Genomic DNA, 115,343 nt, shown 5'->3' with positions numbered 1-115,343 from the left:
GGACATGCATCAACTCCTCATGTTGGAGTTAATGCAGTTTCTCATTTAGCATTTGTGATGGATAAATTAGGATTTAAACACCCTTTAATTCAATTTATTGCCAAAGAAGCACACTTAAACTTTAATATGTCTAATATTTTCAAAAATATTGCTGATGAAACTGGTGATTTGACTCAAAATATTGGAATCATTGATATTAAAGATAATAAAGGAATGTTCACGTTTAACTTTAGAATTCCTGTTTTATCAGAACCTAAGGAAAAGTTCTTCCCAATTATTGAACAGGCCTTTAATAAATATGGATTGGAACATGCTAAGCAAAGAATTGAAGATGCTGTATATTTCCCAAAAGATGGTGAAGTTGTTAAAAATATTATGCAAGTTTATCAAGAAATTACAGGAGATTTGATTAGTCAACCCCAAGCAATGGGTGGAGGGACTTACGCTAAAACAATGCCTAACTTAATTGCATTTGGCGCTGTTATGAGTTTAGAAGATTCACCAATGCATGATTATAATGAATATGCAACTATTGAAGAATTGAAAAAAATGATTAAAATTTATGCAAAAGCAATAACAAAATTAGCGAAGTAAAAAAACGAATTTATTTGTTCGTTTTTTTATTTATGATAAGATATTTTTATTATGAAAAAAGTATGAGAAAAATTTAAAATAGAAGTATTTTGTTGAAAAACACTACTTTATGTTATGTATATTTTATTTTTTATATTTTCAGTTACAGTAAAATTTTTATTTGCTGAATTTTTCTATGCTTTGTTCTCAGCTAATTTGGCTTTATTCTTTTTTATAAATATGATTAAGTCATTTAAAACAGTATTTAGTAAGGGAAAAATTCAAATTAACATTTTAGATATCTTGATGAGAGGAATGTGAATCTCATTACTAATTCACGAACTAATTCAAATTATTATTAATGATAGTATCAATCAGTTTACAGCTTTATATTGAAATAATTTTATATTTACCATTTCATTTATTATGAGTATTTGCTTTTTTATCATATTTCTTTTTAATATAAATATTAGTAAGCTTTTAAAAGATTACAAATTTAAAAGTACATTTATTAATTTTAAAACAAATGTAAAGGAATTTATTAGATATGCCATTTTACTATTTACAAAAGTAATTTTAAAAGCTGTTCATAGAATTAAAACAAATATTTTTAAGTTTCAAAAGATGCTATATTTATATTTTAATAAACTGCTTACTATAATAAACTTTAAGATTGGAACACCGCCAAAATTTAACCTTCTATTAATTTAATTAATAAAGGAGGAAATAAAAATGAGAGAATTAATTAAAATAGATAATTTAACTAAAGAATTTAAAAATGGTCATGGAATATATGACATTAATTTATCAATTAATGAAGGCGAAGTTTTTGGTTATTTAGGACCAAATGGAGCTGGAAAATCAACAACAATAAGACACATATTAGGTTTTATGAAACCACAAAAAGGAACTATAACAGTTTCAGGAATAAATGCATGAAAAGATGCAAGCAAAGTTAATGAAATCTTAGGGTATGTTCCTGGTGAAATAGCAATGCCAGAATTTATGACTGGGATTGAATTTATTAAGTACATATTTGAAATTAGAAAATTAAAAGATTGAAAGTATGTTGAAGAGCTAATTGCTTTTTGAGAATTTGATCCAAAAGTAAAAATTAAAAGAATGTCAAAAGGAATGAAGCAAAAAGTTAGTTTAATTTGTGCATTTATGCATAAACCAAAACTTTTGATTTTAGATGAACCAACATCTGGTTTAGATCCTTTAATGCAACAAAAATTTATTGATTCAATTAAACAAGTTAAAGCGGAAGGCAGAACTGTGATTTTAAGTTCACATATCTTTCAAGAAATTGAAAAAACTTGTGATCGAGTGGCAATTGTTAAAAACGGAAGAATAGTATCAAATATTGACATGAATGAAATTAAATATAATGAAAACAAAACTTATGAATTAGTATTTAAAAAACATGATGATCAAAAAACATTTATCAAAGAATATAACCAAAAAAATATAGAGATTATTGATAAGAAAAAAATTATTGTTAGTTTAAAACAAAAAGATATACAAAAATTTTTAAAATCAGTTGCTAAATATGAAACAACAATATTTAAAGAAATTCCTTTTACTTTAGAGGAATACTTCATGCACTTCTACAAGTTTGAGAAGGAGGATGGAATCAATGGTTAATAAAGCAATTTTAAAACAACATTTTAAATCAAATTTTGTTCTTTGATTAATCTTAATTTTAATGCCAGCACTATTTGTAAATTTAATAGTTCCTTTAACTATTAATGCGACTCCTGAGGGAACTGCTCAAATTTCAATAATTTTAAAATTAGCAGTGTTTACTTCAATTGGATTTCAAGTACCATTAATTTACACTATTATTGCTTCTAATAAAATAATGGTTGGAGAAGTACAAACAGGTAGAATTACTTATGTTATTGCATCTCCTTTAAAAAGAACAACTATAATTAATACAAAAATAATCTTTATGGTAGCTAGTTTAACAATTGGGTGCATTTTAAATATAATACTAACCGCTCCAATTATTGCGATGAATGCAAGTAAAATAGATATTTCAATGGGTGGTTATTTAACCCAATTAATTGGTATGTTTTTATTATTATTTATGACATGTGGAATTACATTCTTAGCTTCAACATATTTCAATAAGGCTGTTTGGTCTTATGTTGTTGGTGCTGGAATTCCAATTCTATTTTACATTTTGTCAATGTTAGCAAATTCAAGTGTTCCAGCTTTGGAAAACTTAAAATATATTACTTTAAATAGTTTATTTAACGAAACCAATTTATTGGAATCAAATGGTGAAAAATTTGTTTTAGCTTCAGCAGATAAATGAATAGGGCAATATTTGGCTATGTTTGTTATCGGGACAGGTTTATTCGCAACTTCAGCTTTTGTATTTAAAAATAAAGATTTATTATTATAAATATTTTTAAACATCTTAAAGGTGTTTTTTTATTTTTAGATTATAGAACACTTAAAATGTAACATTTTTTTATTTAAAGTGATATATTAAAAATAGTGATTTTTAATGAGAGGAAAATACCAAAATGAAAATGAAAATTAGAATGAAATTATCTGCTTTGTTATTTATAGCATTTATACCAATTTTTTGTATTCTTATTGATTTAATAATGTCTGTTGCACAAACTAGTGAATCAGCAATTAGTTTTGATGTATCATTTATAAATCAAATTATTTATTTTTCTGTATGGACAACATTATTAACTTCTATTTGGGGAATAGCTTCTGTATTGAGTTATTTTAGAAAACCAAGTAATAAAATTGCTTGAGCAGAATCTGATAATGTTGCTACGATGGTTATGACATATCAATTAATTGTATTTTTTGTGTACACTGTAACATTTATAGCTTACATAGATGACATTGCAGGTTTTGATACATGATTTAAGATTTTAAAATCAATACTTGAACATTGAATATTACCGGTTGTTATAGTAACTTATTATTTTTTAAGAGAAAGAACATCAAATTTATCATGAAAAGAATTCTTAATAAAAAAAGCATGAATTAATTCTATTATTCCAGTTTTCTATATATTTTTTGTAGGAATTAGAGGATTTTTAATTCTGCATTTCCCAAATGGAGAAACTAATAATATTCCAATCTTTCCATATAGACAAATTGATCCAACAAAATACCCAGTTTATATATGACTTTCAGGAATTCTTAGTTTTATAATACTACCATCATTCATAAGTACGGGGCTAAATTTTGCATCAATTAAAGCACATAATAAACTTATTGTAAACCAAAAATGAAACAAGGACTTTGATCTTGAACTGCGAGCGAAGTTTTAATTTAAAATAATAAATAAATCAAAGCATAGGTGCAGACCTATGTTTTTTTATTTAGTTTATTTTTTTACCTGAATAATTATATAATCATGCTAAGAGGTGATTTTAATATGTTATTAGCTTCAGGTTTGCAAGCATGAGGAAATATTATGATTTCATTTTTGTGAACAATACTAGGTTTATTTATTATTTGAATTCTTTTATTAATATTTTCAAGCATTAATAGACATTGAAAAATCAAAAACTTAACAGACAAACAAATTGTTTATCTTGAATATGTTAAAAATGAAAGAAAAGATCGTTATTTGAAAATTAATTGAGCATTATTTATATCTTTAATTGTTGGTGTCTTTTTTATGATGTTCCAACTACATTTTACTCCTATTATTTTAAGAGCTGCCCCAATCCAAAATCTAGACTTATATATTGGTTGAGCACTATATGGAGTTTGAATATTTTTGACTATAATTGCAATATTAAACATCTTATATTCAGGAAAAAATATATGCAGAGCAAATATGAAAATGAAAGATGAAATGAGTGAAGACGAATTTAAGTATTACGTAGGTAATTATATAAATAAAGTTAAAGTTAAAGATTTAAAAGAAGCGTAATTAGGGGTTTTTAAATGTATTTTTAGACAGGTGAATGATATAATAAAATTAGGTAGAAATAGCCAAAGAATGATAAAGAAAGTGAACTTAAGGTTACAGCAAAAGTTTATTCTGATTTCTTAAAATATTAATAAAATAATTATAAAAAAAGTAGATCAACTATGATCAATTTTCATGTTATGGAAGAAAAATGCAATGAGTGCAATGAAGAACTAAAAAGAATGTTGCTAAAAGATTGTAATAAGTGTGAAGTAGAAAAAAACATATCTTTAGTTTGTTGGAAAAATTTATTTTTAAAAAATAAGGCATCAGCAGAACTTTATGCATATATTAAAGCAAATAATGTGGCATTAAATAATTTGGTTAAATATTCTGAATTAAATGATTATGAAGAATATAAAAAATATATTGATATATTTAACAAAATTAAGTGATTGTCATTTCAAGAATTAAAATCGAAAGATGATCAATACGAAATATTATCTAAAGTTTTAAGTAAATTATCAAAAGAATCTATAAGGAGTTAATTATGGAAATACTTTTTAAATGTCCTCATTGTGGGGAAGAAATAGCAAAAGAATCGTTTGCTAATCATAATTCAAATTGAACTGTTATTGAAAATTATTTAAGTGAGTTAAAGCAAAAACAAGAAGATGAACTTAGAATTCAATTGAGAAGCGAATTATTAGCTCAGTGAAATGAAAAACAAAGAATTGAGATTAACCTTATTAAACAGGAAATGATAAATGACTTCAATAAACAGTTAGAGGTTTTAAATTTTTCAATTAATGAAAAGGAAAATTTAATTAATAAATTGAATGAACAAAAGTCTTTAGAAATAGATAAAGAAAAAAATATTTTGACTAATAAATTTAATGATATTAAAAATGAGCTACAAATCAAATTAGCGAATAAAGAAAATGAATTAAAGGCGTTAGCAGATAAATTAAATCTTGAGCTTGAAAAAAATAAAGAAAGTTTAATTAATGAGTTTAGTCAGGAACTTAATACTTTAAAACTAGAATTAAATAATAAAAAAAATGAACTTGAAAACTTAACAAAACAAAAAGAATTAGAATTTGAAGTAATTTCTTCTAAACTAACCAATGATTATGAAAAACGTATAGCAGAATTAGTTCAAGCTAATCGTGAATTTAAAATTATTAATTCAAAACGTAAAGGTGAAAACTTTGAGCATGAAGTTTATGAAGACTTAGTTAAAGCATTTTCATTATTTGATGTTATTGAAAAAATTACAACAGGAGAGAAAAAAGCGGATTATTTACAAACAATTAAAAATTATAAGCGTGAAGAAATCGGAAAGATTGTTTACGAAGTTAAAAATGCTGAATGAAGTAATACTTGAGTTCCCAAATTATCAACAGACGCAGCAAGTAATAATACAAAGTATGGTATTTTAATTGCAACAAGTTTTAATGATAAATATCCAGGCTTACCATTTGTTAAAAGTGAAGAATATGAGAATATTTGAATTACAGATTCTGAGAGTTTCATTTTTGTTGGTCAAATTGTTAGAAGATTAATTGAATTTGAAAATGAATATAACCAAAAAATAAAAACATTCACTGATAATTCAAATAATGATTTATTAATTGAACTTGAAAAACAAAAAGAGCAATTAAATGAATATTGAACTATTCAATTCCCAACTGCTTATAAAAAAATGCAAAAAGAATTAGAAGACCTTGATAAAGTAGCAGATAGTTTAGAACGTAATTCATCAAGAATTAAAAAGTCAATTAGTGTTATTAATCAACAATTCTTTAATAAAGTGCAAAAAGGATTATCAAAAATACTTGGAGAAATGATTGAAGAAAAAGATTAAAAGCTGCGTCTGCAGCTTTTATTTGTATTACAATGATAAGTAGAAAAGATATATTTTTTTAACAAATAGAAGCTTGATCTCATACTAAAATGAAATTGGGTTAATCTAACTCTATGTAACTATGACAATTCATACGCCAATATTAATAAGTCACAATTCCAATTAATCTTTTCTACAATTTATTTATATAAGAATTTAGTTCTTATTTATTTGTTAAATAAATATAATGAAAGTACTTAAATTAAATAGAAGTACTTTAGGAGATAAAATGTTTGAAAGTATTAGAGAAAAATTAAATTCTATTTATGAAAGCAATGAAATTAGCTCTCACAAGTTAATTGCTAAATATTTAATTGATTGTTTAGATAATGATAAGACTCCAACTACTAAAGAATGCTCAGAAGTTTGTTTTATATCTGAATCAGCTTTAACTGCCTTTTCAAAAAAATATGGTTATCAAGGTTTTAGGGAAATAGCTGTAAGAATAAAAGTAGAGCGTGAACTTTATAAGCCATTTAAAAAAGATACAAAAAGAGTTAAGACAACGAATGTTAGAGAGTTAGTAAATAAATATTTTGATCAAATTGATTTACAAGAAGATCAACTAAACAAACTAGTAAATAAAATTAAGGATGCTAATAAAGTATATTTAATAAGCTCTTATGAACAAGAAGAAAATGTAAATTTATTTAGTAGTGAATTACACTTTAAAAATATTGAAGCATATTTTACTAAGCAAAAAAGACTTGAAGATATGTGAATTGAGAAGTGTGAAGCTAACGATCTATCTATTTTCTTAGTTTGTGGTTTAGATAATCAAAGTTTAACAAGACTGTATACTCTAGCAAAAGAACAACAAAAAAACATATTTATTATTAGTTCTTCTTCGCAAAGTCATAAATTCAAAGAAGAAAATTCAATAATTTTACAACAAGAATGTGATATGGAAATTTATTTGTCTATTAGAAGTATTGTTATTAATTATTTGTTTGCAAAAATATTATCAAAATTGTAAACAAAAGTGAATGCTATTTAAATAACACTATAGTGTGTCTTAAAAGGGCTGTATATTTGTATAATATCATTATTCTTTTATTTTATAAATATCTATTCGGGTAGTAAAAATAGTTTAAAAAGTCAAAAATTAGAGTGTAGGTAAATTATTTTTTTAAATAGTTTTCTTACACATATAAAAAGGAGACATTACTATGTTAAAAACAATTGCAGTAGCATCAATAGCTGGAATGCTTAGTTCATCAAACGGGCAAATTATAGAAAATGTATCTAGAATACATAAAAATGAAGTATCATATATTGATAAATATAATGATGAAGAAATTGTTAGTTTAGATAACGAAGGAAAGTTTGATTATCACTATAGTCCAGAAACAGGACCACAAATTCAAGCTACATTTTGACAATGAAGTTTTGGTTCAGAAGGAATTTCAAATAATGAAGAATTACTTGAAAGTTATTCTCAAATGCTTCCTTATGCTAATGGTCAAAGATATACACCAACAGCATACATTAGAAGTGAAAAATGAAACGACAGTTATTCTTTAATCGATCCAATGGCATTCGACTTGTCAAATGTTAAAGAGGGTAGAGTTGAATCAATAGAAGACTTTGCAGAAAAGGCTACATGATTTTGACAAGCAGAATATAAAGGTCAATATTACAATCAAGTTAAATGAGGTGTTTCTATTTCAACTTATACTGATGACTTAAATCGTTTTATATTGCAATTTACAACAGGTTTTGACCTAGAAATTAAAGATGATATAAGTTTTGACTTTGGTGGTCAAATTGCACCAGAACTAAAACTAATATCTGCAAAATAATCTTAAAATTTTAGAATAACAATAAAAAATTAAAATAAAATTTATTTAATGTCTTGCAAAAAAGCTTAAACACTATTTGTTTAAAGCTTTGCAAGACATTTTAATTACTCAAAAGATAAAAATTATTTATCAAAATTTTCAAACTTAATGATATTATTTATATAATGTGAAAATAAAAAACAAAGAGGGATTAGGATTATGAAGACTAACAAAAATATTTCGAGAAATGCAGCTTTTTTCAAAATAATTGGAAGATATTATGTGAAATACTGATGAATAACTTTAATTTTAGCTCTTACAATTTTGTCATTTTGTTTAACTAGAGCTTCAATTCCTCTTTTAACACAACAAATAACACTAGCAATTAAAAGTGAACACAAGATTATAACTGCTGATGAAGCAAAAATGTGGTGAGGTTGAAGTTCTTCAACAAATATTATTATCGCAGTTTGTATGATCTTAGTTGATGCAATTGGAACTTTTATTTTCAACTACTTTTCATGAATATTAGGAAGAAAGATTGAAATTGATTTAAGAAATAAAATTCTTGAAAAATTAGTAAGACAAGATATTTCATATTATTCAGATAAAAAAATTGGAGAAATATTGACAAGCGTTGTTGCTGATACACAAAACTTAGGTGATGGAGCTGTTAGAATTCCAACAAATATTGGTATTTCATTATCTCAATTTGTTGTGGCTTTCACTATGACATTTATCCTAGCATGAGAAATTGCAATTTTTGGTTCAATTATTTACTTTAGTCTATTAGTTTTATACTTTGTATTTTATGTTCAAACTGTTAAAAAATATGCAGTTGTTAGAGATGTGTATGAAGAAGTAAATGGTAATGTAACAGACAGAGTTGGAACAATTAGATTAATTAAGTCAACTGGAACAGAAGATTATGAAAAAGCTTATTTAGAAAATCAACAAGAAATAAATTATAAAGCACATAAACCAGCAATTCTAAGATTATCATTTTTAATGACTACAGTTTATGCAGGTTCAATGATATTACAATTTGCAATTCCTATTATTGCAGGAATAATTTATTCAATTAGAGGAGATCTTGAAGCATCAACTTTATTTTTCTCAATTACATTCCCAGCTTATATGATTAATCAAGCAAGTTTAATTTCAACATATAATAGTTTAATGGGAATTACTTTCTCATTAGCAATGTCAGGAGTTGCAAGTACGCATGTAACTGAACTATTAAATGATGAATCAAGATTAGATCCGCATTATACTGATGGAGTTATTGTTAATGATATTAAGGGAGATATTGTATTTAAAGATATTGAATTTAGATATCCAGAAAAACCAGAAAAATTAATCTTACCTAAATTTAATTTTACTTTTAAAGAAGGTAAGTCATATGCTTTTGTTGGAGAAACTGGAAGTGGTAAATCAACAATTGCGCGTTTGTTATTAAGATTTTATGATCCAAGTGGTGGTGAAATTATTATTAATGAAAATGAAAATTTAAAAGATTTAAATTTAGCAAGTTATTTAAGACATATTGGTTATGTAGAGCAAGAACCACAAATTTTATTTGGAGATGTATTTGAAAATGTTAAATATGGAAAATTTGATGCAACTGATGAACAAGTAATTGAAGCATGTAAAAAAGCTGAAATTCATAAACTAATTTCATCATGACCAGAAGGATATAATACAATTCTTGGGGAGCGTGGATTTATGTTATCTGGTGGTCAAAAACAACGTTTAGTTATTGCTAGAATGATTTTAAAAAATCCACAAATATTAATTTTGGATGAAGCTACAAGTGCTTTAGATAATATTGTTGAAAAAGAAATTCAAGCTAAATTAAATGAACTGATGAAAGGTAGAACTAGTTTTACTATTGCTCATAGACTTTCAACAATTAAAAATGTTGATCATATTATTGTTTTAGGTGGAAATGCTAAGGGAATAGTTCAGCAAGGAACTTTCAAAGAATTAGTAAGTGTTGAAGGACATTTTAAAAATTTATATGAAGCAGGTTTATTAGAAGAAAAGCAAAATAGTTAAGGAGGGAATTATGAAAAAGAAAAAAGAAACTTCAAACAGTAGAGCTTTTATACATTTATTCTTTAAATATTATAAGCAAGACTTTAAAAAGAATTGATGAGTAATTCCTAACTTTATTTTTTGAGCATTAATGTTATTTATGGCTCCACTATTAGCTAATCAAATTAATTTAGCTTTAAGCCAAAATACAAATACTGATGGAATTTGACTAATAGCTTATTGAGGATTAAATATAACTCAATTAATTATTATTTCAGTTGCTCTTTTAGTTTTTAACTTATTTAACTCATTTTTATTTAATTGATGATCAAACACTTTTGCAAAGCAAATCGAGACTCATTTAAGAAATGAAATTTTAGAAAAGTTAATTAGACAAGATATTTCATACTATTCAGATAAAAAAATTGGAGAGTTATTAACTAATGTTATTTCAGATGCACAAGTTGTAGGTAATCAAGCAGTTGATATTCCAATGAATGTTGCAAGTGCATTTTTCCAATCACTTATTGGATTATCTTTAACCTTTATTATTGAATGAAGAATTGCATTAGTTGGGTTTGTAATTTTTACATTAATCTTAATTGCATTCTTTGGTTCTTATATTGCTTTAGTCAAAAAATATGAAAAAGTTAGATTAACAATGGAAAAAACTAATGGTAATGTTATTGATCGTGTTATTTCTATTCGTTTGATTAAGTCAACAGGAACAGAAGATTATGAAACTGAACACTTTAAAGAAAAACACGTTGATTATTATGATCAAGGTAAACCAATTGGGAAATGATTAGGAATTTTTTCAATGGTTGTATTTGCTGGAGATTTCTTATTATTATTTACAGCTCCTGTATTTGCTGCAGTTTTCTTTGGTGGCGATGGTGACACAACTAGAATGGAAAATTTCTTCTTAATGTTCCCTGCTTTTGTTATGGCACAAGGAATGTTAACAGGACCGATTATTACTTTATTTGTAATTTCAGGTGGAGCTGCTATGGCTGGTGTTTCTTCATCAAGAATTTTAAAAACATTAAATACTAAATCAATTTTAGATTTCCATTATCATGAAGGAAAAGAAGTAAAAGATTTAAAAGGAGATATTGTTTTTAAAGATATTAACTTTAGATATCCAGAAAAACCTGAAGCTCTAGTTTTACCAAACTTTAATTTCACTTTACAATATGGTAAGTCATACGCGTTTGTTGGAGAAACTGGAAGTGGTAAATCAACAATTGCAAAACTATTATTAAGATTTTATGATCCAACTGAAGGTCAAGTTTTAATTAATCATAAAGATGATTTAAAAGAATTAAATTTATCAAGTTACTTAAATCATGTTGGTTATGTTGAACAAGAACCACAAATTCTATTTGGAACTGTATTAGAAAATATTAAATATGGTAAATTTGATGCAACTGATGATGAAGCTATTGAAGCATGTAAAAAAGCAGAACTTCATTCATTAGTTATGAGCTGACCAGAAGGATACAACACAATTCTTGGAGAGCGTGGATTTATGTTATCTGGTGGTCAAAAACAACGTTTAGTTATTGCTAGAATGATTTTAAAAAATCCAGAGTTATTAATTTTAGATGAAGCTACATCAGCTTTAGATAATATTGTTGAAAAAGAAATTCAGGCTAAGCTAGAAGAAATTATGAGAGGCAGAACAAGTGTTACTATCGCACATAAACTATCAACTATTAAAAATGTAGATCATATCATTGTTCTTGGTGCTCATGGTGCTGGAATTGTTCAACAAGGAACTTTCAAAGAGTTAATTAAACAACCAGGACATTTTAAAAATCTGTATGAAGCTGGAAAAATTGAGCATTAATATTTAAAATCATTTCAAGTTGAAATGATTTTTTTAGTTTAAATAAAAACATTTATAATAGTATTTTATGATACATCTATAATTTGACTTTAAATTTTGTTGATATTTAAACATTTTATTTTTATAAAATAATCAAATATAATAAAGGCAGGGTAGGCATAAAGTTATGAAAAATAAAAAACATTTTTAAATTTTATTATGTTTGTAAGCTTGATATTTGGTAGTTATACAACTATGGGTTTTACACATTTAAAAAAGGCCGACCAAAAAATACATAAAATAGAAAAAAGTATAAAATTAGGAGAAAACAACAATCAAAAATATGATGTCAAAGAATTAACTTTTTTAGGTAAAAATTATGGAAGTGAATATCGAGTTTTTTTGGATTATACAAATGATAATAATTTATCATATAGACCTAACGCAATAGATTACTTGATAGGCAAGGGAAGTAAAGATACATGATATGAGCACTTTGTAAATGGTATTACAATAAATACAACAGATTATGCAACTTCTAAAAGTGATTTCTTAAAGAAATATGCAGTTTAAATGTTTAATTTGAATACATGTTTAATTTTTGAAATACTTGATACGGTTGAACTGATCCAAAAGGAAAAGAAAGCGAATATAGTTCATGAGTTTATAGTTATAAATTAAATGGTTATAACTATAAACAAAATACTTTACAGAAAACCGATGAATCCCATTCATCAAATGAACGAGCAAGAGTTATTTAAATGAAGAATGAAACGGTAATAAATTAACAATTAAACTTTATTTAGGTGTTTGATATAACTGAGCATGAGGTAGAACTGTCCATAATGCTTCGCTAGCACAAATTGAAAAAGATACTTATACATTTATTGAAACTAATCAAGAAAACTTAAAGCTGAAATATTAACAAAGAACTCAAATTTTCATATTCATTCAAAAAGCAATGTTTCAGGTATAAATAATATAGATGATGGAATATCTAAAAAATGAAAAGTTGGTTTAAGAACATTAAAACATCAATTTTTCACTGGTAGCACAATTGTAGGTAATACAATGTATATCTTGGTAATTAACGTGTTTTGATTTCCGATTTCATTATTCAATGTTGACACAAGTTTAAATTTAGTTGGTTTTAGAATCAATATAGAAGTTAATTCATATTTCAATGGAACTACTCATCATTTTGAATATAAAAATAATTTAGGAGGAAAAGAACAAACTAATAAAGTAGTAATACCATCATTTTTTGCTAATACTTATATGATTGGTGCAACAACTGCAAGTTATGTTTATAGTAAATAATAATGATTACAATAAAAAATATAGAAAAATCCTTTAATAATAAGAAAGTATTAAAAGATGTTTCATTTGAACTAAAAGAAGGAAAGTGTTATGGTTTATTTGGTAACAATGGAGCTGGTAAAACAACATTAACAAAAATCATTTTCAATGAATTAAAAGCTAGTTCAGGTGAAATTAATTTAAGCGGCAAACAACAAAGAGGCATTGATTTTTCAAATTGATACTTTTTTGTAGAAAATAATGAATTGCCAGCAACAATTTCAGTAATAACGTATATAGAACTACAAGCTAATGTTAAAAATATTAGCAATTCAAAAATTAAAAAAGCAATTGAGAAATTCAAACCAATTTTAGATATTGAATCAATCAAAAATATGTTGATTAAAAATATTTCAGCAGGACAAAAGAAATTAGTTTCACTATTTGTAATGTTTTTGGTTAAACCAAAGTATATTTTCTTTGATGAACCAACAGCTAATTTAGATATTAAAAATAAAGATTTAATTTTAGATTTTATAAAAACAAGTATGACACATGATTCTATTTTTGTTGTGATAACACATTTAATTCAAGAGGTTTCTTCAATTGTTGATCATATTATAATTTTAGACTCAGGAATGATAACTTATGATGATGTTTATGATAAAAAAAGTGATATTAAAAAAATATTCAAGGAACATACAAAAGAAGAAATAACAGCTAAACAAGTATTGGAGAGTAGTTAATGAAACATCAAAGTCAAATGTTAAAAATTTTAGTTAATCAATGAATTATTTTTAAAAGTCAAAAAACTAATTTTGCAATTTTATTAATTAATATATTCTTAGTTTTAATGTTAAATTTAATTGGTGTATTTATACTTCAATCAAAAGAGTTATCAGTTTCTTCAAGGTATGTATTCATTAATCTATTTATTGTTATTAACTCAGTCCTTATATTAATTAGTTGCGCTTATTTTACGATCAATATTTTACATCAGCAAATAACTAATATGATATATAAAGTAGAAATGAAAATGGGTTATTCAGTTAATTTAATGTATTGAATAAGAATAATAAGCATTATGGGATTAATGTTTTCTGTATTTGTTGTTAACCTATTAATTTCAAGTTTATTTTTTTCAATAGTTAATATAAAAATGACTAATGATATTTTGGTTTACCGACTTTATATATCAGCTTATGGTTGATATGCAATTTGAATATTCTTAGTTATGTTTATTTGTATTATATTTTCGCTTATTTTTAAAAAAGATTCATTAATGATAATGAGCAGTATTTTATTAAGTATTCTATTAATAATTAGTGCTGTATTTTCACCATCAATAATTAAACATATGTCCCCAGCATTCAGCAGCTTATCTGGAGCTAATCGATTTGCTTTGAAAAATGTTTATTCGCATGATTTAAATAAGCAAGTTGAATCTAATGAATTATTAACTGATATTCAACAAAGAGTAAAAAATAATTCAAAAGTGAGAGATAGTAATGAAATAGTTAGTGGGTATAAATATTGAGTAGAAATCTATCCTACTTTTAATGATCATTTACTAGAAGAAATAACTAATAATATAGAATTAATTTATAAGGATGTTACGTTAATTGAATGAGATAATATTTTTAATGATGCTTATTCTGAAAACTTATTTAATTTAAATGCTAGAAAAGTAGTTAAGTATGCTTTAGATAATAATGAAATAGAAGAACATGACATAATATTTGAATTTGTTCTAAATAATGTTAATAATTTGGCATACTATAAAAATTTATCAATAGTTTATAAAGCAAATGACCCTTCAACTCCAGATGATAGAGAACGATATGAAATTATTAAGCAACTATATAATCCAGCTGAGTTTTTGTTTACAAGAATAATGATGGAAACAATATTAAATTCATATAGTAATTTAGATAGCTATAATGTTATTGGGATTGAATATGATGTGTTTAAAGAAAATAAAAAACAAACTTTTAAAAATTGAATTAATCCATTTAATCATTTCAATTTGATGTTTAATTCAGTTAATTACAAAAATGATGTATTAATGAATTTTGTTTCTTCAGAACAATTGTTTTTAGGTAGTAATTATAATTTAAAAGTAATAGCTTCAAATAAAGAAGACAACAGTACGTGAAAACTAAAAAGAAGTGTGCCTGTTGAAGTTTTATATATCGGTTATACTATTTTTATGATATTAATTTTAGTAGGGCTATCTTATAAATTCAAAGTAAAAGTTTATGAAAATTAAAATGCTTAATACTGGGAGAAATAAAATAAACACTCCTGAAAAAAGAAAAGTATATTTTATTTCTCGCAGTTTATAAAGGTAGTGTTTTTTAATTTATAAACAATAAATTTGGCAAGTTAATTAGAATTACTTGCTTTTTTTGTAGACTTCATTATAAGCGTACTTTATATACCACTAAAGTGATTAATATAAAAAAAACGATATCATTATTTTTTGTAGCTCTTAGCGCTATAACTTTATCTACAACATTAGCTGTAAGCTGGCTTCGAAAAAACAAGAAAATAAGTGTAAAAACATTCAAGTAAAAGCTAATGAAATTCAAACTATTTAGATACTAGAAAAAACTCTATGTAAAATAAAAATGATTTAGAGGATGCAATAGTTAATGCTAAAATATATTCAATAGTTTGAATAAAAGTTGAACTAGAACCATCTAATTATTCAGCTGAATTTAAAGAATATAAGGACATTTGAATTTTTACAGGTAGTGGAACAAAAACAAATAGTTTTAAATACCATGGTTGAATTGAATTAACTCATATTTGAAATGAAAGAATAGATACAACAAAAGAAATTAGTGAAGTTAAAAATGAACTACAAAATATTCTATATCAAAAGAATAAAACAGCATGAACACCATAATTAATTCAAGATCAAATTATAGATTCTAATATTGATATGGCTGGTGGGATCACTATTAAAAAATAGTAATTTAAACTACTCACTTAACGAGACAAAGCATGAAGATAGATACAAATTTATCGGAAATGGAAGAAACTCAAATCATTTAAATATTATGGTGAAATTACTCTAACTCATACTTAAATTGAAAAGAAAGATGCAACAAAACCTATTTCATCAATTGAGGGAAAACTAATTGATGAAGATGGTGGGATTACAGTTAAAAAAATAAGAGCTGAAGTAATAGATGAAAAAACATAGTTGACTTTCTAATTCTTCAAATTCTAATAAATGAAATGAAAATAAAAAACCTATTTTTCTACTGTAACCATGTTTGAATACTTTTATAAAAATAACAAGAATTGAAAGGAAATAGAATAATTGTAAAATAATTTTAAAAATAGAATGCTAGGTTAAACTAGTGTTTTTTATTTATAGACACTATAGTGTTATTTTTTTGTTAAAATAATGAAAGATATTGGAGGAGCAAGCATGGAAGCATTTTTAATAATTTTTTTTATAGTGATTGGGATAGGTTTAACATATTATGGTGCTGAATTGTGTTTTAAGGGCAATTCTTGAGGATTTTTGGCAGGTTTTGTTGGAAGCGCAATAATAGGCATTATAATTTGCTTTGTTATGTATGAAAAAGGGAAAAATAACAATTCACAAGATGAGACCCAAGTTGTCAAAACTCAAAAAGAAGAAACTCACTCTTCTAATTTTGTTTCCATTCAAAATATTGAATATGCTCTTCTGAAAGAATTGAAAAACGAATTAGAGAAATTAAATGCTAAGTTGTCTTTTCAAAATACAAAACTTAAATTAAAGAATCAATTAATTAATGAACAAACTTCAACTGAAAATGCAGATAATGAAAGTTTGAAAAATGAAATTAAACAATTGAAAGAAGAAATCAAAATTACTAAAATTGAAATCAAAACTTGCAAAAATAAAATTAATTTCTTAGAAGGCGAAGAATAATATGCCAACATGAGCCATAGTTCTTATCTATATTTGATCATATCTATTCCTCTTAATTTTTTCTGCTGGGTTAAGCTTTTTAGCTATAAAAAAATGCAGACAAGGAAAACAATCAGGTATATGGATAGGCTTAATAGCAACAATATTTGTCTTGCCTCTTTTAGGAGTTATTCCCTTTTGAATTTCTTATAACAAAAATTCAAAAAATAAGACAAAGCCAGTTTCAAATAATAAGCAAGAGTCAAATTTGTTAGTTATTAATTTAAAACGAATAGAATTAGAAGAAAAACTTGAAGCAATAAACAAAAATTTAAAAAACAAAACTCTTGTAGATAAGTTTTATAAAGAGATTGCAATTTTGGAAAAAGAAATTGAAGATTTACTAAAGGCATAAGTAAAATTTGAAAAATGAAGCAATTTAATAGCTTCATTTTTTTTATAAAAAATTTCATTTATAACTTTTTTTATTTTTTGCTTAATAACAATATGAGGTGAAAATATGAAGGATTATTTAATTTGTGATATTAAGTCAATTGATGATAATTATTTATATGTGGAGCATCAAAATATAGGAGAATATTTCCTATATTTGACTAAGGAAAAATATTTTAATCAAAGTAATTTGAAATTATATATTGCTGATCATAATACTGAATTTGAAAAAGTTGAAATAGCTTTCAAATTAAGAGATGAAAGAAATCTGTTTAAGGAATTAGTAAAAATTAAAACTGTTGGTTTGAAAACTGCATTTTACATATTAAATAATTTTTCATTTGATGAATTTTTATTGATTATTGAAGAATACGATGTTGATAAATTAGCTAAACTAAAAAGTATTGGTGGCTACACAGCAAAATTAATTATTGATGAATTACAAAAATATTTTTTTAAAAACAAAATAACTCAAAAGAAAGAAAAAATAATTACATCATTGGTTAAACTTGGTTTTTCCTATAAAGCAATAATGCCCAAAATAGCAAAAGTTGATAATAATTTATCTGTTGAAGAAATAACACAAATAGTTATGGAGCAAATTGGTAATGAGTAACGATTTTAGACCCAATAGTTGAAATGAGTATATAGGGCAAGAAAAAATTATTAAAAATTTGAAAATATATATTGAAGCAGCAGTAAAACAAAATAGAGTTTTAGATCCTATTATTTTTTCTGGACCTAGTGGAATGGGAAAAACAAGTCTTGCTTATTTATTAAGCAAAATTTTAAAAACAAAGATTCACATTGTAAATGGACCTAGTTTGCAAAAACCTAGTGATTTGATTTCAATATTAACTAGTATTAAAGAAAAACAAATTCTTTTTATTGATGAAATACATTCAGTTAGTAAAGAAATCATGGAAGTACTCTATCCTGTTTTAGAAGAAAACAAACTTAGTATTATTATTGGAAAAGAATATAACTCAAAAATTGTAAACATAAAATTGCCCAACTTTAGTATTATTACAGCAACTACAGAAATCAATAGATTGCCTTTTCCATTTTTAAATCGCTTTCCTATTCAATTTGAGCTTGAAGGATATAATCAACAAGACTTAATAAAAATAATTACAAACACTTTTAAAAAACTTAATGATATAACAATCGAAACAAAAGAAGCTGAGGTTATTGCTAGATATTCTAAGTTAGTTCCGAGAGTTGCAAATAATTTAGTAAAACGAATTTATGATTTTTTAATTACTGAAAAAATTAAAGATTTATCAGAAAAAAGTCTAGAGTATGTCTTTAATCAAATGGGGTTGTATGAATTTGGATTAAATGAAAAGGATATTGATTATTTAAAAGCGTTGAAAGAAAATATTACTTTAAGTTTAGATAGTTTGGCGCAAATTATAAATGTTCCAAGTCAAACAATTTTAAATAATATTGAACCAATATTTTTAAAAGAGAAATTAATAATTAAAACTGGGAGAGGAAGACAAATTACCAACAGAGGTAAAGACTATTTGGAAAAAAATAAAAAAACAATATATTTAAGTTAGAAAATTCTTAAATTTTAAAATATAATGTTTACATTGAAATAAGGAGATCTATTTATGAAACAATACATTGAATTAGTAAATGAAATATTAAGGGATGGGGAAAAAAGAGAAGATAGAACAAACACAGGAACCATTTCTAAATTTGGAGTACAAAAAAGATATGATTTACGTGAAGGATTTCCCCTATTAACAACTAAGAAAGTATTTTATAAAGCTATCTTTCATGAAATGTTGTGATTCATTAAAGGCGATACAAATATTAAATATCTTGTAGATAATAATGTAAAAATTTGAAATGAATGACCATATGATAATTTTAGAAAATCTTCTGAATTTAATAATGAGACTTTACAAGAATTTGTTGAACAATTAAAAAATAATAATGAATTTTGTGCAAAGTGAGGAGATCTAGGACCTGTTTATGGAAAACAATGAAGAGATTTTGGCGGAGTTGATCAATTTGCTAAATTAATTAATGATATTAAAAAGAATCCTTATTCAAGAAGACATATTGTTTCAGCGTGAAATCCTACTGAAGTTGATAATATGTTATTGCCTCCATGTCATTCTTTTTGACAAGTTTATGTATCTAAGGATGGGTGGTTAGATTTACAACTTTATCAAAGAAGCGGAGATGTATTTTTGGGCGTTCCATTTAACATTGCTTCTTATGCTCTTCTAATGGAGTTAATTGCAAAAGAATGCGGATTAAAAGCAAGATACTTTATTCACACAATTGGTGATGCACATATTTATTTAAACCATTTAGATCAAATAAATGAACAGTTAAAAAGAGAAACATTACCGTTATGTAAAATTAAAATTAATTCAAATGCTTCAATCTTTGATATTAAGTTTGAAGACATCGAAATCATTGACTATCAAAGTCATGCAAAAATAACAGGAGAAGTTGCAGTTTAGCTTCTTCTTTTTTACTAGTTTAATAATTAGCACTCTACTATTGACTTTGCTAAAATTATGTATTAATATATTTACAAACCTATAAAATGGTTTTTTAAAAGGAGGAAATTATTGTGGAATTTCAACAAAAAGGCGAAGAAGTAAACGCATTGGAAAAATATACTCGTGATTTAACACAAGCTGCTAAAGACGGGAAAATTGATCCCATAATTGGGAGAGAAGAAGAAATTTTAAGGGTAATAAGAATACTTTCAAGAAAAACAAAAAATAATCCAGTTTTAATTGGTGAACCTGGAGTTGGTAAAACAGCTGTTGTTGAAGGATTAGCGCAAAGAATTGTTAAAGGTGATGTTCCTTCAATTTTAAAAGGTAAGAGAATCCTAGAATTAGACATGGGTAGTTTAATGGCTGGAGCTATGTATCTTGGAGATTATGAGTCAAGAGTAAAAGCAATTGTAAATGAAATTAAAAAATCAGAAGGACAAATAATTTTATTTATTGATGAACTTCATTTAATTGTTGGCGCTGGTAAAACTGGTGGTGGAAGTGGAATGGATGTTTCTAACTTATTAAAACCAGCCCTTGCAAGAGGAGAATTAAAAGCAATTGGTGCTACAACTTTAAAAGAATACCGTGAATATATTGAAAAAGATTCTGCTCTTGAAAGAAGATTTCAAAGAGTTATGGTGGAAGAACCAAGTGTTGAACAAACAATTTCTATTCTAAGAGGTCTAAAAGAAAGATTTGAAACTTATCATGGAGTTAGAATTCATGATAATGCAATTGTTAGTGCTGCTAACCTGTCAAATAGATATATAACTGATAGATTCTTGCCTGATAAAGCAATTGATTTAATTGATGAGGCATCTTCAACTATTAAAACTGAATTAGCAAGTGTACCTACTGAACTAGATCAAGTAAATAGAAAAGTGATGCAATTAGAAATTGAGAAGAGTGCTCTTTCAAAAGAGAAAGATGAAAAGTCTAAAGAAAGACTGGCAGAAGCAATTAATGAATTAGAAAAACAAAAAGTAATTCAAGAAAGATTGCAAAATGAATGAAGTAAACAAAAATCAGAATTAGAGAAAATAAATGCTTTAAAATCAACAATTGAAAATCTGAGAAAAGAATTAGAAATAGCACAAAATGAAGGAAATTATAAACGAGCTGGGGAAATACAATATTCATTACTACCAAGTCTTGAAAAACAATTATCTGAATCAGAAAGAAATAATCGTGAAACCTTAGTTAGTGAAGAAGTTACTGAAAAAGATGTTGCTGAAATAGTTGCTAAATGAACCGGTATTCCTGTTGACAGATTGGTTGAATCAGAAAAAGTTAAATTATTGGAACTTGAAAAAATATTGGAACAAAGAGTTAAAGGGCAAAATGAAGCCATTGAAGTTGTTTCACAAGCTATATTAAGAAGTAGAAGTGGAATTAAAGATCCAAATAAACCAATTGGTTCATTCTTATTTTTGGGTCCAACTGGTGTTGGTAAAACTGAGATAGCAAGAAGCCTAGCTGATATTTTATTTAACTCAAGTAAAAAGATGGTAAGAATAGACATGAGTGAATATATGGAAAAACATAGTGTTTCAAAATTAATAGGTTCGCCTCCTGGTTATGTTGGATATGAAGAGGGTGGAAGATTAACTGAAGCTGTTAGAAGAAATCCATATTCAATTGTTTTATTTGACGAAATAGAAAAAGCACACCCCGATGTATTCAATATTTTATTACAAGTATTGGATGAAGGACGAATTACAGATTCTTTAGGAAAAACAATTGACTTTAAAAACACAATCATTATTTTGACGTCAAATTTAGGAAGCGAATACATACTGCAAAATGGTTCAATTTCTCAAGAAAGTAAAACAGCTATTCAAGTAGAATTACTTAAACATTTCAAACCTGAGTTCTTAAATAGAATTGATAATGTAGTTATTTTTAATCCATTATCAAAAGAAAACATTGCTGAAATTGTAGACAAGGAACTAAATGTTCTATCTGCAAGATTGGAAAGCGATAAAAATTTCTTCTTAACATTTGACTTGAAAGCAAAAAATAAAATTATAGAAGAGGCATATGACCCGCAATTTGGGGCAAGACCAATTAAAAGATATATTGAAAAAAACATTGAGACATTACTAGCACAAAATATTATTTCTGGTGATATGCAAGAGGGAACAAGATATACAATTACTGTTGAAAATAACCAATTTGCGTTATCAAAAATTAGAAATTAAAAAAATAAGTAGCAATCTAACCAATAGAGTGCTAAAATATTGTTAGGTGATCAAATGTTAAGCGAAAGACAAGCAAAAATTTTAAAAGTAATAGTTTCAGAATATATTAAAACTAACCAAGCAGTTAGTTCAAAAAGAATTCAGGAATTGTTAGATATAAAAATATCAAGTGCAACAATTAGAAGTGATTCAGCAGCACTTGAAGAACTAAATTATTTAGAGAAACAGCACACGTCATCTGGAAGAGTTCCTTCAACAAAGGGCTATAGATATTATGTTGATCACTTAATGGAATTTGATGATTATAATGAAAGCTTGAAAGAAAACTTAAAAGTGATTTTATTTCAACGTGGAACAAAAATTGAAAATGTTTTAGAACAAGCAAGTCAAATAATTAGTGAAATGACTAAAATGACTGCAATTGTGACAAAACAAAACTTAAATAGTGAATTAATGGTTAAAAAAATTGATTTAATTCCTTTATCAGAAACAATGGCATCAGTAATTTTCATTCTTTCAAACGGAGAAATGCAAAATCAATTGTTTAACTTAAATGATATATCATTATCTGATTTATCAATATCAATAAAGATCTTTTCAGATTGTCTAGTTGATACTCCGGTTAAAGAAATCGAAAGCAATATATTACTTATAAAACCAAATTTACAAAAAACAGTTAAAAACTATGATTTGATTTTAGAAACATTTATGACAAACATATTACAAAATAAGGAATCTAAAAAAGAAATTGTAGGAATGAAAAATATGTTAGAAAATCCAGAATTTAATGATACTGAAAAATTAAAGAAAGTAATTAATATTATGGAAAACATGTCACCATTTGATTGATTTGATGTAAGTTACGTTTCAAATCAAAAGATGATTCAAATAAGTACAAAAATAGGTGAAGAAATTTCTGAAGATTTAAGTGATATTTCAATTGTTGAAACAGCAATTAAAACAGAACAAGGTTCAACTATGTTAACACTAGTTGGCCCTAAAAGAGTTGATTATTCTCAAGCTAATCAATTAATTAACTTGATTGTAGAAATTATAAATGGAGATGATCATAAAAATGAATAACGAGAAAGATTTAAAAAGAGAAGAAACAGTAACAACTGAAGAAAATACAAGTGAAGCTCAAGTTGTTAAAAAAGAAAAAAAGGATTATAAAAAAATAATTCAAGGTCTAGAAAAGCAATTGTCTGATTGTGAAAAAGAAATTGAATTCCAAAAAGGTTTGAGAAATGCAGATATTGCAAATCTTACTAAAAAAAGAAATGAGCAAGAAGCTTTAGTTAAAAAATATGGCGCTAGTAATTTAGCAGAAGATTTAATTAAGCCAATTGATTTATTGAAAAAAGTAGTAAGTACACCTACTGAAAGTCCAGAAGTTCAGAATTATTTAATGGGATTTAAAATGATAATGAGTCAAATTGAAAATGCTTTTGAAACTAATGGTATTAAAGCAATGTGTGTTAAAGTTGGGGATGAATTTGATTCTAATTTTCATGAAGCAAATGAGTCTTTAGAAGATAGCGGAATGGAATCAAACAAGATAGTATCTGTTATATCAGATGGATACATGATTCATGATCGAGTGTTAATTCACGCGATTGTTAAAGTAGCAAAATAAGATTAGAGGAGAAAATAAAATTATGGCAAAAGAAAAAATTATAGGAATAGACTTAGGTACAACAAACTCAGTTGTTTCAATTATGGAAGGTGGACAACCAATTATTTTGGAAAATCCAGAAGGACAAAGAACTACACCTTCTGTAGTAGCATTTAAAAACGAAGATATTATTGTTGGTGGAGCTGCAAAACGTCAAGCAGTTACAAATCCAAATGTTGTTATCTCAGTTAAATCAAAAATGGGAACTAATGAAAAAATTAAAATAAACAATAAAGACTTCACACCAGAACAGATTTCAGCAGAAATTTTAAGATATATGAAAAAATACGCTGAAGATAAAATTGGTGAAAAAATTACTAAAGCAGTTATTACAGTCCCTGCTTACTTCAATGACTCACAACGTAAAGCAACTAAGGATGCAGGTAAAATTGCAGGATTAGATGTTGAAAGAATTATTAATGAACCAACAGCTGCTGCTTTAGCATATGGTTTAGAGAAAAAAGATAAAGAAGAAAAAGTTCTAGTGTATGACTTAGGGGGAGGAACTTTTGACGTTTCTATCTTAGAATTAGCTGATGGAACTTTTGAAGTATTATCAACAAGTGGAGACAATAAACTTGGAGGAGATAACTTTGACTCAAAAATTATTGACTGATTACTTGAAAAAATTAAATCAGAAAGTGGTGTTGATTTAAAAAATGACAAAATGGCATTGCAAAGATTAAAAGATGAAGCTGAAAAAGCAAAAATCAACTTATCAAGCCAATTAGAAGTTGAAATCAACTTACCATTTATTGCAATGAATGAAAGTGGACCAGTTTCATTTGCAACACAATTTTCAAGAACTGAATTTGACAGAATAACAAAGGATTTAGTAGATAGAACTTCTAAACCAGTTAAAGATGCATTACAAGCAGCTAAATTAAGTCCAAGCGATATTGATGAAGTTTTATTAGTTGGGGGATCAACAAGAATTCCAGCAGTTCAAAAAATTGTTAAAGAATTATTAGGTAAAGAACCAAACCGTTCAATTAACCCAGATGAAGTTGTAGCTATGGGAGCTGCAATCCAAGGTGGGGTTTTAGCTGGAGATGTTACTGACGTTTTATTATTAGATGTTACACCATTATCATTGGGAATCGAAACTATGGGTGGAGTTATGACTAAATTAATAGATAGAAACACAACTATTCCAACTGAAAAATCACAAATATTCTCAACAGCAGTTGATAATCAACCAGCAGTTGATATTAATGTATTGCAAGGTGAAAGACCAATGGCTGCTGATAACAAATCTTTAGGTCAATTCCAATTAACAGGAATTAAACCAGCTCCAAAAGGAACACCTCAAATTGAAGTTACATTTAAGATTGACGTTAATGGTATTGTTAGTGTTATTGCAAAAGATAAAGCAACTAATGAAGAAAAATCAATTACAATTAGCAATTCAGGAACTTTAAGCGATGCTGAAATTGAAAAAATGATAAAAGAAGCTGAAGCAAATGCTGAAGCTGATGAATTAAAGAAAAAAAATATTGAACTAAAACATAAAGCTGAAAGTTATGTTTCAATTCTTGAATCAGGATTAAACCAAGAAGGACAAGAAGTTCCTCAAGAGCAAAAAGAACAAGCTGAAAAAATGATTTCTGAAGTTAAAGAATTAATTGAAAAAGAAGATTATGAGGCTTTAGAAGCAAAAGTTAATGAATTAGAACAAATGATTCAAATGGCTAGTCAATTCGCTCAGGCACAAGCAGGAGCACAACCTGAAGCAGAAGAAATTAATGATTCAGAAGATATTGATAAGCAATAATTTTAAAAACTAACAAATGTTAGTTTTATTTTTTAAAGGAAAAAAACATGGCAAAAAAAGATTATTATGAAGTTTTAGGTGTTTCTAAAACAGCTACAGAACAAGAAATAAAAAGTGCTTACAGAAAACTTGCCAAGAAGTATCATCCAGATGTAAATAAGGAAAATGGTGCTGAGGAAAAGTTTAAAGAAGTAAATGAAGCTGCAAGTATTTTGTTAGATGCTGATAAAAGAGCTAAGTATGATCAATTTGGTCATGCAGCTTTTGATGGAAGTTCAGGATTTGGTGGATCTGGTTTTGGTGGATTTGAAGACTTTTTCTCAAACATGGGTGGTGGAATGGACTTTGGTGACATTTTCTCAGATTTATTTGGTGGAGGTAGTCGTCGTTCATCAAGAAGAGGGCCATCAAAAGGACAAGATGTTGGAGTCGAAGTTAGACTTACATTTAGAGAGTTTGTTTTTGGAGTAACTAAAAAGGTCAATTTAAATTTAATTAAAAATTGTGAAAGATGTAATGGAGTTGGAGCAGAAAATCCTAATGATGTTAATATTTGTACTAGATGTAATGGTGCAGGTCAAATTATTGTTAATAAACAAATGGGTCCATTCCAAGTTCAAAATCAAATCACTTGTGATAGATGTAATGGTGTAGGTAAAGAATTTAAAAATAAATGTAAATCATGTCATGGTAAAGGTATTGAACATAAACGAGAACAAGTGGAACTTGAATTACCAAGAGGAGCTAGACTTGGACAACAATTTGTTTTAAGAGGAAAAGGTCACGCTTCTTTAGAAGGCGGAATGCCTGGTGATTTATATGTTACTATTGATGTACTTGAAAATGATGTATTTGAATTAATAAACAATTCAGATGATTTAATTATGAATTATAATATTTCTTATATAGATGCGATCCTAGGTAATGAGATATTAATTAAAACTTTAGATGGTGATGTAAGGCTAAAAGTTCCTAAAGGTGTTCATTCAGGCCAAATTATTAAAGTTCACAATAAAGGATTATTTAAAAATCAGAGCTCTGATAAACGTGGTGATTTATTAATTAGAGTTAATATTTCAGTTCCATCTTCTGTTTCAAAAGAAGAGAAAAAATTACTAAAAGAAATTGAAGAATTATCAAACTATAAACCTAAAAATAATATTGAATAAAATCAACAATCATTTAAAGTTGATTTTTTTATTTAAAAATTTATTTATTTTGTATAAAATCATTTTGTATAAAATGAATATGAAAACTTGTATAATCCTTCATATTGGGAAGGAGTCTCTACCTAACACCTATGTTAGATTATGAGTTTTATAGTTTTCACCATGCGCATTTTTGTCGTATAGTGAAAACTATTTTTTATTTTTTGCTGAGTTCTTCATTGGAATTTTATACATAGAAAGAATAGGCAAAATGGATAATAAAAAAACGAAGAAGATTCAAGTAGAGAATGAATCTGAATTATTTCTAAATGAAACTCCAGAGCAAACAGCTCAGAGAAACAAGGAGGCTTTCGTATTCAGCAACAATAAAGCCATCCGTTCAATTGAAAAGTACTTTAAATTTGATACTTTGGGTGCAATTATGAAAAAAGAAATTATTGGAGGACTAACAACTTTTTTAGCATTGATTTATATTCTAACAGTTAACCCTTCAATAGTTTCAGGAATGACAAGTATCAATACTCCAGAAGGATTAACTGGTGAAGCCTTAAATCCTTATAAAATGAATGAATTTGGTATTTTCTTTGCTACAGCATTGGTATCAGGTATTTGCTGTATTTTAATGGGACTATTTGCAAACATTCCTGTTGCAATGTCAACATCAATGGGTATGAATGCATTGGTAACTTATAACATTGGAGGTCCTTTAGGATTCGAAGGAGCAATGATTGTAACAATGTTATCATCAATAGTTTTTGTAACAGTTTCATTGACGCCACTAAGATCATTAATTGTTAAATCAATTCCAAAAGGAGTTGTATTAGCAATTGGGATTGGGATTGGGTTATTTATATCTTATGTTGGAATAGCAGGCATGGGATGACTTGGGCAAGACAGTTCAGGAATACCAGTCGCTAAGTTAGGGATATTGAGAGAAAATTACTTACCTATCTTATTGGGATCAATAACTTTACTAATAATTTTATTTTTAGCATTTAAAAAAGTTCCAGGAGCTGTTGCATTAGCAATTTTGATTATGTTTATAATTACTTTAATATTAGCATCTACAATTCCAAGTGATTCACAAGCAACAAAAATGTTGCAAGCAGCAAATCTAAAAAAATGAGATGGATGAAAATATGATTTTAATGGTTTTGCTTTAAATTGAACTTCAACATTTAAAGCATTTGCAAATACAAAGATTTGAACATCACCAATAACTTACATTTCAATTTTTGTTGTTATGCTAATTAATTTCTTTGATGCTACTGGCACAATGGCAGCATTTACGCATCAATTAGATCAAAAAACAAATCAACATAAAGAAATTAGTCAAAAAGCATTAATTGTTGATTCAATGGGAACTATGATGGCATCTGTTACAGGAACAACACCATTAGGAGTTTTTGCAGAGTCAGCAGCAGGGATTGAACAAGGTGCAAAAACAGGTTTAGCAGCTCTAGTAAATGGTATATTATTCTTGTTAGCCATTGTTTTATTCCCAATTTTCAAATTGATTCCTCAACCAATAACAAGTGCAGCTTGTGTATTTATAGGAATTATGATGATTAAAGAAGCAGCACATGTTGAATGAGAAAAACCAGAATTCTTGGTACCTACTTTCTTATCAATTTTATTTATGATAGCAACTTATGAAATAGCAAATGGTGTTGCAATGGCATTCATTTCATATTCATTTATGATGATGGTTACAGGAAAAGCAAAACAGGTTCACCCTGCAGTTTACTTCTTATCAGTATTATTTGTAGTTTATTTCATAGCATTTGCGTTCATACAATAGATTGAATTAAACAAAAAAAATGATAAAATTAAATTACTCGTTTGAGTAATTTTTTTGTTTAAGGAGGAGCTATGAAAAAGAAAGTAATCGTTGGTTTAAGTGGTGGAGTTGATTCATCAGTTGCTGCTTATTTATTAATACAAAAAGGTTATGAAGTTGAAGGGTTATTTATGCGTAACTGAGATTCATCAGCAAATAATGATATTTTAGGTAACCAAGAAATAAATAATGATGTTTGTCCTCAAGAACAAGATTACTTAGATGCTTTAGAAGTAGCAAACAAATTAGGCATTAAATTACACAGAATTGACTTTGTTCAAGAATATTGAGAGTATGTTTTTGAATACTTTATTAAAGAGTATAAAAAAGGAAGAACTCCTAATCCAGATATACTATGTAATAAATATATTAAATTTGATAAGTTTTTAAATCATGCTATTAACAATCTTAAAGCTGATTTTATTGCAATGGGACACTATGCTGGAATTAGATTCAATGAATTAACTAATCAACATGAAATGATTCGAGCTGCTGATACAAATAAAGATCAAACATATTTCTTGTGTCAATTAACTCAATTTCAATTATCTAAAACTTTATTTCCATTACAAAGTTTAGAAAAACCAGAAATCAGAAAAATAGCAAGTGAAGTTGGCTTAATAACAGCTGAAAAAAAAGATTCAACAGGAATTTGTTTTATTGGAGAAAGAGAATTTACAAAATTCTTACAAAACTATATTTCAAATCAACCAGGTGATATTGTTGATATCAAAACAAATAAAGTTGTAGGAAAACATATTGGAGCAATGTATTACACAATTGGACAAAGAAAAGGCCTAAATCTTGGTGGAATGAAAGAACCTTATTATGTAGCTGATAAAGATATAGATAAGAAAATAATTTATGTTTGTCCAGCTAGTGATGAAAGCTATTTATTGTCAACTAGTGCAACAGTTAATGAAATTAATTGAGCATTAGATTTAAGTAAATATGTTTCTAATTTAAATGAATTCGAATGTACAGCTAAATTTAGATACAGACAACCAGATGTTAAAGTTAAAATGACAAAAATTAAAGAAAGCGAATATAAAGTAAAATATGATGCTGTTGTAAAAGCAGTAACTCCAGGTCAAGAAGCAGTGTTTTATTTAAATGACATTTGTTTAGGTGGGGGAATTATTGACATAGTGGAATAATTTTCTAAAAAATAATTTATAATATTAAAGGAAACAAAAAAAGGATGACATTTATATGGGTAATAGTGCAGGATTAATAATTCTTTTAGTTATGTTAGTTGTTGTTGTAGGATTTGTAATCATTACAACAATTACTGGAAAAAAAGCAGCTAAAAAAGAAAAAGAACAAAGATATAAAGCAGTTAGAAATGAAATAAAAGCATTTTTAGCTAAAACAGACAACAGAAAAAATATTAGAGTTGAATTTGAAAAAGTTTATTCAAGAAAAGGACCAGAATATAAATACCGTGATGTATTTGATGTAGTTGTTGAATTAATTGAACCTAAGACTCAAAAAGCAATTGAAAGAAGAGCATATGAAGTTGAGGGTATAACAACTAAAATTGATAAAAAAAATTATGCAACTAAATGAGTTGTCAATACAATCTTGGATTTAAGCGAAACTGAACAAAGAATTGCAATTGGTCAAAAAGAGATTAAATTAACTAAAGAAGAAAGAAATGCAATTAGAAAATCAGAACGTATTAAAGAAAAAGAATTAGCTAAAATTGAAAAAGAAGAAATCAAAAAGATTCGTGCAGAGGCTAAAGAAAATAAAAAGAACCCAGTTATTCAAAAAACAACTGAGCATAAAGAAAAATTTGTTCCTATTCGTAGTAAAAAAGGAAATTAAAGTTCATTGATAATAATATTTAATAGTGATAGAATTATTAGAATTTAAAGTAGCTTTTTAATAAAGTTACTTTTTTATTAAAAAGGTGGAAATATGAAACAAAAAGAATACAAAATTTTAAATGATGAATATATTAAAGAATCTAAAACTTTAAATACTAAACTAAAAAATAAACAAATAACACAAGAAGAACATGATGAACAATATAACAAAATCATTGAAAAGGATAAAACATGAGCTAAAACTCGTGGAAGTTTTTTCTCAATGATTCGAACATATTTTAAGTATGAATGAAAATTATCATCAATAATTATTTTTCTAACAATTATTTCAGTAGTATCATCTGTATTAATACCTTTATTAACAAGACAAATGACAATGGACATATCTGACAAAATAGCTCAACAGGTTGCAATAGCAGAAGGAACTACACATATTAAGGATCCAGATTTTTGAGGTCTTCATTGACAAACAACTCTAGGAATAGCAATGGGAATAGTTTTACTTAGTGCCTTTGTTTCTTTTTTATCACAATATTTTTCAGTTTTACTTTCAAAAAGAATTGAAATAGATTTGAGAAATAAATCACTAGAAGCTTTAGTTAGACAAGATATATCATATTATTCAGATAAAAAAATTGGTGAAATCATAACTAAGGTTATTTCTGATACACAAATAGTTGGTGATCAATCAGCGCAAGTTCCTGTAACTTTAATAAGTGCATTTTTTACAATCATTGGTGCATCAATAATGATGTTTATTTTTGAACCTACATTAGCAGCTTCAGTTTTAGGAATGTTTTTTGTAGTATTACTATTAATGTTGATTTCATTTGGTTTCACAAAAAAACATATTACAAAAGTTCGTGAAGTTATCACAGATATTAATGGGAATGTTACTGATAGAATTTCAACTGTTAGATTAATAAAAGCAACAGGTACAGAAAATTATGAAACTGAACATTTTAACCAATTACATAGAGAATATTATGTTGAATCAACTAAACTTGCTAAAGTTCAAGCGTTAATGATAACAATTCTATTTTCTGGAATTAGTTTTATTCAATTTATTTCAATTGGAGTAGCAATGTTAAAATATGGAAATGATGAAGCACTAAAAAGCGGAGCAAGTTTAGTATTTTTTATGGGTACATTTGCTTCATTCACTTTAGCTCAAGGAATAATGGTTGGGCCATTATTCCAAGTTGTTATGTCAGCTGTTGGAATAGCGCAAGCTTCTGTATCAGCTCAACGTATTGAAGGAACTATCAAAGCTACATCAATTATGAATCCACATTATAATGATGGTGTTGAAGTTAAATCAATTGATGGCGACATAGTATTTAAACAAGTTAGCTTTGCTTATCCTGAAAAACCATCAAAACAAATCTTACCTAAATTTAATTTTACTTTTGAAAAAGGTAAATCATATGCATTTGTTGGTGAGACTGGAAGTGGTAAATCTACAATATCTAGATTATTACTAAGATTTTATGATCCAACTGAAGGTGAAATTATAATTAATGATAAGGTAAATTTAAAAGACGTAAAGTTATCAAGTTATTTAAATCATGTTGGATATGTCGAACAAGATCCTCAAATTCTTTATGGTGATGTTTTTGAAAATGTTAAGTATGGTAGATTCAATGCAACTAACGAGGAAGTTATCGAAGCATGTAAGAAAGCTGAGTTACATGATTTAATTATGACTTGACCAGAAGGTTATCAAACAATTCTTGGAGAACGTGGTTTTATGCTATCTGGTGGTCAAAAACAAAGAATGATTATTGCTAGAATGTTTTTAAAAGACCCACAAGTTTTAATCTTGGATGAAGCCACAAGTGCTTTAGATAATATTGTTGAAAAAGAAATTCAAGAAAAACTTGAAGTGTTAATGGTTGGAAGAACAACAATTTCAATTGCTCACCGTTTATCAACAATTAAAAATGCTGATCAAATTATTGTTTTAGGAAAAGATGGAATAGGAATTGTTCAAACTGGAACTTTCAATGATTTAAAAGCAAAACCAGGACATTTTCAAAATTTATACAAAGCTGGTTTAATGGATTAGTTTTAATTAATAAAAATGACAAACATTAATCATGCTTGTCATTTTTTTAATATATTTTCAATTTTAAAAAACATAGCAAAAACTTATTTAGTAAAATATAAAGTATAAGAAATAAATCAAGAAGGTCAAATATGAGTAATTTAATAACAAAAGTAAATAAAGAGACATTTAAAATGGCTATGAAAGAATGCATTAAAAAAGCATGAATATGAGATAACAAACAAAACTTTGCAAAAGCAGTTAAATGAAAAAAAGATAAGATTTTTGAATTAGACATTGATGGTAGTTTAGAAGATGAAAAAGAATTTTCAAAATCAGCAGAATCAATTGATTTATTTTCAGCATACTTAAATATGGATTCAATGGATGAAATTGAAAAAGAAGAATTTTTAGAACAATGAAATAATGCATGAGAATCTGAAACAGGATTTGACCCTGAGTTATTTGCTGGTGAAACAATTGAAGATGGAAATGCTTTTGGTTCAAAGGTAAAAGAATACTTTAATATGGTAAATATTTTAGCTAATGAAAAAAGAAAAATTAAAAAGCAAACAGCTGATTTAGAAGAATACAAATTTGTTGAAGCAGAAATTAAAACAAAAGAATTATTAGCATCAAATAATTATGAATATATTTATGAAGCAGCATTTAGCTTTGATGAAGAAAAAATTAGAACAAGATGTGATGTTTTAAAAATTAAAGAAAATAAACATGTAGAAATAATTGAAGCTAAAGCAACAACAAAAGTAAAAGCAGAACATTTTTTTGACTTAATGTACCAAGTATACGTTTTAGAAAAATGTGGTTTTATTGTTGATGATATTTGCATTGCAAAAATTAATTCTGATTACATTATGAATTCTGATTTAGTTATTACTGAGAAAACATTTGGTCATCAAGCAAAAAAATTTATTGCAAATTTAGGAAAAATTACTTATGAAGAAATTAAAGATTTTGTTAATAGTGATTTTACAGTTGAATATGACAAAGAACCAATTGAAGTTGATTTAATGAAATTAGTTCAATTGGACTATTTAACATATGGAACAGACAAAAAAAGAGTAACACTAAAACAAGATTTAAAAGATTTTAAAGAAAATTTTAATTTAGATGAAATCTTCATGAATATTTCTAAATATTTAGCAATTGGAAAAGAAGAAAATGAAATTCCTGAATTTATGCATAATAAAAAATGTACATTAAGTTTTAAAAAAAATAAAAAGCTTGGTTGAAATTATGCAATGAACTATTCAAATTATGATGATTGTTTTCATGTTATGAATTGATTTGATAAAAATGAACCAGGTTTCTGACATATAACAGGATTTCCTCGTGCAAATAAATCTCATGTAATCAGAAATTCTAAATCACCTTACTTCAAAGATTATGAAAGTATTTTTGAACAAAGTGTAGTCTTAGATGCTAAAGGTCAATCATTTTTTGAAAAAAATCATACTGCTAAAAGGCTATTTGAAGTTTATAACTTGAAAAAACAATATCCTAATGATGAAACAAAATGAAGGGTAATTGATTTCGATAATATTGAATTTATTAATGAATTTTTAAATACATATAAGAAGTTCCCAATTTATATGTATGATTTTGAAACAGCAAAATGAGCAATACCAAGATTTAATTTAGTTAATACTTATTATCAAACTCCATTTCAATACTCAATTGATGTTATTGTTGATGAAAATTATGATTACAAAAAACCAGAAACAATGCATCATTATAGTTTTTTAAGTAATCAACAAGAAACAGATCCAAGAATTAAATTTATGGAAAACTTTATTAAAGATTGTTTTAAACATGGACCAGGAATTTATGTAGCTTATAACAAAAGTTTTGAACAAGGTGTATTAAGAAAACTGGCAATGCTATTTCCAAAATACGCAAAACCTTTAGCGTATATAATTCAAAATACGGTTGATTTAATGGATTTTTTTAAAAGTGATAAAAATACAGGAAGACCTTCTTTCTTAATTTATCATCCAAACTTTAAAGGAAGTTTTTCAATCAAAAAAACCCAACCAAGTTTGGATCCAAACTTTTCATATAATGACTTAGTTATTAATAAAGGTGATAAAGCCAGCGAAACATTTAGAAAATTTGTTGATGGAAGAATTCCTCAAGCAGCATGAGATCTAAAAGTACAAGAAGGAATGTTAAAATATTGTGATAGAGATACTTTAGCAATGGTTGTTATATTAAAAAAAGTAAAAGAATTAGTGGAGGAACAAAATGGATAAAATAAAGGTTATATTCTGTGGAACTCCACAAATCGGAGCAAGTATTCTTGAAACTTTAATTAAAATGAAAAATGTGGAAGTCAAATTAGTTATTTCTCAACCAGATAGACCTGTTGGAAGAAAAAAAGAGTTAATGCCTACACCCGTTAAACAAGTAGCAATAAAAAATAATCTAAAAGTGATTCAACCAATTAAAATCTTAGAAGCTTTTGATGAAATTAGACAATATGAGTGTGATTTTATTGTAACTTGTGCATATGGGCAATTTGTGCCAACTAAAATTCTTGAATTACCAAAAATAGATTCAATCAATATTCATGGAAGTTTATTGCCAAAGTATCGTGGTGGTGCTCCAATTCAATATGCTATTAAAAATGGTGATTCTCAAACTGGAATTTCAATTATGAAAATGGTTAAGAAAATGGATGCTGGTGATTATTATATTCAAGAAGCAATAAAAATAACAGATGAAGATAATTCTGGAACAATGTTTGAAAAGTTAGCTGTACTTGGGCAAAAAATGATTAAAGAAAACTTAATTAAAATATATAATAATGAATTAGTACCAATTCCTCAAGTTGAAGAAGAAGTTACTTTTTCAAAAAATATTACAACAGAAGAAGAAAAAATTAATTGAAATGATTCAGCTATTAACATTTGAAATCACATTAGAAGTTTAGCACCAAGACCAATTGCACATACTTTTAAAGGTCAAGAAAGATATAAGATTGAAAAGGCAAAAGTTATTAATCAAAAAGTTATTAATCAAAAACCAGGAACAATTCTTGATATTAATAATGAAGGAATTATTGTGCAGACTTTAGATCAACAAATATTAATTTTATTAATTCAAAGAACAGGCAAAAAAATGATTGAAGCAAATAATTACAAGTTAAATAATCTAAATGATTTGAAGATAGGTGACTGTTTTGAATAAAAAAAGATGATCAATTAAATATATTTGTTTAATTAGTTTATTATCAGCGCTATTAGTAAGTTTATCATTAGTTACAATGTTTTTTACAACTGATTCTGTTGCTATTCAATTTACAACAGGGGTATATTTAGCATTTTGTTATTTTGTACCTGGCTATGGAATGTTAGTATCTGGAATTGTTTATGGTGCAATTATGGATCTAGCTTTAAACTCAATAATAACAATGGGGATAACAATAATTATAAATATACTAATGTTTTTATTTATGAAGTTTGGGTCTAAGATTCTAACAAAACATGGAGCAGCAATTTTAGCTAGTTGTTTAGTTTTTATTTATATTCCATTTTTATACTTTACTGTTTGAAATTCAGTAGAAATTGCAACAAGAAATACACTAGTTGTTAAAGAGGTTATAGTTGATGTTATTCAATTAAGTGTTTCAATAATTGTTTTTGAAGTTATGTATTTCACTTTAAACAAGACAAAACTAAATGAAAAACTTTCAAACTTTTAGCTTAAATGCTATAATTTATTTTGATTAAAACTTAAAAAAGAAAGAAGGAAAATAAATGTCAGTAAATGATTTACGTCCTGGAACAACTTTTATATACGAAGGTAATTTATTTGTTGTTATTGAACAATCTTTCTCTAAAACAGGAAGACAACAAGGAAAAGTTAGTGTTAAAGCTAAAAACTTAAGAACTGGAGCTAGAGTAGAAATTACTTTCACTGGTGGAGAAAAAGTTGATAAAGCAATGATCGAAAGAAAAGATATGCAATACTTATACAATGATGGAAGTGATGCATACTTAATGGATACTGAAAGTTATGAACAAATTCAAATTCCAATGACAAGACTTGAATGAGAAAGCAAGTTTTTAACAGATGGACTAATGATTAAAATGACTGAATTTGATGGAGAAGTTTTAGGTATTTCTTTACCAGATAAAGTTGAATTAGAAGTAACTGAAGCTGAAGCAGCTGTTAAAGGTGACACAACAAGTGGTGCATTAAAAAAGGCAGTTGTTGAAACAGGATTAGAAATTATGGTTCCACTATTTGTTAATATAGGAACAAGAGTTATCATCTCTACAACAGATGGTAAATATAGTGGTAGAGCACAATAATAAAGAAGAAAGAGGTGTAAGATTATGTATATTTCAATAGAAAGAAATAACCGTGGAGCATTAGAGATTGAAATAAATGCTTTAAATAAATTAATTCAAAATACAATTTTAATGCGTTCAAATTCAGATTTAGAGAACGTTAAAGATATTGAAGTATTAACTGACTTATACCACGATAACTTACTATACGTTTTAATTAAGATTTCTTTAAAAGACTTTAATCAAATGTTAGATGAAAGTCAAATTAATAAAACAGTAGAAGAAATAATTGTAAAAACATTAAGCATTAAGCCAAAAAATATTGCTGTTGCTTATAAAAAATAAAAATAGAATGAGGAAAGAAAATGAAATTTACAGAATTAAAAATTATTGAACAAGGTCAAGGTAAATGAATTGTTACTATTGATGGAACAGAATGAACCGATACTTTGAAAAAAGCTAAAAATAGAGTACTTGCAAATTTAGAAGTACCAGGATTTAGAAAAGGTAAAATTCCAGCTGCTCAAGCTGAAAAATATGTAACTCCTTCAAAAATCTACAACGAAGCATTTAGAATGATGGTTTCACCAGCGTTTGATTTTGCAAGAGCACAAGAAGTTAAAATTGAACCAATGAACTCACCAGAACCAATTCCAGCAAAAGTAAGTGAAAAAGAATTAGTTATCGAATTTATTTTTGACTTAAAACCTGAAATCAAATTAGGTGATTACAAAAATATTAAATCAGTTACAAAAGAAGCTATAGAAGTTACAAAAGAAGAAATTGAAGCAGTTATTGATCAATACTGTGAACAATTCATTATGGAAAAACCAAAAACAGATGATGCTAAAATCGCTAAAGGTGATGTAGTTACTTTTGACTTTAAAGGATTTATGGATGGTGAAGCTTTCAAAGGTGGAGAAGCTAAAGGTCATAAATTAGTTATTGGTTCAAACCAATTTATTCCTGGTTTTGAAGATTCAATGATTGGTTTAGGATTAGGAGAAACTAAAATTGATGTTACTTTCCCAGAAAACTATAATCCAGAATTAGCTAACAAACCTGCAACTTTTGAATTAAATATTACTGAAATTAAGGCAAGAGAATTACCTAAAAAAGATGATGAACTTGTAAAAGATTTAAATTTACCAAATGTTGAAACATTTGCTCAATTTGAAACAAAAGTAAAAGAAGATATCTTAAAACAAAAAACTCAAAGTTCTAAAAATGAGTTTGTTAATAATTTAATTTTAGAAATTATTAAAAACTCAACAATTGAATTACCAAAAACAGCTATTGAAAATCAAGCAGCTGATTTGAGAAAAGAATTTGAAGCGCAAATTAAACAACAAGGTTTAGATATTAAAAAATATAAAAAAGTTACTGGATTAACTGATGAACAAATAAAAGCTGAGTTATTAGCAGATGCTAAAAATAAACTAGAAACTTATTTAGTTACATCAGAAATTAGAAGTGTAGAAAAATTTGAAGTAACTGAAGAAGCAATTAATGAAAAATTTGAAAACTTAGCAGCACAATTTGGAATTCCTACTGATCAAATTAAAACAATGGTAAATCCAGAAATGTTAAAATCAGAAATTATTAACGATTTATTAGTTGACTTTTTATACTCAAACAATGGATAATTAATAAAGATAATAAAACCTGTTTAAGGTTTTTTTATTTTTAGCACTCTACACTTGTAATTGCTAATTATTGTGATAATATATATTTAACCAACATAGGAGGTTATGAGATGAGTAAAAAAATAAAATTACCTATTTTCCACATTAGGGGGACATTTATTGTTCCAGGAATAAAAGAAAACTTAGAGGTTGGAAGAAAAAATACCCTAAGAAGTATTAACTATGCAATCAAAAATTCAAATAATCAAATGATTGCTATACCACAAATTGATCATTCAATTGAAGAGCCAAAATTTGAAGATTTACATAATTTTGGAATCTTAATTGATTTTGAAGTTATAAAAGAATGAAAAGATGAATCATTAACAATTAGTGCAAATCCTATTCAAAGATGCAAAGTAATAGAAATGTATGAGAATGAAGATCAAATACCTTATTCAAACGTTGAATTTGTTGAGTCAATTAATGATTTTTCAGAAGAAGAATTAACTGAATTAGTTAATAAAATTGCAGAAGCCGTTAAAACTAAAGGAACTTTAGTTACAAAACAGGTTAGACAATTAATTGCTGGAGAATTAGATGATCTTGCGCTTGTATTTGATTCAATTATGTTTAAAGTAGCACCTTCAAGAATTCTTTCAAATCCTGAATATATAACTTCACCATCTTTAAAAACAAGATGACAAATAATTGAAAAAATAATTTTTTCAGAAGAAGATTATGCAACAAGAAATTCTGAATCAGTTGAAGCAGCAAAACAAAAAACTCAAATTGAGCAAGATTTGAATCAAAAATTAAAAGAAAAAATGGATAAACAACAAAAAGAATATTATCTAAGAGAAAAAATGAGAATTATTAAAGATGAACTTGATGATGAAGATGGTTCAGATGATACTTCTCTAGATAAATATAAAGAACGTTTATCAAAAGAACCTTTCCCAGAAGAAGTAAAAAGAAAAATCTTAGCTTCAATTAAAAGAGTTGAAGCGTTGCAATCTGGAACACCTGAGTGAAATACAGAAAAAAATTATATTGATTGAATGATGAGTATTCCATGATGAGAAGAAACTGAAGACTTGACAGATTTAAAATTTGCTAAAGAAATTTTGGATAAACATCATTATGGAATGAAAAAAGTTAAAGAAAGAATCATTGAATATTTAGCTGTTAAAACAAAAACAAAATCATTAAAGGCACCAATTATCACATTAGTTGGTCCTCCAGGAGTTGGTAAAACAAGTTTAGCAAAATCAATTGCTGAAGCTGTTGGGAAAAATTTTGTTAAAGTCAGTCTTGGTGGAGTTAAAGATGAATCAGAAATCCGTGGACACAGAAAAACATATGTTGGTTCTATGCCAGGAAGAATTATTCAAACTATGAAAAGAGCTAAAGTTAAAAATCCATTATTTTTACTAGATGAAATTGATAAAATGGCATCAGATCATAGAGGAGATCCTGCAAGTGCAATGTTAGAGGTATTAGACCCTGAACAAAACAAAGAATTTTCAGATCATTATATTGAAGAAGCATATGATTTAAGTCAAGTAATGTTTATTGCAACTGCTAATTATCCTGAAGATATTCCAGAAGCTTTATATGATCGTATGGAAATTATTAATTTATCAAGTTATACAGAAATTGAAAAAGTTAAAATTGCTCAAGATTATTTAATTCCAAAGTCAATTGAACAACATGAATTAACTTCAGAAGAAATTACATTTACTGAAGGTGCAGTTAACGAAATTATTAAATTTTACACAAGAGAGGCTGGAGTTCGTCAATTAGAAAGACATATTAACTCAATCGTCAGAAAATATATTGTTAAGAATTTAAATGGTGAACTTAAAAAAATAGTAATTGATGAAAAAACAATTAATGATCTATTGGGAAAAAGAATTTTTGATCACACAGAAAAACAAGATGAATCTCAAGTAGGAGTTGTAACTGGATTAGCTTATACACAATTTGGTGGAGATATTTTACCTATTGAAGTAAGTCTTTACCCAGGAAAAGGAAACTTAATTCTAACTGGTAAGCTTGGTGATGTAATGAAAGAGTCTGCAACGATTGCTTTAACTTATGTTAAATCTAATTATGAAAAATTTGGTATTGAAAAAACTATCTTTGAAGAAAATGATATTCATATTCATGTACCAGAAGGTGCTGTTCCAAAAGATGGACCAAGTGCTGGTATTACAATTACAACAGCTTTAATTTCTGGACTTTCAAATAAACCGGTTTCAAAAGAAATTGGAATGACTGGAGAAATTACATTAAGAGGTAACGTATTACCAATTGGTGGGTTGAGAGAAAAATCAATTTCTGCTTCAAGAAGTGGATTAAAAACAATTTTAATTCCTAAGAAAAATGAAAGAGATTTAGATGAAATCCCAGATGAAGTAAAAGCAAAATTAAAAATCATTCCAACTGAAAAATACGAACAAGTATTTGACATAGTTTTTAATACAAAATAATAGTAAAATAATAACTAGTAGCAACTAGTTATTTTTTATTAATAAGGAGGTAGTATGAACACACCATTAGCTTATTTATTAAGACCGCAATCTACATCTGAAATAATAGGGCAAAAACATTTATTAAAAGAAGAAGGATTAATCAAACGTATGATCGGTAACAATTTTTGCCGCTCTTTAATTTTTTATGGACCAAGTGGAGTTGGAAAAACTTCTTTTGCTATGGCTTTAGCAAATGATTTAAATATAGAATATGATATTTTTAATGCGAGTTTTGATAAAAAAGAGAACTTAACTAAAATAATTGATAAAGCAATAAATAAAGAAAGATTTATTTTAGTAATAGATGAAATCCACCGTTTGAATCGCGATAAGCAAGATATTCTTTTAAGTTTTATGGAAAAAGGAAATGTTTATTTATTTGCAACAACAACAGAAAACCCTTTTTTCACAATTAATCCAGCCATTAGAAGTAGAGCAACTATTTTAGAACTAAAAAGAGTTAATCATGATGATGCTTTTGAATTTATTAATAAGTTGATTTCAGATAAAAAAGTAAAGCTAAATATTAAAACTGAAGCTTTAAAATATTTATGTGAATTAAATAGTGGAGATATTAGAAGTTTATTAAATAATGTTGAACTATTTAATAGTTTGTATAAAGATGAAGAAGTTACAATTGATTTAATATCAACAGTCATATCTCAAGGAAAAAATCCAAGTGGAAGCACAGGAGATGATTTTCATGATCTTAAATCAGCTTTACAAAAATCAGTTAGAGGCAGTGATGTTGATGCAGCGCTACATTATTTTAGTAGATTATTATCAATTGGGGATTATGAAACTTTAATGAGAAGAATGGTTATTATGGCTTATGAAGATATTGGACTAGCTAATCCAACTTTACCACCAAGAGTAATGCAAGCTTGTGAAGCATTTAGACAAATAGGAATGCCTGAAGGAATAATTCCTTTAGGATTAGTAATTATTGAAATGGCTTTAAGTCAAAAATCTAATTCAGCATTAATGGCTGCTAATAAAGCTTTTGAAGATGTCAAAAATGGAATGGCTTATGATGTTCCTTCACATTTAAAAGATAATCATTATAAATCAGCAATTAAGTTAAATAGAGGAGTTAATTATTTATACCCTCATGTTGAAGAAAAAGGTTGAATTGCACAACAATATTTACCTGATGAAATAAAAAATATTAAATACTTTAAACCAAAAACTAATTCTTCATATGAAAGAAAACTTTGAACATTATATGAGGAAATGAAAAAATAATTATGTATCAGTCAATTAAAAGAATGAATGAAATTTTTGAAAATAAAATTTCTGATATTAACATTGAAACAATAAACAAAGATTATGAAGCTGCAAAATTTATTTTTCAAGAAGAAAATTGCTATTTTAGAAAAGTTAAAAAGACTCCTAAAAAATCAGGGTATTTTGTCTTTTAAAAATATGAAAGGCAAAATAGCTTTTAGAGTTTATCCTAAGTAGTTAATGATTTAAATTCAACAGCTAAAAAAACTAAAGCCTGATAAATTGAGCATTTTTTTTGAAATAAAAAAATAGTTCTATAAAATTAAAATTTTGGAGCAAAAAATATGGTGTTTCAAAATTTTTTTATTTTTTGGAAAAAATTTTTAAAATTTGTTGCAACTTGATAAGAACTTATGCTATTATTAAAAAGTCCCTGAGTGGGAAATGATCTTTGAAAACTAAATAGAACAACAATTGTACAATCCTGTAACAATTTCAAATTGAGTACAGATTTAATATACAAATAAAATATAATAGTCAGAATCAAAACAATAATTTAAAATGAGAGTTTGATCCTGGCTCAGGATAAACGCTGGCGGCATGCCTAATACATGCAAGTCGAACGGAGGTGCTTGCACCTCAGTGGCGAACGGGTGAGTAACACGTATCTAATCTACCTTCTAGCGGGGGATAACTTTTGGAAACGAAAGGTAATACCGCATATGGATATTATTATCGCATGAGAAAATATTCAAAGATCCGTTTGGATCACTAGAAGATGAGGATGCGGCGTATTAGCTAGTAGGCGGGGTAAAGGCCCACCTAGGCGATGATACGTAGCCGAACTGAGAGGTTGATCGGCCACATTGGGACTGAGATACGGCCCAGACTCCTACGGGAGGCAGCAGTAGGGAATTTTTCACAATGGACGAAAGTCTGATGAAGCAATGCCGCGTGAGTGATGACGGCCTTCGGGTTGTAAAGCTCTGTTGTAAGGGAAGAAAAAATAGGAGAGGAAATGCTCTTATCTTGACGGTACCTTACCAGAAAGCCACGGCTAACTATGTGCCAGCAGCCGCGGTAATACATAGGTGGCAAGCGTTATCCGGATTTATTGGGCGTATAGGGTGCGTAGGCGGTTTTGCAAGTTTGAGGTTAAAGCCCGGAGCTCAACTCCGGTTCGCCTTGAAAACTGCGGAACTAGAATATCAGAGAGGTAAGCGGAATTCCATGTGTAGCGGTAAAATGCGTAGATATATGGAGGAACACCAGTGGCGAAAGCGGCTTACTGGCTGATTATTGACGCTGAGGCACGAAAGCGTGGGGAGCAAATAGGATTAGATACCCTAGTAGTCCACGCCGTAAACGTTGAGTACTAAGTATTGGGGATTACCTCAGTGCTGCAGCTAACGCATTAAGTACTCCGCCTGAGTAGTATGCTCGCAAGAGTGAAACTCAAAGGAATTGACGGGGACCCGCACAAGTGGTGGAGCATGTGGTTTAATTCGAAGCAACACGAAGAACCTTACCAGGGCTTGACATCCAGTGCAAAGCTACAGAGATGTAGTGGAGGTTAACATTGAGACAGGTGGTGCATGGTTGTCGTCAGTTCGTGCCGTGAGGTGTTGGGTTAAGTCCCGCAACGAACGCAACCCTTGTCGTTAGTTACTACCATTAAGTTGAGGACTCTAACGAGACTGCTAGTGTAAGCTAGAGGAAGGTGGGGATGACGTCAAATCATCATGCCCCTTATGTCCTGGGCTACACACGTGCTACAATGGCCGATACAAAGAGTCGCAATCTCGCGAGGGGGAGCTAATCTCAAAAAGTCGGTCTCAGTTCGGATTGAAGTCTGCAACTCGACTTCATGAAGCCGGAATCACTAGTAATCGCGAATCAGCTATGTCGCGGTGAATACGTTCTCGGGTCTTGTACACACCGCCCGTCAAACCACGAGAGTTGGTAATACCAGAAGTACGTTTCCTAACCGTAAGGAAGGCGCGTCCCAAGGTAGGACTAGCGATTGGGGTTAAGTCGTAACAAGGTATCCGTACGGGAACGTGCGGATGGATCACCTCCTTTCTATGGAGATAAAAACAAAACAGATTGACTATTATATTGTTCTATTTAGTTTTCAGGGATTATTTAAATATAATCTCTGAAAGAGAATTGTTCTTTGAAAACTGAATATTAGATGAAAAGCATTGTAAAAGATTAAATAAATCAACAATTTTTAACAAATAAAAATAATTTTACTGAATCAATTATCAATTGCTTTAAGATTTTTTCTAAAAAATAGTAAGGGCATATGGTGAATGCCTTGGAAAATGGAGCCGAAGAAGGACGTGATTACCTGCGAAAAGCATCGGGGAGCTGGAAGTGAGCTTTGATCCGGTGATGTCCGAATGGGGAAACCCAATACGATTAATCTCGTATTATCCATAAGTGAATACATAGCTTATGAGAAGGGAACCTTGGGAACTGAAACATCTTAGTACCAAGAGGAAAAGAAAACAATAGTGATTCTGTTAGTAGCGGCGAGCGAACGCGGAACAGGCCAAACCAGTCTACGGGCTGGGGTTGTAGGGCATCTTTTAGAGTTACAAAATCAACATATAGTAGAAGTTACTGGGAAGTAACGGCATAGAGGGTGATACCCCCGTATACGAAATGTGTTGATCTCGTAGATGTACCCTGAGTACGGCGAAACACGTGAAATTTTGTCGGAATCCGCCGAGACCACTCGGCAAGCCTAAATACTCCCATTTTACCGATAGTGAACCAGTACCGTGAGGGAAAGGTGAAAAGTACCCCGAGAGGGGAGTGAAATAGTTCCTGAAACCATATGCTTACAAGAAGATAGAGCCCGTTAATGGGTGATATCGTGCTTTTTGTAGAAAGAGCCGGCGAGTTAATGTATCGTGCAAGGTTAAGCAGAATATGCGGAGCCGTAGTGAAAGCGAGCCTTAATAGGGCGTTTAGTACGTTGCATTAGACACGAAACCGGGTGATCTAGCCATGAGCAGGTTGAAGTTTGGGTAAAACCAAATGGAGGACCGAACCGACGTTCGTTGAAATGACCGCGGATGACTTGTGGCTAGCGGTGAAATTCCAATCGAACCCGGAGATAGCTAGTTCTCCCCGAAATATATTTAAGTATAGCGTCGAGGTTTACCACAATGGAGGTAGAGCACTGAATCTATGATGGCCCCACCTAGGGGTACTGAATAGAATTAAACTCCGAATGCCATTGTCGGATACTCGGCAGTCAGAACATGGGTGATAAGGTCCATGCTCGAGAGGGAAACAGCCCAGATCGTCAGCTAAGGTCCCTAAATTTAGGTTAAGTGTGTAAGGATGTGGAATTGCACAGACAGCTAGGATGTTGGCTTAGAAGCAGCCACCATTTAAAGAGTGCGTAACAGCTCACTAGTCGAGTGATTCTGCGCCGAAAATGTACCGGGGCTAAACCTAATACCGAAGCTACGGATTGTATTTTAATACAGTGATAGGGGAGCGTTCTAATTGTGATGAAGTCAGACTGTGAGGACTGGTGGAACGATTAGAAGTGATTATGCCGGCATGAGTAACGTTTGAATGTGAGAATCATTCATACCGTTTGACCAAGGTTTCCTGGGCAAGGTTCGTCCACCCAGGGTTAGTCAGGACCTAAGGCGAGGCCGAAAGGCGTAGTCGATGGACAACAGGTTGATATTCCTGTACCTGCTAGTTAGTGATGGAGTGACGGAGAAAGGTAGTGTATCCCAGGTGATGGATGTCCTGGGTTAAGCACAAAGGCGGCAACATTGGCAAATCCGTGTTGTATTAAACGCTGAAGTGTTATGAGGAGTGAACGGTTCGCCTAGTAACGAAGTACATGACCCTACGCTTCCAAGAAAAGCTTCTAACTTAATAACTAGTAGCCTGTACCTATAACGAACACACGTGGTCAAGGAGAAAATCCTAAGGTAAGCGAGATAACTGTAGCTAAGGAACTCTGCAAAATAACTCCGTAACTTCGGAAGAAGGAGTGCTCAACTATGTTGAGCCGCAGTGAAGAGGGAGGGGCAACTGTTTAGCAAAAACACAGCTCTCTGCTAAGTCGTAAGACGAAGTATAGGGGGTGACGCCTGCCCAGTGCCGGAAGGTTAAGAGGAGAAGTCAGCGCAAGCGAAGCTTCGAATTGAAGCCCCGGTGAACGGCGGCCGTAACTATAACGGTCCTAAGGTAGCGAAATTCCTTGTCAGGTAAGTTCTGACCCGCACGAAAGGCGTAATGATCCCTTCGCTGTCTCGGCTGCAGACTCGGTGAAATTTTAGTACCGGTGAAGATGCCGGTTACCCGCAACTAGACGGAAAGACCCCGTGGAGCTTTACTATAACTTGATATTGAAATTTGGTATAACGTGTAGAGGATAGGTGGGAGACTTTGAAGCTGGACCGCTAGGGCCAGTGGAGTCAACCTTGGAATACCACCCTCGTTATATTGGATTTCTAACTTCGACCCGTTATCCGGGTTAAGGACAGTGTCTGGTGGGTAGTTTGACTGGGGCGGTCGCCTCCTAAAATGTAACGGAGGCGCTCAAAGTTACACTCAGCATGGTTGGAAATCATGCATAGAGCGCAAAAGTATAAGTGTGATTGACTGTGAGACTTACAAGTCGAACAGGTACGAAAGTAGGATTTAGTGATCCGGCGGTCCCGAGTGGAAGGGCCGTCGCTCAACGGATAAAAGTTACCCCGGGGATAACAGGCTGATCTCCCCCAAGAGTTCACATCGACGGGGAGGTTTGGCACCTCGATGTCGGCTCATCGCATCCTGGAGCTGTAGTCGGTTCCAAGGGTTGGGCTGTTCGCCCATTAAAGCGGTACGCGAGCTGGGTTCAGAACGTCGTGAGACAGTTTGGTCCCTATCTGTTGTGGGCGTAGGAAAATTGAAGAGAGCTGTTCCTAGTACGAGAGGACCGGAATGGACACACCTCTGGTGCTCCTGTTGTCACGCCAGTGGCACAGCAGGGTAGCTATGTGTGGAACGGATAATCGCTGAAGGCATCTAAGCGAGAAGCCTCCTTTAAGATGAATTTTCCCATTTCTTTAGAATGTAAGATCCCTTATAGACTATGAGGTTGATAGGATGGATGTGTAAGTGTCGCGAGGCATTAAGCTAACCATTACTAATAGATCGAGAGAATTTTAGAAAAAAGAAGCAATTGAATATGTAATCATCTAGTATCCAGTTTTCAGAGAACAATTTATAAAAATGATCTGGTGGTCATAGCATAGAGGTCACACCTGTTCCCATACCGAACACAGAAGTTAAGCTCTATAGCGTCGAAAATATTGCATTGTGAGAAAATAGAACGCTGCCAGTTTATTAAAGAACCATTAAGGTTCTTTTTTTATACTAAAATGATAAAATATATATAAAAATAATAAGGAGTTTAAGGTGATAAAATGAACAAAATAATGAAAAGTTATTTGAAAACATTTTTTAAAAATTGATTGTCAACACTATTCATGATTATCTTTATTGTTACTTTAGCTGCATCAGTAATTGGAATGCTAGCAACTCCTTTACAAGTTTATACAAAAATGAACTCTGCACAAAAGGAAAATATTTCATATAATTCAAACTTTTCGTCTTCTCAACAAGACTTAAACTATAGTCAGGACTTTATAATTAATTATGCTGATGAATATTTAGACTCTGAATTTATTAAAATATTAAATGCAAAATTATGATCAAACACATTAAATGTATCAGGAAAAAATGCAGAATATTATCAAGATTGAAATAATTTTTCAAATGAAGAAAAAGAAAGAATGACATCTCAAGTTAATGCAGCTTTAGTTAAATATAGAATATCAGCTAATTCATCAGCATTAGAATTGAAAATTGATGATCAAAAAACATCTGAAATTAATTTTTATCCGACAAAAGAAGAAATTTTTCAATTTCATGTTAAAAAATCTATTGAATTAGGTTTGATTGATATACAGAATTTTTTAGAAAATGATGATGAAACTAATATTTATGCAACAATTTCAAGTATTGCATTTTCAACACTATATAGAATAATTAATTTTTCTTATGTAAATGGAATTAATTTAAATATTTCTTCAAATGTAAATATTAATAATATACAAGGATTAGTTCAAATAATTAAGGAAAGTTATTTAAAATCATTGTCTACATGAAATCCAACTTCAATAAAAATATCAAGTTATACATTATTTAATTCAGAGTACTCAAAAATATTGGGTAATGAAAAATACCAACATGATGATAGAATTTTTGTTTTTGACAAAATTTTAAATAAAGAAATTAATAAAGACTATGAAATAGATATAAATAAAAATTTTGTTTTTAAAAGTTCTGGTTCTAGTCTTTTAACAAATTCACAAACTTTTGAAATAAAAGCAGATTCAACTAAAAGTTTTAACAATATTATTTTTGATAAAAAATCAAATAATTCAAATAAAACAGAAAATTGAGGGTTGGGTAAAATTCCAGAGATTGTAATATCTTCTGGATATGCAAGTCATAACAATATTAAAGTTGGCGACGAAATTGAAATGCCAATATCTCAATCAAACAATATTGCGCTAAATTTAATTTTACCTAAATTAACATTTTTACCATTTGAATCATTTTTTGCAAAAGAAGAAAAAATTAAGGTTAAAGTTGTAGGCATTGGTCAAACATTTGATGATTATGTTCCCGGGAATAATTTTTCTGCTTTTTCTCAAAGCATTGAAAATTATGGATTTATTTATTTAAATCAAAAATTTATTAATAAATTTAGAAATTATTCATGAAATATTTTAAATAATGAAGCAGCTTACAATTTAGAATTAAAAATTAAAAGTAGTGATAATGTTACTGAAAGACCTTTTGATTTATTTACATTTAAAAATTCTGAAAAATCAGAAGTCAAAATATTTTCTAACTTGGAAACAAGCTGAATAAAATGAAGTGAAACTAAAGTTGCAAAGGCACTAGAAAATTTACAAATAAGAATTATTATAAATGTTGTGCTAGGATCAATTATTTTAATTTTAGCATTCTTATTTATTAATTTTCAACTTAAAAAAGAAATGAATGAAACTAGAAAACAATTAGGTATATTCAAATCTTTTGGTTATAAAACAAGTGAATTAAGTTGAATTTTTTCAATTAAAACCGGTATTTTATTTTTTATAAGTTTACTTTTAGGATTCTTTATTTCAATACCTATTCAATTATTTGCTGCTAAGGCATTTGAAAATACTATTGCAATAGAATTTAGTTCTATTTATGTAAGTCCATTATTCTTATTTTTCTTATTTATTATTATTCCAAGTATATTTATTTCAATAAGTTATATAACTACAATATTATATATAAAAGAACCAGTTTTATCTTTAATGGCTAGTGCAAGGAAAACAAAAGTAAATATTAAACAAAACTTTCTATTTAAAAAAGTTTTTAAAGGGGAAAAGTTTTTTAATTGAAGGTTAAGAAGAGCTTTTGTTAGAACTTCACGAGGAAAGTTTTATACAGTTCAAACTTTATTTGCTTGTGCTTCATTTACTTATATTTTATTATTTGGCGCTCAGAACTTAATGACAAAAATGTTAAATCAATCTTTTGCTGTTTATAATGAAAAAACTGATCATTTTTACAATTGATGAAATTCAAATGCCAAATTAGATATTCAAGAAGGACAAAAAAAATATAATTATAAATATCAAACAGAAACTACAAGTCTTGATTATAATGATTACTCTGAATACGAAAATACAAATGAATATTTAAATGTCAATTCAAGCGAAGAATACAGATTTAAAATTGATGCTGTAATTCAAATGACAAATAATTACTTTATGTCATTAAGCACACAAGATAAAGTTGATTTCTTATTGCCTAAAAGCGAAATGTATTTTATTTTAAATAACATGCTTAATGCTAAAACAAATAATTTGACAATAGAAGATGAAAGTAATTCCAGTTTTGTAGGAACAATCATGTCATTTAATTTGAACTCAACTAATGATCAATTTATAAAAGCAGTTAATGATATCAAGCAAACAGGCAAAACAAAAGAGATTATTCCAACTTTAAATAATTCAAAAAATCAAGACTTAGAAGTTCTAAATTTGATTTCAATGACACCTAGAGATATAAAACATATCTTTTCAAAAGATCTTTCTTATATTTATAGTTTAAAAATTGCACAAATTGATTTAACAATTTCAGTCTTACAAGAAATCATGGGTAAACCAAATGAAATAATTAAAATTGAAGAATTGTATTCTCCAAATTTAAAAGATGAATACATAACTCAGGCTTATGAAAAACTTTATACAAATCAATTAATAAATAAATTTAACATTTATGATACAAAACAAAGAAATTTAAATGAAAATTGATTATTAACGCAGTTTGATAATTACTTTGAAACTGACATAAGATCAAACTTGGTTGCTTTAAATTTTTCTAATTTATCAATTGCAGCAAAAAATGTTTTTCAAACAACACAATTGACTGATTTTGAAAATTATGATGAAAACAATTATATGCTAAACATTAATAATGTTATGTATGATAAAAATAATGAAGTTCTATTTGATTGAGTTGGTTTAACACAAAGCGGTGAATATGATGATTTAGATGTTTATGCTAGATTAGTAAATACTCAAGATAATAAATATGGTAGTTTTGAGGAAATGTTTAATTTTCAAGATATTTCAACTTCTGAAATGGAAAGATTCAAAAATTCATCTCAAGAAAATCAAGGTACTCAAATTGTAAATGCAATCATTCCTTATAACATGGCAAGAAACCAAAATATAAAAATTAATGACATTATTAGTTTTAAAACAAAAACATTAAATCCTATAGATGTTCAATTAAGAGTTGTTGGAATTAACAGAGCTGAAACAATAAAATTAGGCTCAGATAATATTTGAATAAACGGAGAAGATTTTAAAGCTAAATTCTATGATGAAAACTTACCAACAAGATTTGCAAGTTTATATTCAAAAAATTTAATGTTAACTTTTGATTCAAATACCAATTTTATAGAAATGTTATTATCTTTAAAGTTGATTGAAAAAAATTCAACTATTTTAATTAATGAGGATCAACCTATAACTTTAGATATATTCAGAAATGTATTTAAGTACACAAATTCAATAAATCCAAATGTAACTACAAATTTAAAATCAATTGTAAATCCTTATATTTTAGGAATTTCTTCTCAAAGTTCAACAACTTCTTTTGTGTTAAGTAACTTAGTTATTAATAAGGCAACAGAAATAGTAGATAGAATAATGCTAATGTTTGTCTTGCTAACAACAGTTTTATTAGCAATTATTCTAGTGGTTATTATTGGAATTATTGTTGAAGAAGCTAAAGTGATTATTTTAACTCTTCAAGCCTTAGGATATACAGATAAAGAAATAAATTGAGTTGTTATGGGTAGTTATGCAATTGGTGCTTTAATTTCATTTGCTGTATCTTATGTTGCTTCAGTAATTTTTTGAAAAATATTATTAACATGAATAGCAGGTAAATTTAGTGTATATATATTTATGACTGTAGATTTAAAAACAATTTTAATAACATTAACCGTAATGTCAGTTGTATTATTATTTGGTTGATATGCATCAAATAAACAAGTTAAAAGAAATCCTTTAACACAAATAACAAGTTTAGCATAGGAGAATAAATGCAAGTAAAAAATAATATTATTGAAAATTTTCAAAATACTAAAATGAAAAAGGAACAAAGTTCAAAGGTTTTTGGTATAAACTTTACATGAGAATTCGCAAGTTTATTTGAAATAATTTCAAAGCCTAAATTTTTAAAATATTTAAATATGAAATATAAAAATGATTTTAAAAATATCACACTATCAAAGTTTAATGAAATTACCGATGAGCTTAGAAGTTTTATTAAACAAGTAGACCAAACACTTTGAGACTATCTATTAGAAATTAAAAATGATAAAATTATTTACAATATATATGAAGAATTTTTAGTTTTTGTATATAGTTCATCAAAAGACTTCATTAATGATGTATTGATTGAACAAATTATTTTTTGAAATGAAAGTTTAGAAATAATCCAATTAAATAATAAGAACTTTGATTCTGAAAAATATTTTCAATTTAATATTGAAAAGTTTAAATTAAATTTTCAAAAATTTATATTTAAAAAAATTAAAGCATTATTAAAAGAAGAACCTCATAACCAAGTTATTGGAATTGTTTTTCAAGCATATGAGCAAAATATAAAAGATAAAGAATTTGAATTAGTCAATTTAAAGAAATTGGCTTTAATAGAATAATTGAAGGAGTTTTTATGATACATAAAATTAATAAGATCAAAGAAAAATTTGTCTCTGATTTAAATAATATTAAAACAATCGAAGAAGCCGAAAAAATAAAGAAAAATTTGTTGGGTAAAGAATCAGAATTAAGTCAAATTTTGAAATCTTTAAAAGATTCAGATGTTGAAAATAAACAAGCAATAGGAATTGCAAGTCATGAATTAAGAACATTTATAAGTATCACAATTGATGAATTTATTTCAAAAATTAAGAAGTCTGAATTAGATAAAAAGTTAAATAGTGAAAAAATTGATATTTCTTTAACTGGAACATTAGCAAATTTTGGTACTAAACACCCATTGAATATTGTTGTTGAAGAAATTACAGAGATTTTTACAGAGATTGGTTTTGATGTTTTAAAAGGTAATGATGTTGAAAGCGATGAATATTGTTTCCAAAAATTAAATTTACCTGTTGGTCACCCAGCAAGAGATATGCAAGATACATTTTACATTGACGAAGAAACTGTTTTAAGTACTCATTGTACACACATGACAGCAAGAGTTTTAACTCAAATGGCAGAAGCTAAAAATTATGAAGGTAATTATGCTTGTGTTGCTATTGGAAATGTTTATCGTAGAGATGATGATGATGCAACTCACTCACATCAATTTATGCAATTAGATTTATTATGTATTGGTAAAAAAATTACTTTTGCTAATTTAAAATGAGTTCTTAAATATATGTGTAGAAGACTATTTGGTGAAGAGGTAAATATTCGTTTAAGACCGAGTTTATTTCCATTTACTGAACCTAGTGTTGAAGTTGATGTAAGTTGTTTTAAGTGTGCAGGAAAAGGATGTTCAATTTGTAAGTATTCAGGTTGAATAGAAATTTTAGGTTCAGGAATTATTAATGAACAAGTTATGTTATTAAATGGAATGGATCCTGAAAAAAATACAGCTTTAGCATTTGGTGCAGGAATTGAAAGAATTGCAATGCTAAAATTTGGAATTTCAAATATAAGGAATTTATATGAAAATAATGTTAAATTTTTAGAACAATTTAAATTTTATGGGGAGTAAGTAAATTATGATTATTACAAGAAAATGATTAGAGAAATACTTAGACCTTTCTAATATTTCAAATCAACAAATTTCAATATGTTTAAATTCATTAGGTTTTGAAGTTGAACAAGAAATTGATTTTTCAAAATTAAATTCAAAATTAATTATTGGATATATTGAATCAGTTGAAGCAATCGAAGGAACTAAACTAAAGAAAACAAAAACTCGTATTGGAAAAAATAAATACGTTACAATTTTGTCTACTTCTAGAAACATTGAAGCTAACAGATATCCAATTGTAGCTTTACCAGGAGCTAAATTAGCAAATGGATTAGAATTAGATAATAGAGAAATTTTGGGAATTGTATCAGAAGGAATGTTTTGTGGATTTAATGAGATTGGATTATCAAATTCAATATTAACTGAAGCAGAACAAGTTGAAGTTTACTACATTAATTCAATTTACAAAGATATGAGCGAAATGGTTGGTAAAAATATTAGTGAAGTTTTAAATTATGATGATTATATTTTTGAAGTTGATTTAACTTTAAATAGAAGCGATGCGTTGGCAGCAAAGCAATTAGTAAAAGAAATAGCTAACTACTTTGATTTAAAAATTAAGCAAACTGAACAAAAAATTAAATTTGCTAAAAATACAAACACTGTTTCAATTAAAATTGATAAAAAACTTGAAGCTGATGTTAATACAATATCACATACATTTATTGGTCTAAAAAATACTAACACACCATTGGATTCTTCACATGATGTTTGACTAAAACATTCAAATATTAAAACAAGTGAAAATAAATATGAAGATATAGCAAGTATGGCAACTTTAATTTCAGGACAGCCTTTTATTTTAGTTGATGCAGATAAAATTCAACAAGAATTAACTTTAGCAAAACAAGTAATTGAAGAAAAAGAATTCGTTGTTTTAAAATCTGGAAAAGACATTGTTAATATACTAGGGTTAAAAACTGAAGAAAAATTTAAAGTCACAGATGCAACAAATACAATTTTAGTTATTATGTTAAATCTTGATCAAATTATTATGCGTAAACAACAAAAAAATTTGAATATAAGCACTATTGATACTCAAAGATATGCAAAGCCTTTAAATCCAAATCTTTATGATCAAGGAATAGAAGAACTAGTAAAAATTCTGAATGATTATAAAATGATTGAAAGCGTTGAAAAAATAACTACTTCAGTTAAAAAAATAACATATGATAATGTTTATAAAATAACTTTAGAAAAAATTAAACAAGTTTTAGGAATTGAGATCACTATTGAAGAGATTGTTAGTTTATTTAGAACTTTAGATATTTCAATAGCAATTAAAAAGGATGAATTAACATTCACTGTTGATCAAAATAGAACTGATTTATATGGTAAAAATGATATCTGCGAAGAAATTGCAAGACTTTATGGTTATGACAATATTATTGAGCAACCTTTAGAATATGTAACATTTACAAAAACAAAAAACTTAGAAAAAAAATTGAAAGATAAATTAAATGATTATTTAGTAGGTGCTGGATTTAATAACATCAAAACTTATTCTTTAACTGATAAAAAATCAAACAAAGATTGAAACTTATTTAAAGTTAAAAATCCAGTTGTTTTAATGAGTCCATTATCAAGTCAACGTGAAACATTTAGAAATAACCTTTCAAAATCAATGATAGAAACAATTATTTTTAATGCAAATAATGGTAACAAAGTAGTTAAATTTTTTGAATTTGCTGACATTTTTGCAATGAATGGTTTTAGACAATCAAACTTATGTTTTGCAACATCAGGAGAAGTAATTTCTGATGACTTGCAACAAATTCACATTCAAGCTAATTATTCATATATTAGTTCAATTTTAGTAAGCATCTTAAATTTATATAAAGTTGATATTAAGAATGTTACATTTGATTATGAAGAAAAAGTAATTGATGAAATTCACCCTTACATTAATGCTTGTGTAAAATTTAAAAATAAAAAATTAGGATTTATTTATAAATTAAATCCTGCTTATGAAGCTGAAAACAAAATTAATCCAACATTTATTTGTGAGATTAATTTAGATTTATTATTGGAGATTGCAAACAAACAACATGTTACAAATGAAATTTCTAAGTTCCAACAATCATCAAGAGATATATCATTTGAATTAAGCAATGATATTAAATTTGATTTAATAGCTAGTCAGTTATTAAAAAATTTAAAATATTTAACAACATATAAAGTTATTGATAAATATGCTGATAAAGAAATGAAAGAGGCAAACATTAGTTCATTAACAATTAAATTAACATTTAATAGTTTGGAACATCAATTAACTGAAAAAGAAATAGCTAATGATTTTGATATCGCTTTAAATAATCTAAAAAAATTAAATATTAAAGTAAGATAATATGAATAGATTATATTTTGAAAAAAATAGTCACACAGAGTTAACCGAAGTTGTTAGCGACTTAGACTCTATTAAGTTAAGCAATACTTTAGCGAAAAAAGTTAAATATTTAGATTATGATGTAGATATTGATTGAAATAACTCAATTGAAACGGTTAGTGTAAATGGAGTGATTAATTTCACTATTGACGCAACTGATGCTAGAAGCGGTGAAGAGTTTGAATATTCAGATTCAATTGAATGAAATGACGAGTATAGTTTTCAAAATTCAATTAATGATCAAGCTAATTTAATTATTGGAGAAGATTTTGATATAATTAATTATGTTATAGAGCAAATTAATATAAATTTACCTTTTAATTTATCCAATAATAGTGATATAATAAATAAGACTGGTTTTGGTTGGACAATTATGTCTGAAGAAGAGTTTTATAAGAATGAACAAAACAAAATAGATCCAAGATGAGCTAAATTGAATGAGTTCAAGAAAAAATAAAAAATTGTTAAGGGGGTTTTAAAATGGCTGTACCATTTAGAAAGACAAGTAAATCTGCTAAAAATAAAAGAAGAAGTCATTTAGCTTTAGTAGCTTCTAATTTAGTTTCATGCGAAAACTGTGGGTCAATGATTAAACCACACAGAGTTTGTAGAGAATGCGGGTTCTATAAAGGTAAAGAAGTTAAATCTGTTCAAGATTAATTTCAAAACAAATAATATGATGAGGTTTACCTCATCTTTTTTTATGCTTTTTTTAGTTTTTTACTTAAAAACATTAACAAAATTAAATAAATAATGTATTATATATTTATAAAGTGGGAAGAAATGGGGGAAAGTGGTATGTTATTTTTTGGAACTTACGATCATAATTTAGATGATAAGCAAAGACTTACCATCCCTTCAAAAATGAGAAACAAGATTTTAAACTCAACAGTTTATGTTTCAAAAGGATTCGAAGGAAGCCTTGAAATGAGAACTGAAGAAGAATTCGAGAAATGAAGTTCGCAAATATTGAATCTTTCTTCTTTTAACAAAGAGACAAGAATGTTAACTCGTGAAATTATAGCTAATACTCATGAAGTTGAGATTGATAAAATTGGAAGAATTAAAATACCTTCAAATTTATTAAAATTAGCGAATATTGAAAAAAGTGTTTATATTCTTGGTATGGGTGATAGAGTTGAAATATGAGATCAGAAATTGTATGACAATTACCAAAACGAAAACAGCGATAAAATGGAAGAAATTGCTGAAACAATTTATCAGGGGCTAAATAAATAATGGAAAAGCATGTACCAGTATTATTAGAAGAATCCATTAAATATCTAAATATTAAACCAGATGGAATATATGTTGATTGCACATTGGGAAGAGCTGGTCATTCAAGTGAAATACTTAAAAGACTAAAACAAGGAAAGTTATTTTCAATAGATCAAGATGAAACAGCTATTATTGAAGGAACTGAAAAATTAAGTAAGGTTAGTGATAACTTTAAAATATTAAGAGGTAACTTTGCAAATATATCTGCAATGCTTGCAATTGAAGGTATATTTGGTGTTGATGGTATTTTATATGACTTAGGTGTTTCATCTCCACAATTTGATGTTGCTGAAAGAGGATTTAGTTATAGATTTGATGGTCCACTAGATATGAGAATGGATAGGACTAATAATTCATTAACAGCACATGAAATAGTTAATAATTATTCTCACACTGAAATTGAAAAAATTTTATGAAATTACGGCGATGAAAAATTCGCAAGATCTATTGCAAAAAACATTGTAAATTCAAGACCAATAAATACAACTTTTGAGTTAGTTTCAGTAATCAAAAAATCTTTACCATTTAAAATATTAAATCAACAAAAACACCCTGCTAAAAAAACATTTCAAGCTTTAAGAATTAAAGTAAACAATGAAATGGATGCTCTAGAGAATTCTTTGGAACAAAGTATTCAATTATTAAACCCAAAAGGAAGAGTAGTAGTTATTACTTTTCACTCTTTAGAAGAAAAAGTGGTAAAAGAAATATTCAAAAAATATACACTTGATGAACAACAATATTACTTAAATAATCTTCCCTATGAATTAGAATCTACAAAAGATTACAAATTATTATTTAAAAAACCATTAAAACCAACAGAAAAAGAAGTTGAAGACAATAACAGAAGTCATAGCGCGAAACTATGAGTTATAGAGAAAAAATAAGAGAGGTAAAGAATTATGCTTAACAGAAATAAAACTTTTACAACAGTTGAAATTAAAGAAAAAGAATTAAAAATTAATGCTTATAGAATATTAAATAATCAAATAATTTCTATTTTTGATAATACTTTTAATGCTCAAGATAATTCTGCTTTTTTAGATGAATATGGAGTTATAAAAGCAAATAGTGTTCCTGAAATTAAAAAAAATATAGCAGAAAATTTCAAAAGTTTAGCAAAAGCAAATTCAAGTTTTGAAAATAATGAAGTTTATTTAGTTCTTCCTAGTACAACATATAGTTATACAACAAAAAAATACCCATTTAAACATGATAATTTAACATTAATAACTACTGATTTTGTTCAAGATTGTTATAAGAAAGCAATTAAAAAAGAACAATTAGCTTATAGTGGATCACATTTACAAACCGAATTAATGCAAGTTAGAGTTGATGGTGTAAAATATGATGTTAAAGATATTTTTGTTGAAGGAAAAGAACTAGAAATTATTTTTGCAGTTAAATCAATTTACAAAAAAGTTTATGAATCACATGAAAATGTAGTAGCTAAAGCTGGTGAAAATGTTTCAGGTTACATGACAAATTTAGAAGCTTTATACAATTCAATTGATAGAGCAGGAAAAAATGAAACTGATATTGTAGTGGTTAATTGAAAAAATGATAAACTTGAAGCAGGATTATTTAAATCAGGTTCATTTGTTGAATACACTTCAATACCATTTGGAATGGAATATATTATTGAAAGTTTAGCAAAAGAATTCGGATTAGAGGCTGAAGTAGTTACACACTACTTATATAACAATATAAACTTTGAATCAAAAAACATTTTAAGATCAGTATTTTTAAAATTTAAAACTCAATTTGGTTTAAGATCTTTAACAGGTGAAGAAATTCAAAGAATTATTAAAATAAGAGTTAAAGCAAAATATAATGAAATCAAAGAATCATTTATTTCAAAAAGCAAAATTGATTTCAATGTAACACCGGTTTTTAACTTTGGTTTAATACAAGAAATACCAAATGGAATAACATTACTTTCAAATACAAAATCATCATTTGATTACTTGAACAAAAAAAATATTATAGGAGCTTTCAAAAACAGTGATCACTTCGTTAGTTTTGGATTGATAAGCAATTTTGTAAATAAAGTTATACCAAATGAAATCAAAAATATATCTGAAAATAATAGTATTAATCCAATTAATATGCAATTTGGTTTTATTCAAGAATTGAAGGGCCAAAATATGTCAAGTAGTCATTTATATTTAAAAAATGATGGTATACTAATAGATAAAGTAGAAGCGTAAAAGGAGAAATCAAAAATGAGCAATAATACACAAGAATTTAGCCAAAGAGCCAAGATAAAAGTTATTGGAGTTGGTGGTGGTGGAAACAATGCCGTGTCAAGAATGTTTGAACAAGGAGCACATGGTGTTGATTTCTATATAGCAAATACAGACGCACAAGTTTTAGCAGGATCAAATGTTCCTAATAAAATTATTTTAGGTGAAAAATCAACAAAAGGCTTAGGCGCTGGAGCAAACCCAGAAGTAGGTAAAACTGCTGCATTAGAATCAGAAAATGAATTAAGATCTGCTTTAGAAGGAGCTGATTTAATTTTTGTTACTGCTGGAATGGGTGGTGGAACTGGAACAGGTGCTGCACCAGTTATAGCAAGAATCGCTCAAGAAACAGGAGCATTAGTTGTTGCTATTGTTACAAAACCATTTAGATTTGAAGGAAAATACAGAAATACATTTGCAGAAGAAGGAATTATTGAGTTAAAAAAATATGTTGATTCAACAATTGTTATTTCAAATGACCGTTTATTAGAATTTATTGGAGCAAAACCAATTCAAGAGGCATTCGCAGAAGCTGATGCGATTTTAAAACAAGGTGTTCAAACAATTACTGATTTAATTGCAGTGCCTGCTTTAATTAACTTAGACTTTGCTGATGTTAAAACAGTTATGTCTAAAAAAGGAAATGCGTTATTTGGAATTGGTTTAGGAACTGGACCAGACAAAGCTAATTTAGCAGCTAATGATGCAATTTCTTCAACTTTGCTTGAAGCAGCTATTGTAGGAGCAAAAGATGTTATTGTTAATGTAACTGGTGGAGAAGGAATTTCATTAAATGATGCTTATGACGTTGTTGATGTAGTTAACCAAGCAATTGATAACCCAGAAGTAAATATTGTATTTGGAGTTGCAATAAACAAAGAATTAACTGAAAAAGATGAATTAGTTGTAACTGTTATTGCTACAGGATTTGATGAGGAAATGATGAAATCTTCACCAAACATTGGAACTAAAACAAATGCAAGCTCAACATTTGCAAATTTAAGAAGCTCAAGTTTATACAAATCAACACACGTTGAAGAACCAAAAGTTCAAACTTCATTTGAAGAAGACGTTTTACACGCTCATCAAACAATGCATTCAGTAAATAATACAACATCAAATTATGATGATGAAACTGAAGACGATTTCCCAACGTTCTTAAAATAGTCTGGAAATAGAAAATGAAAATCAAAGAATTACTAGACAAAATAAAAACTAAAAGTGTTGAATCTGGGGAAATGGGTCAAGCTTTAAATGACATGAACGCATATAAAATGTATGATGAAGAAACAGAAGTTGTTGAAGAAGAAGTTGAATATGCAAATGACAGTGAATTAAATACAATTAATCAAGACATCCCTTCAAAGAGAACAGAAATTATTAAACCAACATCATTTTCAGATGCTGCAAAAATTGCTGATGAATTGAAAATTAGTAAAATTGTTTTAATAGATCTTTCTGAATTAGAAAAAGTAGAAAAAAGAAGAATAATAGATTTTATTTCTGGAGTAATTTATATAAATGATGGTGTTTATAAAAAAATTGAAGGAAATATTTACAAAATAATAATTAGAAAATAATAAGTACAAATTAAAAAATAAATTAATTATTTTTATTTAAATACTTATTTTTTTTATTTTTTCATGGCTCAGCCATATCAATTAGATCCTTTGACACTAGAATATACAATAAATGAAGCATGTATTTTTGTAAAGAAATTCATTGGTTGTTTTTTATTTATTTGATATAGTAAAATTAGATAAAAGAAAGAGGTATTTATGTCTGAATATTCAAATATTGCTCATAAAATGATTGAAATGTGAAATTCAAGTTTTTCTAAAACAATTAGACACCGTGAAGAAGCAGCAAGTTTAAAAATTAATTTTGTTAAAAGCATAAATAGCCTTAACTCAACTAATCGTAATTCAAACAAGAAATTACACATTAAAGAATATAAAAAACCAACAGCAAATTTTACAACTTTTTCAAGAGATGGAATTAAGTTGGTTTCAAGTGTTTGATTAAATCCAAAACCAAGCAAAAAATGAGTTATTGGAGTTCATGGATTTAATTCTAGTAGATTTGATGTATTATACTTAACATGACATTATAGAACTTTAGGATATAACATAATTACTTTTGATTTTAGAAATCATGGTTCAAGTGCTACAGACGTTGTAACTTGAGGTTATAAAGAAAAATGAGACTTAATGACAATCATTTCTTGAGTTACACAAAACTATAAACCAGAGGAAATTGGTTTGGTTGGTACAAGCATGGGTGGTTTTACAATTAATTACTTCGCTTTAACTGAAGAAAAATTTATAGAAGAAAATAATATTAAATGAGCTATTTCAGATTCAGCGTATATGTCTGTTTCAAAACTATTAAAGGGAATGGTTGCAAATAACGCACCAAAAATTTTTGAAAATTATGTTAATGTTGTTCTAGAAGATATGTTGAAGATATACAAAAATGAGTATCTTGTTGATTTAGTTGAGTTAGATTTTATTAATTTAATTGAAGCTAAACATAAATATATACCAATCATGTATATTCATAATCGCTTTGATCGTGTAACTAATTTTTTAGATAGTTTTAAAATGCAAGATATTAAGAATAACATAGAAGAATCAAATGTAAATGAATTGATAATTTATGACTCAGGAATGAATCACACAAAATCAATCATAAAATTTACAGACGACTACATTATAAGAACTTCAGATTTTGTTAAAAAACATCAAATTTAATTAAAAATAAGATAAAATATTATTATAAAAACTAAAGGACAAGTTTTTTAAATTAATTATTCTAAGAGAGCTAGTATTTGGTGCAAACTAGCAATAATATTTAAAAAATATCACCTTTTTTTAACAGAAAAGAAAAATTTATATTGAGTAGAATTCTGCGGTGGAACCGTTAAAACCTTAAAGATAATAAGTTAAGCTTTAATTTATTAATTAGGATGGTACCGCGGTAAATCGCTCCTTTTATAAGGGGCGATTTTTATTTTAAAAGGAGATTAGAAAATGAAAAACGTTTACAAAGATACATTATTAATTGGACAAACTGATTTTGATATGAGAGCAGGACTAAAGGATAAAGAGCCTGCAATTCAAGCAATGTGAGAATCAAAAAAGATTTATGATCAAAAACAAAAACTTAATGAAGGTAAACCATTGTTTATGCTACATGATGGTCCACCTTATGCAAATGGTGATTTACATATAGGACATGCATTAAATAAAACACTAAAAGATATGATAATAAGATGAAAAAATGCTAATGGATATTTAGCTCCTTTTATTATGGGTTGAGATACACATGGATTACCAATTGAAACAGCTGTAACAAAAATGGGGATTGATCGTAAAAAAACACCAGCTGTTGATTTTAGAAATATGTGTAAAGACTATGCACTAAAGCAAGTTGCAAACCAAGCAAACCAATTTAAACGTTTAGGTATTTTTTCAAATAGTGATGTTAAATATGTAACTTTAACTCATGATTTTGAAGTAAGCGAATTAAGATTATTTCAAAAAATGTATGAAAAAGAAATGATTTATAAAGCCTTAAAACCAATTTACTGATCGCCTTCAAGCGAATCTGCTTTAGCTGAATCTGAAATTGAATATAAAGATATTAAATCACCAACAATTTTTGTAGCAATGAATATTGTTGAAGGAAATTCAAAAATTGATACTGACACTGAAATTGTAATTTGAACAACAACTCCTTGAACTATTCCATCAAATCAAATGGCAGCTGTAGGAGAAAATATTGAATACAATATTGTTAAAGTTAACGAAAGAAAATTTATTTTAGCTTCAAGTTTAGTAAGTAAAATCGCTGAACAAATAGGATGAGAATCATTTGAAATTTTAGATACTTTAAAAGGTCATGAAATTGTAGGTATTAAATATTCTCACCCATTGTATGAACAAAAAATTAATCAAGTTGTGATAGGTCATCATGTAACTGATGAAGCAGGAACAGGAATTGTACATATTGCTGGTGGATTTGGAGAAGACGATTATATGATCGTTAAAAAACATGGACTACAACCTTTTGCGCCAATTGATGATCAAGGTAAATTTACTAGTGAAATTGGAGAATACGATAAATCACTAGTTGGTGTATTTTATGAGGAAGCCAATAAAATGGTTGGAATGAATTTAGAAGCAAAGAAAAGACTTTTAAAATTCAAATTTGTTTCTCACTCATACCCACACGATTGAAGAACTAAAAAGCCAGTTATTTACCGTTGTACTTGACAATGGTTTATTCGCTTAGATAAAGCTAAAGATCAAATTCTATCAAATGTTGATAATATTACAACAAAACCAGAATGAGCAAAAAAACGCTTATATCAAGTTCTAGAAGATAGAACAGACTGAACTATTTCACGTCAAAGATTATGAGGTGTACCTATTGTTGCATTTTATGATGAACAAGATAAATTAGTATTAAATAATGAAATATTAGCATTTGCAATTAATAAAATATCTGAATTAGGAACAAATGCTTGATTTGATCAACCAACTGATATTTTCCTACCTGAAGAATATAAAAATAAAAATTTGAGAAAAGAAAAAGATATTTTAGATGTTTGATTTGATTCAGGTTCATCTGCAATAGCACTAAGTGAAAGATTTAAGAATTTACCTTTACCTTATGATTTATATTTAGAAGGAAATGACCAATACCGAGGTTGATTTAATGCATCAATGATTAACTCAACAATTTATTCAGGCAAGTCTCCGTATAAAAAACTTATTTCTCATGGGATGACTGTTGATGAAAAAGGAAATAAAATGAGTAAGTCTTTAGGTAATGGAATTGATCCTATTGTATTTGCAAATTCACAAGGTGCTGACATTTTAAGATTATGAGTTGCTTCAACAGATTATACTGATGACCAAAAAATAGGTCCTGAAATCATTAAACAGATTGGTGAAACTTATAGAAAAATTAGAAATACAATGAGATTTATTCTTGCAAACTTATTTGACTTTGATCCAACAAAAGATTACCAAAAGGAATTAAGCGAAGTTGATCAATTTGCATTACATAATTTAACTATAGTTAAAAATAAAGCAAGTGAAGCATATGATAATTTAGCTTATAACCAAGTTTACAATTTATTAATTAATTATGTAACTAAAGATCTTTCTTCATTCTATTTAGACTTTATTAAAGATATTTTATATATTGAACAAAAAGATTCATTAAGAAGAAGACAAGTTCAAACTGTATTGTATGAGCAATTTTGAATGTTAATTGATTTATTAAGACCAATTTTAATCCACACAACAGAAGAAGCTTATCAATCAATGATTGAAAAAAATAAAGCAGAATCTGTACATTTATTAGATAATAGAAAACAAGAATTTTTACAAACAGAATCATTTATAACAAAGTGAAATAACATTATGATTTTAAGAGATGATGTAAATAAAGCATTAGAAATTGCTAGAGAAGAAAAAATTATTAATAAAGGATTTGAAGCAATTGTTAATGTTTGTTTAAAAGAAGGTTACAAAAATATTGAATCAGTAACTGAATTGGAAAAAATATTTATTGTAAATACTCTAAACTTTACAAATAATTGTTCAGGATTGTCTGATCAAAAAGTAGCATGTGTTGGAGTAGAACCAAAGCAAGGCTTAAAGTGTGAAAGATGTTGAGGTATCTTTGACGTATTAATTGATGAAGAAATTTGTGAAAGATGTCATTCAGTAGTAAAATCTATATAACACTATAAGGAGGTGCAATTTTGAAGAATTTAGCTCAAAATGTAATATTTAATCTAAAAAATTATGACTACAAATGAAAATTTAAATTGTATATTGCAGTTCCTATTATGACGTTTTTAATTTTATTTGACTGAATAGTTAAATGAATAGTTGTAGCCAAAATGAATGAAAATGAATCTTTGATTTTTATTAATGGTTTTTTAAATATTCAGTACAAAATAAATTTGGGCTCAGCATTTGGTAATGGCGATTCAGCTGAGGAATTAAAAAAAACCATAACATTGGCATCATTATTTGTATTTGCATTAATAGTTGTATTTATATTTCTGAATGACAAGAAATGAATTATTGCTTGTTCATTATTATTAGCTGGAGGTTTTGCAAATTTATTAGCAAGAGCTTGAGCACCACCAACAATTAGAAACGGTGAAGAAATATATGGTGGAGTTGTTGATATGTTTGTTTGAGGGTTTAATTTTTTAGGCTCAGCAAACTATATCTTTAACTTAGCGGACTTATGAGTTAATATTGGTGTTGGTGTTGGAATACTTTGCTTGATAATGGAATTAGTAAGTATGTTTACTAAAAAAAATAAAACTGAAAAAATTGAAGAAGAGGAAGTAAAAGATGAAATTAAAAGCTAATGTTGAAAAAGTGAGATTAGATAAATACTTGGTAGATGCATTAGCTGAATCAACTGAGTATTCAAGAAGTTATATTCAAACTTTAATTAAAGACGGAAATATTAAAGTTAATGGAGTTATTGAGACAAAACAGAATATGAATCTTCAAGGTGATATTGAAGTAGAAATAATAATTCCAGAAATTAAACCTTCAACAATTAATGCTGAAAAAATAGCATTAGATATTGTATATGAAGATAATGATATTTTAGTTGTTAATAAACCTAATAACATGGTAGTTCACCCTGGAGCTGGAATAAATGAAGGAACTATGGTTAATGCTTTATTGGGAAGAGACGAAAAATTTTTAAGTAGTATTGGTGGGGTTGAAAGACCAGGAATTGTTCATAGAATTGATAAACAAACTACTGGTTTATTAATTGTTGCTAAAAACGATAAAGCTCACCAAATTTTAACTGAAATGTTAAAAAATCATGAAATTTATAAAGAATATGTTGCACTTGTTTGAGGTGAAATAAAAGAAGAAAAAGGAATTATTGATGCTCCTATAGGAAGACACCAAAATGATAGAAAGAAAATGATGGTGACATCAAAAAATTCAAAATATGCAGTTACAAATTTTGATGTTTTAAAACGTTTAGACAAAACAACTTTAGTTAAATGCTCGATTGAAACAGGAAGAACTCACCAAATCAGAGTACACTTCAATTTCATTAAACACCCAATTGTTAATGATCCAACTTATGGTAAGTTAGCGGAAAAAACAAATGACTTTGGTCAAATGCTTCATGCTTATAAATTAGAATTTTTGCACCCTATCACAAAAGAAATGGTAAAATTAAAAGCAGAATTACCAAAAGAATTTAAAGATAAAATTATTGAGGAAGGTGGTGTTGAGAATGACTGAAAAACAATTTAAAACTTATAGCGCTTTAGTTAAATTCTTTAAAAAAGAATATAAATACAAGAATGTAGACAAAAAGGTTAAGGAGTCACGTGTTTTATTTATTAACAATAATAATGAGTATGCTTTAGTACAATTGGAAATTGAAGGAACAAATGAGACTTGATCAAATATTGAGGTTATGGCACAAAAAAACTTTTTTGACCAGAAAATTAAGAAGCTTAAAATTATTATTAGTGAAACAACAAGTCAATTAACTGAAAAAGACGATGAAATTGTACTAATAACAACACCTGAAAATTTAAAGAAAGATTTACTTAAGTTTTTCCCATTAATTAGTACTTTGCAAGAGACATATTTAAAAGCAATCAAACAAAAATCTACAGTTAATGAAATTCCAGAAGAATTAAATGATGAAATTAAAATTAATAATTTCAAGCAAGCATTAAATAAAATTAAAAATAATAATGTTAGTTTTTCATGAGTAATTTTATTCTTTTTCATTATTATGCCGGTTTCGTTTACAATAATAGGATTATTTATGAATATGTATGTTGGTAATGGGATTACTGATGAAGGAACTTCATGATTAATCACTGCATATCAAGCGCCAATGCTTATATTTGGTGGAACTAATCAAACCTTGACATTCGCAGGTGGACAATATTGAAGAATTTTAACTTATGGTTTTAGCGCAATGGATGCAGGAAGTGGAATTTTACTAAGTGCATTTATGATCTTTTTCTTAACTACAGCATTATTTTCATTAACTAAATTAACTGAAATTGTTATAGGTAATGTTTGAAAATTTTCACTATCATTTCTGTTAGCGTATTTAACATTGGGATTTGTTGTTTCAGCAACACTTCCATACACTGTTACTTCAGGAACTTTACCAATTATAGGTATAATGGTTGGAATTCTTGTTATGAATATTTCAGGGGATACATCTCCTATTGCAAAATTTGGAAAAGCTAAAGTTGCTTGACCAATAGTTTTAATAATTTTGTCAATTTTCACTAGTCAAGATCGACTAAGCTCATTCTCTGTTTTAATGTCAGGAATTATTTTTGGTTCAATTTTTGCAGCTTTAACTAAAAAATCAGTTAAAGAATGGACTTGAAGAGAAAACATTATGATTTTATTCTTAGTTATATTTATTGTTGTAGGAATTGTTTTTGTTACAACAATGAAAAAAATTCCAGCTTACAATTACAATGTTATTGTTGCTTTACAATTCTATGGAAAAAATAAAATTGGTGGTGATTTAAATCACTATAATGGAATAATCGAGAAAATTGGATGGCTTGGTAGATTTGATGTAAATACAGGTAACTGAAATAATAAAATTATTACCCCACTATCAAGTACTTATTCATTAACAACAAGTAATGTATTGCCTTCACTTGATTTAATTAACACTTTTAGATTAGGAATGTAGGTATGAAAAGAGAAAATTTCTTAAGTTGAGAACAGTTCTTTATGACTGTAGCTAAAGTTTGTGCTATGAGAAGTAAAGATCCTTCAACACAAGTAGGAGCTATTCTGGTTAACAATTTAAATCAAATAATCTCAACAGGATATAATGGCTTTCCACGTGGTGTTGATGATGATAAATTCCCATGATCAAGAGATGGAGAATGAATAGATACTAAATATCCTTATGTAGCTCATGCTGAATTAAATGCAATTGTTAGTGCAAGAACTAATTTAACAGATTGCGATGTATACGTAACTCTATTTCCATGTAATGAATGTGCAAAAATTATAATTCAAGCAGGAATTAAAAAAGTTGTTTATTTGGAAGATAAATATAGCGACTCTAAAGAAGTAAAGGCTTCAAAAAAAATGTTAGATGCAGCATGTATTAAATACCATCAAATTGCTGATTTTAAAGTTAATATTGATATAGAAAAATAAAATAAACCTTACAATAAGTGTTGTAAGGTTTTTTTATGCTTAATTAATTGATAAAATTATATAAATAGAAAGTTTTTATTATGTTGGAAAAAATTGGAATAGATATTGTTGAAAATAAAAGAATAAGTTTAAGAAAGAATTTCTTAAATAAAGTATTAACAAATGCAGAGTTGTTAAAATGTGAAAGCTTGTTAACTAAATCAGCTAAGATAGAATTTGCTGCTGGTAGATGAGCTGTTAAAGAAGCTATTATAAAAACACTAAATAAAGATGAAATGATACCTATGAGTCAAATTGAAATAGGATATAATGATCTAAACCCAATTATTCTTAATAAAAAATTATCTAATATTTTAGTATCTATATCACATGAGAAAAAGTACTCAATAGGAATGGCGGTTAAAAAAAATGATTAAAATGATTTGAGCCCAGACTGAAAATGGGATAATTGGTAATAATAACAAACTGCCTTGATCAATTAAAGAAGAAATGCAACACTTTAGAAAAACTACATTAAATCAAAAAGTTTTAATGGGTGGAAGAACTTTTGAATCAATGAATTATAAAGCATTACCTAATCGCACAAATTTTGTTTTAACAAGAGATGCTAAAAAATATGAAATGTATAAAAATGAATCAATTATATTTATTAAAGACATAAATGAAATTATTAATAAATTTGCTAATAGTCAAAATAACGATATTTACATTATTGGTGGAAGTCAAATATATGAATTATTTTTTGATTACGCTGATCAAATTATAAGAAGTATTATAAAAGGCAACTTTGATGGAAATATTTATATTAAAAACTTTAATTACATTAATTTTGATAAAATTAAAATAGTGGAAAACGAACACTTTTATGTTGAATACTTAAATAGGAGAAAATAAAAAATGGCAAAAGAAGTTACAAATTCAAAAACAACTAAAGTTGAAACTAAAAAACCTGCAGCTAAAAAAACAACAAAATCATCTGTTAAAAAACCAGTGATTAAAAAAAATGAAGAAGTTAAAATTAAAGAAGCAACAGTTATTGAAACTAATACTATTCAAAAAACAGACCCCACAAAAAAGAAATCAAAAACTAAAAAGAAAAAAGAAAAGCTAAAATTAAGTTTTTGAAAAATGACATACATGTGATTACCAATGTGAAACATGATGCGCAAAGCAAAAAAAATTGGTAAAAAAAATATTAAAAGCCCAGGGTATTACTCAGAAGAGTATTGTTATAACTTTATGAAAAAAGCAGCTAACAGAATTTTATATGTTTCAAACATTAAAGTTAAATGTGAAGGTATTGAAAATTGACTAGATCGTGGAGTTATTTTAGTTCCAAATCATCAATCAAATTTTGACCCAGTTGCATTAGTTGCTTTAAATAACTTTTATTTACAACAACCATTAGCATTTATTGCAAAAAAGGAATTATGAGAAGATAAAAAATTTGGTAGATTTGTTCGTCTAATTGATTGCATACCTCTAGATAGAAATAATCCAAGAAGTGCTTTAGAAGCATTTAAAGAAGGAAAAGAACTGGTTGTTGATTTTAGACGTTCACTAGCTATTTTCCCTGAAGGAACAAGAAGTCATTCGCAAGAAATAGGAGAATTCCAACCAGCAGCGCTAAAAATAGCTCAAATGGCCAATGCTCCTGTTATTCCTGTAACAATTATTAACTCTTATCAAGTATTTAGTAAAGATAGACCAAAACACATTGAAATTAAAGTTGTTTTTGGTAAACCTATAATGCCATTAAAACATATCTCATTGAAAACAGAAGATTTAACTAAAAACACTAGAAAAGTAATAGTTGAAAATATGGAAAAATGAGCTGATAAAGAAATGTTATTGGATCATAAGTTAATTAATAAGATTAATTTAAAAAATAGAGAAGATTTTAAAAAAGAAGACAAGTCTAAACCAAAGAAAAAAAAGGAAAAGAAACCATTTAAAGATTTATTTAAAGTTGTTGATTAACAACTTTTTTTATTTGTAAAAAAATGTAAAAAAAATTTTTAATTTTTGCTTGTTTATTTATATTTAATAATATAAAATAAATAATGTCCTTGTAAAAGAGGAATGCAAAAAGAAGGCATCGCTGACTTAGCTCAGTTGGTAGAGCAATTGACTAGTAATCAATAGGTCGAAGGTTCAAGTCCTTTAGTCAGCACCATTTAAATGGAGGGGTAGCGAAGCGGTCAAACGCGGGTGGCTGTAACCCACTTCCTTTCGGTTCGGGGGTTCGAATCCCTCCCCCTCCACCATTTATTGGGCTATAGCCAAGCGGTAAGGCAAGGGACTTTGACTCCCTCATGCGCCGGTTCGAATCCTGCTAGCCCAACCAACTTTGACTCGCTAGCTCAGTCGGTAGAGCAACTGGCTTTTAACCAGTGGGTCCGGAGTTCGAGCCTCCGGCGAGTCACCATATTACATCCCCAAGTGGCGGAATCGGTAGACGCAGTGGACTTAAAATCCACCGGGCTTTATCTCCCGTGCCAGTTCAAGTCTGGCCTTGGGGACCATTCAAAATTTAAACCAATCCTAGTGATTGGTTTTTTTTATTTGAAATTTTTTAATGTTCTTTAACGACACAAATTTGCATAAAAATACTTCATTTTTATATTTATTCATTAACTTTAAATTTATTATATCTTTTTATACTTTTTCACATTGTTTATTTTTAATTAATTATTAAAAATTCAAAAATTAATTAAAATTTTAACTATAAGAAATTACTTATTTCTTAATGAATAAAAAATGAAAAAAATAAACATCTAACTAACAACAAAGAAAACACTGAATTTTGTTTTAATTACAAACAAAGATTTTCGATGAGAAAAGCAAAATTAAAAAAATGAAATACCAAAAGACAAACAAATAAAAAACTGCAGAAAAAATTAAGTGCAGTAATTTTTAATCAAATTATTCATGAAGTTCATGAAGTTTTTTTTATTTAATCTTTCAATAATAATTGAAAAAAGTTTAATTTTTTAGGCTTTTAATGTATTGGCTGACTCAAATCTTAAGTGTTTTTTTAATAAAATCCAAGAATAAAAAGTTAAATTTTTTAGGCTTTTAATGTATTGGCTGACTCAAATCTTAAGTGTTTTTTTAATAAAATCCAAGAATGACTTGTTTTTTTTTTTTTTTTGTGACAATAAACTCATGGTTTGATAAATGAAACTCAAAAATCAAATCAAACAGATTATTAAAATGAATGTAGGAGAAAAGAAATGGAAAAAAATATTTCAAAGTCAAAACGTCGTATTATATTGGAAAATTCTAATAATAATGCCGTGATGGTAGACCATTTTCATAAAAAATTTAAAGATATAAACATAGGTCCATTTTCTTTTAATATAGAAAAAGGTAAAGTTACAGCATTACTTGGAAGTAGTGGATCAGGTAAGAGTGTATTCTTAAACTCATTGCTTGGAGCTACTTTGAACTATGATGGAAATATCTATATTAACGGTAAGGAAAGAAAAAAAAGCAGTTCAATTGAAAACAACTCCAATGTAGGGTTTTATTCTCAAATGGATTTTTCATTGTACTCTATTACAGCTTATGAATTTTTATACAATATGTGTAATGTTATGGGATTAAATAAAACTTTAGTTAAATCAAGAATTGAATATTGATTAAAGAAGTTCGATTTATGAACATCTAAAGACAAACCTTTAAATGCATTTTCATGAGGAATGAAAAACCGAATGAATTTAATTTTATGTTTTATAAAAGAACCTGAAATTCTTATTTTAGATGAACCAGGTGCAAACTTAGACTCTAAATGAAGAGGACAGTCTTACAAAATACTAAAAGAATTTAAAGAAGAATTTGACAGCACAATTATACTAACAGTTCATAATATTGATGAAGTTTATAACATAATTGAAAATTTTGTAATTTTAGAAAAAGGTAAATTATTATTTTCTGGATCAAAATCTGAATTAAATTTATACAAAAAAATAAATGTTTTATTTGAGAAAGATGTTGTATTAGCAGAAGTTGAAAAACTTTTAAATCAACATAACATTTTAACATTTAACTTTGATTTAGGCAGTAATTCATTAGTTATCGGTTTGAATGAACACCAAACTTTTAATGATGCTTTAGCTATTTTAGAAAAAAATAATATCCAACCAAAAGATGTTATAGCGCAGGCTATTAATATGGATTCAATTGCAAAGGCATTAGAAGATAAAGATAAACCACATAAACCAAAATATGAACCATTAAAAGAATTTGTAATTGATAATTCAAATAAATCAGCAGATTTAGATAAAGCATTAGATTTCTTAAATAAAATAGAAGATAAATATAAAAACATTTTAAATTTAAGAGAAGATGAAATCAAAATTGGTTTATCAAATGATTTTGTATTAATAAGCGAAGACACATCTGAGTCATCAAGTCAAACTCATGATGCATTACTTTTAAGTGATCCAAGTTATGTCAATGAAGATGTTTTAGCAGCATCAGAAATAAATACAATTAGAAATGACTTTTTTAATAAAGTAGAAGAACTTAAAAATTTAAAATCAGAAATAAGCAAAATTGTAACTGAGCAAAAAACTGAAATTGATTTAAATATTGATGATTTAAAAGATTACTTTGCAAAAGTAAAATTAGAATCAGAAATTATTCATCAAGCAAAAACAACATTTGAAGACCAAGCAGCTAACTTAAAAGCGCTTTTAGAACAAACAGAAGTTGAAACTCAAGATTTAGAATTTAAGAAAACAGATTTACAAATTAAAATTGACGAATTAAAAGAATTACAAAATGAAATTAGTTTAACTTCAGCAAATGAATATGAGCAAATTGACTTAGTAAAAGCTGAATTCTCAAATAAACTTGAAGATTTGAAAACTTATATTGAAAAAGTTAAGATTGAATCTGAAAATTCATTAACCTCTGAAATTGAATCAAAAATGAACGAATTTAAAGAATTTGAAAACCAATTTAAAGACTTGGTTGCTGTTCAAAGAGAAATTATCCAAGAAGAAATTAAAGATTTCAAGAGTTATCTAACTCAAATTCAAATTGAAAATGATGAAATTAACAATTCAAGGGATGCTTTAGACAAAGATTTAAATACTTTAAAACAAAGCAGAGAAGAATTCTTAACTGAAGTTGATTTATCACAAGAAGAAATTGAAATGAAAAAACTTGAATTAAATGCAAAACTTGATGAATTGAAAAAGCTACAAGAAGATATTGCTGTAGCAACAATTACAGAGTACGAAGAAATTAATTCAATTAAAGCTGAGTTTACAAATAAACTTGAAGATTTAAAAACTTTAAAACAAAGCAGAGAAGAATTCTTAACTGAAGTTGATTTATCACAAGAAGAAGTTGAAATGAAGAAACTTGAATTAAATGTAAAACTTGATGAATTGAAAAAGTTACAAGAAGATATTGCTGTAGCAACAATTACAGAGTACGAAGAAATTGATTCAATTAAAGCTGAGTTTACAAATAAACTTATAGATTTAAAATCATATGTTGAAAACATTAGTGCAGAAACACAAATTGTTCAAGAATCAAAAGCAGATTACTTAGAAAAAATTAAAGAATTTAAAGAATATCATGATGAATTTAATAGGACAGCTTCTGCAGAAAAAGAATCAATTAAAAATAGTATTTCTGAATTAAAAGAATTTATGTCACAGATTCAAATTGAATCAAGTGGAATTAATCAATCAAAAGCTGAACTTGAAGAAGAATTGAGAAGATTAAAAGAAACACAAAATGTGGTATTAGCTAAAATTGAAACTGAAAATATTTCAACTCAATCAAAACAAAAACAATTAGAGTCTCAATATAGTGAAATCAACACACTTCAAAGTAAAATAGCTGCAAAAGTTGACTTAATTAATGAAGGTTCATCAAGTATTAAAGAATCTAACTTTGAAATTTTAAAATTAAAAGAAGAACTTGAAAAATTAAAATACGAAATGAATGAACAACAAAATATAAAAAGATATACAGGTACACAACAAATTTGAAATAATGGTTTTGATCATAATATGCAACAACAAATGTGATATCAACAAAATACAAGTTCTTTAAAAGATCAAGAATTAGAAAAAATTAAGTCTGATTTAAATAAAGAAAAAGAATATTTTGAACAATTAAGAAAAGAAATAATTTTTGAAAAAGAAATGAATCAAAAGTTAGCTAAATTTGACAGTGAAATGAAGCAACGTGAAAATGTCTTAGAACTTGAAAGAATTAGACGTGAAATACAAGAAGAAAAAAACAAATTAAACGAAGTATTGTTAATGCAAAAATTTAACAAATAATTTTTTTCTAATAAAATGTTAAAAAAAATATTACCAATTGCTTCTACATTTGTTCTAGGTTTTGGTTTAATAACTACTGCATGTGGCCAAAAACCCAAAAATGATAAGCAGGAATATAAACCAATATATAACTACTATGTTCTTGGAGAATCTTTCGAGCAAGAAGTAGAGACAAAATTTCATAATGCATTAGCTGAAAAACAAAATCAAATCATTTATATTGATCAAAGTATGCAACAACGTGAAAATCTTGACTTTTTTACTCAGTCCAATTTACAAGAAATAAATTTGCGTAAACAAAATCAAAATCTAACTTCAAATTATGAACTTTTATCTCAAAGAGAAAAAGATGTATTGACTAATGATTTAAATAAAATTACAAAAAGTAGTAAATTAGAAGAAATAATTTTAAATTCAATGAAACCTGAATTAAATTTTTATTCAAGTATTTTGGAATTTAAAATTGAAGACCAAAAATGATTTGAAGGATTATCTTATGATTTTAGCAATATAGATTTTGGTTATTTAAATTTTGATAAAGAAAATAAGAATTATATAGCTAATATTAATTTGGATTTGGTTTTTAATTACCAATATACTGATATCAATAGGAATCTAATTAAAAATAAATACCAACAAGATATAGTATTTACAATTTCTAATCAAGACGAGATAATTGAAAACTTAAAGTTTACAACTATTGAACTAAGAGAAAACCTTATTAAAGATAAATTTGAATGAGCATGATTTGATGCTTATGATCTTAGAATAAATGATTATGCAAGATTGTTTAATTTAACAAATAGTGATTTTGAAAATCTTTTTAAATTTGATAAATTTGAAAAAAGTTTATTAAGTTATATTGCTCAGCATAATAATAATTCAAGTAATCTGACACAAAGTTATAGTTTTGTTTTTAAAGATGAAAATAGATTTAAAAATTTCAAATCTATTGATAAAATTGATAATTTTAATCCTCGTCAAAACAAATATGGGTCAAATGAATTAAATCTTGATGATACAGTTTCAACAATAAATATAAATAATATAAATTTATTTAAAACAATTTTTAGTGAACTAATAAAAGATGATCAAATTGTTTTAGAAAATAAATTTGTGAAAGGTAATCAAGATATTTATCATTATTTAAATAAAGAATATAAAACATGAGTAAGTAACTTCCAGTCTAAATTTAATCAAGAACTTAATATTAACTCTGACTCACTAGTTAACTATGGAGAAATTACTTTAAATAACTTCTGTTTGTATTTTGATGAATTTAATTATTATCATCCAATTAGTCCAATTTCATATTATGTAGGAATATCAGCTAACAACATTGATGACAGTTATTTAAATAGTGAAAGCGACATAATTGAAAAAAGAATACTTTCAGCTGATCAAGATCCAATTTTTAAAGCAGTTTACCAAAATACAATGAGTGCTTTACAAGTTTTTCAAGAGACTTATGGGACAAGCAAAACAACATGAATGTCTTTATCAGACAATCAACAATTAATTAGTCTAAAAAGCTCAAACATTTTGCAATCTAGAGATACAACTACTAATGATAAAAGTATTTCTGATGTAAATGCTGAACTTAGTTTGCTTAATAATAAAATCTTAACTTATTCAGCAGAATCAGAACGTAAAAGTTTTTTAAATAAAACCAATACTTCATCATTTCACTTTCAATTCAACAATAGCGAAGAATTACAAAACATTCCAATAATTGAAATAAATAACAATCAACTTATTTTTAAGAAAATTAAAGAAGGTTCAGGTAATCTTTCAGTTGATTTTAATCTATCATTTTTAAACCTAAGTTTTGTAATTAATTCAGAAAAATTTTATTGATTTGAAAGAACACTAATTGAATCTATTTAATTTAGTGAATTACATTGAAAGGAGGTGAAGGTACTATGGTAGAAGAAAATTATGAAAAAAGGAAGACAAATTCTTTGCAAAATTTTATAAAAGAAAAGCTTATTAAATATAAGAGAATTCCATTTGTTAAATTAATGAAGTTTAGTTTTAAAAGTTTATTGAAAGAAAAATTATTTTATATTTTGAATTTAGCAACTATTCTTATTTCAATTTTAGTTGGAATTATATTAGCTTTTGTAAAATCAGGAAGTTCACAAGTTGTAATATTCAACTTTTATATATTATTTTTTGTTTGTTGTTTAATGTTTGTATTTATTTTAAGAATGATCCAATTTTTCTTTAGTAAGAATTTTGAAGATAAAACAACATATATTGTTTTAACTAATCAGGTAAGCAGAACAAAGTTCTTTATAGCACAATATTTATTAATTATTTTAATTTGTGCTGTAAATATTTTAATGAGTTTTGTTATTATTAATATATTTTATGCAATATTTACATTATTTCATTATGATGTATTTATACTTAGAATGACATCAATGTATGTTATGTATTGTTTACTTGCAACATTCTTTTTAATTAACTTTATTACATTCTTAATTTTTATATTCACATTACAAACTACCACGATTATCTGTACTTTATTACTAGCATTATCATTTATAGCAAATATCCCCATGTCATTTATAAAAGCAAATGAAAAAAGTTATTACGTACAATTTACAAACGGTGAAATTTTTCAGCTAAACGATATATATGACGCTTATAGCTTATATGATCATGTCGATGAAGGAAATATTAAATATCCACATTTATCTAAATATGTTTATAACTATTTTCTTTCAAAAGAAATGGTTACAGATCAATTTCGTAATACAACAAATATAAATTATAGAATGCAAATGTGAAAAGATTTAGGACTTATAAATCCTAATCTAGTTGTTATAAATGAAAAAAATTTAGATTTATTCTCAAAACCCCTTAGAGATACATCTGTTCCAAATACTTGAAAAATTAATGATCAATTTAATATTCAAATAACTTTAAAAAATACATTTATAACAAACGAACAATTAGATGAACTAATTAATAAAACAGTAGATCAAAACATAAAAAATATTCTAATAGAATTTAAAAGTTTCACAAATGAAATTAATAAATATTTTAGCAATAATCTTCAATTTGAAAAATATGATTTATTTTATGATTTCTTATTTTTAGATTCAGGGATTGAGAAAAGTTATTTAGAGAAACTTAATCCAACTGAAGAAGAAATAGAAGAAAATAAAGTAACTTATGCATTGAAAAAACAAGATGTTGTTTCATTATATGAATATTCAGTTGCGGGAATCCGTAATGATGGATTTAGATTTACAAATGCAAATGAGCTAGTTAGAAACCAATTAAACTTTAATTTAATGTATTCAGCTAGAGTCATTGAAGAATATTTTATCAAATATTCAAGTAACTACATAATTATGTCTTCAAATGCGGTATCTAAAACTTCAGGAGACTGAAATAGTTATACTAAAGGCAGAAGCATGATGCGTGGCCTATCCTATTTCAACTTGTATAGCGGGTTGTGAATGGTTTATACCAAAAACTTAGGATTCTACAATAATGACATTTGATTTTCTCCAAATTCTTTCTCAAAGATTTATTTAGAAGATCAAAAGAATTTATTCTTAGGATATCCAGAATATGATATAAAACTTACTTCTACTAATATGATTGAAAAAAATACCACATCAAATTATGTTAAACCTTTATATTATTTGATTATTTTATTAGGAATAAGCATATTGAGTTTTTCAATTGCTTTATATAAATTTAGAAAATTTGATTTCTAAAAACAAAATTAAAAACAGAAAAGGAATAAATATAGAAATGAAAAAATTATTATTAATATTATCATCATTCGCTGTAGTTGGTACTTCATCAATGGCTGTTATTGCATGCTCAAATGGTCCAACAGATCCTATAATTGATCCAGCAGAAAGAGAAAAAGAAGCAATAAGACAACTAATAAGACAATTTGAAGCTGAAACTCAAACTAAATTTTCAACAATTGTTTCATCTCCAATGGCAACAAGATCAACATTATTAGATACAGAAGCTTCACAAAATGGTTTAATTTTCTTCCAACAAGAGAATTTGAAATCAATTTATGATCAAGCATCAACTGGTACAGGCGGTGGTGAAACAGAACCTGAAGCTTCAACATATGCTAATGAAAATTCAGTTAAGTTTTATGATGTTTTAACAGCTGACCAACAAAGAGATTTAACATCAAATATTGAATCATTATTAAGTCCAGCTAAAGCAATATCAGATTTAAGAAATGCTATTAGTACTTCAACATATAGTGTTTTAATTGGAAGTTTTGGTTCAAGATGAATCGATGATATTAAATTTGATTATGAAAATGCTGAAATGACTTATGGTAATACAGGAGAAACAGGTCAAGGGTTTATATCAGGTATGAACCTAAACTTCTCTTCAACTTATAGATACAGAGATGCTGAGCAAGCAACAGTTACAAGAGTTGTCACAGGAACAGTTGTTATTACTGTTTCAGACAATGGTGAAATTATTGCTGCAATTAACAAAATTAGCAATGAATTAGCAGGAGATATGTTAAAAGAAGCAAATTCAAATGTTTATGTTGATTTTGAAGCATTAAGAAAATTAGAGTCAACTTTAACAGTTCAAGATTTATTAACAGCTAATACAGATGCTTATAAATCAGCAATTAATAAATATAATGAAAATTTTGCTAAATCAATGTCAAAAACAATTAAAGATAAATACTTTTTAAATACTAACTCAAATGTTGTTAATGCAATTAACGTGGGATACTATAACGAAAGCGACATTATTAGACAAGAACTAACAAGTCATTTTAGTAATACAGGGAAAATTAATGTAGACTTTGATCATGATGCATGACCTGAGTGAAATACATTCTTTGGAAAAGTTAAGACCACAGATACAGTTCAATTAGATGGTTCTAGGGTAAGCGGAGACCAAGTATTATATAGTTCAATTGAAAGTAAATGAGTAGAAGTTTTGGAAAACTATAATAAAAAATTAACAAGTGAATATGAAAGAAGAACTGCAAATTCACAAGTTCAACCAAATGAAAGAACTTCTGATTTATTAGCAATGTCAATTTCAAGTGAAACAATTACAAATAAGGGCTTGACTATTTCTTTACAAAATGGATATAGTCAAAGATTAAGTGATGTTGGTTTTACATATTCAATTGCTATTGATAATAATGCATCATCAACTTCTGAAGCAACTTCACCTCAAACATCAAAAATATTTAGTGCATACTATAAAGGAATTGAACAAATGCTAAATACATTCCACAAATTCTATGGAATTTCTGAAAGTGATATATGATCATCACCAGATGCTGCTGAAAATCAAAAAAGAAATAAATTTAAAATGTCAGGTGAAACTGGTGCTAAAAAGGAAGATGGAACAGATTTCAATGTTTGAGACTATTTAAAAGAAACTGGAGCAATGAACGGAGAACTTAATGGAAATAATTTTGCAAATGCATTAAGTTTAAATACGGGAGTAGAAGCTCAACAAATTAAAGAACAAAATCTAATTAAAGAAATGTCAGGTATTACATACATGAACTTTACATACTCAAAAGATGGAAGCAGACCTAAGTCAATTAGACAAGTATCAATTGCTGACGAAAATTATGTAGGATCTTATGATTCATTATTAATGAAAGGTCTAACAATGTCTGTTAACGATAATGGAAGACTTCAATTCGGAATTTCATCAAACTTAATTGATTTTAAATTTGGAGATAACACTACAGATTGAGACTTTAGAACATTAGGTAGATACACTTTTATTGAAAGAGGTTAGAAATAATAAAATTTTGACAGAAAGTTTAAAAGAGGTTAAGTAATGAAAAAATTATTATTAGCGCTATCAGCTTTAGTAGTTACAAGTTCGACTTCAACAATTGTTGTATCATGTTCTACAAAAGTAGAGAAACAAAATATTGATTCAATTGAGAGATTTTTGATTACAATATTACATAGTAAAGAAGATGATCAAGAACCTTGAAATAATGATGCACTTGAAGCAGAACTTGTTAATCAAAAAGTTGATGAAGCTGGTGGAGTTAGTGTAAAAGTAAGCGAGGAAATAGAAGAAGGGACAATTACCAATAAACAACAAAGTATTGTATTTACAGGTAATGGTACTTCAAAAAATAATTATAAATATACAGGTTCGATAACTCTAATTTATAATTTTGGTGGAAATAAACCAGCACCTAAGAAAAAGATAACTAAAGAAGAATTAGAGACAACCATAACAGGATTACAAAACTTTTTAGAAACTGTTTATTTTAAAAGTGAAAATGCTGTTAAAAATACATTTATAGTAAATGGAAATATTCCAGGTACTCCTGCTGAAGGTGTAGTATTTCAAGCAGTTACAATTACAAATCTTGAATCACCTGAACCTACTGACCCATCACTCCCAAAACTTACAAAATTTAGAGTAAGTGGAAAAATTGGAATTAAAGATAATGATTCTAGATATTATGAATTTGATGATGATGTTAATGAACAGGACAAAAATTTTAAATGTGAAGGAACAATTGTAGATCCAATTATTATACAAGACACTGTTATAAATGAAGCAACAAATTCAATAAATGATTGAATTAAAAATCAAAAATTTAGCGATTATAATGATTTTAGAAATAAGCTTTTAACTGAACAAAAAGAAATTTTATCAAATGAACAAATTGGAATTGAAAGTATTTCTAATTTACCTGTAACATTAATAGAAGAACAAGAAATTAATAATTCAATGTATTGAATAAATCAAGTAAGTGTGAACTTAAAAGCGTCTGTTGGTTATGAATTTTCACATGAAGTAATTGAAAATGAAGAATATAAAATAAAGACAAATATTGAAATATTAAAAGTAGAAACAAATGCTTTAAAATGACATGTCTTAAAAAGTAATGATAAAAAATATATTGAACCGCAATTTATTCAATTTGACTCAAATGATAATGTAGCTAAGATTCAAAAAAAATACTTGTCAAATCAACAAATTACTCAAGAATGAAATGAAGAAAATGGTAAACTTCAACAGAAACAATTTGTAGACAGTTTAAATTATTTTACTGGTGATGACAAAGATAAAAAAATAAGTAATTTTGTTGACAGTGAATATTTTAGAAATACAACTGCATTTAATTACGGTTCTGATGCAGGCAATAGTTTATTTAAAGTTGATGAAGTTTTATTCTTTGACAAAAATCAAGAAAATTTAAATAAAAATATTGAGAGCGTTTTAGGACAAACTAAATCACTAGAAGATTTTATTTCTTCAAGTAATGCATTGACTAGAACAACTATTAAAAATACTCAAAATAAAAGTTATTATGTTGTATTTTTAACAAAAAACAATGATAGTACTAATGATGGTACTCCTACATATAAGGCTGCAAATAGAACATTAAATGTTTTACTTCAGGAATTTACTGTAGTTGATTAAAATAGAAAGGTAAAAGACTATGACAGAACAAATTAAAAAATTTTTTAGCGGTCATGATGTAGAAACTAATTTGGAAGATCTAATTAAATTCAAAAAACAATTAAGTAAAAATTTAATTACTGAAATTAGTGCTAATAAAAATTTACTGAAATTAGGTGAATTTAGAGTTACTATATCAGATGCTGAAATGATTAACTCACAATTAAATAAATTGATTAATGATTTAGAAGATATTATAAATCGAATAAATTTATAATAAGAAATGGTTTATCAAAAATAACTTTGAACCCTTCTTTTATTAAAGAAGGGTTTTATATTAAGAAAGGATAATAATGGAAAAACAACGTAAAAATGTAATTAAAGTAAGCTTAACTTTTGCTGTATTAATTACAATAGTTATTTTCTTTTTAATGAAAATAGTAAATGCGGTAGTTAATAATATAGATATTTTACAAGCATTTAAAACTATTGGATTAACTCTTCCGGCAGACTTAAATTTGCCAAATATAATTGATTACATATCTAATATTATTTTGCTTATTGTTTTGCCTATTTTAGTAATTACTTGAATTGTTGTATTTATTAAATTTAATAAAAGATCAAAAAATAAAAATACTAAACCTAAAAAACATTCTAAAGCTTCAATAAAAAAACAAAAAGTTGAAGCAGAAATAGCTTTGGAAGTTGAAAGTTCTGATATTGATGTGTACCCTCATTATGAAGAAGATAAAACATTTTTTGAAGAAATTAATAACGAAAGTGATAACGATTTGACTTTGTTACAACAAAGAGCAAAAACAGATGGATCATTTTTAATCAAAGAAAATTTAAGTGAGTTAGTTAAAAATGCTCATAAAATTAAAAATTACGCTATTTTAAATAATATAGATGTTAATGATGTAGTTTTAGAAGAAATGACTAAAAAAGAATTAATTCTATTTATGAAAAAAATAGGTGATGAATTAAGAGAGGTTGAATATCAAAATCTTAATTTTAAAGATGGTTCAGCGAATGATACGATTGAAATTATTGAAAATCAGAATACATTTCAAATTAGCGAAAAAAAACAATCAGAAAATATTGATGTAGTTGAGGCAGGTAAAATAAATCAAAAAAAGCCCGTAGTAAGAAAAAATAAGGTTACTAAAAAAGATTTAATTAATTGTATTTTTTTAAGTAATGATAATAAATTGACAAAAATGAAAATTAAAAAAATTGTAGATAGTTTATTTGAATTAATGGAAAATAACTTAACTGAAGAAGGTTCAGAAATTAAAATTAATAATTTTGCTAAGTTTTCAACAATTTTAGTTAGCGAAACAAAAATGAATGATATAAAAACTGGTGAATTAAAAATTCTTCCTTCACATAAGGTAGTTAAATTTAAATCATTAAAAGGTTTAAAGGAGAGTTTAAATAATGGAAAAGTATAATAAAGAGGATGCATTAATTTTAATTATTGCTTCTAATTTAAGAAAAATCAGATATCGTAAAGGTTTAACTCAAGAAGAACTAGGTTTTAGGTCAGGTCTTTCAAAAAATTATATTTCTGATTTTGAAAGAGGAAGAAGAAATATAACAATCAAAGTTTTTCAAAGACTTATTGAGAGTCTTGAGATAGAGCCAGGGGAATTATTAGTAACTTAGTTTTAATTAATATAAAAATGCGCTAAATAACAGTTAAAAAAAACACTGCTTCTTTCATAAATTAATGTTTTAATCAAACACTTTTAACTATATGTCTCACAAAATCTTCAGCTATTGTAGTTCAAGATTTGTGAGATATTTTATTTAATATTCAGTTTTTCTTTAAATCTATTGAAAACTATTCTTTTATTAATGCAAATCAATAAACTTTTAGACTAAAAGAAAAAATATTAAATTACAGAAAAATTCAACATAAAAAATCTTTTTAAAGAATGTTATGTTTTATGGTCTACAATAAAATAAGCAAATAACTGTCATAAATTAAAAATTAGATTAATTAAAAATTTTGTATCTCTACTTATAAGAAAAACTAAACTAAAGACTTAGAAAAATTGGATTTAAAAATGACTGATCCAACTGAGTGCATATTATTATAAAATATTTGGGATTAAATCATACTAATTAAATATTAAATATTAAGTTTATTAAAAAAGACAGTGTTATAAAAGCTAGTCTTTTTTATACAAGGTCATACGAATAATTAAAAATCCCACTTTATATTGCAAAACCTAAGGTTTTTTTTCAAAAAACAAATAATGAAAATTTTAGCGAATTGAGTATAAAAAATGAAGCGAGAAAACAAATTTTATAAATTTAAAAGAACATAATATAATTTAAATATTAAATTAAATAAATGAAAACCCCATAAAATTTTGAAATGGTTAACTATTCAAAATTTTATGAGATTTTTGCTTATAATTGTTGCACTTGCAATTTTAATTTATAAATAATAATGCTTTTTATTAATGCTAACTATTTTAAATATCAACTAATAATTATTTAAGTTATAAGTGAAATTGTTTGTTTGTTCATCTTCACCTTCACCAGTCCCAGGATCAGTTGTTTCACCTTCAGCATCAGTATCTGAATCATTTGCTACTCACCCATCTCAGTGATTTCATTTTCAGATATTATCTTTTTTAAAACTATATGAAAATTCAGATTTAATTCCAGATTGACCATATAAATTAGTAAACATGCTTCCTTCCACTAAAGAATTTTGAATTGAACTAATAAACATTCTTGTGAAATCAGCTCTTACATTTTGATTTCATTTTGAAGCGCCTTTAGCTATTTCTTGATTAGCTGTTTCATCTTTAACATCAGAATATGTTTCAAAACCATCAAAATATCCAGCAAATTCACCATTTTGAATTACTAAAAATAAAGGCCCTTTTGACTGACTTATTTGAGTTACTCTTGAACTAATATTTTCATTTATTGCTTGAATTAATTCTTTATCAACACCGTTCTTTGAATTATCTCATTCTCTATTCTCTTGTGTTGAATATTCCATCCTTGCTATTGAAGGTGTTATTCAGTCCTTTAAAATTTTGCTTGTTGTTTTGTCTGTTCATAAGTCAGAAACTTCATCTAGTGTTGTTCCGTGAATTTCAATTTTGCTTGATTTTGCTTGTTCACTAAATACAATGTTATTAGTAGCGTTTTCGAAATATCATAAACTTCTTTTCTTATTGTAAGAAACTTCTGTTTGAGCATACTTCAATCCATCCTGTGTATTTGTATTAGTTTTAATTGCTCCACCAATATTTTGAAAATTATAAGCTAAAGTTGAAGAATCATTTGTTTGAGTATTCATTTTTTCAAATGCTTCATCAAGACTAGCACTTTGATTTAAACCAGTTGTTTCCTTCAATGCAAATTCAAAAGATTTTGAAGATAAGTTATTTTTTGCTCCAATATAATAAATTAAAGTTGATCCTGGTTTTGTTACATTACCATTTTCATCAAATGTAGGTCTTGTAGCATTTGCCAGTTCAACAAAGTCACTGTAAACCTGAGTTGTGCTATTACCACATGAAATAACAACAGATGCTGATGAAGCTGTTAGAGTAGTTGCCCCTAATATTGCAATTAATTTTTTCATAATTCCTCCTTGAAGATTAAATGATTAAAATCATTAATAATATTTTACTATAAAACCTAGCAAAACACCAAATTATTTAATTAATATAAAATAAAGAAAAATAAATCATAATCTAACTTGTAAAAAAAAGCAAAGATTGATAATATTAAATAGATATTGTAAAGTACATACATATAAATAAAGAGTTTAGTGAGGTGACGTTTATGCGTGAAAAATATATTCTACGTTGTACAGAATGTAAAAATGAAAATTACATTGGTAAAAACGATAAGAAAAAAGAAAAAATAGAAGTTAAAAAATTCTGTAGTAATTGCAACAAACACGAATTACATAAACAAAAAAAATAGTCTCAGCTATTTTATTTTTTTTATTCTTAAGCAAATTTAATTAGTTTATAAGAGGAGTCATACTATGAAAAAACAAGAAATAATTAATCAGTTACTAGAAAAAAATAAAGCAGAAGCAATTTTATTTTATTCTCCAGAAAACAGATATTGATTTTCAAAATTTAAATCATCATTAGGGTATTTAATTATTACAAAATCAAAAAGCTATTTATTAGTAGATGGGAGATATATAACTGCAGCAAGAAATTCAAAAAGCATTCCAAGTGAAATTGAAATTAGAGAGTTTTCAAATAACTTGTTTACTCAAATTAAAGATATTCTTAAAATACATGGTGTAAAAAGACTAGGATTTGAATCAGATTGAGTTCATTATGCAGAATTTGAAAGATATTCTTCAGTTTTTAGTGAACAAACTTTAGTTCCAATTAATTGTTCTGAAATAAGAATAGTTAAAGACGAGTGAGAAATTGAACAATTACAAAAAGCATGTGATATCACAAATGAAGTTTTTGAAGCAATTTTGGGTTTTGTTAAGCCTGGAATAACTGAAAAAGAATTACAAAGATTTGTTGATAATGAATTTTTAGTAAAGGGTGCTGAAAAAATATCTTTTGATACTATTATTGCATCAGGAGTTAATGGAAGCATGCCACACGCTGTTCCAACAGATAAAGTTATTGAATTAGGCGATTTAGTTACAATTGATATGGGTTGTTATTACAATGGTTATTGTTCAGATCAAACCAGAACAATTGCTATTGGTGAAATTGATGAAAAACTACAAGATATTTACAATGCAGTTTATGAAGCACAATCATTAGGCATAAGTTTAGTTTCATCAGGAGTTAATGCTGGAGAAATTCATAAACAAGTTTATAACTTTATTGAGCAAAGAGGATATGGAGGATACTTTACTCATGGTTTAGGTCATGGTTATGGAGTTGAAATTCATGAAGAGCCTTATGCATCAGCTGCAGGAAATACAATTTTAAAAGAAAATATGACTTTAACTATAGAACCAGGAATTTATATACCAGGACTTGGTGGAGTTAGAATTGAAGATGATATTCTTGTTTTAAAAGATGGATATAGAATGCTAACTTCATCAACTAGAGAATTAATCAAATTGAAATTTTAATTTAAATAAATAAAATACATTTTAAAAGATAGCATCTTTTCTGCTATCTTTTTAATTTGTCTTTTTATAGTATTCAAAATATAATTTCTTAAAAGAGGAGAGTTGTATGGATTTAGAAGTTTTAAATAGTATATTAGAAAGTAAAAAAATAAGAACTAAAGATAGAATTAAATTTAATAAAATTATAGATGTTTTAAATTCATTGTTTATAGATCAAAATAAGCAAAGTATTTTAAAAGTTGGCTATAAAATCAATGATAAAAGACAAGTCTGATTTCCAAATATTACTTTAGATGTTAAAAAGTCTGAAGCAATTAAAGAAGGCTATGGAAACTTTATTTCTGAAAATTGAGATTTAATTTATCAATTTAATGCTCAAAAAGATATTGAAAAAAGAAAAAAAGATATTCAAAAAATAAAGAAATTCGATATTGAGTATGTTACTTTTGCAAAAATAAATGACAAAATTAAAGGCATTGGTTATCATTTTGTAGGTATTTTTAAATATGATAGTTACGAAGACATTAATTGTGAAATGATTGTTTTTAAAAAAGTAAGCGACAGTTTTAAGTTTGAGTGATAAAAACAAGAAGCTAATAAAATAATATTAAAATGAATAGTTTATAATATTTGTAATGAAAATTATGAGGAGAAATAAATGTTATATAGCAGTTCACTAAAAGCAATGACAGATGTTTTGTCTAATTTTAATTTTTGAAGCATTTTAATAGCAGCTTCATTCATTATTTTTATAGGATTTATATTTCAAAAAAAATCTTTAATTTTTGCTGATTGAGAAAAAGTAATAGTTAAAATAATTTTATATGCTGCTTTACCAGCTTTAGCTTTAAAAAGTTTTTTAATAGATATTAATACAAACCAAATTTGAGAATCAATTTTAATAGCAATTATAGGATTAATTTTTTATACAAGTCTTACTTTTGCTTCAAAATATTTCTTTATAAATAAATCTAAATCAATTCAAGATACTTTAGGAATGAGTATTGCTTTTTCTTCTGCTGTTTATTTTGGAGTTATGATTATTAAAGCAATTTCTCCAGCTGCTCAACAACAAAGTATAGATTTATATTCATCTTTATTTTTAATAGGTTTTTGAATTTTTATGTATTCAGCAGCTGATAACATAATGAAGAAAAAAAGATATGATGAAGTTGAAATACAAAAAGTTTTAATAGGCACAAAAGAAGGTTTTTTGAATTTTATTAAAGTTTTTAAAAATCCTGTAATTATAGCTACTTTTTTAGGAATATTTTTATGATTATTTCAGTTAATACCTGGTTTAAATATTATTTATATAAATGATGAGAGCTATTCAATTAGTAGAATTGATCAATACATTCCAGGGTTAAGCCAAGTTCTTGGTATTTTAGCACCATTAGCAAGTCCACTAGCATGATTTTCAATGGGAGCTGTATTGGCTAAAAGTGAAATTAAAGAAGCATTTAAGTCAAAATTAGTTTGATGAGCTGTTTTTGTTAAAAATATGATAACTCCGATGATTTGTGTTATTTTATTTATTTTATTTAGTTTAATATTAAAATCAACAACAGGTGCAGGAATCACTTCATTAGCTTTTGTATTATGTGTTGCAATTATTGCTTCGCCAACAGCTAATACAATTGTAGGCTATGCAATTATTTATAATAAAGAACCTAAAATAGCTTCTCATGTTGGTACATTAACTATTTTAACAGGAATAATTAATATACCCTTTTGAATATTAATAGCATCAGCAATTGGTGCAACTAACTTATTTGCTTAATAATATTTTTTTATTATATTTTTATGTTTAAATATTTTATACTATAAAGAAATATAATAAATAATATAAAGGAAACATCCATGAGTAAAGAAACACCAACAAAAGTTGAAATAACAAAAGAACAAAAAAAATTAAATCTAAAAGGCAAAAGAAGAAATATAGGTCTTGTAATAAACTTATTTTGTTCTTCGTCTGTTTTAATATCTTTATTAATATTGTCAATAGTTTCAACAATTTTATTTATTGTTATAAGAGAAGAATATATGTTATCAATAGTGGATTCTATTGAAAAAAATTTAAAAACAACAATCGAAGATTTAATTAAACAAGCGATTGATACTATCAAAGAGAATCTAGATCCTGATGATGTTTATGATCAGATTTTAAGTACTTTAAAAACAATAACTGTAACAATAAATGGAGAAACTCAAAATTTAAATCATGAGCAAGTAATAGAATTATTTGAAAAAATGATACCTAGGGAAAACTTTTCACAAGTATTTGAAGATTATTTGAATTCTGAGCAAATAAATTTAGAAAATATTAATCTTGAGTTTATAAAAGATTTAATAAGAAAGTTGAATTTGAATCAATATAATGAAATTATAAAAATAGTTCTTATTGTTACTTCATATTTAACTATTATAAACATTTTAAATGCAGTTTTAGCTTCTCGATTATTGGTGGTTGATGGAAAAGTATCAAAACATTTAATTTTAGCCTCATCAATAATGACATTAAATTTAATTAATATAATAGGCTTAATTATATTCAATGTTAATAACAAAAAGGCAATAGAATAGAATTATAAAATAACAAATAAAAATACTTTAAAGCAATTAAAGTTAAAGCTGAAAAATAAAAAATATTAAATCACGCAGTTTTTAACGCACGTTAATTTCCTTTTGCATGTTTTCATATTTTTCTTTTGCTATTTCAATAAAAATATTTTCTTGTGTTTGCTCGAACATATAACTAGCTCAGTATATTCACAAATAATTTTGATAAGTTATTAAATCTTTTAATTTTAATAATTCTTGACTTGAAAGGTTAAGCATTTCAATAAAAACAGGTCATCTTTTTTTATTTAAAGATTCACTAATGAAACTTGCATAGTCAAAAAGATAATGATTATACATTGCATATTCAAAATCAATTACTTTTCATCCTTTTTTAAAGTTAATAAAATTTCCTTTAACTAAATCGTTGTGAGAAAAAACAGCTTTTACTGAGTCATTTCAATAGTTTTTTATAATTTCATTAATTTGTTCTTTATATATAGATAAATCAAATAAGCATTTAATTGTATTATTAACAAAAAAATTTAAGAAATTTTCTGGTTCAAATTGTTTTATTCCAACTAGATTTAAAGTATGAATTTCATCAATCAATTTGATTACTACTTTCATTTTATTTTTACATATATCTGTATCATGTAGTGTTATTGCGTTTTCAAAATAATGAGTTTTGGAAATTAATTCATCATTAGTATATGTTCAAGTGTAGGGAAAAATAAAATTAGATAAATTAAGATCATTTAATTGCTCATAAATCTTTATTTCATTAACACGATCTAGATATTTATTAACGTATGAATATGATTCTTTTATCAAATCATTTTTTTGTACTTTTATTTTATTACTTAATCCACTAATTGCTTTCATTTTAATTCCTAAACCTCTAAAATATATAATATATATTATCAAATTATAAAAGAAAGGCACTATGAATAAAAAAGAATTATGAATAGCTACAAGTAATGAAGGCAAAATTGAAGAGTTCAAACTATTATTACCTAGTTATGAAATAAAAAGTGTTAAAGACCTAACTGATTATGTTGAACCAGAAGAAACAGGAGAAACATTATTAGAAAATGCTTTAATCAAAGCACAAGCTTTGTCAAAACATATTAATGGTTGAGCTATTGCTGATGATACTGGCTACTTTTTTGATGCTTTAGATGGTTTTCCTGGTGTTTATTCAAAAAGATGAGCATGCCCTGTTACAGACTTTAAAGAAATTTGTAAAATGATATTAGACAAAACAAAAAAATCAACAAATAAGAATATGAGTATGCAAACAGCTATTGTTATTTGTAACTATTCTAAAAATGCTTGTTATGAAGCATTAGGAATTACAAAAGGAAAAATCGGAAGTCAATTAAAAGTATCAGATCATACATTTGGCTATGATTATATTTTTAAACCAGAACCTTACAATGTTTATTGTGCTGATTTAACTGAAATGGAGAAAGTTAATTGCTCCGCAAGAGCGTATGCTTTAATAGAAATGAGAAAGATTATAGAAGGAGAAATCATTGATGAAAAATCAAGTTAATATTGTTTTATATGAACCAGAAATAGCGCAAAATGTAGCTGCAATTATTAGAACATGTGTTGCTACAAATGCTAAACTACATATTATTGAACCATTAGGTTTTATCTTTAAAAAAGAAGAATTAAATCGTGCAAGTGCAGGAACATTTGATTTAGTTGAATATGAACTTTATGATGATTGAGAAGATTTTTGTGAAAAGAATTCAGAAATTGACTTATTCTGTATTTCAAGATATGGTGAAAAACCTCATAGTGATTTTGACTTTAATAGTTATGAAAAACCTGTTTTTATTATGTTTGGAAAAGAATCTACAGGAATTCCAAAACAAATTATTAAAGATAATTATGATAAAACTTTTAGATTACCCATGTCTCCGCAAACTAGAAGCATTAATGTAGCAAATACAGTGGGAATTGTTGCTTATGAAATATTAAGACAATGAGATTACCCAACTTTAAGTAAAACAGAAGTTCAAAAAGGGAAAGATTATATTTTAAGTGAAAGATGAAAAGATGAAAAATAAAAAAAGAATAGCACTTTTTGGAGGCAGTTTTGACCCAGTCCATACAGATCATTTTAATATGGCTAAAGCTTGCCATGATGAACTTAACTTTGAGGAAGTTTGAATTATACCTACATTTTTAAATCCTTTTAAATCATCAACTAAAACATCAAATGAAGAAAGAATTAATTTATTAAATTTAATTTTTGAAAATGAAGACTACATTAAAATTGATAAATTTGAAATGAATAATAATAGAGTGACAACTACTTTTGAAACTGTTTCACATTTTAAAAAAATGTATCCTCAAAATGATTTTTCATTTATTATTGGTTCTGATAATTTAAATAGATTAGAAGAATGAAATAATTTTGATGAATTAATTAACATGGTTAACTTTATAGTTTTCGAACGTAATGATGTATACAAAAAAGAAGTAGCGCAAAAATACAATATTCCAATTTATCAATTTGAAAATAATTTTCTAAGCTCTACCAAAGTAAGAGAATTAAAAAATTTAAATTTGTTAACACCAAAGGTGAATAACTACATAAATTATCATTTACTTTACTTAGAATCACGTGTTAAGCCATTTATGGATAAAAAAAGATATGAACATTGTTTAAATGTTGGAGAAATGGCTGAATCCTTAGCTAAATTGAATCAAATTGATCCTCAACAAGCAAAAGTTGCAGGTACTCTTCATGATATTACAAAAAGATGAGATACCTCAAAGCAAATAGAATACTTAAATAAATATGATAAGACTTTATTAGAGGAACCAAAACCAGTTTGACATTCTTATACAGGAGCTTTTCATTTAAAATATGATTGATTAATAAATGACGAGTCAATTATAAATGCAGTTTTTAATCATACAGTTGGTTGTGAAAAAATGAGTGTTTTAGATATGATAGTATTTTGTGCTGATAAAATCAGTAAAGAACGCGATTATGAAAATGTTGAGTTGTATCGTGAAGAGTGTTTCAAAGATTTAAAATCAGGTTTTATTAGATTGTTAATAAACCAATATGAAACAGCAATTAAGGTTCATGGTAAAGATTCAATTGGTGATAAATTAATTAAAACTTACAATTATTATGTCAAAGGAGAAAAATAATGAAATTAATTATTGGTGCAATGCATGAAGAATTGCAATATTCAATTGACTATTTTGATTTACATAAAATAGAAGATGAAAAATTCAATATTTACAAAAATGATGATTTAATGTTTTGCATAACGGGTATTGGATTAATTAATTCAGCGGCACAATTAGCATATATTTTGACTAAATATGATATTGATGAAATTATTAATATAGGAACAAGTGGTGGTTGTGATAATAAGTTAAAACAAGGTGATATTGTCATTATCGATAAAATCTATAATTGTGTTGCTGATGCAACAGTTTTTGGTTATGAATATGGTCAAGTTCCTAGAATGCCAAAATTTTATCAATCAAATAATAATCTTTTGCAAGGTAAACTAAAAAACTATCAAATTAAGAATATAGCTTCATCTGATATTTTTATTAATTCACAAGACCAAATAGATAAATTTGTTAAAAAAATTAATAATCAAATAAGTGTTTTAGACATGGAATGTTTTGCTTATGCTCAAACTGCTTATTTATTTGAGAAGAAATTGAGTGTTATAAAAATTATAAGTGATATTATTGGTGTGAAAGATGCTAATAATGTTCAGTTTAGTGATTTTATTAAAATTGCTGGAAAAGAAATTTTGGAAATACTTAAAAAAATATTATAATAACAATATAGAACTCGAGGTGGATTTATGGCAAATCACAAAATTAAAGGTAGAAAAGAAGCTACTATTTTAAGAGAGCTTACAATTATTATTGAAAGAGAAATGAAAAATGATATATTAAAAGCTCTTTCAATTGCTGAAGTAAGATTAACAAATGATGGCGAAGTTGCTAAGATTTATTGATCATTCTTACCATTAAATAAAGATATTACAAAAGAATTAATTGAAGAGGAATTAGAACAAAATAAAAAAGCTATTCGTATGAAATTAGCTCATAAGTTAAGTACAAGAACAGTTCCAGATTTAGCTTTTGAATATGATACTAGTTTAGAGAATGCTAATAGAATTGAAGAAATTTTAAATAAAGTTAATAAATAGTAAAATCTACTTCGGTAGATTTTTTTGTTTTTCTTTAATAATAAGCATGAAGAAAAATAAGTATATATTTGCATCTTTACTAATTTTAGTGCTTGTTTTTATAACAAGCGTTTTTGGAGTTTTTGATTTGACAAAAAAAGAAGAGTTTAACTTTGAATTAAGATATGAATTTAAAACTAATATAAGTAATTTTTCTTATCCTAAAAAACTTCCTAAAAATAAATATAAAAATTATTGAATTGAATTTGAAAAAAGAAACAGTAATTTAAGTTGATTTGATTCAATAAACATAGATTTAAGATTTGATAAGATTTTTTTAGATATTAAAGATAAACATGTTGTAAAAATTGATCAAAAAAGTTTAGTGAAAAAAGATTTACAAATTTTTAATTTAAACAGTATTGAATTAAATGAATTGTATTTAATTTTGAAACAAAACAGATCTTCATTTCAAATAGAAATGGAGGTTAAAAAATTCTGTGAATCAATTAATGACAAATTTTTATTTCAAAAAGGAATTTCTAAATTTATTTTATTTTAAGCCTTTAGTTTATTTTTATTACTTATTGTCTATAGCATTTATATACTATTTTATTTATTCTAATAATTTTTTATGAATTATTATAAGCGTACTTTTATTAACTCTATTTTTGTTTACAAAAAAAGAATATAAAAAGTCTTATACTATTTTATGATTTATATTTTTTATACTTGTTTATATAAATAATGCTTATTGAACAAGTGAAAAAATTGAGCTTGGCTCAAATGTTGAGCAATTAGCTAAAGTTATTAAAATAAAGCAAAACTATATTATTTTAAAAATAAATCATACTAAATTTTATATTCAATCAGTAAATAATCAATTAGTTGAAGGACAAAAAGTTTTAATTAAAGGTGAAATTCAAAAGTTTATTTTTCATTCAAATTATTATCAGTTTAATTTTAAAGAATTTTTAAGTAAAGACTTTATAAATTATCAAATAAAAGTTACAAATATGGAAGTCGTAGATAACAAAAATTTAAGAGTATTCTTATTTAATATTTTTAATCTAAATCAAAAGCATGAGCTATTTAAACTATTTTTTCTAAATAAATTTAACTCGGATGATTTACTTGTACAAGGCTTAAATGATATAAGTTTAAAATATTTAATTAATTTTAATTTCATTAATATTTTTTTATTGATAAAATACGCAAATAAAAAAAGAAAAGTTAAAAAATTTAATAGAATTCTATTCATTCTTATTTTGTTATTTTGAAGTTATCTTACTGTTTGACCTTTATTAATAACAAGAATAGTTATAAAAGAGTTTTTGACATTGTTTAAGAAAACTTTGGGTAATAAAAGCACAATAAATTTAGTGACAATTTTAATTATGATGAGTCTATTTCAAAATTTTGTTTTTAATACTGCATTTTGATATATTAATTTAATAATTTTAATAAATTCATTTATTGATTGAAAAGTAAAAAAACATTGATCAAAAACTTTAGGCTTATTTATATTTTTAAATTTATTAAATATTTATTTTAATTATCAATTAAATCTAACTTCATTTATACATGCTTTTATATTATCCCCTATTATTTTTATATACTATCTTTTAATCCCTTTAATAGCTATAGTAAAAAAAGACTATCTTAATATGCTTTATGATGTATTACTATTAATAATTATGATTCTTAAAAAGATAAGCATAATTATTAATGTAGGTAAACAAAACATATTTTTTCTAATTTTTGGATTGTTAATGCACATTTCCATAATTAATGCAAATTTTAAATTAGTTTATAAATTAAATTTTATTACTTTATTTATAACTGCATATTTTATTTCATGAATTTTGAAGCCTTCTGATTACATGACAATGCTTAATGTTGGAAATGCTAATAGCTTTGTTTATCATAATAAATGAAATAACCTAACTATATTATTTGATGTTGGTGTTGGTAAAGGCAGAAGCACTGATTTAGTAAAAGATTTTTTAATTTATAATGGTATAAATAAAATTGATTTAATATTTATATCTCATAATCATGAAGATCACTACAATAATTTATTTAGTATCAAAGAAAATTTCAAAGTTAATCAAATTTTTTATAACAATTCGTTTAATGAACTGATTCAAATTAAAAATATTACAATAAATGTTTTTTTAAATCCTTTTGCAAATTCAGAAAATAATAAAAGTCTAGTATTATTAGTTGACATTGGTACCACAAGGACATTATTTATGGGAGATGCCGAAAAAGAAACAGAGAACTATTTGTTAAGTAGAGTAGATTTTTTGTATTTAATAAATTTAAAAAAAGTAAATATTTTACAAGTTGGTCATCATGGGAGCAAAACAAGTTCAAACTTTGCTTTTCTTAAATTAATAAATCCTGATATAGCTTTAATAAGCGGAGAAAATGAGGGAGGAAATAAAAGATTTCCACATCAGCAGACTTTAGATAATTTAAGCATGCTTAATATTAAATACTATGTAACAAATGGAGTAAATAATTATTTTGTACTTTTAAAAAACTTAAAAATTATAAAAAAATAAGACAACAATTAGTTGTCTTACATTATTTTCATAATAGTTGAGAATTACGCTTGCATTAAACGTGATTTTTCTCTTGCAGCTTTATTAGGTTTTAAGATACCTTTTTTAACACCTTTATCAACTAAACTTACTGCGTGGTTAATTAAATCTTTTGTATTAGTATCTTCTGATTTTTTAGCAGCTAAAGCTTTTTTAATAGCAGTCTTAATTTCTGATTTAATGGCTTTGTTTGCAGCTCTTGATTTTTCATTAGTTAAAACACGTTTTTTCTGTGATTTAATATTTGGCATAATTTCAACTCCTTTATATATATAATTTTTTTAGTACAATTTAGATTATAGCAAATAAGTAAATAAAATTAAACATTTTTATTCTTTAATCAATTTTATATGTACAATAAGATAAAATAATAATAACAAAGTGGAGGGTATTATGTATTTCATTTATTCAGAAGATTATTTCTTACTAACTAAAACAATTAATAAATTAGTTAAAGGTTTTATTAGCGAGAAACAATATGAAGTAGAAAATTATTCATTAATCTATAATGATATATCTGATATTTATACTTCACTTACTACTTATTCATTATTTGACGAATCTAAAATACTTATAATTTCAGATGCCTGGTTTGCAACAGAAGAAAAAATTAGCTTACATAGAAATTATACAGAAGAAGCATTGTATAAAATATTACAAAGCAAAACAGATAATATAGTAATTTTTACTTTAAATAATGATAAATTATCAAAAAGACTAAAAATTGTTAAATATTTAGAAGAAAATTTAGAAATTACTCAAGTTAAACCTATGCAAGAAATTGAGATTATTAATTATATAAAAGCATTTTTTCAAAAAAATAATAAATCAATTAGTGATCAAGATGCTAGATTTATAAGCGAATCAATTCCAAAAGATATGCAAACATTAACAAATGAAATTAATAAGTTATCTCATTTAGAAAAAGAAATTATAAGTTTTGAAGATATTACTGTTAACTTAACAAAATATATAGAAAATGATATTTTCGAATTGGCAAATCTTTTTGTTAACAATAAAACTAAAGATTTTTTAACACTTTACAAAGATTATTTATTATTAAATGATGATATTTCTAAATTAATTGCTTTGCTTAGCTCAACTGTTGTATTTTTTAGAGATGTTAACATTTTAAAAAAACAGGGTTTAAAAAGTGATCAAATTGTTTCAATAACTAAGGCACACCCCTATAGGGTTAAGATAGCACTTGGAAATAAATTAAAAATAAATCAATTAAATGATAAAATTAAATTACTATATAATATTCAACAAGGTCTATTAAATTCGACTATGGATAAAGAAAATATAGTTGAATATAAATTTATCAAAAATATGGAGGAAAAATATGGAAATTAAAAAAGTGTATTTAAGTATCTCACATTTACTTTTTAATGTAATAAAGTCAGATAAGTTGAAATATTACCTTAGAAAAGATGAAGTTTTTAGAAAACATTTTATTAAGCTTATTGATTTATTATTGCTTTTAGAAAGCGATTCATATAAATGTAGATATAATCGTAAAAAGATAGGTGCTGAATTTGCAAAAGCATATGTAAAAATAACAAAAGTTTCAAATAGATTTGAAACTCCTGAATTGGATCTAACAGCTGATGATTTTTATGGAGAATATGCAGGGGTTGTTGCATTTATAAGTAAAGAATATAAGGTTACTAAAAAAACTTTAACTAATGAAGAGGAACAATTCACAATTGAGCAAATTGAAGAATATGGAAAATTATCTTCTGCGTTTGTTGTAAAAATGGATGAAAAATTAGCTGAAGAGGCAAAAGAAATGGCTGAAAAAGAAGCAAAAGAAAAAGCTGAACAAGAAAAATCTAACCAACAACAATCAACTAAAACAAATGCTTCACAAAATAGCCAACAAAATTTTAACCAACAAAATTTTAGTCAACAAACTTTTAACCAACAAAATTTCTTTAACGGAAATATGGGAAATATGCCTCAAAATATTTTTGTGCATCCTAAATTTTATCCATTTAAAACAAAACCTAAATATATGCCATTACTTAAAAAAATATTTACAGTTCTTCTTTTAATAACAATAATCTTTTATGTAGCCCTATTAATTTACGTTGGTACTGTAAGAGTAGATTTAAACAGAAATGATCAATCAATGCTTAATAATTTATTTCCTAATCAAGATTGAAGCAAATTTGGAAGTTTCTGATTAATACAATCAAATATTAGCAGGGAAGTTGCAGTTCCTACATCAACCGATATTTTTGCTCAAGCAACAACAAATGTAGGTCAAATTATTTTTGGAGTCTTTTATTTAATATGATTTGGTTATATAGGTTATACATTTTGAAAAAAACAAGATGCTTCAAGGTTAAAATATAGAGTAAGCGGATTTACACTTTTAATTGTTGCTATATTTGTTATATTTATTATTTTTAATTCTGTTGGCTCAATCTCAAGTGACTCAATAATGAAAAAATGAGATGCTTACAAGTATTTATCTATTAGAGAAAAAGACGCCCCTGAACGACCAACACAAGCGATAAACGAATTTTCAGCATTTATAGCAGCACTTCAAACAACTTATAAGTCTCAAATTAATGTAATTGTAACATTGTCAATTTGTTCATTAGTAACTTCTTTAGTAACAATAATGGCATCAATTTTTATGTTTATTGTTAATCCTAAAAAAGATGCTCAAAAAGTTATGAAAGCAAGAGCTGAACAAGCAAATGCAACTATGGCAGCAATGCAAGGTCAAAGTTATACAATAGATCCTTCATTATTTGATGATGAAATTGAAGAATTAAAATAAAATGATAGTTTTCTATCATTTTTTTCTTTTTTATAAAATTAGAGAATATTAGATGATGATATAATATTAAAAGCAAAAGGAGATTTTTATGATTCAAAAGCCTAGAGGAACACAAGATTTATTTTTAAATAGCGCAGCTGAATGAAATGCTGTTGAAGAAAAGTTTAGAAAGGTTCTAAATTTATTTAACTATGGAGAAATAATAACTCCAATGTTTGAATCAAAAGAATTATTTGTTCGTGGTGTTGGTGATACAAGTGATATTGTTAGCAAGGAAATGTATGAGTTCACAGATAAAAAAGGAAGAGAATTTGTTTTAAGACCAGAAGGAACAGCTCCAACAGTTAGAGCACTAATTGAAAATAAATTGTACATTCCAGAAAATCTACCTTACAAAACATTTTATATTGGACCTATTTTTAGATATGAAAGACCTCAAGCAGGAAGATATAGACAATTTAATCAATTAGGTGTTGAAACATTTGGGTTGGATTCACTAAACCATGATATCGAATTAATTTCTCTAGGAGATAGTTTTTTAAAAGAGCTTAATATTGAAAAAGACATAATAGTTCAAATAAATTACTTAGTAACTGGTGAAGAAAGAAAAAAATACGAAGAACAATTAAAAAAATACATTTTGAGCATCAAAAATATATGTGATGATTGTCAAAAAAGATTTAAAAAAAATGTTTTAAGAATTTTAGATTGCAAAATTGATTCAAGCAAAGTTAAAAATGGTCCTAAAATGTTTGAATTTGCAACTGAAAATAATAAGGAAAGATTAAATGAAACATTTAGACAGTTAAAAGAAATGGGTCTAAAAGTTGAAATTGATTTTAATTTAGTTAGAGGTCTTGATTACTATACAGGTTTAGTTTTTGAATTTAAAAACATTAAAACTAATCAAGCAATTATTGCTGGAGGTTCATACAATAATTTAGTTGAAGAGCTTGGAGGACCATCAATTCCAGCAAGTGGATTTGCTATTGGTCTTGAAAGAATCATGTTAATTTTGAATGAACAAAAAATAAAAGTAGTAGAAGAAAAAGAAATAGAACTATTTATTATCCCACTATCTGAACAAGCACAAAAATTAACCAATAAATTAATGCTAGAAGCAAGAAGAAAAAATTTGAAAATAGATACAAATTGAAATATTAAAAATTTAAAAAATGGATTTAAATCAGCAGAAAAAGCTAAGGCAAAAAATATATTAGTAATAGGAGATAACTCAATTGCTAATAATCAATATTCAATTAAGCCACAATTAACTGGTGAACCAGTTGAATTGAAATACAATCAAATAATTAGCTATTTAAAAGGAGAAAAGTAATATATGAAAAGAACACATAATTGTGGTGAATTGAAATTATCAAATGTTAATCAAGAAGTTATTTTACAAGGTTGAATTAAAAAAATACGTAAAATGGGACAAATAGCTTTCATTGATTTAAGAGACTTTTATGGAATAACTCAAATTGTTGTTAGCGAAAATAAACAAGAATTAATTGCTAATTTAAAGCCAGAATATGTTGTGGCAATTAAAGGTAAAGTAATTGAACGTAAATCAAAGAATTTAGAAATTTCAACTGGTGAAATTGAAATTGATGTTATTGATTTAGAATTAGTAAATAAAAGTGAACTAACTCCTTTTGTTATTGAAAATGAAGTTGAAGTATCAGAAGAAACAAGAATGTCATATAGATATTTAGATTTAAGAAGACAAAAAATTCAAGAAAATATCGTTCTTAGAGCTAAAGTTAATAGTATTATTAGAAGAGAATTTGAAGCAGATAGTTTTATCGAAGTTGAAACACCTTATTTTGGTAAATCAACACCAGAAGGTGCAAGAGATTTCTTGGTTCCATCAAGACTTAATAAAAATGCTTTTTATGCTTTACCTCAATCACCGCAATTATACAAGCAGTTATTAATGATTAGTGGATTTGATAAATATTATCAAATAGTAAGATGTTTTAGGGACGAAGACTTAAGAAATGATCGCCAACCTGAATTTACTCAATTAGATATGGAAATGTCATTTGCATCAGCATTTGAAGTTCAAGATCAAATTGAAAAAGTTATTAAGAAAATCTTTTTAGAAGTTAAAGGAATTGATTTTAAAGAAAAATTAATCAAAATGCCTTTTAAAGAAGCAATTGATTTATATGGTAGTGATAAACCAGACATTAGATTTGATTTAAAATTAAATTCATTAAATGATATTTTTGCAAATACACAAATTAAATTGTTTGAAGGTTTTAAAGAGAATAATTTATCAATAAGAGGTATTTGTGTTGAAGAATTATTAAGTAAAAAACAATTAGAAATATTGACTGAAACAGCAAAACAAAAAAACTTTAATAATTTAGCTTTTGCTAAATATGAAAGTGGAACATGAAGTGGATCAATAGCTTCATCTCTATCTGATAGTGAAAAAGAAAAATTAATTGAAAAATTTAATATTAAAGATAAAGCAACTATTTTATTAAATGTAGGAAAATATGAGAAAATTTCTGATATGTTAGGTTCAGTTAGAAATAAAGTTGCTGAAATTTTAAACTTAACTGACCCAAATGATTACAAACTATTATGAATCATTGATTTCCCATTATATGAATGAAGTGAAGAAGAAAACAGATATGTTGCTGCACATAATCCCTTTACAATGCCAAATATTAAATCAATTGAGGATTTTGAGACAAATAAAGAAAATGCAATAGCAGATTCTTATGATTTAGTTTTAAACGGTTTTGAGTTAGGTAGTGGGGGAGTTCGTATTACTGATTCTGAAATTCAACAAAGAATGTTTGAAGCTGTTGGATTAGACGATAAAACAATTGAACAAAATTTTGGTTGATTTATTAATGCTTATAAATATGGCGCTCCAAGACATGCAGGTTTTGCATTTGGTATAGACAGAGTTATTATGTTGTTAACTCATTCAGAATCAATTAGAGATGTTATTGCATTTCCTAAAAACTCAAAAGGAATTGATATGATGAATGATGCACCAAGTTTTGTTGAAGATAAACAACTTAATGAATTAAATATTAAAACTATTAAATAAAACTAAACACTAATGTTTAGTTTTTTTATAGAAACCTAATGGATAAGTAATTAAATATTAAAACTAAAACAAAAATGATAAAATATTTTAAAGGAGATTTATTATGAGAGGAATTTTTGAATTAAAAAATGCTTTAAATATCTTTGGAGCAGATATACCATTTGTCTTTATTTTTATTTTCTTTGCTTCATTATTACTAGTCTCTTTTTTAATATATTTAACAAAATTTGTTATTACTAAAACAAAAATTGATAAAAGTACTAATAATTTAGAATTAGAAAAAATAAAAATTGATGAAGAAATAAATTCGATAGTTAAAGAAACCAAGATTAGAGAAAGGAAAAAAATAAATGAATAGTGAAATTATGAATGGAATAAATGCTGAACAAAATCCGTCTCACCAAAATCAAATAAACAATCCTAATTATGTTAATAGCAATTCAATAGGTTTAGGAGAAAAAAAATATACTGAAATTATCCCTGAATTTTCAAAACAAGAACTTAACGCAGTTGTTGTTAATAAGCGAATTGCAAAAGAAATTAAAATGGAAAAATACAAAATTGCTTTCTTAATGTTTGTATCTATTCTATGCATCTCAGTGTCAACATTTTTTATAGTTTTAAATTATGTAAAATTGGAAGATGGATCAAATTTTTTAAAAATTGATGATTCATTAGTTCCATCAGCTGCTATTATGATAACAATTTTAATTTTTAGTTCAATTTGTTTTATTAAAGCAGCAATTGACTTAAACCATATTTTAATTGATGTTAAAAGATATAAATCTGATATCTTAATGGGTAGAGAAAGAATTCCGTTTTTCATTATAAAGAGTTACAAAAAAATTATTAAAAAACACATTTACTTAAATTGAGCTTGTTTTGGAATTTACTTATATGGAGGCTTAACAACATTAATATTATTTTTAGTTAATAAATCTAACAAGGTTCATTTAGATTCAGAAATTATGATTTTCATTATTGTTTTGAGTATAACTGCAGTAATGCAAATATTTACATTAATATTCAATTATTCAAGAAAAGGTAATATTGACTCATTCTACGGATATGAAATAGTTACACTTGATCAACAAATTGCTTTAAAAAAAGCAGCAAATAAATTTTGTATGGTTATATTTTTTACAATATTAGCTATAGTATTATTTGTTGTATTTATACCTTACTTTATAGTAAGAAAAAAATCAAATAAGAAACTTTGATGATTTTTATAGATAATAAAAAAACTTTTAAATAATATTCAATTAATTAATTTTTAATAAATCTATTGTAATTTATAGTAATAATAAGTTAAAATATTAATAGTTTATTGAATTGGAGTTGAAAAAATGGCAAGTATTATAGTACACGAGGGAGAATCAATCGAAAAAGCTCTTAAACGTTTCCAAAAAGTAGCATCATCAAATAAAGCTGAAGCTAGAAAACGTGAGTATCACCTAAGTAAAAAAGAAAAAAGAATTTACAAACAAAAACAAAACCGTAAATATAAATAATAATAGGCAAATAATTATTTGCTAAAAAGATGCAAATGCATCTTTTTTTTATACTTTTAAACAATTATGAAAATTATAAATAAAGTATGATAACTGAAGTATTATAATTAAAATAAATCAAAGGAGATTTTATAATGAAAGTATTAGTTTTAGGTGGTCATGGGACATTAGGTTCAGCCGTAGTAAAAGAATTAAAAGAAAGCAGTCGAAATTATGAAATAATTACAGCCGGGAGAAAAACTGGGGATGTTCAAGTAGATATGTCTTCAGAAAAAAGCATAAGAAACATGTTTAAACAAATAGGCAAAGTAGATCATATAGTAAGCGCAGCTGGTTCAGCTGCAGTTAAAGAACTTGAGAATATTACACAAGAAGACATTATGTTTTCAGTCAACAATAAATTGGTGGGACAAGTTAATATAGTTTTAATTGGTAGTGAATATGTTAAAGAAAAAGGAAGTATAACTTTAGTAGCAGGAATTATTAAAGATAAATTTATTAAACAAGGAACAATGCTTGCATCAACTAACGGAGCAGTTGCAGCGTTTGCTAAAGCAGCAGCCTTGGATATAAAGCAAAACATTAGAATAAATTGCGTTAGCCCTTCTGTATTTAATGAGTCAATGGAAGAATATGGTGAGTATTTTAAAGGAATTAAACCTGTTCCGGTAAAAAATGCAGCAAAAGCTTTTGTAGATTTAATTGAGAGTGATAAATCTGGAGAAGAAGTTAAAGTTTACTAATAAAATAGCATTTACTTTTAAACGCTGTTTTTTTTTTTTTTTGCATTTTATTTAATAAGTACTATAATGAAATTAAGGATAGAAAGTTTTAGGGTGGGTGGGTCGGTTACAAAAATAATAGTTGCTTTTCTTTTAAAACAACTAGGGAATAAAAATTCATTTCACATATATTTTTCAAAATTTATAAATGTTTATTAAAACTTAGTATTATGTTTATATTTTTTGAAAAAATATTTTGCAAAAGAAAAGAGATGATATAAATGAAATTTTTATTATCAATATTAGGAAGTTTGAACGTTTTTTCTATATCAACAGCCTCATTAATAACTACTAGTGCAAATAATGAGACAAATATAAATATAAAAGAAGGTGAAACTTTTACAAATATAAATGATTATTTAAAAACTATTTTACTTGAATATTTTTATACACAATATAAAAACTTAGTTGATGATGATACTTTTCCTGTTTGCAATGTTGATTCTTTTGAAATACTTAATCCAACTTTTTTTAATAGTCCAGAAATGACAGAGACTAGTACAAAACATGGAGAAAAAAAATTAATACATCAAGAAATAGATAAATTAACAAATAGCACTTCAGAAAAACAAACAATGCAATCTGCTTCTTTTTCTAAAACATACACTGATTTAGTTTCTTATAGTGTTACAAAATCAGTAGGTTTAGAGTTATCAGCACCGATAAAATTTTTAAATACAAAATTAAGTTTTAGCCTATCATCAACTAGCACAACAACTGAATCAACAGAAACAATATTAACAGCACCTTCACAGTCAGTAAATGTAGAATCTAAAAAAACAGATGACGTAATTTATAACATTTATGAACAAGATAATTATTATAATGAACTTATAAAAGGAGAATTAAATCCAAATACAGTTGTTAGAGCAAAATTTACAAATAGTATGTCTGTTTGATCAAATGATTACCGTGTTTATGGAATTGAAGACTCTATTGGTCAAATTATGTCGGTTTTAGAATCTATTGGCCAAGCTCCAAGCAAAGATAACGTTATTTATAAAGATGGTGATAAAATCTTTATTCAGACAACAGCCGAAATTGAAACTAATGCAAATCAATTAGAAGTTGAAATAAAACCTGAATCTATTAAAAATAGTTAAAATAATTTAAAGTTACGAAAAAAGAACAACTAATGAGATAAAACTCAATGTTGTTCTTTTTACTATCTTAAATTAATAATAAAACCATTATAAATATAAATAAAAGCTTCAATAAAATTAGATTGTAAGTATGCTAAATACATTATATTTAAAAATTGCTTTTCAGTTATCTCAGTTCTTTTAAGTAAGTTAGATGTATATTTAACAATTGTATTAATAATTACTCTTGAGTCAAATAAAATACCTTCATAAATAACTTCATTTTCAAAAACTCCTTTAATAACATCTTTTATTATTTCGTTACCACCAAAGTTTGCAATTACTTCTCTTTTAAATTTATTTCATTTTTCAAATAAAACATCGTTTGCAAATGCAACTGCATCATTTTTATTTAACTTTGTTAAATCTGGATCTACTTTTTCACTATAAAAAGAAGCTATTGTACTTAATGCTCATACATAACCATTTAATTGCATGTAATTAATTATTGATTTATCAAATTTCTTAAATGCATGCCTTTCACTCACTATTGTTTTTAGTTTAGGTGTATAAAAATTTAAGTAGTTATTGATACCTCTAATAAATTCATTAAATGACACATCATTGATATTATCAAAACTTATGTAATCATTTGGTTGCAAACCAAAATTTGAAATAAATCTTTTGCATTTTACCAGTTTTTTATTTATTGGTTTGTCCCACCAAGAATTAAGTTCTTCTAAATGATTTATTTCTGTTAAATTTAATTCTTTCAGCTTAAATATTTGAATCATCATAACTCCTTTATTTCTTAATCTTTTTATATTATAAGGTATAATTAATAATATTATACTTTAAAGGAGATAACATATGAAAAATGAAATTGAAATTGATTTTTTAGAACCAGGTTTAGCAATCATAATTTCAAGTTTGGAAAATGTTGAAGAAGCATTAAAAAATAATAAAGAATTAACAAAAACATTAGATAAATTAAATGAAGTTGAGGAAGTTGAAGATTTATTCGAAATATTAAATACATTTAAATCATTTGAAGTTGAATTAGAAAACCAAATCAGAGCTTTAAAGCATAAAGATGAATTTGAATTAATTTGTAACTTACAAATAGCAAGTTCAATGGCTGACTTTTTAAAACCTGATAACTTTTTATTTAAGTTTACAGATTCAATTGAAGATGGTGCTGAAAAATCATTAGTTACTCAAGAAAATATATTAGAAATTTATAAGGAAGAAATTATTAATAAAATTAATATAATTTATTCTGAATCAGTTTTAAAATTTAAAAATATTTTTAGTGATGAAGTTGAATTTACGAAAGTATTAAAAATTGCATCAGAAGAAAACAACTTGAATGACTTAAGAGAAGCAAGCAAAATTTTAATAAATATTTTAAAAATTGAAAAAACAGTTAATGATGATAATAAATATGAATTACTTAAAGAATTAAATGCATCTGAATGTTTAATAAATTTAGTTGATATTTGAAATCAATACGAAATGGATTTTGAAGAAGAATAAAATGGAATCAAAATTTATTATAGCTATATGTATAATAGCATTATATGTAGTTATTTTACTTATTGTTGGTCTTATGTCATACCTATATTCAATTAAACATAAACCTTATAAAACAGTTAATGATGACTATAGAAATGAAATCAAAGAATTTGAAAAGTTCAAAGATGAACTTTTGAATAATCTTAAACCTATAAAAACAAAATTCGAGTTATCAGATGATGAAAAAATTCTTTTTATTGATGAATTAAATATTTCATTTAATGAAAATGTAAATAAAAGGAACTCTAAAAAGGAATTTGATGATGAATATGATCAGTTCTACAAAACACTAAAGAAAAATTATTCGCTTTTTAAGTTTAAAGGAAAAGATAATGAATATGAAAAAGCATTAGTTTATTTAAGCAACAAAAGAATAGTTTTTGATGTAAATAGTCAATATAAAATTGTGAAAATAGAGAATATTTTGATTAACGAAAGTTTAGTTATAACTTTAGAAAAAGAATTCTACAAAGGTGTTTACTTAAAAACAAGGTCTGAAGAAATAAAAATATTGACTGATGATTTAAAGTTTAATGCCATAATTTCAAGGTTTAGAACGGAGAATTATTAAAATGAAAGTAATTATATTTCCATTGATAGTTTCATTTATATTAATTATTTATTCTACTTTTATATTTATTAAAGATTTATTAAAAATAAATAAAATAATTAAACTTATTAAGCAAGAAAACAAATATTTTAAGAATGTTAAATTATTTTGAATGATTATTTGCTATTTAATAATTTTAAGTATTATATCTTTATTATTCTTTGCTTTAACAATTTTTTATTTTATTAATCAGAGTGATAACTTAATGGTATTTCAAACAATAGTAGATGTTATTTATATGCTATTACTGCTGATTTGAATAACTTATATTCAAAAAAAAATAAAGTCAGTTTATTTAGTTGTTAAAAATAGCAAACTACTTATTTGAGATAAAGTCTTTGATTTTAAAGAAATAATAAGTATTAAAAATGATAGTAAAAGAAAAAATATCATTTTTAAAGTTCAAGAAGAAGCAGGATATGAATTTGTTAAAGTTACATATCATTGAGAACTAAAAGACTTCTTAAAAAATTTAGATTTAAAAACAGAATTTATTTAGGAGGTAATTATGTTTAAACAAAGTGTATTTATTAAATCTGCAGCAAACAAATCAGGATGAATAGATGATCAAATTCCTGAGGTTTGTTTTGTTGGTAGAAGTAATGTTGGTAAGTCAAGTTTTATAAACACTTTAGCAAATAACAAAAAATTAGCTAAAGTCGCAAATACACCAGGTAAGACAAGGCTTTTAAACTTCTTTGATATAAATAATAGTAGTTTTAGACTTGTTGATGCACCTGGTTATGGATATGCAAGAATTTCAAACGATATGAAAATAGAGTTTGGAATTATGATGGAAGAATATTTAACAACAAGACCAAATTTAAAGGTTGTTTGTATGTTAGTTGATTTAAGACATAAACCAACAAATGATGATATTCAAATGTATGATTTTTTAAAAGCAAATGAGATTCCAGTTTTAATGGTTGGAACAAAATTAGATAAACTTAAAAAAAATGAATATGTTAAAAATGAAAAATTGATAAAAGAAACTTTACATTTTAATTCTAGCGATATATTTGTAAAAGTTTCAAATTTAGATAAACTTAATATAAAAGAAAGCTATGAAGCTTTAATTAGATTATTAGAGGTAGAAAATGGATAGTTGAGAGAGTAGTAAGATTAAAGAAATTGAAGAAAAGTTGAATACAGACATAAAAACTGGTTTAGACGAGCAAGAGGCTGCAAAAAGGCTTTTAGAAAATGGAAAAAATGAATTACCTACAGGAAAAGTTACTCCATGATGAGTTACATTCTTGCATGCTTTTGTAGAACCATTACAACTAATATTAATGTTTGCTGCTGTTATATCAATAGTTGCACCTGTTATTTCAAGACCAGGTCAACCATTAGGAATGCATGATTTCATCGATTTTATTGTTATTATGATGATTGTTGTAGTTGATGCAATATTAGAAACAGTTCAAACAGTTAAAGCAAGAAAAAGTGTTGATGCACTTAAATCATTGTCTAAACCAAAAGCAGTTGTGCTTAGAAATCATAATCAAAAAGAAATCGATGCAGCTGATTTAGTTGTAGGTGATATTGTTATTCTTGAAGCCGGAAAATATGTTCCTGCCGAATTGAGAATAGTTCAGTCAGCGGATTTTATGATTGATGAATCAATTTTAACTGGTGAGTCAGTTCCTGTTGAAAAAACACATAAAGCAATAGCTGAAACTAAAATTTTAGCCGAAAAAACAAATATAGCGTTTATGTCAACATTTACAACAGCTGGTAGAGCAGTTGGTATTGTAATCAGAACAGGATTAGACACTGAAATTGGTAAAATTTCACAAGCTATTGAAAAAAATGAAGAGAGTCAAACTCCATTAGAGAAAAAAATAAGCAAATTTGGTTATGTTATTAGCTGTGTTGCAGCAGTTATTGGAGTTTTGGTATTTTTATTATTATCATTAGTTGGTGGTTTTGAAGCATGGGCAAGTTATCTAATGGTAGCTATAACCTTAGCAATCGGTATTATTCCGGAGTCTTTAGCAGCTGTTATTTCAATTACTTTAAGTTTCTCAACAAAAAGAATGGCTAAAAACAATGTTATTGTTAAAAAATTAGCTAGTGTTGAAACATTAGGATCAGTTAATGTGATATGTACTGATAAAACAGGAACACTTACTCAAAATAAGATGACTGTTAAAAAAGTTATAGAAAATAATAAAATTGTTGATGCTGCTGAGTTTGTTAATACTCAGCTAACTAAACAAAAAGAACTTTTATTAAAAGCTTTAGTTTTACCAAACGATAGTATTACTGAAGGAAGCGAAAGAATTGGTGATCCAACAGAACTAGCATTGGTTGACTATGCTGAATTAATGGGTGTTGATGAATTAATTTATCGTAAAAAGTTTGAAAGGATTGACGAAATACCTTTTGATAGTGAAAGAAAGTTAATGAGTACTTTAAATTCAGTTGATAGTAAAAAAATAGCTTTTACAAAAGGTGCAATCGACCAATTGTTAAGTATTTGTGATCATATTATGATTGAAGACAAGGTTATTAAATTAACTGAGAGTCATAAAAACGAAATTATGAAAGCAAGTATTAACTTAAGTGATGATGCTTTAAGGGTTTTGGCATTTGCTTATAAAGAAGTAAAAAATAATAAATTAGAAGAAAATGGTTTAACATTTGTTGGTGCAGTAGCTATGATCGATCCAGTTAGAAAAGAAGCTGTTCAAGCAATTGAAGAAGCTCATGCTGCTGGTATTGAAGTATGCATGATTACAGGTGACCATGCAATTACAGCACTTGCTATAGCAAGAGACTTGGGACTTGCATATGAAGCAAATCAAGTTATTTCTTCAGATAAATTAGACACTATGTCTGATGAAGAATTAAATGATGTTATTGATAATATTAGAGTATTTGCTCGTGTTAATCCAGAGCACAAAGTTAAAATTGTTTCTACATTACAAAACAAAGGTTATATTGTTTCTATGACTGGAGATGGAGTTAATGATGCACCAAGTTTAAGTAAAGCTGATATTGGTGTTGCTATGGGTATTACAGGAACTGATGTTGCTAAACAAGCAAGTGATGTTATATTAACTGATGATAACTTTGCAACTATTATGATTGGAGTTAATGAAGGAAGAAACGTTTATCAAAAAATTAAACGCGCAATTACACTTTTAATGGGATTTAACTTGGCAAACGTTTTATCAATTTTGATTATTTCATTAATATTTAAAATTTCTCCATTAGAGGCAACAAATATTTTATATATAAACTTAATTGTTGAATCATGTTTAGCAATTGCAATTGGAATGGGTCCATTAGATAATACTTTAATGAAACTCAAACCACAGGTTGGTAAAAATGGATTATTAAAAGGTTTAATTTTACCAATAATAAAGATTGGAGTTTTATCAGCATTATGTTCTGTTGGTTCATTCTTTATAGGGATGATAGCAACAGATGTTGCTGCTTGAAATGAAATATTTAAAACAACTGAAAAATATAGTTCTATAAACACTGAAAACATAAATAGTTGATTAGATCAAATTTATGCAATTATGAATAGTAAATTAAGTGGAATAGAAAGAATTGATTTATTAGATGAATATATTGCATTTGGTAGAACATCAATGTTTATAACAATTGTTATGTCTCCGTTATTTTTTGCTCATTTAATTAAACTTTCAAATTGAAAATCTTCAATTAAAGTAAAACTATTGATTTCAAAACCTTTAGTTTATGCGTCATTAATTGCATTTGTGTTGTCATTAGGAGTTATTTTAATTCCTGGTTTAAACGATAATGTTTTAGGTTTAGTAGGATATGGAAAAAGTGCAACCGCTCATTGAACAAACAATAACATTTGAGTTATATTCACTGCATTTTCTATAGCAATAGTACCTTTCTTATTAATTATTTTAATTGATGGAATAATATTTTATTCATATCATTTATCAATCGCTAACTGACAAAAAAATCAGAAAATGTTAGCTGAAATGATTAATCAAGATACTAAAGAACAAAATAAAAAACGTAAAAGATAATGTTTTGCATTATCTTTTTTTAATTCAGTTTATAAGGATTTAAATAAGTCTTTTTTTATATGGAATTTGTATTTTATATCTTAGTTTAGAAATAATAAAAAAATGCTAATAAAACTGCCTATAAAAGATTTAGATACAGGAAAACAAAGTAAAAATGCTGTAACACTTAAAAAGTTAGCGATTTTTACTTTTTGTTAAACATTAAATATTATAAAATTAATATATTGAAATGGAGATATACAATAATGAAAAAAGAATTAGAAGCAAAATATAATTATCAACTTGTTGAAGATAATAGATATGATTGATGAGTTAAAAATAATTATTTTAAGGCTAATCCAGATTCTAAAAAACCAAAATTTTCAATTGTTTTACCTCCACCAAATGTTACAGGTAAATTACATATTGGTCATGCCTGAGATGGTAGTTTGCAAGATGCTATTATTAGATTTAAAAAATTAAATGGTTTTGATGTTTTATATTTACCAGGAATGGATCATGCTGGAATTAGTACTCAAGTTAAAGTTGAAGCAAAATTAAGAGAACAAGGAATTAGCAGATTTGAACTTGGTCGTGAAAAGTTTTTAGAACATGCTTGAAAATGAAAACATGAATATGCTGCAATAATCAGACAACAATGAGCAAAGTTGGGTTTAGGATTTGATTATAGTGTTGAAAAATTTACTTTAGATGAAGATATTAATAAAATTGTTACTGAAATCTTTGTTGATTTTTATAAAAAAGGTTTGATTTACAAAGGTAAAAGAATTGTTAACTGAGATCCTATGCAAAAAACAGCAATTTCAAATGTTGAAGTTATTTATAAAGAAGTTGAAGGATTTATGTATCATTTTAAATATATTCTTGAAGGTTCAAATGACTATTTAAGTGTAGCTACAACAAGACCTGAAACTATGTTTGCTGATCAATGTTTAGTTGTTAATCCAGAAGATGAAAGATATAAACAATTTGTGGGTAAAAAAGTTATTAATCCCGTTAATAATAAATTAATTCCTATAATTGCAGATAGTTATGTTGAATTAGACTTTGGAACTGGTGTTATGAAATGTACACCAGCTCATGATTTAAATGATTTTGAAATTGGTGTTCGTCATAATTTAGATAAACCAATTTGTATGAACGAAGATGGAACTATTAATGAAATGGGTGGAAATGAATATCAAGGTCTTGATAGATTTGAAGCTAGAAACAAAATAATTGAAAATTTAACAAAAAACAATACATTTATTAAAGCAGAATCTATGATTCATCAGGTTGGTTTCAGTGAAAGAAGCAATGCTATTGTTGAACCATATTTAAGTGATCAATGATTTGTAAAAATGGATAGTTTTGCTGATATGATCTTAAAATTACAAGAAAGTGATGAGCAAATTAAATTCTACCCAGAACGCTTTAATGGTGTTTTAAGAAAATGAATGGAAAACATTCATGATTGAACTATTTCAAGACAACTATGATGAGGTCATAGAATTCCAGCTTGATATCACAAAGATGATAAAACTAAGATTTTTGTTGGTATGCAAGCCCCTGAAGATGTTGAAAACTGAATTCAAGATGAAGATGTTTTAGATACATGATTTTCATCTGGTTTATGACCTTTCGCTACTTTAATGCGTGAAGAAGGATTTGAATCTAAATACTTTAAAGAATATTTACCAAATGGTGTATTAGTTACAGGTCACGATATTATTTTTTCTTGAGTTTCAAGAATGATTTTCCAAACAATTGAGTATACAGGCAAGATACCTTTCAAAGATGTTTTAATTCATGGTTTGGTTAGAGATGAAAATGGAACTAAAATGAGTAAATCATTAGGCAATGGGATTGATCCAATGGATGTCATAGCACAAAATGGTTCTGACTCATTAAGATTTTCATTATTAACTAATTCAACTCCAGGTCAAGATATTAGATATAGTGATACAAAAGTTAAATCGGCATGAAATTTTATAAATAAATTATGAAATGCATCAAGATATGTATTAATGAATTTAGATGAAGATTTTAAACCTTGAACAGAGGAAGAAATTCTTAAATCAGACAATTTAAATGAAACAGACAAATGAGTATTAACAGAATTTAGCAAGGTTTCAAAACAAGTTAATTATTTAATTGATAAATACGAGTTTGCAATAGCTGGAAAAATGCTTTATGACTTTGTTTGAAATACTTATTGTAGTTGATATATTGAATTTGCAAAAGTAAATTTAAACAATCAAGAAACAAAACAAGCAACGCAACAAAGCATTGTATATTTATTAAAAAATATTTTAATCATGTTACATCCTTATTTACCATTTGTTACAGAGCATATTTACAAAACTTTAAATTTAAAAGAATCAATTCTTGAAGAAAGTTGATTTGCTAAAGAATTTAAATTCGAAACTGATTATATTAACATTGTTATTGAATTAATTAATTCAATAAGAGAATTTAGAGCATCAAATAATATAAAAAATAACGTTGCTTTAAATTGAAGTGTGTCAAAAGGCAATTTAGAAGTAGTTAAAGAATATATAAATGATATAAACAGATTTTTAAATGAATTTGTTAATGCAAATTTAGTTTTAAAAAATAATATTGATTCTGAAACAACAAGTTTACCTGTCTTGGATTTTTTTATCGAAATAGCTAATGCAGATT

The 115,343-nt window shown here is 26.5% G+C and carries 99 protein-coding genes, 5 tRNA genes, 3 rRNA genes and 1 riboswitch (2 of these 108 cut by a window edge); of the genes, 103 read left to right on the top strand and 4 right to left on the bottom strand.

Annotated features, from left to right (window positions below; translation table 4 throughout):
* The 76 genes from CK556_RS02475 to CK556_RS02105 form a co-directional block, all read left to right on the top strand.
* A protein-coding gene (locus CK556_RS02475; RefSeq protein WP_027875615.1) for a M20 family metallopeptidase crosses the window boundary here: on the top strand, window positions 1–594 show its 3' portion. The gene continues 759 nt to the left of window position 1, outside the view; only the last 594 of its 1,353 coding nucleotides appear in the window; the start codon falls outside the window, past its left edge; it ends in the stop codon at window positions 592–594.
* A 51-nt stretch (window positions 595–645) separates the two neighbouring features.
* The gene (locus tag CK556_RS02470) at window positions 646–1,284 is read left to right on the top strand and encodes a hypothetical protein (protein ID WP_027875616.1); all 639 of its coding nucleotides are present in this window, start codon (window positions 646–648) and stop codon (window positions 1,282–1,284) included.
* 21 nt (window positions 1,285–1,305) lie between these two features.
* On the top strand, window positions 1,306–2,220 hold the full coding sequence (locus CK556_RS02465) for an ABC transporter ATP-binding protein (RefSeq protein ID WP_036246703.1): 915 nt from the start codon (window positions 1,306–1,308) through the stop codon (window positions 2,218–2,220).
* Window positions 2,213–2,986 (top strand): ABC transporter permease subunit, encoded by a 774-nt coding sequence (locus CK556_RS02460; protein WP_027875618.1) that lies wholly within the window; start codon window positions 2,213–2,215, stop codon window positions 2,984–2,986. The genes CK556_RS02465 and CK556_RS02460 overlap by 8 nt, the downstream gene beginning before the upstream one ends.
* 124 nt (window positions 2,987–3,110) lie before the next feature.
* Window positions 3,111–3,881, top strand: a complete 771-nt coding sequence (locus CK556_RS02455; RefSeq protein WP_027875619.1) for a hypothetical protein — start codon at window positions 3,111–3,113, stop codon at window positions 3,879–3,881.
* A 107-nt stretch (window positions 3,882–3,988) separates the two neighbouring features.
* Entirely contained in the window at window positions 3,989–4,492 is a 504-nt protein-coding gene (locus CK556_RS02450; RefSeq protein ID WP_027875620.1) for a hypothetical protein, read from the top strand.
* A gap of 179 nt (window positions 4,493–4,671) precedes the next feature.
* Window positions 4,672–5,019, top strand: coding sequence for a hypothetical protein (locus CK556_RS02445; RefSeq protein WP_156923129.1), 348 nt, complete (start codon window positions 4,672–4,674; stop codon window positions 5,017–5,019).
* Between the two features lie 2 nt (window positions 5,020–5,021).
* Window positions 5,022–6,338 (top strand): DUF2130 domain-containing protein, encoded by a 1,317-nt coding sequence (locus CK556_RS02440; protein WP_027875622.1) that lies wholly within the window; start codon window positions 5,022–5,024, stop codon window positions 6,336–6,338.
* A gap of 226 nt (window positions 6,339–6,564) precedes the next feature.
* Window positions 6,565–7,353: a MurR/RpiR family transcriptional regulator gene (locus CK556_RS02435; RefSeq protein WP_084545416.1), complete on the top strand. Its 789-nt coding sequence runs from the start codon at window positions 6,565–6,567 to the stop codon at window positions 7,351–7,353.
* A gap of 193 nt (window positions 7,354–7,546) precedes the next feature.
* Complete coding sequence (locus CK556_RS02430) at window positions 7,547–8,179, top strand: hypothetical protein (RefSeq protein WP_027875624.1); 633 nt, start codon at window positions 7,547–7,549, stop codon at window positions 8,177–8,179.
* 198 nt (window positions 8,180–8,377) lie between these two features.
* Window positions 8,378–10,216 (top strand): ABC transporter ATP-binding protein, encoded by a 1,839-nt coding sequence (locus tag CK556_RS02425; protein WP_051412761.1) that lies wholly within the window; start codon window positions 8,378–8,380, stop codon window positions 10,214–10,216.
* A 10-nt stretch (window positions 10,217–10,226) separates the two neighbouring features.
* Window positions 10,227–12,047 carry an ABC transporter ATP-binding protein gene (locus CK556_RS02420; protein WP_051412762.1) on the top strand — a complete coding sequence of 607 codons (1,821 nt, stop codon included), beginning with the start codon at window positions 10,227–10,229 and terminating at the stop codon, window positions 12,045–12,047.
* Between the two features lie 198 nt (window positions 12,048–12,245).
* The gene (locus CK556_RS02415; RefSeq protein WP_156923130.1) at window positions 12,246–12,599 is read left to right on the top strand and encodes a hypothetical protein; all 354 of its coding nucleotides are present in this window, start codon (window positions 12,246–12,248) and stop codon (window positions 12,597–12,599) included.
* 17 nt (window positions 12,600–12,616) lie between these two features.
* On the top strand, window positions 12,617–12,787 hold the full coding sequence (locus CK556_RS03885; protein ID WP_156923131.1) for a hypothetical protein: 171 nt from the start codon (window positions 12,617–12,619) through the stop codon (window positions 12,785–12,787).
* A gap of 331 nt (window positions 12,788–13,118) precedes the next feature.
* Window positions 13,119–13,346 (top strand): hypothetical protein, encoded by a 228-nt coding sequence (locus CK556_RS02410; protein WP_156923132.1) that lies wholly within the window; start codon window positions 13,119–13,121, stop codon window positions 13,344–13,346.
* Window positions 13,347–13,348: 2 nt separating this feature from the next.
* Entirely contained in the window at window positions 13,349–14,071 is a 723-nt protein-coding gene (locus CK556_RS02405; protein ID WP_027875627.1) for an ATP-binding cassette domain-containing protein, read from the top strand.
* Window positions 14,071–15,594, top strand: coding sequence for a hypothetical protein (locus CK556_RS02400; protein WP_027875628.1), 1,524 nt, complete (start codon window positions 14,071–14,073; stop codon window positions 15,592–15,594). Before CK556_RS02405 ends, CK556_RS02400 begins: the two co-directional genes overlap by 1 nt.
* Before the next feature lie 1,149 nt (window positions 15,595–16,743).
* Window positions 16,744–17,259 carry a hypothetical protein gene (locus CK556_RS02395; protein ID WP_169728211.1) on the top strand — a complete coding sequence of 172 codons (516 nt, stop codon included), beginning with the start codon at window positions 16,744–16,746 and terminating at the stop codon, window positions 17,257–17,259.
* Between the two features lies 1 nt (window position 17,260).
* Window positions 17,261–17,653: a hypothetical protein gene (locus tag CK556_RS02390; protein WP_027875630.1), complete on the top strand. Its 393-nt coding sequence runs from the start codon at window positions 17,261–17,263 to the stop codon at window positions 17,651–17,653.
* 105 nt (window positions 17,654–17,758) lie between these two features.
* Window positions 17,759–18,307 (top strand): Holliday junction branch migration protein RuvA, encoded by a 549-nt coding sequence (ruvA, locus tag CK556_RS02385; RefSeq protein WP_027875631.1) that lies wholly within the window; start codon window positions 17,759–17,761, stop codon window positions 18,305–18,307.
* Window positions 18,300–19,256 (top strand): Holliday junction branch migration DNA helicase RuvB, encoded by a 957-nt coding sequence (gene ruvB, locus CK556_RS02380; RefSeq protein WP_027875632.1) that lies wholly within the window; start codon window positions 18,300–18,302, stop codon window positions 19,254–19,256. The genes ruvA and ruvB overlap by 8 nt, the downstream gene beginning before the upstream one ends.
* A 54-nt stretch (window positions 19,257–19,310) precedes the next feature.
* Window positions 19,311–20,177, top strand: coding sequence for a thymidylate synthase (locus CK556_RS02375; RefSeq protein ID WP_027875633.1), 867 nt, complete (start codon window positions 19,311–19,313; stop codon window positions 20,175–20,177).
* 113 nt (window positions 20,178–20,290) lie between these two features.
* Window positions 20,291–22,426 (top strand): ATP-dependent Clp protease ATP-binding subunit, encoded by a 2,136-nt coding sequence (locus tag CK556_RS02370; RefSeq protein WP_051412763.1) that lies wholly within the window; start codon window positions 20,291–20,293, stop codon window positions 22,424–22,426.
* Window positions 22,427–22,480: 54 nt separating this feature from the next.
* Window positions 22,481–23,509: a heat-inducible transcriptional repressor HrcA gene (hrcA, locus tag CK556_RS02365; RefSeq protein WP_027875634.1), complete on the top strand. Its 1,029-nt coding sequence runs from the start codon at window positions 22,481–22,483 to the stop codon at window positions 23,507–23,509.
* A complete protein-coding gene (locus tag CK556_RS02360; RefSeq protein ID WP_051412764.1) occupies window positions 23,502–24,062 on the top strand; it encodes a nucleotide exchange factor GrpE in 561 nt (186 codons plus the stop codon). The genes hrcA and CK556_RS02360 overlap by 8 nt, the downstream gene beginning before the upstream one ends.
* 22 nt (window positions 24,063–24,084) lie before the next feature.
* Window positions 24,085–25,875, top strand: coding sequence for a molecular chaperone DnaK (dnaK, locus tag CK556_RS02355; RefSeq protein WP_027875636.1), 1,791 nt, complete (start codon window positions 24,085–24,087; stop codon window positions 25,873–25,875).
* Between the two features lie 47 nt (window positions 25,876–25,922).
* A complete protein-coding gene (dnaJ, locus tag CK556_RS02350; protein WP_027875637.1) occupies window positions 25,923–27,044 on the top strand; it encodes a molecular chaperone DnaJ in 1,122 nt (373 codons plus the stop codon).
* Window positions 27,045–27,111: 67 nt separating this feature from the next.
* Window positions 27,112–27,206: riboswitch (purine riboswitch) on the top strand.
* Between the two features lie 88 nt (window positions 27,207–27,294).
* Window positions 27,295–28,845 carry an NCS2 family permease gene (locus tag CK556_RS02345; protein WP_051412765.1) on the top strand — a complete coding sequence of 517 codons (1,551 nt, stop codon included), beginning with the start codon at window positions 27,295–27,297 and terminating at the stop codon, window positions 28,843–28,845.
* A 71-nt stretch (window positions 28,846–28,916) separates the two neighbouring features.
* The gene (gene mnmA, locus CK556_RS02340; protein WP_027875639.1) at window positions 28,917–30,041 is read left to right on the top strand and encodes a tRNA 2-thiouridine(34) synthase MnmA; all 1,125 of its coding nucleotides are present in this window, start codon (window positions 28,917–28,919) and stop codon (window positions 30,039–30,041) included.
* Window positions 30,042–30,096: 55 nt separating this feature from the next.
* Window positions 30,097–30,714: a hypothetical protein gene (locus CK556_RS02335; RefSeq protein ID WP_027875640.1), complete on the top strand. Its 618-nt coding sequence runs from the start codon at window positions 30,097–30,099 to the stop codon at window positions 30,712–30,714.
* A gap of 93 nt (window positions 30,715–30,807) precedes the next feature.
* Window positions 30,808–32,784 carry an ABC transporter ATP-binding protein gene (locus CK556_RS02330; protein ID WP_084545417.1) on the top strand — a complete coding sequence of 659 codons (1,977 nt, stop codon included), beginning with the start codon at window positions 30,808–30,810 and terminating at the stop codon, window positions 32,782–32,784.
* 131 nt (window positions 32,785–32,915) lie between these two features.
* Complete coding sequence (locus CK556_RS02325) at window positions 32,916–35,036, top strand: DUF2779 domain-containing protein (RefSeq protein ID WP_027875642.1); 2,121 nt, start codon at window positions 32,916–32,918, stop codon at window positions 35,034–35,036.
* Window positions 35,029–35,973, top strand: coding sequence for a methionyl-tRNA formyltransferase (fmt, locus tag CK556_RS02320; RefSeq protein WP_027875643.1), 945 nt, complete (start codon window positions 35,029–35,031; stop codon window positions 35,971–35,973). The genes CK556_RS02325 and fmt overlap by 8 nt, the downstream gene beginning before the upstream one ends.
* Complete coding sequence (locus tag CK556_RS02315) at window positions 35,966–36,487, top strand: ECF transporter S component family protein (RefSeq protein WP_027875644.1); 522 nt, start codon at window positions 35,966–35,968, stop codon at window positions 36,485–36,487. The genes fmt and CK556_RS02315 overlap by 8 nt, the downstream gene beginning before the upstream one ends.
* Before the next feature lie 55 nt (window positions 36,488–36,542).
* Window positions 36,543–37,100, top strand: coding sequence for an elongation factor P (gene efp, locus CK556_RS02310; protein WP_027875645.1), 558 nt, complete (start codon window positions 36,543–36,545; stop codon window positions 37,098–37,100).
* A gap of 24 nt (window positions 37,101–37,124) precedes the next feature.
* Window positions 37,125–37,424 carry an MMB_0454 family protein gene (locus CK556_RS02305; protein WP_027875646.1) on the top strand — a complete coding sequence of 100 codons (300 nt, stop codon included), beginning with the start codon at window positions 37,125–37,127 and terminating at the stop codon, window positions 37,422–37,424.
* A 20-nt stretch (window positions 37,425–37,444) separates the two neighbouring features.
* The gene (tig, locus tag CK556_RS02300; protein WP_027875647.1) at window positions 37,445–38,725 is read left to right on the top strand and encodes a trigger factor; all 1,281 of its coding nucleotides are present in this window, start codon (window positions 37,445–37,447) and stop codon (window positions 38,723–38,725) included.
* Between the two features lie 110 nt (window positions 38,726–38,835).
* Window positions 38,836–41,199 (top strand): endopeptidase La, encoded by a 2,364-nt coding sequence (gene lon, locus CK556_RS02295; RefSeq protein ID WP_036246708.1) that lies wholly within the window; start codon window positions 38,836–38,838, stop codon window positions 41,197–41,199.
* A gap of 54 nt (window positions 41,200–41,253) precedes the next feature.
* Complete coding sequence (locus CK556_RS02290) at window positions 41,254–42,486, top strand: replication-associated recombination protein A (RefSeq protein ID WP_027875649.1); 1,233 nt, start codon at window positions 41,254–41,256, stop codon at window positions 42,484–42,486.
* A gap of 2 nt (window positions 42,487–42,488) precedes the next feature.
* A complete protein-coding gene (locus CK556_RS04045) occupies window positions 42,489–42,662 on the top strand; it encodes a MepB family protein (protein WP_211229654.1) in 174 nt (57 codons plus the stop codon).
* Between the two features lie 363 nt (window positions 42,663–43,025).
* Window positions 43,026–44,550: ribosomal RNA gene (locus CK556_RS02280) — 16S ribosomal RNA — on the top strand.
* Between the two features lie 206 nt (window positions 44,551–44,756).
* A 23S ribosomal RNA gene (locus tag CK556_RS02275) occupies window positions 44,757–47,666 on the top strand.
* A 65-nt stretch (window positions 47,667–47,731) separates the two neighbouring features.
* Window positions 47,732–47,839: ribosomal RNA gene (gene rrf / locus CK556_RS02270) — 5S ribosomal RNA — on the top strand.
* Together the 16S, 23S and 5S rRNA genes form the textbook arrangement of a ribosomal RNA operon.
* 82 nt (window positions 47,840–47,921) lie before the next feature.
* Window positions 47,922–52,172: an ABC transporter permease gene (locus CK556_RS02265; protein WP_027875672.1), complete on the top strand. Its 4,251-nt coding sequence runs from the start codon at window positions 47,922–47,924 to the stop codon at window positions 52,170–52,172.
* An 8-nt stretch (window positions 52,173–52,180) separates the two neighbouring features.
* Complete coding sequence (locus CK556_RS02260; protein WP_027875673.1) at window positions 52,181–52,801, top strand: hypothetical protein; 621 nt, start codon at window positions 52,181–52,183, stop codon at window positions 52,799–52,801.
* 14 nt (window positions 52,802–52,815) lie between these two features.
* Entirely contained in the window at window positions 52,816–53,868 is a 1,053-nt protein-coding gene (pheS, locus tag CK556_RS02255; RefSeq protein ID WP_027875674.1) for a phenylalanine--tRNA ligase subunit alpha, read from the top strand.
* A 7-nt stretch (window positions 53,869–53,875) separates the two neighbouring features.
* Complete coding sequence (pheT, locus tag CK556_RS02250; RefSeq protein WP_027875675.1) at window positions 53,876–56,257, top strand: phenylalanine--tRNA ligase subunit beta; 2,382 nt, start codon at window positions 53,876–53,878, stop codon at window positions 56,255–56,257.
* 1 nt (window position 56,258) lies between these two features.
* On the top strand, window positions 56,259–56,753 hold the full coding sequence (locus CK556_RS02245) for a YceD family protein (protein WP_027875676.1): 495 nt from the start codon (window positions 56,259–56,261) through the stop codon (window positions 56,751–56,753).
* Window positions 56,754–56,776: 23 nt separating this feature from the next.
* Window positions 56,777–56,956 (top strand): 50S ribosomal protein L32, encoded by a 180-nt coding sequence (rpmF, locus tag CK556_RS02240; RefSeq protein WP_011183295.1) that lies wholly within the window; start codon window positions 56,777–56,779, stop codon window positions 56,954–56,956.
* Between the two features lie 123 nt (window positions 56,957–57,079).
* Complete coding sequence (gene mraZ / locus CK556_RS02235) at window positions 57,080–57,535, top strand: division/cell wall cluster transcriptional repressor MraZ (RefSeq protein ID WP_051412768.1); 456 nt, start codon at window positions 57,080–57,082, stop codon at window positions 57,533–57,535.
* Window positions 57,535–58,461: a 16S rRNA (cytosine(1402)-N(4))-methyltransferase RsmH gene (gene rsmH / locus CK556_RS02230; RefSeq protein WP_027875678.1), complete on the top strand. Its 927-nt coding sequence runs from the start codon at window positions 57,535–57,537 to the stop codon at window positions 58,459–58,461. Before mraZ ends, rsmH begins: the two co-directional genes overlap by 1 nt.
* 15 nt (window positions 58,462–58,476) lie before the next feature.
* Window positions 58,477–59,784 carry a hypothetical protein gene (locus CK556_RS02225; RefSeq protein ID WP_027875679.1) on the top strand — a complete coding sequence of 436 codons (1,308 nt, stop codon included), beginning with the start codon at window positions 58,477–58,479 and terminating at the stop codon, window positions 59,782–59,784.
* Between the two features lie 15 nt (window positions 59,785–59,799).
* Entirely contained in the window at window positions 59,800–60,987 is a 1,188-nt protein-coding gene (gene ftsZ, locus CK556_RS02220; protein WP_027875680.1) for a cell division protein FtsZ, read from the top strand.
* A gap of 14 nt (window positions 60,988–61,001) precedes the next feature.
* Window positions 61,002–61,400 carry a cell division protein SepF gene (sepF, locus tag CK556_RS02215; protein ID WP_051412769.1) on the top strand — a complete coding sequence of 133 codons (399 nt, stop codon included), beginning with the start codon at window positions 61,002–61,004 and terminating at the stop codon, window positions 61,398–61,400.
* 198 nt (window positions 61,401–61,598) lie between these two features.
* Window positions 61,599–62,573 (top strand): alpha/beta hydrolase, encoded by a 975-nt coding sequence (locus CK556_RS02210; protein WP_027875681.1) that lies wholly within the window; start codon window positions 61,599–61,601, stop codon window positions 62,571–62,573.
* Window positions 62,574–62,852: 279 nt separating this feature from the next.
* A complete protein-coding gene (gene ileS, locus CK556_RS02205) occupies window positions 62,853–65,579 on the top strand; it encodes an isoleucine--tRNA ligase (protein WP_027875682.1) in 2,727 nt (908 codons plus the stop codon).
* Window positions 65,580–65,599: 20 nt separating this feature from the next.
* Window positions 65,600–66,223 carry a signal peptidase II gene (locus CK556_RS02200; RefSeq protein WP_027875683.1) on the top strand — a complete coding sequence of 208 codons (624 nt, stop codon included), beginning with the start codon at window positions 65,600–65,602 and terminating at the stop codon, window positions 66,221–66,223.
* Entirely contained in the window at window positions 66,207–67,142 is a 936-nt protein-coding gene (locus CK556_RS02195) for an RluA family pseudouridine synthase (RefSeq protein ID WP_027875684.1), read from the top strand. Before CK556_RS02200 ends, CK556_RS02195 begins: the two co-directional genes overlap by 17 nt.
* The gene (locus CK556_RS02190) at window positions 67,123–68,568 is read left to right on the top strand and encodes a hypothetical protein (protein ID WP_027875685.1); all 1,446 of its coding nucleotides are present in this window, start codon (window positions 67,123–67,125) and stop codon (window positions 68,566–68,568) included. Before CK556_RS02195 ends, CK556_RS02190 begins: the two co-directional genes overlap by 20 nt.
* 2 nt (window positions 68,569–68,570) lie before the next feature.
* Window positions 68,571–69,047 carry a deoxycytidylate deaminase gene (locus CK556_RS02185; RefSeq protein WP_036246742.1) on the top strand — a complete coding sequence of 159 codons (477 nt, stop codon included), beginning with the start codon at window positions 68,571–68,573 and terminating at the stop codon, window positions 69,045–69,047.
* Between the two features lie 80 nt (window positions 69,048–69,127).
* Window positions 69,128–69,463, top strand: a complete 336-nt coding sequence (locus CK556_RS02180; RefSeq protein ID WP_027875687.1) for a holo-ACP synthase — start codon at window positions 69,128–69,130, stop codon at window positions 69,461–69,463.
* Window positions 69,456–69,941 (top strand): dihydrofolate reductase, encoded by a 486-nt coding sequence (locus tag CK556_RS02175; protein WP_027875688.1) that lies wholly within the window; start codon window positions 69,456–69,458, stop codon window positions 69,939–69,941. Before CK556_RS02180 ends, CK556_RS02175 begins: the two co-directional genes overlap by 8 nt.
* 3 nt (window positions 69,942–69,944) lie before the next feature.
* Window positions 69,945–71,027: a lysophospholipid acyltransferase family protein gene (locus CK556_RS02170; RefSeq protein ID WP_084545424.1), complete on the top strand. Its 1,083-nt coding sequence runs from the start codon at window positions 69,945–69,947 to the stop codon at window positions 71,025–71,027.
* A 120-nt stretch (window positions 71,028–71,147) separates the two neighbouring features.
* Window positions 71,148–71,223: transfer RNA gene (locus CK556_RS02165), tRNA-Thr, on the top strand.
* A gap of 7 nt (window positions 71,224–71,230) precedes the next feature.
* Window positions 71,231–71,314 (top strand) — tRNA-Tyr (locus CK556_RS02160).
* Window positions 71,315–71,319: 5 nt separating this feature from the next.
* Window positions 71,320–71,394, top strand: a tRNA-Gln gene (locus CK556_RS02155).
* A 5-nt stretch (window positions 71,395–71,399) separates the two neighbouring features.
* Window positions 71,400–71,475, top strand: a tRNA-Lys gene (locus tag CK556_RS02150).
* An 8-nt stretch (window positions 71,476–71,483) separates the two neighbouring features.
* Window positions 71,484–71,572: transfer RNA gene (locus CK556_RS02145), tRNA-Leu, on the top strand.
* A gap of 711 nt (window positions 71,573–72,283) precedes the next feature.
* The gene (locus CK556_RS02140) at window positions 72,284–75,358 is read left to right on the top strand and encodes an ATP-binding cassette domain-containing protein (protein WP_095761520.1); all 3,075 of its coding nucleotides are present in this window, start codon (window positions 72,284–72,286) and stop codon (window positions 75,356–75,358) included.
* Window positions 75,359–75,373: 15 nt separating this feature from the next.
* Window positions 75,374–77,245 carry a hypothetical protein gene (locus tag CK556_RS02135; RefSeq protein ID WP_095761519.1) on the top strand — a complete coding sequence of 624 codons (1,872 nt, stop codon included), beginning with the start codon at window positions 75,374–75,376 and terminating at the stop codon, window positions 77,243–77,245.
* A 35-nt stretch (window positions 77,246–77,280) separates the two neighbouring features.
* Window positions 77,281–79,095 (top strand): MFS transporter, encoded by a 1,815-nt coding sequence (locus CK556_RS03980; protein WP_095761518.1) that lies wholly within the window; start codon window positions 77,281–77,283, stop codon window positions 79,093–79,095.
* 37 nt (window positions 79,096–79,132) lie between these two features.
* Entirely contained in the window at window positions 79,133–81,139 is a 2,007-nt protein-coding gene (locus CK556_RS02125; protein ID WP_095761541.1) for a hypothetical protein, read from the top strand.
* 42 nt (window positions 81,140–81,181) lie between these two features.
* On the top strand, window positions 81,182–82,795 hold the full coding sequence (locus tag CK556_RS02120) for a hypothetical protein (RefSeq protein ID WP_095761517.1): 1,614 nt from the start codon (window positions 81,182–81,184) through the stop codon (window positions 82,793–82,795).
* A gap of 19 nt (window positions 82,796–82,814) precedes the next feature.
* On the top strand, window positions 82,815–83,051 hold the full coding sequence (locus CK556_RS02115) for a hypothetical protein (protein WP_027875669.1): 237 nt from the start codon (window positions 82,815–82,817) through the stop codon (window positions 83,049–83,051).
* 76 nt (window positions 83,052–83,127) lie between these two features.
* Window positions 83,128–84,228 (top strand): HU family DNA-binding protein, encoded by a 1,101-nt coding sequence (locus CK556_RS02110; RefSeq protein WP_095761516.1) that lies wholly within the window; start codon window positions 83,128–83,130, stop codon window positions 84,226–84,228.
* Window positions 84,215–84,442: a helix-turn-helix domain-containing protein gene (locus CK556_RS02105; RefSeq protein ID WP_036246524.1), complete on the top strand. Its 228-nt coding sequence runs from the start codon at window positions 84,215–84,217 to the stop codon at window positions 84,440–84,442. Before CK556_RS02110 ends, CK556_RS02105 begins: the two co-directional genes overlap by 14 nt.
* An 829-nt stretch (window positions 84,443–85,271) precedes the next feature.
* Here CK556_RS02105 and CK556_RS02100 read toward each other — a convergent pair.
* Window positions 85,272–86,390, bottom strand: a complete 1,119-nt coding sequence (locus CK556_RS02100) for a lipoprotein (RefSeq protein ID WP_027875402.1) — start codon at window positions 86,388–86,390, stop codon at window positions 85,272–85,274.
* 203 nt (window positions 86,391–86,593) lie between these two features.
* On the opposite strand from CK556_RS02100, the gene rpmG reads away from it, so the two are divergent.
* The 5 genes from rpmG (at window position 86,594) to CK556_RS02075 (ending at window position 90,461) form a co-directional block, all read left to right on the top strand.
* Window positions 86,594–86,737 (top strand): 50S ribosomal protein L33, encoded by a 144-nt coding sequence (gene rpmG, locus CK556_RS02095; RefSeq protein ID WP_011183279.1) that lies wholly within the window; start codon window positions 86,594–86,596, stop codon window positions 86,735–86,737.
* A 64-nt stretch (window positions 86,738–86,801) separates the two neighbouring features.
* Window positions 86,802–87,875, top strand: coding sequence for a M24 family metallopeptidase (locus CK556_RS02090; RefSeq protein WP_027875401.1), 1,074 nt, complete (start codon window positions 86,802–86,804; stop codon window positions 87,873–87,875).
* A gap of 106 nt (window positions 87,876–87,981) precedes the next feature.
* A complete protein-coding gene (locus CK556_RS02085) occupies window positions 87,982–88,458 on the top strand; it encodes a hypothetical protein (protein ID WP_027875400.1) in 477 nt (158 codons plus the stop codon).
* Between the two features lie 75 nt (window positions 88,459–88,533).
* Window positions 88,534–89,658, top strand: coding sequence for an AEC family transporter (locus tag CK556_RS02080; protein ID WP_027875399.1), 1,125 nt, complete (start codon window positions 88,534–88,536; stop codon window positions 89,656–89,658).
* Between the two features lie 80 nt (window positions 89,659–89,738).
* Entirely contained in the window at window positions 89,739–90,461 is a 723-nt protein-coding gene (locus tag CK556_RS02075) for a hypothetical protein (protein WP_027875398.1), read from the top strand.
* Between the two features lie 81 nt (window positions 90,462–90,542).
* Here CK556_RS02075 and CK556_RS02070 read toward each other — a convergent pair whose 3' ends face one another.
* Window positions 90,543–91,322 carry a phosphotransferase gene (locus CK556_RS02070; protein WP_027875397.1) on the bottom strand — a complete coding sequence of 260 codons (780 nt, stop codon included), beginning with the start codon at window positions 91,320–91,322 and terminating at the stop codon, window positions 90,543–90,545.
* Window positions 91,323–91,383: 61 nt separating this feature from the next.
* On the opposite strand from CK556_RS02070, the gene CK556_RS02065 reads away from it, so the two are divergent.
* From CK556_RS02065 to CK556_RS02035, 7 genes are all read left to right on the top strand, one after another.
* Window positions 91,384–91,995, top strand: a complete 612-nt coding sequence (locus tag CK556_RS02065) for a non-canonical purine NTP pyrophosphatase (protein WP_027875396.1) — start codon at window positions 91,384–91,386, stop codon at window positions 91,993–91,995.
* The gene (locus CK556_RS02060; protein WP_027875395.1) at window positions 91,976–92,518 is read left to right on the top strand and encodes a tRNA (cytidine(34)-2'-O)-methyltransferase; all 543 of its coding nucleotides are present in this window, start codon (window positions 91,976–91,978) and stop codon (window positions 92,516–92,518) included. The genes CK556_RS02065 and CK556_RS02060 overlap by 20 nt, the downstream gene beginning before the upstream one ends.
* Window positions 92,508–93,617: a nicotinate-nucleotide adenylyltransferase gene (locus CK556_RS02055; RefSeq protein WP_027875394.1), complete on the top strand. Its 1,110-nt coding sequence runs from the start codon at window positions 92,508–92,510 to the stop codon at window positions 93,615–93,617. The genes CK556_RS02060 and CK556_RS02055 overlap by 11 nt, the downstream gene beginning before the upstream one ends.
* Window positions 93,617–94,267, top strand: coding sequence for a 5'-methylthioadenosine/S-adenosylhomocysteine nucleosidase (mtnN, locus tag CK556_RS02050; protein WP_027875393.1), 651 nt, complete (start codon window positions 93,617–93,619; stop codon window positions 94,265–94,267). The genes CK556_RS02055 and mtnN overlap by 1 nt, the downstream gene beginning before the upstream one ends.
* Before the next feature lie 27 nt (window positions 94,268–94,294).
* Window positions 94,295–94,645: a 30S ribosome-binding factor RbfA gene (rbfA, locus tag CK556_RS02045; RefSeq protein ID WP_027875392.1), complete on the top strand. Its 351-nt coding sequence runs from the start codon at window positions 94,295–94,297 to the stop codon at window positions 94,643–94,645.
* A 46-nt stretch (window positions 94,646–94,691) separates the two neighbouring features.
* Window positions 94,692–95,186 carry a hypothetical protein gene (locus CK556_RS02040; RefSeq protein ID WP_027875391.1) on the top strand — a complete coding sequence of 165 codons (495 nt, stop codon included), beginning with the start codon at window positions 94,692–94,694 and terminating at the stop codon, window positions 95,184–95,186.
* A gap of 109 nt (window positions 95,187–95,295) precedes the next feature.
* The gene (locus CK556_RS02035) at window positions 95,296–97,194 is read left to right on the top strand and encodes a ComEC/Rec2 family competence protein (RefSeq protein ID WP_157738871.1); all 1,899 of its coding nucleotides are present in this window, start codon (window positions 95,296–95,298) and stop codon (window positions 97,192–97,194) included.
* 44 nt (window positions 97,195–97,238) lie between these two features.
* Here the strand turns inward: CK556_RS02035 and rpsT are convergent, their stop codons facing one another.
* Window positions 97,239–97,484 (bottom strand): 30S ribosomal protein S20, encoded by a 246-nt coding sequence (gene rpsT / locus CK556_RS02030; protein WP_027875389.1) that lies wholly within the window; start codon window positions 97,482–97,484, stop codon window positions 97,239–97,241.
* Window positions 97,485–97,626: 142 nt separating this feature from the next.
* On the opposite strand from rpsT, the gene holA reads away from it, so the two are divergent.
* The 9 genes from holA to CK556_RS01985 all read left to right on the top strand — a co-directional run bounded on the left by holA (window position 97,627) and on the right by CK556_RS01985 (window position 106,496).
* Window positions 97,627–98,589: a DNA polymerase III subunit delta gene (gene holA, locus CK556_RS02025; RefSeq protein WP_027875388.1), complete on the top strand. Its 963-nt coding sequence runs from the start codon at window positions 97,627–97,629 to the stop codon at window positions 98,587–98,589.
* Window positions 98,579–100,027 (top strand): hypothetical protein, encoded by a 1,449-nt coding sequence (locus CK556_RS02020; protein WP_027875387.1) that lies wholly within the window; start codon window positions 98,579–98,581, stop codon window positions 100,025–100,027. The genes holA and CK556_RS02020 overlap by 11 nt, the downstream gene beginning before the upstream one ends.
* Before the next feature lie 88 nt (window positions 100,028–100,115).
* Complete coding sequence (gene hisS, locus CK556_RS02015) at window positions 100,116–101,363, top strand: histidine--tRNA ligase (RefSeq protein WP_027875386.1); 1,248 nt, start codon at window positions 100,116–100,118, stop codon at window positions 101,361–101,363.
* 3 nt (window positions 101,364–101,366) lie between these two features.
* Entirely contained in the window at window positions 101,367–103,100 is a 1,734-nt protein-coding gene (gene aspS / locus CK556_RS02010; protein WP_027875385.1) for an aspartate--tRNA ligase, read from the top strand.
* A 103-nt stretch (window positions 103,101–103,203) separates the two neighbouring features.
* Window positions 103,204–103,458, top strand: a complete 255-nt coding sequence (locus CK556_RS02005) for a TIGR04561 family membrane protein (RefSeq protein WP_027875384.1) — start codon at window positions 103,204–103,206, stop codon at window positions 103,456–103,458.
* Window positions 103,451–104,332, top strand: a complete 882-nt coding sequence (locus CK556_RS02000) for an MSC_0882 family membrane protein (protein ID WP_051412741.1) — start codon at window positions 103,451–103,453, stop codon at window positions 104,330–104,332. Before CK556_RS02005 ends, CK556_RS02000 begins: the two co-directional genes overlap by 8 nt.
* 114 nt (window positions 104,333–104,446) lie before the next feature.
* Entirely contained in the window at window positions 104,447–104,611 is a 165-nt protein-coding gene (gene rpsU, locus CK556_RS01995) for a 30S ribosomal protein S21 (protein WP_011183260.1), read from the top strand.
* A 134-nt stretch (window positions 104,612–104,745) separates the two neighbouring features.
* On the top strand, window positions 104,746–105,354 hold the full coding sequence (locus CK556_RS01990; RefSeq protein ID WP_027875383.1) for a short chain dehydrogenase: 609 nt from the start codon (window positions 104,746–104,748) through the stop codon (window positions 105,352–105,354).
* 260 nt (window positions 105,355–105,614) lie between these two features.
* Entirely contained in the window at window positions 105,615–106,496 is an 882-nt protein-coding gene (locus CK556_RS01985) for an ETX/MTX2 family pore-forming toxin (RefSeq protein WP_027875382.1), read from the top strand.
* A 62-nt stretch (window positions 106,497–106,558) separates the two neighbouring features.
* Here CK556_RS01985 and CK556_RS01980 read toward each other — a convergent pair whose 3' ends face one another.
* Window positions 106,559–107,269: a hypothetical protein gene (locus CK556_RS01980; RefSeq protein ID WP_027875381.1), complete on the bottom strand. Its 711-nt coding sequence runs from the start codon at window positions 107,267–107,269 to the stop codon at window positions 106,559–106,561.
* Window positions 107,270–107,345: 76 nt separating this feature from the next.
* Between CK556_RS01980 and CK556_RS01975 the strand changes: the two genes are divergently transcribed.
* From CK556_RS01975 to CK556_RS01950, 6 genes are all read left to right on the top strand, one after another.
* The gene (locus CK556_RS01975; RefSeq protein WP_027875380.1) at window positions 107,346–108,011 is read left to right on the top strand and encodes a hypothetical protein; all 666 of its coding nucleotides are present in this window, start codon (window positions 107,346–107,348) and stop codon (window positions 108,009–108,011) included.
* Window position 108,012: 1 nt separating this feature from the next.
* Complete coding sequence (locus CK556_RS01970) at window positions 108,013–108,621, top strand: hypothetical protein (protein WP_027875379.1); 609 nt, start codon at window positions 108,013–108,015, stop codon at window positions 108,619–108,621.
* Window position 108,622: 1 nt separating this feature from the next.
* Window positions 108,623–109,159: a hypothetical protein gene (locus tag CK556_RS01965; RefSeq protein WP_027875378.1), complete on the top strand. Its 537-nt coding sequence runs from the start codon at window positions 108,623–108,625 to the stop codon at window positions 109,157–109,159.
* A 9-nt stretch (window positions 109,160–109,168) separates the two neighbouring features.
* Window positions 109,169–109,765 carry a ribosome biogenesis GTP-binding protein YihA/YsxC gene (yihA, locus tag CK556_RS01960; RefSeq protein WP_027875377.1) on the top strand — a complete coding sequence of 199 codons (597 nt, stop codon included), beginning with the start codon at window positions 109,169–109,171 and terminating at the stop codon, window positions 109,763–109,765.
* Window positions 109,758–112,679 (top strand): cation-translocating P-type ATPase, encoded by a 2,922-nt coding sequence (locus tag CK556_RS01955; protein WP_027875376.1) that lies wholly within the window; start codon window positions 109,758–109,760, stop codon window positions 112,677–112,679. The genes yihA and CK556_RS01955 overlap by 8 nt, the downstream gene beginning before the upstream one ends.
* A gap of 245 nt (window positions 112,680–112,924) precedes the next feature.
* Window positions 112,925–115,343: the 5' portion of a valine--tRNA ligase gene (locus CK556_RS01950; RefSeq protein ID WP_027875375.1), read on the top strand. It continues 203 nt past the right edge of the window; 2,419 of the gene's 2,622 nt are visible here — the first part of the coding sequence; its start codon is at window positions 112,925–112,927; its stop codon lies off the right edge, out of view.

Source organism: Mesoplasma chauliocola (assembly GCF_002290085.1).
GTDB lineage: Bacteria > Bacillota_I > Bacilli_A > Mycoplasmatales > Mycoplasmataceae > Mesoplasma > Mesoplasma chauliocola.
The sequence above is the reverse complement of the archived record's forward strand: the minus strand, read 5'-3'. Positions and strand labels throughout refer to the sequence as shown.